Raw genomic sequence first — 102,668 nt, 5'->3', positions numbered from 1 at the left:
TAAAGCACCCGTTAGCCATCCATGTAGCGCAAAATCAGCGCTACACCACAGAGAATGAAAATGTGAAAACCTGGGTATAGGATACTACGGCTGGGAGAGGAAGGTCGATGAACTATGGTGCCATAGAGCCCATCCGTTAGTCTGACTCCAACGACCACGGTGCATCACAGACTGTCGCTCCCTTACGGGAAGCACTCATGGGAGATTAATCCTACTCTGGTTATTGCACCAGCCTCCAATACTATTTGCCGTAGAAAGGATGATTACCATGGAAGTAATCATTGAACGTGCTTGTGGGATGGATGTCCATAAGGATTCCATTACTGCTTGTATTATTACGCCTAAAGGAAAGGAGATTCAAACGTTTTCCACTAAAACTGTATTTCTATTACAGTTAATTGACTGGATTAAGGAGCATGGTTGTACTCACGTAGCAATGGAAAGTACAGGTGTATTTTGGAAGCCTATTGTTAACTTGCTAGAAGCCGAGAGCATTGAGTTTTTAGTAGTGAACGCTCAACATATGAAGGCAGTACCAGGTCGCAAGACCGATGTAAAGGATGCCGAATGGATTGCCAAACTTCTTCGTCATGGTCTACTTAAAGCAAGTTTTATTCCAGACCGAAATCAGCGGGAATTACGAGAGTTGGTTCGATACCGTCGAAGTATTATTGAAGAGCGTGCGAGACAACATAATCGGATTCAAAAGGTTTTAGAAGGAGCGAATATCAAACTCGGTTCCGTTGTCTCCGACATCATGGGTGTTTCGTCGCTTGATATGCTTCGTGCTATCGCCGATGGCGAAAATGATCCTGAGAAATTAGCCAGCTTTGCCCGCCGATCAATGAAGAAGAAAAAGAGTGAACTAGAACTAGCTCTTCGAGGGTATATCAATCCACATCAACGTCTCATGTTAAGAACCATTCTGGTCCATATAGAATTTCTAACTGAGCAGATTGAGCTATTAAACGAAGAGGTGGCTACTAGGTTATCCTCCCATCAAGAAGATATAGAACGATTGGATTCCATTCCTGGCATCGCCACTCGAATGGCTGAACAAATCTTAGCCGAAGTCGGTACAGATGTGGAGAAGCAATTTCCCAGTTCGGCGCACTTATGTTCCTGGGCAGGATTAGTACCTGGACATAATGAAAGTGCGGGCAAGAGGAAATCAACCAACATGAAAAAAGGAAACAAGTACTTGAAATCGGCATTAATTGAAGCAGCTCATTCTGTTAGAGGATCCAAAACCTACTTGGGAGCCCTGTATAGGCGTACTGCATCAAGAAAGGGTAAAAAGCGTGCAGGGATATCAGTCGCTCATGCCATTTTAAGAATCAGCTATTATCTCCTAACACGCAAAGAAATGTACGTAGACTTAGGGGAAGATTACTTTGACAAACAAAAAGAACAATCGATTGTACGATATTCTGTTCGAAGACTTGAAAACTTAGGTTACAACGTTACAATCACTGAGCCAAATGCCTCCTAGTCCAACCCACAATTTAATTCTCATTTAGGCGCTGCACTTTTTTAAAAAATTATTGAGCTGCGTCCGATTTCGTATTGCCTTTTTCTCAAAATCGAAGATTTTAATTTTCATGGGAGTTGAATAATTCGAAGAAGTTTGTAGCCCGTAAATTACGAGAAAAAATATAAACTAAAGGATACCATTATTGTTAACGGTATCCTTTATAAAAATTAAATTTGTACTTCGCTCATTAAAGCGTGTGTATTTCCTTCTGTATCTTTAAAGAAAGTCATCCATGTTTCTGTTTGATTCATTTTTGCTACGACGTGTGGTTGGTCGATAAAGGAAACTCCTTTTTTATTCAATTCTTCATATGTATCTTTTATATTTTCAACTTGGAAATATATAACGGAACTTGAATTGGCGAATTCATCTTTTTCTGGAAGAGTAAGTAAGAGTCTTTGCCCATTACATTCAAAGAAAGCCATTCTGTCTGTGCTAAAAAGTAGGGGTAGTCCTAATGCTTCTTTATAAAAAGCAATTGCATTTTCTACATTTTTTATCGGAACTCCGATTTGACCAATTTTTTGAATCAAGTTTGTTTCCATAACTAATTCCTCCATTCATTTTATCTTCTTTTTCATATTAAACATTTCGTTTGTTTATTTCTTATCCAAAATCACTTTTTATTCCGAAATTGAAGAGGAGAAATTCCAACATGTTGTTTAAACATTTTAGAAAAGGAAGCAGGATTACTGAATCCAACCTCATATGTTATATCCGTTATGTTAAATTCTATTTTAGACAAAAGTTGTTTTGATTTTAATATTCTAAATTCCGAAATGTGTTCATGGGGTGTTTTACCATATATCCGTGAATAATTCCTTAGTAGATGATTTGGCGATAAGCAAGAAACTTGAGCTATGTCTTGCAACTTTATTGGCTGATTATAAAAAGCTCTTATATAATCATGAGCTATACTTACTCTTCTGTATAATTCCTCACGTGTTGATCTTTTGATGGCAAGTATTGATTCAGCTTCTTGCAAAGTATTGATATGTTCAAACAACATAGTTTGCATTAACTTAAAAAATTGCTCGTCTAACCAAAGTGGATCATTTTCAAAAAAAGTTATATTATCTTTAATTGTCTTAATTTGGGAAGAGAGAATTAAATCTGTGTTATAGGTTTTTTCAAAAAAACCAATTGAATCAATTTCTTTAAAAGGATCAGAAAGAAGTATCATAGTAGATTCATTTATATTACGAAAAACTTCTTCAGCAAGCCCTTCTTTAAAAAAAATACAAAATGATTCAATAACGTTATCTTCGTCAATTGATATTGTATAAGGACCTTTGTTAAGAAGTAGATATCTATTTTCCTCTACAGCAAAAAAACCTTTGTTAGTTTTGTAATGAGCATTTCCATTAGTGAATGTTTTGATTGAAAGCTGTCCATTACCTTCCCAGTAGAATTGTTTACTTTTTGCATTCAGAACAAAATTAGAAGAGCATTCTTTTTTCATTGTATCTCCCCCAAAAAAGTATAATTATCGCCTTGTTATTAAACTAACCTGCTGTGTTAGTTTAATAAGAACTGAGCTAAAAAGTAGCTCTTGATCATAAACTCAAGCACTCGTTTGTTGAATAAGAATCTTATTTTTAAATCCATATTGCTTTTGTATAAGCTATATTTAATCCTGCTCTTTCCATATTATTTTGACTGACAGAACCAAATTTTGCTTGTCCCACAATTAAATCACATTCTAGTTGTTTAGCTTGAAGGATACGGTGTTCAATTAAAGCAGCCTGTATTCCTTTATTTCTTAAAGATGGAATGGTAGCCGCCGCAGCGAGAGTAGCTATACGGTCATTTACGAACAAAACCCCTATTCCAGCAGGTTCGTTTTCATAGCTAGATAAATAAAATGTCCAATTTTCACTGTCATAAAGTATTTCATTATTTTGAGCTATTCCGTCTTTTAAGAAAGGCGGCATTTGAAAACCTTTTATGTAGATTTCAGCAAAAGTACCAAATTCCTTTCTTTTTAATTTACGGATTGTAAGTTTTTGTTCATTTAGCTTATCAATAGTTGCCAATTCTCTTGAGAGCTGAGTATAAAGAGTTGTATGAAAATCGTTATGATAATAGCCTGCTTCACTTAGACAAGTTAGCAATTCTGAAGAAGTATGTGCTGGAGTTAGTTCAAAACGAACAGGAATCTCTTTTTGTTTATAGAAATCTATTATCTTTTCTATATGCTTTTCATCACCTGCTTTTAACCCTTTTACTGTATTGAAGGATGGACCTGGTATGTTCTTTACTGAAAAAGCTGTTGCATTCCCAAACTTTTTAATCTCCACACTCATTGGGTTTCTATCAATTTTTTGTATCTCTGTTAGTCTAGAACTCAAAGCGTCTATTTCTGCATTTTCCAATCTTTCTGCTAATTCTTTTTTTACAACTATGCTCACCTTGTCACTCCCCAACTAAAAGTTACTTACTGGTTCAACAATAATTCAACAATGAATAAATTTTTTCTTATTCAACTAACCTGCTAGTTGTTATTTTCCAGTTGCTTTACGATGATTATTTCGGAAAGCGAATCTTCAACTAAACTGCCGCGTTAGTTTAAGTGAACACTTTCACAATCTTCTATTTATTTTAACATAAATATCCAGTGTCAATGTTTATAGGAAGATCCATTTATATTTTCGTTAACGATTAATTAACCTTTTCCTTTAACAGAGCAAATAAAAAGAGAATCCATTTAGTACTCAAATGGAATCTCTTATCTGTTATTCTGAAATTATGAATAAATTACTTAATACTTCTCTACAGATGTTTTGGATATATCCATCTGTGAAACGGTTAGGACTTACTAATTTGTCATAAGTGCTATCTTGATATCTTTGATAATCCATTAGTTGTTTATAAATCTCATTTCTAATGTCCTCTTCTTTTGCACTAAGTGATTCTTTAAGCTCCTTCACTACAATTAGGTGCCTCTCCATCTCTTCTGCCGATATATCATACCTTGTTTTATTAACACTAACGTTATCAACTATTAGATTCTTCAGCTGTTGATCTTGCTTGTCCACTTTTTTGGGTAAGACTAATGCTTGATTAGCATAATCCTGTTCAATTGCACTTTTAACATATGCTGCAGGATTATTCACTTCACCTAGATTGACTTTATTCTTGGAATACGCAATATTACGTTCAATCTGGTCCTTAGAATAGTTCTCCACTAATTTACTAATTGCTTTGGGTTTTAATCCGAATTCTTTTAAGTTTGGTTCCAGTAAATTACTTTCTATATTAATCGGTGTGATCACCTCTTTCCGTGAGTTACGGAAAATATGGAATTCTATTTTATCAACTGCGCGGCCTTTTTTAATTTCATTGAACTCAAAGTAAATATCTGATTCAGCTTTTAATTCTTTCTGTGCTTGCAAAAGAATCCTCTGCTTAAAATTAGAGTACATCGGGTATTGTCCTGGTTCTATTCCCATTTTTGTTCTTAGTTCTTGCAAAGAAATAGTTCTAGTCGAGTTTAGGTTTATCCTTGACTTCAACAACTCGTAAATGCGGAGAGAATATATACTCTTCAAATTTGTTATATTAAACAATTTATATGAAGTGAAGTTGCTAGTAAGTGACAATAAATATTTTTCCCAAAAAGGATGGATCTCAATTGTAATAGTTCCCTTTGTAGAATTATATTTCACCATAGAAAACCAGTTAATTTGCACAGCTTCATCCTCAATAGTTATATCTATAGGCTTACTCAAAACGTCCCTTGTCATACTTCGTAGTTCAGTATAAGCCGACTGACCTTTTAGCTCTAGTAACTCTAAAAATTGTTTAATCGGAAAAATATATGTATTGGTAGAGATATCATTTGGTTGAATATTAGAAAAGACTGTTTGAATTAATTTAAACTGTGTTGCAGTTAATTTATATGAAGCTTCAATTAGTAAATTTGATTTTGTAACGGTATTATCTTTATTTATTAACAACTCTACTAATTTTGTTTCTACAGTTTCTACTACATTAGCCATTCAAGCACCGCCTCGTGAATATTAAAAATAGTATAACATAAACAAAAAGAAGTGTTGCATTTAGGCGAAAAACCTTTTTCCTCCCACAAAGACACCAAATCCGTTGCATTTCATAAGTTAATGCAACAGTTCATCGTTCTTTACACCAAATGTGTTGCATTTCGGTTATAAACGGCTCAATCTTGGTGAATATACTTCAAATTGTTTGCATTTCATAAGTCAGGTCCAAGTATTTACTCCAAAATGTGTTGCATTTCACGTATAAACAGCTCAATTATGGTGAATAATACTTATATGAGTTACAATCCATGTGTTAATGCAACTAGTCGTTGTTATTTACACTTAACGTGTTGCATTTCAGGTATAGACAGTTCAATTACAGAAAATAATACTCTTTATGGCTGGATTCCATGTATTAATGCAACAGGTTGTTGTTATTTACACCAAATGTGTTGCATTTCGGGTAAAAACACTCAATTTTGATGAATAACACACCAAATGCGTTGCATTTAGATCAATTCAACACCATTTTCGTTGCATTTATACCCTAATACACCATTTCCGTTGCATTTCCTCTCCATAACACCATTTCCGCTGCACTTTACACCAATTCCGTTGCAGTTGCTCACCAATTTTGTATGATTAATACACCATTAGCGTTGTAATCTACACCATCCACGTTACACTTCACACTGATTTCGTTGCACTCTACACTGATTCCGTTGCAATATACACCATTTCCGTTGCATTTAATCATTAAAAAGTTAGTAATACCAATGCTTTTCACGTTTCACAAACAATATAAACAAACAAACAATATAAACATATAAAACAATATAAACATATTGTATAAACAACTAAACAGATTAGTAGTCTTATATAAATAAAATAAATTAAATTTCAAATAAAAGTACCAAGTAATATTATCTCTTTCTTAAGTTCTAGATAGGGAACAAAATTTTGCTCTATTCGTTTCTAAAATAAGTTTCTTGTATTCATTAAAAAAATCACCGCTCAGAAAAAAAGAGGGGTGATTTTTATCCTTACATTCCAACTAAATTGTAACTAGACAAAATATAACTTCTAACACCTTTTCAAATGGGGAAATTTACCGATTGTGAAGATATCGTCAATTCCTTTGCCGTCAGCTTCATTCCATATTGCTATATTCACCAAATATCCTAATCTTTTTAATTCCTCCATCATTTGTAGCGAATGGTACCTTACATCTGGATTAGACATAACATCCATATCAATTGCCACATTCACCCGTTCGACACCCATTTCTTCTAAAGCAGGAAGAATAGTGCGCCATGTATTAATTCCAGGTGTTCCAATCACGGTAGAACCTACATCCATTAATTCTTCTGCATCATACACATTTTTTATATGTTCTGCTGCAATATCCGCTTTTAAGCCACCTTCTGTAATCCACACTGCTTTTGTGCTGTGTAAATTACCTGATTGCCAATACTTCAATTGTTCAGTCGGAACAGCTACATGATATGGCAACGGATCTCCTGCTCCTGTACCGTTCGGCTTGTTTGCAGAACTAAACCAAAAATATTTTTGACCATCGACTAAGGATACATGACCATATTTTCCGTCTTGATAAACACCATAAGCATTATCATTCTTTTCTAGTCGAACTTCTTCAATGATTTCGCCATCTATAATGATTTGTACCAGATTTGGTTGTTCAATAACCCGTGCTTGCAAGTTATCGAAAGAACCTGGAATAACTTTCACTTCATTAGGTACTACATCTGCTCGTAGTTGAAAACCAATAATTTGATTTCGCTCATTACGATAAGGAATAAAGAACCCATTTCCTCTAGTAAAACTCCACCCGAATTCATTCTGATAAAAACCAGGAACACCTTTTAGTTCTTCCGGTTGCATATGCTTAGCCATTTGCTTTACCGTTATCCATGGTTTTTCCGAAGTTGTTTTATACCCTCTGATTTCTATTTGTTCACGACTCATTTTTCGTTTTTCATTCATCAAGTGCATACAATCGGCTTCTTCCAACGTAAGTTGAGCAAGCAAACTTCCATACGCTTTATTCAAGCTTGCTGCTCCCACTTTCTTATTTCCTTGAACAAAATTAGCTTTTGTAACCTTTTTTGGTTCCACAAGATTATGAATCCAACTTGGAAATTTTACAGAGAATTGTACTTTACTTTGATTCCGAATACATACGACCTTTTCTCCGTTTTCATGGATCATACACCCTCCAGTTTTATTGCAGATAGGACATACTTCTCTAGTATACTCATACCAACCTGGTATCTTACTTCTCCTAAGATTACTCATGTATTCTGAACACCCTTTCTCTAAGTCTTTAGATTAAATCACTTGCTTAAATCTCTTTTTGTTAATTGGAGGCATAGCCGTTACTAATGCATACTTTGTTTGTTTGGAAAAATCATTTCCAATGACAAGTACCATTGGTAAACCATCTGTATCTACTCCTTCAATAATGACAGATACACGATTTTTGTAAATTTGTGTATCTGTCTTTTCGCCACTCATAATACACGCAATTAAATCTCTTTTGGTGTATCCTCTTTTTTCCATTCGCAATAGCACATGGCTAGTTAAACGGATCTTACCCTGCATAAGTGCTTTTTTTATTGCTCTGATATCCATTTCATCCTCTCCCTTCTACATAATAAAAAAGAGCGGCATTGGCCATAGTAGTCCTGTACAAGAAAATGTACAAATCACTCTAAGTCCAAAGACCGCTCTAATAGTCGTCACCGCAGAACCTATCCGAAGATGGTTTGCAAAAAAGTTAAATAAATAAGAACTACTGTAAATATAGCACCCTTTTTCTAACCCTTCAACGTTTTTAAAAAATTAAACGACCAATTTCTTTTCGCTTTAGCAGTCAACCTAGAGCTTTTCTGAAATTCTTTTCCAAATAGATGTTTGCTAATTTCCAAATATTTCGGCTCTAATTTAGCACGTACATCTTGTTTCAAGTACAGTGGTTTATTCTCATAGTAATTCATCATCGTTTCCTCATGAAGTGGAGGTAATTGCACGAGCAAAGGTAATTGTAATTCTTTACATAAACGGGATACTTGTGAAAACGGATAAGCTTTGTTGAATACGACATAAATAGGAATATCCACGCGTTCTCTTATTACTTGTATATAGTCTTTCCAAGCTAAGATTTCTTGTGTCGAATCATCTAATACAATCCATAATTCATTTAGATACTGAAGGGAATCTTCTGTATAGGAAGTCATTTTTCCAGTCGGTAAGTCTACCAAAGTCATTTCAATTTTGTTAGTTGTAGTCATGTAAGCTTCTAAAGCGTTAGCATCCCAATGTCGGAGGGTATCTTCTTTGTCTAACGGTAGAAACATTATGTTTTGGTATGTCCATTTCCATTCTTCATCTGAATCTACTAGGAGTGCCTGAGCATAACTAATCCAATCACTCGGAACATTTGTATATCTTTCCAACCAACTTTTCAATGCATGCTGTTCTGTTAATCCTTCTAAAACTGCTGTTTGCACTTTATTTTCAACTAAAAACAAGGCGAAGTTAATAACAAACGAAGTTACACCCATACGGTGAAGCGGTGACCATACCCCCACGGTATGATGTCCTTCCCACCTTTGACTAGTCATTTTCTTTTGTATTTCTCGTGCCCGTTCTTGATACGGTATTTCCTCTTGGAGTATTAGTTCGGTTACTTCCGTATCTATATCCCCTTTCCCCTCTTTTGAAAAAGAAGGAACTTCTTTGCCAACAGTATTAGTATTTACTTGTGGTGTTACAAGTGTTGGACCTGGAGCAGATTTGAATGATTTTTGTTGTGCTGCTTCTGTTATAAGTTTGAGATTATCGGACATTTCATTATCGTCCATTTCATCTTCAGCAGTTTGAAAATTCATCTCCACTTTGTGTTCACTTGTTATTTCTCCATTCTCTTTATTTATTATCGGAGAGGATGTAAGTTCATTTGTCAGTTTTTGTTCCTGCTCTCCCTCTGTATGAATTGCAAGTTTTTCTATAGGTTGCTCTTGTCTCATATTTTCAGCATTTTCTACTTTAGCGGGTGTAGGACTTGTTTGTTGTTCATTTTGGGTGCTATCCGAATTGTTTAATGTAGTGGGAGCAGCAGATAGATTATCCGTACCTAAAACCTTCATTTTAAATTTCTTTGATAATAAAACAGTTATATATTTTATGAATGCATCATAATCGTTACATTTCTTTATGAGATTACTTTGTTCACTTGTTTTCTTCTCAGTCTTTTGATGATATTTTTCTTTTGTATGATCACCAAACAATATAATAACTGCATCCTCTAACTTTGCGTCGAGTGTATGAAAATCATCTTCGGATAATTCAATATCCGTTATGAGCAAAGAGGGGTTGATAGAGTTTTCCAATTTAGCCCACGTACGATAATCCTTTGGATTCTCGATCAATTCATACTCAATATTTAAGTTAGTACATATGTTGGTAATTTCTTTTATTTGTGCTGTGTTTAACTGTTCAGAAAGATAAAGAAATGCATATCTCTTTCGATGTGTAGACATTCAATCACTCCTTTTTTCCAATAAAAAAACTCATACCTCCCCCTTGTTATAGGTTGGTATGAGCAGTATTTGCTTTGTTTGTATATGAAATTAGTCTTTTAATTACTATATCATAACTACCAATTAACTTGATAGAGGAAAATTTTAATTCAATTTACAACCCAGGAAAAGTTTGCTAAACTAAGTGTATAACTATTCTTTTATTTTCTTAATGCAAATCCCTCACTTTTCGAGTGATTCTGCGGTGACGAACAATTAATAAGCCTTTGGGCCGATTGAGAACTATAGCATATTTTTATTTTCATGCTATAAAACTACCAATCTGCTCAAAGGCTTTTTTTGCGTTCTCTTTTAAAGGAACAGTTAAAAAACTTTGAGAAAGGGTGTTTAAGATGGCAAACGCTATCAATGATTTACATGAAGTATTGGAGGTACTAAAAAGCCCGCTTAATATTACTGATATTGAGTGGAGAGTACAAAGTGCTACAGAGAAAAACGGAGTCACCAAGGTGTTAGTATTGCCTTATATAACTTCGCGAGCAGTAATGAATCGTTTAGATGAAGCAGTTGGTCCTTATTGGCAAGATGCTTATCAAACTATCGGTACTGCCAAAAGCACAGGATTCCGTTGTATTTTGTCTCTGAAAGTTGGAGACGAATGGATTTCTCGTGAAGATGCATCAGATATACCTGACATTGAAGAAATCAAGGGAGGTTATTCTAATGCTCTAAAACGAGCTGGAGCTAAGTGGGGTATTGGACGTTATCTGTATGATTTACAGCAATATTGGGTTCCTATTCAGAATAATGGAGAACATTATGTAGGCGGGAAATTTAAAGTTAATGGACAAGAGAAATACATTACAGGATATTTCAGTACGCCTAAGTTACCTAAATGGGCATTACCGAAATCACCTAATTCTCAAAACTCTAATCCACCTGCAAACCAATCAAGCCAAACACAACCAGCTAACAAGCAAGGGAATAATCAATCACCTATGCCTGAAAGCAAGGAAGAGAGACAAAAGAATGCGTTAGCTCATGTAACCGGTGCCCTTCAATACTTAGAGATACCTCTTAATTTGGTTCCTCATTTATTAGAAACGGCAAGTGGTTGTAAAGCGCCATTGGAACAAGCATCTGCGGATGATTTAGGAAAACTATATTCAGCTCTAAAACCTGTTTGTGTATATGTGGAATCATGTTTACAAATGGGATTGGATAAAGAAGGAATCCTTTATTATGCACAGATCATCTTAGCGAAACCTTTCCAAGAAATCTATGAGTTACCTTTTAATGTGACGAAGGAACAAGTAGAAAAAACACTTGAATTAGTAAGAGCAGACCATCAGCCAAACAATCAATCTCAGGCACAAGGTCAAGCAAGCTAATTCTTAGAGAGACCAAACACGAATTTGAAACGGAAATTACCGTTTCTTTTCGTGTTTTTTATTTACTTTATACCCTGTAAGTCCTCACCCTTAGGGAGGCATGAGCGAGAGGAATCTAATTATGAAATTTACATTACCTAAAGCCATTATCACAGAAGTTATCGGGAAGATTGGTCGTCTTATGACAGCTAAATCTAGTATTCCCATCTTGGCAGGAGTGTTAGTAGAGGTACAAAGCAAAGGGGTTCTTTTTACAGTAAGTGACGGAACAGAAAGTATGATTCATCACGTACCTGTAGGGGAAGGAAGCGGAATACTCGTAGAAGATGAGGGAAAAAGTGTTTTTTCAAAAGAAACCTTTGAACTTTGTAAAAAATTAAAAGGAGATATTACGTTTTCTGTGACGGAGACTACAGTAACCGTTACTCAAAACAAAACTTCTTTAGAATTTGCTACTATGGCCGCTGACGAATACCCAAAAATTGAAATTACAAATACATCGAAAGCCATTCGTTTTGAAGGCGAAGATTTTGAAAAAATCGTGAAGAAAACTGGTCACGCAGCTGCTACATCTGATACTAGACCTATTCTTCAAGGTGTTCATATGGATCTCGGTGCAACTAATTCATTTATTTGTACTGACAGCCATCGTCTAGCTAAAGTTTTGAATGGTTCATCAACGGAGGAAATACAAATCACTGTACCTGCTAATGTGTTAGAACATGCAGTTAAATCATTTGATTTATCTAATCCTGTTCTTATCTTCCCTAGCAGTAACCAAGTATCTTTTGCTAACGGAACAACGATACTTCTTTCACGTTTGCTCGAGGGTAATTATCCTGATACCAATCGACTAATACCTACCGAGTACGAAAGTGAATTAGTTTCAAATCGTTTAGAACTTATAGAAGCGTTGGAAATGTTAGCACTACTAGGAACTAATGGTGTAGTGAAATTAACGGTATCTGGTTTATTTGTTGAGTTATCTGCTATTGGCACAGGTTCAAAAGGAAAAAGAGAATTAGTGTTTGAATCATGGAATGGAGAAGAAGGATTTTCAATAAGTCTTTCTGCTACTTACCTTGTAGACGCTCTTAAAACGTTCTCTACGAACTCTGTCAAAATCGGTTTTACAGGTAGTATGCGACCATTCGTTGTTACTTCCGGTACTGAACAGGAAACAGTAGATGAATTACAACTAATTTTGCCAGTACGTTCACAATGAATATGTGTAAAAGAAGTATGAGTGATTTCTTCTCTTACTAATGGAGGAACTAAAATGTTCGATTTTGAAATGTTTACAGAAAAAATAGAGAAACGAAAGACTGAAGTAGTTCCCGACCGTCAATCTGAATCCTATTTGTATCAAGTGCTTATCAATAAGTATGAAGCCAAAGATATTGATTGTGAAAAGTTTACTCAGCATGACGTGCAATCACTACTTAATACACTTGAAGAATCTGTCACGATGGAAGATGAGGATGGTATCGTGTATTTACATCCTTTTAGTTCTTTCGGACAAATGTATTCATTGGGATACAAATTGAATGAACTGGAAGAGGCACCAAGACATCGATTGCCGACTTCTTTCCGTTTTTTATAGGAGGTATACAGATTATGTTTTCCACTGAGGAATTTTATGCTATGAGAACTTATTTAAATAATCTTCTCTTAATTAAAGTAGCTTTTGAACAAGGTATTAATGTAAAAGAGATTTTAAAAAGTACCTATATATATCCCGATCCTTATCAAATGGATGATACTAACCTCGAAATTTTTTATAAATTGACTTTAGAAACATTCGAGGCAGTTCAATTTTTTGCACCAGGAGAAGAGGAAGAGGATATTGCTTACTGGACTAATTTAGTTGGAGAAACAAAAAGAGATATAAATTCTTGTTACTTGTGGGTAATTCTTGATCCTCTTCTAAGAAATTGTTTAGAGGAAGAAATATTAGGAAATGACGAATTTCTTTACGGAGCCTATACAATCATCCATCCCATTGATGATGGAATTATTCTTATCGCAGATGAGGATTATGGTGTTTGTGATTGGACTTCTGTATACCAACATTTAGCGAGTATTAAAGAGCAGAAGAGATTAGAGAAAATTATAGAAAACGATATGGAGTGTGAACAATATGAAGTGGCAATTTGAGCTTTCCGATTGTCCTATTAACCCCGCTTATCCAATTAAAGCCACACAGCTTTATGACAACGGGGTACAAAAAGGACCATTTCATCTAACTATGGAAGACTTTATTAATTCTCTGAAAGTTGAACCAGATGGACTTCATAATGCTGAAAAGTTGGTAGAAGAAGAGACAAACGTCTCCCCTACTTTCCCTGTAGGAACTATTCGATATAGTTCGGATCCCTGGCACACAAGACAGAGAATCACGATGGAGATTCCGCAAAAACAGTGGGATATAAAATATGGTGACGATGATGAATTTTTTTCTATCGGTTTTCCACGGATGGTCATTCAGTACTTAATTTCTAGTCAAAATGACCAGAAAAAGATGATTGAGACACGTTTATTCGCCGTGTTAAATGATAAAAAGCCAATCGAGGACGAAACTCCCCTTTTCCACTTTCCTTATCCTAATGTGGGTAAATCAAATGGAATTGTATGCTGGGGGCGAAATCAACGATTAGAAATTACTCGTCTAACCGAACTAGAGAGAGCTTTTCAATGGTTTATAGCTAGCCCTTTCAACGAAGATCATGGGGTACGTACAACACACGGAATCGCAAATTTCCGGAAGTTAATTGACCGTATTCAAGATAAACCCTTTGATGATGAGTGGCTTATACCAATAAGAAATCAAAGCTTTCGTGATCTATATGTTTAACCAGTGACATTTAACAATGAATATCAATCTGTTAGCCCTCACCTTTTGGGAGGCATGAGAGGAGAAGAATACTATGGGACAACTTAATCTTTTTGCTGATGTAGTAGCTGAAACTTCGGCAGTTCTTCATACAAAACAAATATTGAACTTGGTGTCTTTGAAAATGGTGAAAGAATCTAGCGTTCTTTATGATACACAGTCTATTGGTTCACCTAAAGATGCTTATGCTGTTGTTCGGAAGATTTTAGAAGATGCTGACCGTGAAATGTTTCTGGTTATGGCACTTGATGTTAAAAATCGACCAATCAACATTCAAATTTGTCATATCGGAAGTCTGAATGCTTCTATAGTACATCCGAGAGAAGTATTTAAAATGGCTATCCTAAGTAATGCTGCATCGATTATGGTTTTTCATAATCATCCTAGCGGTTTGACAAATCCTTCCAGTGAAGATATAGAAGTAACTAGAAGGTTGGAAGAAGCCGGGAGAATTATAGGTGTAGAATTACTGGACCATTTAATAATTGGAGAAAATGACTATTTATCTCTTAAAGATAAAGGTTATGTGTAAGAGATAGCATTTATACAATAAAAAGTATAAACCTGTAAGCCCTCACCTTTTGGGAGGCATGAGAGGAGAATATAACATGACACAACAAACAGATTTCTTTGCAATGTTTAATATAGTAGATGAGGTAACAGAGAAAAAACGTAAAGAGGAAGAGGAAAAGGCTGTTAAATTGGAAGAAGCACGTCAAGCAAAACTTGCTGAAGTACAAGCTAAGCGTAATGAAGCCAGTGCTTCCGAAAAAATTGAGGGAATTGCTACTAAAAAAACTACAAAAGCCCCTGAAGTGAAAAAAGAAGATGAGTTTAAACCTAATGAATCTACCGTGATTCGATATTATGGAGAATCTTTAGAAATCACTTCGTATTTTTCAACGGAAGAATTGGCAGAAGGTTTGTTAGTAGTCAATTTAGATAAAGATGGAGAAAACGAACGAAGACCGCTAACTGCTGAATTATTACGTGCTCGTATGGAAAATGACTTCCCTGAACTTGTAAAGAGTCATACAGAAATTATCTTTTTGAAAGATAAAAACCTTATCATTCCTACAATGAAGGCAAAGAAAAAAGGAAATTGTATGGAGTTGTCTAATGACAACTCTTTCCCCTTTCCTAAAATTCCATTTGAGATTTTGCGTCAATTCCTAGCGTTAGCAAAACATTTTGGAGATAAATCATTGGAAGTACACGCTGATATTTATTACAACAAAGAAGTAAATAGATACTTTTTAGATATTCCGAAGCAAACGGTACACACGTATTGGGTAGAAGTAACAGAAAGTGGTAGGGAAACAGTTGAACGTGTAATGGATAATATTAAAGTATTAGAAATTCATTCGCACCACGGTATGTATCCTACTCCGAGTTCTCAAGACAACGAATCCGAACGAGTACCAGGTATGCATTATGCTATTGTCGGTAATACGCAACGGTATTTTCCAGACGTATTTTTACGTCAATTTATTTCAGAAACAGTCGGCCATCGTATTAAATCTTTTGAACAAGTATTTGAATGCCCATTTACTGAACTTCCTTCCTTCGATATGAATCAAATTGAGGTGAGCAGCCATGAATGATTCTATTAACATTTTAAAGGCAGCTCAGACTTCATTTATACCTAATAAAGAAATCTTTCCTTACATTATTCAAATAGGTACAGGTGGAACAGGCGGATATTTAACACAACATATCAGTCAATTATTAGGAGTATCGAAAAAAAGAGGAGCTTACACAGTAGTTGACCCTGACGTTATTGAAACCAAAAATTTAGGTAATCAATTATTTCTTCCAGAGGAAGTAGGTTTAAAAAAGGCAGAAGTCCTGGCGCAGAGATATTCATATGCGTATGGTATCGACATTGCAACGTATACAGATAACTATATTGAAAGTGTAGAAGATATTCGTAAGTTATTTACTTCAGAATACCTTCAAGTACACAACTACAGAAGTGATATACTCTTTTTGCCGATATTAATTGGATGTGTGGATAATAATTTTTCAAGGTCAATTTTAAATACATTCTTTGAAACTTCGAAAACATGTATTTATATTGATGCGGGTAATGAATCCACTGTAGTACCAAAAGATTGGCAAGTACGAACTAAATCAAGTTGGACAGAAGAAGAATTAATTGCTTTTAATGAAAGTGGTTGGAGTGGACAAGTTGTTACAGGTGTAAAATTAAATTTATTTAAACAACCACCTGTAGCAGAAGTATTTCCCGATATTTTAGAAGATAAAGATAGTTTTGTTAAACCAAGTGAACTATCTTGTACCGAATTGACAGCAAGTGAGCCACAACGTCTAATCGTTAATAAATTCGCTGCTATGATCATTTCTAACATTCTTACACAAATAGTCGAGGATTATACTATCTCTTCTCATATGACCGTTTTTCATGCAAAAAAGGCTTACATGAGAAGCACCCCTATCCAAAACGTACAAAAAAACGTATACTCCACTAATTCAAATTAGTGGAATATACGTTTTATTTAGATTTAGTTTGTCCAATTTTATTATAGTTATCCCTATTCAACTAAACTGTAGCTTTAATTTAAATGTAACATTTCACAATGCATATCTGAGAACAACTTAATGTTTTGGACATAAAAATGATCATCAAAATGATGGCCATATTTTGCTAAAGCACCCGTTACTTTAAGTGTAATTCTTCACAATGTCCCTTGCTTAAACTTTGGCATAAATACAAGTATCAGTCAGTTTACTTCCATCTGCGGATAAATCCTCATTCTTTAAAATCCCTTCTAACTCAAATCCTAATTTTTCAGGAATAGAACGACTCTTTAGGTTTGTGGATACACATCTAATTTCAACTCTCTTAAAGTTCATATGATTTAAACCTAGTTCACATAATCCTTTTACCGCTTCTAACATATATCCGTTACCCATAAATCTTGTGTTAATCCAATAACCAATATGACTTTTGGGGATGTCCCAGTTTAAACCTTCAAAACTTGTTACTCCTATAAAATCATTAGTGTCTTTATGGAAAATCAGGAAACGTAAACTATCTCTTTTTATGAAGTTAATATATGCTTCTCTCAAATTTACTTCTGTTTCCTCCAGAGTAGGGATTGTCTGTGCAAATGGCAACCAAGCCTTTAATTCATTAAAAGAATCTTTAATTGCATCATTAACAATAGTACCGTCTCCTGATTGCCTAGGTGCTCGTAATAATAACCTTTCTGTCTCTATTTGTAATGGAATGTCTAATAATAATGGATTCACTACAACTCCCCCTTGCCACAACTTATTTATTATATCCTTGTTAAACTCTACTTCTTACTTTAGTTGAATAACAATACAGGCTATCTACTACAGACCCACTTATGTATATTCTTCAACCTTGTTAAACTAACCTGCTGCTTTACTTGAACAAGAAAAGAGAGTTGTATCATCAACTCTCCAATTTACTAAAGCACCCGTTAGTTGAAGATGAAACAGAAAAGTTATTCCACAATCGCGCCCGATTGTGGAATAACTTTATCTACTATACGATGTCCAAATTCTATAAATATCTTTACCTTCTAACTCAATCTTATCTCTATGCATTGTAACATTTACATTCGTGTATCCCGCCCATTGTGGTATTAGTTCCGTTAAACAATCAATTACCTTTACATCAGGAGTTGCATAACCGATATTTTCTTTTCTCAAAAAGCCATTTGAGAAATCTTGATATAATGAGTCCGTCCATTCATAAACTTCAAACTGAGAATCAAAAATCCGTTCATCTTCTTGATATTGTCCGTTAACCCAGTATATTTCCATAACAATGCCTCCTCCTAATCAAAGCAGCGTTCCATAACACCATGTCCTATAAAGACAAAGACACTTTCCTAGTTTTCCGGGAAAGCGCCGGATTGTTGTTGACTAAAGCACCCGTTAGTTGAATAAGATACTCTTTCATACTTTTTTTAGAGCAAGTTTGACCGAAGTATTTATTTGCTCTTTAAACACACCATTTTTATCAATAGCTAATAATTCCTCTTTTAAATGTTTTTCAAATAAATCAACGTTTTCTCCTAAAAACCGTTTAGCACCAAAAGAAGTAGAATAATGATTTCCGATTATAGAGTCCAGTGTCCATATCTGCTCATATGAAGGTAATTGATGAATTTCTAGGTCGAACTTTGATCCTGTTATAATTTCCTCATGGCTAACTGTTGGATGACTGTATGTAATATTCCCTGCTCTTCTTTCATTCCCATACCAATGTTTTACAACTTCTTGAACTGTCTGCTGCCAAGGTAGAAGCACTTCATTAGGAGAGTAATTATCTATAATAGCTATTCCGCCACCAACAACTATCATTTCGTATAAACTTTCAAGGACTCGCGGTCTATCCATCCAGTGAAAAGCCTTTGCAATAGTTACAAGTCTAAAGGTCGTATTGTTATTACGTTTATATTTCTCTAAATCGCCAATTAGCCACTCTGTATTTTCAGCTCTAATTTCCTTACTGATTCTTTCAGCCTCTTGAATCATCTCAGGCTCTGTATCCAACCCTACCACTTTTTCAAACCAATCAGAGAACCTTAGTGGTAATCGACCATCGCCGCAGCCTAAATCCAGCATGTTGCTTTTCCCATCTAAAGAAAACTTATTTCTTAAATATCTGATTAAAGAAGAAGAATATAATGGTCTATATTGTGAATAATACCAAGCTGTGCCTTTAAATAAATCGTCCCCATAATCTTTCATTGAATAATCCTCCTTAATTAAGCACTTCAAATCTTATTAAACTAACCTGCTGCTTTAATCTACTGAAAAAGGCTTTACTCCTTCTTGAAGTAAAGCACCCGTTAGTTGAAGAAGAAACTCAGTACTGGCGGTAAGAATAAGAGACTAATTGCAGTGAAAATAAGTATTTTAGAAATCAATTTCGGTAGTTTATCTCTATCTTTTCCTTTATTCCTTCCGCTAAATTGCAATTTATTTTTATATAGCACCAAAAACAGAATAAGAATAGAGACATAAGGCATTCCACCATATCTTTCATCAATATCAATGCCAATCTCTAAATATATACTTCCCCAAAGAATTACCCATATGATACTAACAAATACGAATATAACTAAAATTAGTGTTGACTCTAGAAAGATTTTCATTGCACTCTCCTAATTTATTTATATTTAATTAGTTTTACCCTTTATTTCACTAACCTGCGGCTTTAGTTCAATTAGAAAAAAGGCTTTACTCCTTCTTGAAGTAAAGCACCCGTTAGTTAAACAACATTATATTTTTAAAATTTTAGATTCTATTTTGACATGTATTCTAAAAACTTTTATTTAAAATTAGAATGTAATTCTAAGTTCTAAGTGTGGTTTCATCACACTATAACTCGCTTTGAAACAACAGTACTTTTTCATTTTATAAACTGTTTTAAAAATGGCTCAATACCCGGATAGCTTTCATCCATTACGATGCGGTGCATTTGCATAGCGTCGACGATATTGTGCGTCGATAACTGATTTAGTGCTATCGCTAAACAGCTTAGAGCCGGCATTTCTTCAACTTGATTCGTTCTTGACTTCAATAATACCATTACTTTAACATACTGTTCTTCCTCGGCTAAGGTAAGCACGGTATCATCTATTTTTTTCTCTTGTACGAGAATCTGTAGAGCTAGGAGCAAGCACCTTTTTTGCGCCTGCAATTTTGCCTCAGTTATTATGGGATTAACATGGACGTTACTCGTATGTTCAAACTGTATCGCACTGCCGCAATGCATACAAATTGCCGTATAGTTTGCTTGTATGCCGGCATACATCTCGGGTTCTACCTCATTTTTGTACGTCACATATGGAATAAATACATCATGCTCGCAGAAAAGACAATTAATAGGTCGGTCCGAAATAACGATGTGACTTTCCTCAAGGTTTAAATCTTTTGCCATATCTAATCTACCTGTTTGCAAACGATATTCGTTTCCATACCTTTCGTCAGTTGTTGGAACTGCTGGATATTATAACAGTCGTTGCAAGTGAAAGACTGTAGTACCAATTGCTCCGGTGGATCTTCATTAAATGGGTCTACATCAACATTTGGTGGCACTATATCAAGATATACTTCCCGATGACTAAAAATAGCACCGCCACAGTGGGGGCAACGTAGTGGTTTGCCTATAATCTGTACTTCGTAATTACTATGTTTTCTGTCCAATCTACGACATCCTTCCTTTTTTAAGTTTCGATGATATCCAAATCCCGCCCTCTGATTAACAACTGACTATACATACCTCTTCTTCAACTAAACTGCCGCGTTAGTTCAATAAGAAAAAGGCTTTGCTCCTTCTTGAAGTAAAGCACCCGTTAGTTGAATAAGCACCTTCTCTTCTATACTTAATCAATAAATTCTCCTAGCCCATCAAAGCCTTTTATTTTATAACCTATTTCACCCATATCACCAACTTGATTAATATCTATAATTACAACAACTTTTCTTGGTTTCTGAATACTAAAATATGCTAGTGCATCTGATTTTTTTTCACCATTTTCAAGATTATAGTGCATATACATACTCAAATCATTGGGATATATATCTTTACTACTACCAGTTAACGTAGCAGTCTTACCAGCCTCTATATGTTTTATTAATCCTATTTCTTTAAACTCAAAGTTCTCAGCGTGACCATATGTAAATTTGAGGTTTGATATGCTTTCATTATTTAAATTATTTACCTCAATAGTTACTCCCGAATTGTATTTTTTATACTCTCCTTGACCTAAAGTACCTAAAAATGAAAGAAACAAATATATCAAAAACATTAAAATCGATAAACAGATTATCCCTATTAAAACAAATAAAAGAGTTTTATATTTTTTCAATAAAATATCACCCTATCCTTACCCGACAAGTCTATTAAATGTACTAACGTCAACTGCGACATAAAACTCCTAATTTCATCTAACAACTAAACTGCTGCGTTAGTTCAATAAGAAAAAAGGCTTTATTCCTTCTTGAAGTAAAGCACCCGTTAGTTCAATAAAAAATCTCCTTTAACCCTTTTAAGAAAAGATTACCACTCATTATTAACTTTATCTAAAAAAAGTTGTACTTCTCTTGGAGACGTTAAAATAATGACTTTCTTATCATTTGGTAATTGTTCAAGTTTCTTTAAAATAATAGGTTTCTTGGTTTTCGGGTAATCCCAAACCCATTTCAGAAAGTCAAAATCAAGCCTCTCATTGTTGCCCTCTGCCATATCTGGTCTTGATTTTCCACGATATTGAATCATCCGCTTGAAAACTCTGTAGATGCATATTACTCTACTGATATCAACAAAGATAATGGTGTCTACTGCATTCAGTCTTATATCCATTGTTCCGTTATAATTCCCATCAATAATCCATTCTTCTTTTTTTACCAATTCATTTTGAACTTTTCTTTGTTCCTCTTTTGATGTTGGTGTCCAATTTGGCTTCCAAAACAATGCATCTAAATGATAAACTTCTATGTTCAACTTTTCCCCTAATCTTCGTGCCAGAGTAGACTTCCCTGACCCTCCTGAACCAATCAATGCAATCTTTTTCATTGTACGCCACCTCTTTATGTACTTTTTAAAATACTAACGGGTGCTTTAGTGAACAAGAAAAGAGAGCTATATTATCAGCTCTATATTTCACTAAAGCACCCGTTAGTTTAAGTGAAATGTTTCACAAACTTGTCCTTTTTCTTTTATATAGACTTTGCAATTACTTCACATTTTTTTATAGCCCAAATATAATGATTGGAAGTGTTTGCTGCAAAATAGCTGTATAAATTACTTGTTTTTGTCCACTTATAATATTTTTTTGTGACCATTTCTTCGTTGGTATGTAATCTTATTAAATCCATTACTCTTTCATGGCTTAACTTCAATTTTTTTATTGCTTGATTTAATTTTACATCCTGATAGTTTTCCCAAATTTGCATATTAAGTAACTTGATAGTGCTCCATTTATAACCAGGTGCTGGCATAAAAGGAATATCTCCATCCATACCTTCTCTATACCATCTCTCAAGCATTACATGCCATTCATACAGATGCATTAATACATCACGAAAATTCTTATCTCTGTCTTGAGTTTCAATAGAAATGCCTCTTTTTCTGCTAGGTACTGACTCAATTATTTCAAGTAATGATTTTAAATTTTTGTCGCTATTCAGTAATAGAATTTCTTTTTCACTTTTTGCCACCATAATAATTCACTCCTTTTTTATGTATGTTCGTGTAATAAATTTCAATAATTAGAGGTAAAGCTTGTAACTAACCTGCCGCTTTAGTTTAAGAAGAAAAAGGCTTTACTCCTTCTTGAAGTAAAGCACCCGTTAGCTTAATAATTTTTCCTTTTATTATCAGCAATTTTAAACATATATCTAATACCTTTACCTGCAAGTGGTTCATCTTCATACCTTGGTAATACATGAAAATGAGAATGAAATATATGTTGTCCTCCAATCTCGCCACAATTCCATCCGAGGTTATATCCTTGGGGATTATACCTTTCATCCAAGTAATTTTTTGCATCTTTAAGAAGTGTATAGGTTGCATTCCATTCTTCTATTGTTAAGTCAAATGCAGTTTCCCTATGTTTTTTAGGTACAATTAGCCCAGCACCTTCAAGTTGAATACCTTTCTCTTGTGCTTGTTCTAACTGCAAAAACATACAATACTCGTTGCTTAAAATGACTTTTTGGGTTGGTTCTAATTCCAGATTACAAAATATACAATCTTTCATTCAAATCTCCTTCTCCCCGTTCGTTATTTTCTGTTTTTATTTTAACTTTGTTATTACACTAACCTGCCGCTTTAGTTCAATAAGAAAAAGGCTTTACCCCTTCTTCAAGTAAAGCACCCGTTAGCCATCCATGCAGCCCCAAAAAGCTGCACCACAGAGGATGAAAATTGTTGCAGAGTGGGTATAGATTAGTATGGCTGGCGAAGAAGGTCGATGAACTATGGTGCCTTAGAGCCCTCCAACGACCACGGTGCATCACAGACTGTCGCACTCTATATGAGTAGCACTCATGGGAGATTAATCCTACTCTGGTTTTTGCACCAGCCTGCCTTTATTCTTACAAGAATGGAGTGATTATTGATTTACCTTTTAACACAAAACTCAATATAAGCATTCTGAAGGCTCAGCCTTTTTTTAAAAAAGCAATTTCTGAGTCTCTTTTGTTATGCAATTTTGTATATTTTGAGCATTTTTTAATTTTCATGGGAGTTGAATAAGAATAGTAAAGCTTATTTAACAATAAAGCCAGATAGGAACATCATCAAATCAAATTTTTTCAACCTATAAATGAATAATTAATCGAGCGGAAAATAATAGCCAACATAGCTAAATACATTGCTGAATCCAATATTTTCTGCAACTGCAACAGAGGGAGTGTTCTTCTCCATACAATCCCAATACGGAACCTTATTATTCTCCAAACAATCTTTAACAAAACTGTGAGCTACTCTTTGAGCTAATTTTTTTCCCTGATGGGTCTCTAATGTTTCAATATCAATGCAGTGTACTTTTCCAACGACAAAACCTGAAAAACAAACACTAACAATTTCATTTTTATAAACAATACAATAACCCAATCCACTATTAAAGAAACTCTCAGGTGAGGACCAAAACTCTAATATTTTTGATTGTAAAAATTCAATGTTTGTTATTGAGTTATTCTTATTTTCAAAGAGAGTATTACAGATTTTTATAACCTTATATTCTTGTTCGATTGCAGGTTTGTAATTACCTTTATAATCAGCCTTATGTAAGATATAAACCCTTTGATTCCAACTCTCTAATTTACGATGTTCAAAAACTCTTTCAATAATGTTATTCCATTTTTCGTGATTGCCGACTCCTTCAAACCATTTTAAATGGACCTTTTTTGCTTCTGATGCGATTACATTGCTAATAAAATGGTTTAATTCATTATTAAATACTTCATTTTGCTCACTTCCAAAAAATATAAATCCATCATTATTTCCTAACCAAATAAGCCCAGACACAGGATTATTAATATCATCTACAAAAATACGGCCCGGATTTATATTTTCAACAATTGCTAATGCTTCTAATTGCCCTTGTTCATTTAACAATTTTCTACACTTACTAAATTCAGATTTATCTAATTCGAATATCATATACATCCCCTACACCTTCATATTTATAGGTAAAATAAATATTTCAATTTATATACACTAAAACTCCTAATTTCCCTTTATCCATTTAATTCGATTTTAAGACAACTAAAACCTTTATAATACTAAACTTTTATTTAACAATCTGGCCTAATTGTGAACTAAACTGACGCTTTAAAGGCTTTACTCTTGAAGTAAAACACTCAATTAGTTGATTATGTGGTTTGTGTGTTTATTGCTAGTATTTTATAAAAAAAATGATTATTTCGGAAAGCGAATCTTCAACTAAACTGCCCCGTTAGTTTAAGTGAAACCCTTCACAATCTATAACTATTTTAACATAGGTATCCAACAAAAAATCACCTCTCAGTTAAACTAGAGAGGTGATTTTAACATTCTTTTATAATTATCAGTAACCTACTTTAATGTTAAGTTACCAACTTTAATGTAACTGGACAAATTGTTGGTTTGAAATAAAGTTTGATTAAAAGTATGTTGCAAACATTTATTTTATACTAGTAAAAACCCTCCAATTTGAAAAAAGATAAATCAAAATGTGTAGGTTTTGTTTTGGCGTGATTAAAGTTTTTATAAAAAAGATTTATTAAAATATATCTATAACATTGTTAGGTAATTATTTTTGCGTTTCTGAATGTTTTACTACATCGTAATTATACTTTAAACATCTTATCATTTGTATAAATTTTACAAAATTATTCCAAATCTACAATTAGCTTTTCAAAAAATTCACAAAACATTCTTATTGAACTTTATTTCAAATCAACATGAGGAACGGATACAAGAAAAATTAGGCTACTTAACACCCATTGAATGTGGGAATCAAGCAACCTAAAAGGTGTTTATATGAGCCTCAAATGCAGATTTTGATCGGATGTTTGGCACATCTATTTTAAACGCTGATTGTCATTGAGTCTAGAATTGTATTTAATTTTCAGAATTATTTTATACTCCTAGTGCAGATTACTTTACTTGATTGTTAAATCAAATGATTTATTAATATTCCCAATTGAATTTATTGATTAATTTTTTTGTAAAAAAGAGAGATATCGCCAATAATATTAATGGAATAACTGTATGATATATCCAACTATCTCCTAAAAAACCGGTAATTAATTGGAATAAATCAAATAGTAATGCAACACTTGCAAAGATAAGTGATTCAAAGAATGGATATATGCTTCTCATTACTATTGCAATTATGATCCCTACTATTAATATGACTATACTAGTATATATCAAAAAGCTCGCCTCATTTCTTTGGTTTTGGTTTTGGTTTATAATTATATGCATAATATATGGTCCAATAAGCAAAGAAAGTAATCTCCATTATTGCAACCCCCCCTATGCCCCCAATCATCATACCAACGGCTTTTTTACCAAGTGCTTTTACTAAATTTTGCTTTGCAGTTCTTATTAGGGTCTTACTAAAAGTATTGTTAAAAGTCCTCACTTGAGCCTGAAAAGCAGAATAAGAGTTAATCTTTGTATTCACAATTTTTTTAAATGCATTACTACCAAACAAAAACGCTACTCCATTAGTAGCTATTTTTTCACCGAGGTTTGCAGGTACTCCCCAACTTTGTAATAGTTTTTTGAGTGCTTGTTGTGCCCCATACTTTAATCTAGCTCCAAGGTCACTAGCAAATTCCCCATCCGGATCCACAAACATCACCGGATTATTATTTGCATAATTATACCCATTCATCGTAATCGGATTCATGGTATCGCCACCTACAGGATCTAGCGACATAAACACACCTGTATCAGGATTATAATAACGTGCCATTAAGTAATACAGCTTCGTTTCCTCGTCATATCGGTAGCCAGCATAGCGGTAGGGGTTTTCCTTTGCAAGATTTACGTCATCTTTTTGATCTAAATCTTTTTGCGTTAAGATATTGCCCCATGCGTCGTATGTGTACTCAGCGACGATTGTCCCACTTTCATCTGTTAAGGCGAGCACGTCCCCACGGTAGTTTGTTAGGTAATAGTATGTTTTACCACTATAAGTCATTGTTAGTCGATGTCCGTTATCATCATACGTGTAGGATTTTGTAATCTCTCCACTTGCATTTGCCTCGAATAATACTTGATTACTTGTCCCATCATAGCGATAATACGTTTCTTTACTATCAACGTTACTATAAATACGATTACCGTTTTCATCGTATTTGTACGTTACCACCGTTGCACCAGCCATTGTCTTCACTTCTATTAATTGATCAAAAGCATTCCATACATATTCATAACGCCCGTCATTTGTCACATTGCCATTTACATCGACAGCTATGCTTTGTGTCCCGGCATCCGTCATTTGGTTTGCATCATTATAGACATATTCGGTCGTTGTCGTCTTACCATTTTGAGTAATTGACTTCGACTTACGATTACTTACATCATCATATGTGTATGCGATGGTTAAGCCATTGCTATATTGCTCTTGTTCTAATTGATTTACAGCATCATACGCATACGTAACTGTTCCTGCATTAGTTATGACTTCCTTGATTTGATTATTCGCATCATAGTCATACGTATGCGTATCCCATGGTGTCGTGCTTTTTTTATTAAATGTTTGCGTCTTTAGCAGTGTCTCGTTTCCGATATATGTATTTGTAATCGAAGCACCATTTCCGAGTGTAGTACTTGTAAGTAAACCATTGGTATTCAATTTAAAGCTTGCGATTGTTTCTCCGTTTAGAGTTAGGCTCTCTGTTTGCCCATTCGCATCTGGTGTATAGGTGATTGTATTTGTACCGAAATTAATCGTTTCCAAAGCTTCTTCGTTTTTATAGTTGTACGTAATGGCATTGTTTTTAGGCGCGCTAAAGTCAATACGCTGTAATAAGCCGTTTTCTGACCCCGTGTAAGTGACTGTTTGATTATTCAAGGTATGGTTTGTCACTGTTGTGATTAAACTATCTTTTTTTGACGTGAACTGATTATCATTGTTAATTTTCACTACTGACGTTTGTGTTTCTTCATCATTGCTGTAACCAATGACAGCACCATTTGCTTTTACTACCTCTGTTAATATACCATCAGCATTATAATGATAGTTTGTTGCCTTTCCTAATGCATTTGTTTCTTTTTTCACCGCATTTTGTGCATTATATTCTAAACTCATTTGTTTGCCAGCAGCATTTGTAACTGTTTGTAAATTCCCGTTGCCATCATAATCGTAGTCTGTTACTTTTCCATTGGCGTCTGTTACTGAAATTAATTCATTTTTAAAATTGTACTGATACGTTGTTAGTTGACCTTTTCCGTCTTTAGAGGACAGCATATTACCATTGAAATCAGTAATAGTTTCCGTCGTAATGCCTAATGAAGAGTCCGTATGCACTGTCCGCTTTTGATTATTCGAATAATCGTTATCAAATGTATCCGTTTTTCCTAAAGGATACGTAATAGTCTTCAGATCGCCACGTGTATCATATTGATAGGATGTTATTTCTCCCTTTGGAGACGTCGTTGTTTTTAAATTTCCTTTTTCATACGTATTTGTGGTCATTTGATTATTTGCATCTGTTTGCGTTAAGAGATTACTATATGCATCATACGTGTAGGATTCTGTTACACCTTTTGAATCAGTAGTGCTTAACACATTCCCTTTTGTATCATAATTGAAATCTTTAGTGTACGTAGATCCATCTGTATAGACTACAACTTCATGTAAAATATTATAGGTATCATCTAATGTAAAGGTTGTTGTTTCACCTGAAGGATCGAATACTTCTGTCACACTATAATTTTCATTCAAACCATATCTTGTAACGGTATTTTCTGGGCTTGTAATCGTCACAATATTGTTTGTTCGGTCTAAAGAGTAATTGGTGATAGAAGCTGCTTGTCCATCTAATGATGGTTCTGTTACAGAAACTAAATCCAAATTACTATTATACTCATATTGCATTATTTTTTGATTACTATCAATGATTTCCGTTAACTGCCCATTCGTCGTATAATTGAATGAGGTAGGCGTAGTTGTTTTTTCATCCTTCTTTATAACAACTCTTTCTAAGTTCCCCTCTGTATAGCTATAAGTTACCTCTTGTTCATTATAGTTCGCTTTTGAAATAAGCCCCTCTGTATTATACGTAAAGTTCAGTTTAGTACCTAAATTAGTGGTAATGGAAGTAAGCTGATTCAATGGATTGTACGAATAAGTGATTGTATTGTTGTATAGATCTGTTTGCTTAGTTATATACGCTACTTTTACATCTGTGTCAGTTGAATTTTCTTTCACTGTAAATGTTGTTGTATAACCAGTTTTGGTTGTTAGATTATACGTTGTCGCATCAACTTTTTCCAAACGGTCATAATTTCCGGTTGGTGCAACATATTTGTTCCCATCCCATGTGAATACATGGACGGTTCCATCTGCATCCTTGTAATCAATATCAGTACCATTTGTCCCAATATAAAGCTTTTCAGAACCCGTGAAGCTCCAGCCATAGCCAAAAGCAGACTTTTCAAAATCCTTACTATTATAGGTTCTTGTAAAATCCAATCCGAAACCTGCATAATTGAATAAGCTGAAATCGGTATATTGGATGACATTATTATTTGTGCCTACATTGACATAATTGGTTCCATTTGAAATATCATGTGAGGCATAGTCCCAATAATCCTCTAATCCAAGGTTTTTATCAAAATTAGTGGATTGAGAAAGTAAATTTATTATTGTTGCATTTGAAAAAACAGATTCCCCATGTTGGTTGTATGCACTAATTCGGAACCAATAATTATTAGACGTTGCATATTTCTTCCCCATTTTTGCATATAAAGGGGAAGGATCGATTGGAAGCTCTACACCAGAACCATCTTGTATAAGTTTTAAGGTACTTGAAGTTCCTGCTTGTATTTGTTCTGGTTTAGGCCAAATCCCTTTATTTTGTGTCGTCCAGTTTGTTACATTTTTTACGTCAAAAGCTTCATAACTAAGTCCATTAAAAATCCAGACTTTATATCCTGTTGCCCCTGGTATCTCATCCCATTCTAAGTTGACATAACCTGAGTTCGTCCCAATTTGATTGCTGTAGGCTACCCCTTTAGGTCCATCAGGTTTAACTAAATTCGGAATGGTTGGTACAATCGGATTTGCATTTGGGCTTTCCCCATTCTCAAATACAGCACTGACCGATATGGCATAATTTGTTCGGTCGTTATAGGTCGTTCCTCCAGAAGCACGGTAAACGGCTTGTGGGTTTACGGGAAGGTTTGCTCCCACCTGTGGCCAAACAGACTTGTCTTTTGTAGACCAGTTCGTGTTTTTCCCTACACTGATCGATTTATATACGTTCCCATCGAAAATCCATACCTTGTAGCTAGAAGCTCCCGCTACAGGACTCCATTGTAAATCGATATATCCTGTTCCATCACCTAAACTAGTGCTTTTTGCAGACAGGTTGGTTGGAGACGGAAAAAAATAAGCGATATTCAAATGTGGAAGATAGTCTGCCACACTATGCTCCGTGGAGTAAAACTTTTTCCAAAACGTTTGTCCATTGCCATTTGTATGCAGTTTAAACCCATAATTGGGAGTCGTTCCTTTTATCCAATCATTTACTGCATTTTTGACATTGAACGTAGCCCATTTTCCTTTATGAACACTTGTAGAAGTAAATAAGGAAGAGGTTGGTTTGTTACTCCATTTGATAGTAGATTCGTCCCACGGTCCATTCACCCGGTCAAGCCAGATGCCTGTTAATGTGGAAGGGTAGTAGGAATGTACATTGTATATGTTGAAAATAGCGGTTTCAATTGTTGCATAAGGTAACGATGGGGTTGGTGTTTGTATATAAGCAAAGTTTTCCCCTGTTTCGGAGCTATAATTTCCTGCTTTTAATATGTAAGCCCCTAATCCAGCGTCCCAGTCTGACCCATAATTGGCATTCGGATAAGCAGAAGAGACGGAAGCATCATGGTTGGCTTGTACCTTCGTAGTCGGATCAATATAAACTGGATAAACTCTTGTAGGATCCTTCAACCAGTTTGGATCCGCCACGACCGTGAATGCATACCCTTTCTTCTCTTTACTTAGTTCAAAGTGAACGTCTTCCGAACGCTGGGGTTCAGCTGATTCCGGGTTGATATTCGAGTCGGTCATAAAAGGTTTCGGTAATGTGTAAATAATTTCATTCTGTTGATCTCTAAGCGTAATGGACCCATTCTCTTCCATCTGTGCTGTCAGATCTGTTTCCATAAAGAAATGATAGTTGCTCGTACCACTGTAATGACTTAGAATAATGTCTTCTTTTACCGATTCATCGAATACGATGTTTCGTAAAGTCAAACCTGGGATAACATCTTCATAGAAAATCTTATTTTCCTCATAGGAGGCTGCTGTGTTTTTTACTTTTTGAACACCCTTCTCCCCTGATGCTTCACGAAAAGTATAACTTAACGTATGTCCCTTATAAGCGAGGACGGCATATTTGTTTTTGTTCATTTTTGGGGAAAAACGGATATCGATCAATGTATTTTCCGTTGCGAGTTCATCTACTGATTCACTTGCAAAAGAATTCACAGCTTTTTGTTTTTTTAGTTTAGGCTGAATCTCTTTCCATTTTCCACTATTCTTTCGAAAGACGGGTTCTTGGAACATTTCCATCGAATATGTGCCATCCCCATTGTCCATGACTTTAGAGGATTCCGTACGAAGCTCCATTACTTCTTTTGGATCGGTCTTTTCGAAAGGTGGAGCTTCTCCAGAGGCTATGGTAGGTAGCTCGTCAGGATTAGGCAAAGTAGGCGTTTCTTCTATCCCTACCTCCGTATTTTCTTCCGCTTTTACTACTAAGTTCGTAAAAGGGATAGATGTAAAAATTAACACTATTGCTAGAATACTAGCTAACCATTTGGTAAATACTTTATGTTGCAATTCTCTCTTACCTCCTAAAATTATTAAAATCCAGAATAAGAAAATCTTTCTTACACTTTGGTATAATAAACTTTTTTGAGAGAATTTGTTAGTACGAATGTATTCCTTTGTATGAATATTTTTCCAAATCCATTTTATTTATAGGTGAAAATTATGAGATTTTGTATTTATAAGAGAAGATTTCCATAAGTTCAACCAAAAAGAACGTTAATGCCTCTTTCAGAATCAACGCTCATATTTATTTCAGCAGTTTTAAACCTTTGGTTCAACTCGTTCGAAGATAGCCTTATTCATACACTAATCCTTCTTCTTCGCTCGATTTTCAGTCGTTTTTGCGTTAATCCTTCTTTCCTTAACCTTTGGGGAAAATTAAAAACAGCCAAAACCCTGTTATATAAGGATTTTGGCCGTTCTAAGTAAAACTGGTTATTTGCGTTAATTACGACATATTGAGAAGCCTCGGACATGAACGATTGGAAACAACGGAAATCTATTTAGAGAAAGTATTCGCAATAGAAAATCATGCTATTCATAGTTGGAAACCGGAGTTGTTTGGAGAGTATATATAATAGAACAGATTTAAAGGCACACGTTGAAAATGAGCAAGATGAAAGTTCCTCTTTAACCCTTATATTACCCAAATATAAAAGTTCTATTTTGAAAGAAGATAGAACAAAGAGGATTCTTTTGTTGTGATTTAGTATACCTTCACGTTGATTATTTTTAGTTGTCCTTCTTCAACTAAGCACCCGTTAGTTGAAGAAGCAAAAGTCACTAAAACGTTCCCAAACCTTAACTTTATTATTGTCTTATCTGGAAGTAAATTAAAAAAATGTTTTAATAAATGCTCTGAGAACTTCACCTAATTCATTATTTTTATTAAGCCAAATATAGTGTTCAGCCCCTTTAATTTCGATATATCTAGAATTACTAATAAGACTGGAAATCTGCCTAATTGACCAAGAAGGACGAATATCATTTTCTGCACAAATGAACATTGAGGGTATTTGAAGTTGTGAGATATCCTTTAATAACAGTGGTTTTTTAATGAATGCTCTCCAAGAATTAATCAGCGAACGATGAACCATCATATTAGCCTCATACTCAAAATCTGGTTTCAATTCACCAATTTCTTCTTTCTTACGATTATAGACATCCTTCCAGTCCCTATCATTTTGTACTCCAGTTCCCGATATAGATACATATCCTAAAATAGACTGAGGATATAACAATGAGTAAGCTAAACCTAAATCAGCTCCCCAAGAGTGACCAATTACCACCCACTTTTTAAACCCGTACTCTTTACGAATTCTTTCCATGTCATTAAGACAAGATTCTAAATCATACCCGTTTCCATCATAATCGGAACGACCACAACCTTTAGGATCAAACATTATAACCTCACAAATATCATCAATTAGAAAAGACAATGGTTCTAAATAATTACTAGATCCAGGTCCGCCACTTATTAAAATGACTGGAACACTGCCTTTCCCTCTTTTTTCAGTCCATATCCTGCCATTTTCAACTGCAATGTATTTTTCAACCACCAATATCACCCTTTGTTATCTGCTTAAAGAACTCTACTTAGATAAAACAAACCCTTTCTTAAACTAACCTGCCGCGTTAGTTCAATAAGAAAAAGGCTGCATAAACAGCCCGATGATCTTTAACTAAAGCACCCGTTACTTTAAGATAATTTTAGGTACTCAAAGAAATTTTTTAGTGTTTTGGGCTATAAACTCTTTAAAAAATAAAACTACGCCAATAATAATAGAAATAAGTCCAAATCCAAATGTAATATTCGTTATACTCCATATATATGATGGTGTTAAATCAATAATAGCCTGCATTTGATGAACTTCACCTTTAAATGCTGTAAAAATAAGCACCTTTTCTAAACCACTTAAACCCATAAGAATAACACCTAAAAAGATTAAAATTATTCCCAAGTTCTTCATTGTATACCCCCTTTTTAACCTTGACTTTGAGTAGTGTTCTTACCTCAAATTCCCATCATTTGTTTATTTGCAAATTCACTATAAAATAAAAAACTTCAAATACAGATAAATTGTTTATAAATCAATCATACAATATTACCCTTGAAATGATATCGTAACATTCAAATAATATTGTTTGTTTCGGAAATCGAATCTTCAACTAACCTGCTTCGTTAGTTTAAGTGAAAACCTTCACAATCTCCTTCAAATATTAACATAATCATCCAATTTGGTCTCACCATTCTTTAAACAAATTAATATTTGTAAGATTGAATTTCCAGATCTGATTTTCTCAAACTCGATTGATAACACCCTTTTCTCCCTTAATTCCATCCTATTTGCTTGATTTTCCGTCGTTTTTGCGTTAATCCTTCTTTCCATAACCTCATGTAAATATTAAAAACAGCCAAAACTCTTGTCTTATAAGGGTTTTGACTGTTTTAAGTACAGCTGTTAATTTGCGTTAAAGGCTTACATGAGAAGCACCCCTATCCAAAACGTACAAAAAAACGTATACTCCACTAATTCAAATTAGTGGAATATACGTTTTATTTAGATTTAGTTTGTCCAATTTTATTATAGTTATCCCTATTCAACTAAACTGTAGCTTTAATTTAAATGTAACATTTCACAATGCATATCTGAGAACAACTTAATGTTTTGGACATAAAAATGATCATCAAAATGATGGCCATATTTTGCTAAAGCACCTCGTTAGTTCAATAACATGAACTTTCTTTTAAAGTTTCCAGTGAATCGGTCACTGACTTCCATGCCGATGATGACGGATCGATAACCATAAAATGTTCGACTTCTGGAAGTACTACCAAACGAACTTTATCGCCCTGTTCAATAGCCCTACGATGATACTCAATACTCAAATCAACTGGAACATGGCGGTCTAATTCACCATGAATTAAAATTTGCTCGACATTCAAAGGCAGCAATTCTATCGGTGAAGCTAACCTATAACGTTCAGATACTTCTTGGGGTGATCCTCCAATAAAAGAAGCTACGGGACTAATCATCCCTTTTTCCTCATGGATTTCCCACATCTTCTTCAAATCCAAGACCCCTGCCAAACTTATAACGCTCCGTATTGGTATAAGCAAAGTATTGCCGATTTCGTCCGTTTGAACTTTGTTAAAACGGGATGCCAACCAAAGAGCCAAGTGTCCGCCTGCTGAATGCCCAAGGATAACCACCCGAGAGAGATCGAGCTGAAAGCGTTCCTCAAGCTGGGTGAGATGATTTACAGCATCTATAACATCAATAAATGTTCCTGGCCAACCTCCACCATCTTCTCCGACTCGACGATACTCAATATTCCAAGTAGCATAACCACGACGAGTCAAATCTTCATCAATTAGTGTATTTTCTTCAAGTCCGTATTTCAATTGCCAAAAACCACCATGAATCGTAATAACTACTGGACTTAGTCCAGATAAATCCGGCATACGCAATACACCGAATTGGGACGGGTGATCTCCATATGATATATGAAAAGTTTCTGTCAATATAAAACCCCTTTCACTATATTAAGTAACTATATATTCTTCTAAACTACGCTACTTCTTTAATTCAACAAGAAACCCATATCTCCTGTTTTCTTGTTCAACTAACCTGCCGCTTTAGTTCAATAAGAAAAAAGGCTTTACTCCTTCTTGAAGTAAAGCACCTGTTAGTTGTATAACACTTACGACTAGCTCCTAATATTTCTGTTCTGCTAAAGTCCCTGTTTTTCCAATAACTTCTTAAAAATCTTTATTATTAATATCCCAGCTATCCCTATTATTCCTCCTACAAGACCAGCTATAATTACAGTAACAATTTCGCCCCAATAAACCTCTTCGTTCTTCCATAAACTTTTTGCAATTAGCACGATTATTATTACAAACATAAATGAGAACCACGATTTAAATTGCCTTTTAGTCACTATTTCCCCCCTTAAGATGGCCTTGTTTAACTAAAGTTAAGGTACATTACTTCACAAACACGGTAAATTTTGCGAGTTATTCTCCACTTTTATGTCTATTATCTCCCATCAAATAGATGTTGGAACTTTCTCCTGGTTTTGCATTTGAATTAATCGGATTCTGATTATTGTTACTAATTTTATTATTTCTTCTGTCAACTAATAAAGCAAAGGTGATAATAACAAAAAGAATAATAAGAACTATTAACCAAATCATATTTATCTCTCCTTTATTTACAGTATATTCGAACTCTTGAAACCTACAATCTTTTTAAAGGATTTTCTTCTTCAACTAACCCGCTTCGTTAATTCAATAAGAAAAAAGCTTTACTCCATCTTGAAGTAAAGCACCCGTTAGTTGAATAAGAATATATTATTTTTCTAATATTCCTATAATTTCTTCAAGTAAATCAAATGGTTCTACTTCTACCCCAATTAACTTCGCATTCCAGTTCGCACCAACTAAAAGACCATCTTCATTCATTCCGTTCAACCAAGTATTCATAAAAATTTCCAAAGGTATCGATGACGGCTTATAATGTGACCAACCATCTACTGCACATTGTCGTGCATATGCCTCATCTGACCAAAACAACATAACAACAGTATCTTCATATTCATTAGATTCGCAAACACACCATCCATCTTCATTTTCTAAACCCCAAACCACTTTATTTTCCGAAACTCTTTTTATAAAATTTTCATAACGTCTTTTAGAATTTATTATCAAATCAAGCATCGTTTTAATTCTCCCCATCTTTCAGTTTCCATATAATTCTTTACCTCTATAAGCTTAACGATATATCGCCTTGATTCATACATGTATTTTTTTCTTATTAAACTAAACTGCCCCGTTAGTTCAATAAGAAAAAGGCTTTGCTCCTTCTTGAAGTAAAGCACCCGTTAGTTGAATAAGAAAGTCTTTAAGAATCTATGGAAATATAAAAACTTCTGCTTACCACACTAAGCTGTTTCTTATTAGAAATCTTCCATTGAAGTGGATTGGCACACCTACCCCGTTTTTTTCAGCATGGATGTGTAAATGTGGTTCAGATGTATTTCCTGAATTGCCGACTAACCCAATTGGCTGTCCTCTCTGTATACTTTCCCCTTCTTTTACAACAACAGTTCCTTTTTGCATATGTGCGATATAAACATTTACATTTTCATCCTCACAGAATAAGTTGAGGAAATTTCCTTCTACATTTTCAGAATCAGCATCCGGAGGTGTCAAATCTGGTAAATCATTGCGGACTTCGAGAACTATACCGGTACACGGACTATATAATTGTTCTCCATATATGACGAATTTATCAAGTTCTTCTGGGTAAATACCGGCTGCACGTATCCCGAATTTATTCAACTTAACAATATCTATAGCATATTGCTGACTGGCATAAGCATTATGATAGTTAATTAGCACATGATTTCCGCCCTGACCAACATAATAAGTCCCGTTCTTCAGTGGAAAGTCGAGTTCAACGGCATCATCTTTAGTTGTAAAACCACTGAATGTCAAAATATTATAAACAACGAAAACTAGAGAAAGAAGCACATTGAAACTCAGTGACATCTTTTGGCTAAGGTTGAATTTGATGAGAAACGGAAGAGATTGTACTTTTTTCCATGAACTATAAATCGACAGTAACAAGAAGAACATCATAATGAATCTCAGATAATAACTGAACCAACCCCATGACTACGAAAAAAATTGCCAGGTTATAAATAGCACTGTAAACACTGCGAGTGTCAACCAATTCAATTTACTAGGGAAATTTCCTTTCCATAATGAAATAATAAACACTGTCGGTAATATCAATTGGATTATGAATAGCTCCATAATAGCAAGTGTTGTCATATGCTTTCTCCTTATCCTTAAATAGTGGTTTTTCGTATAGTACATCACTAATATCAAGGACGTTGATATTGGCAGTGTCATTTAGGACTCGAGTAATTCCCATATATTAACTTACTTAGACAGCCTTACAGATATACCTGCTTATTGAACTAACATGCTTCTTTAGTTCAATAAGAAAAAAGGCTTTACTCCTTCTTGAAGTAAAGCACCCGTTAGTTTAAGTACATTATTTCACAAACTCCCATGTTTACTTTTAATTAAGCCAGATTATTCATCTCTTTTAAAAAGTAATCAAGCCATTCATTTTGGGGAGAAACAATCTGCGGTAAATTGTCTAATGGAGACCAAAACAATTTAAACGTATGATTATCTGTCTCAATTTCCCATTCATTAAACTCACTTTTTGATTGGAGATGATAAAATTGTCTTGTTACTTTTGAGGCTAATTTTGTTTTATCTACCCAACCAGTTATCTGATAAGAGATGTAATTCGGCTCTGGATATTTATCTCCTTCTTTATAAGTTATTTGTACAAATTCTCCATGTTTTCGTTCATGAAATACAGTGATACCTCTTCTAATTTCCGCCCATTGGAAACTTGACGTGTCTGGTTTTGAATATATTTTTGCTTTATCAAAAATGATATATTTCCCTTCTAAGTTTTGTTCATGACTCCCAATCACTTTGCATGAAACGAATTCTTTAAGACCAGTTTCTTCAATTGCTTCTCTAATAGCCGCTTGATAAGAGTCCTCATTTATTTCGACTGTGCCTGCTGGTATTTGAATACCAGCACTGGGATGTTGAATTAAAAGAAGCTCCAATTTATTATCGACTTCTCTAGTAATAAAGCATGTAACCTTTCCTAATACTTTTTCCATAGTATCCTCCTTAATAACAATTTAGGTAAAAACTATTGAGCTAAACTGCCCCTTTAGTTCAATAAGAAAAAAGGCTTTACTCCTTCTTGAAGTAAAGCACCCGTTAATTTAATATGATTCTCTAAATAAAATATAACTCCAAACAAATAAAACAATAGATAATATAAAATATAAAGTTTTAGCGACCCAGTATGGAAGTTTATCAAATATCCAAAATAACCCTTCAACAATGAATGAAAGTATTAATGATTCATTTATCCCAGTGCCTGTGCCCTCTTCTTTATGGATTTTCTTGTTGTGTCTAAAACCTAAAACAAAGAAGCCAATCCCAAATAATCCAACTATAACTGCTTCCCACAAAATTATTACCTCAATTCCATCAATGGTGTTATTGTACCTGTTTTTCACCTTATTAAACTAACCTGCCGCGTTAGTTTAAGTGAAAACCTTCACAATCTCCTTCAAATATTAACATAATCATCCAATTTGGTCTCACCATTCTTTAAACAAATTAATATTTGTAAGATTGAATTTCCAGATCTGATTTTCTCAAACTCGATTGATAACACCCTTTTCTCCCTTAATTCCATCCTATTTGCTTGATTTTCCGTCGTTTTTGCGTTAATCCTTCTTTCCATAACCTCATGTAAATATTAAAACAGCCAAAACTCTTGTCTTATAAGGGTTTTGACTGTTTTAAGTACAGCTGTTAATTTGCGTTAAAGGCTTACATGAGAAGCACACCAATCCAAAACATACAAAAAAACGTGTATTCCACTTATTCATAATAGTGGAATACACGTTTTTTTAATTATCCTTATTTTTTTCGAGAGTTGCGTTAGGTAATAATGTATCTAACTCACTTACACTATATAATCTTATTTGAACTTTATTTCGGTGTTCTTCTGGTAAATGCTCAACCAATCTCTCTGCAATTTCTAATTTTTCATCTGGTGTAATTAAATTTGATAAATTACATTCCAATACATAAATCATTTCATCATCTACTGGTATTAGAGAATAATGGATGCTACCTACCCAAGAATTTACTCGAAGAGCTGACCAAAAGAATAAATCCCAGATTTCGTGTTGTTCCGATTTAAACTGTACTTGTTTAAAGACTTGTGGGGAAATAAAATCAAGATCATATGTGTTCCCCAAGTACAAATCCGTTGTATTAAATTCAAATTCCTTTGAACCTTTATACCGTTCATCTGCAATTAGTGCTTTAAATGCTCCATAACAAGCTAACTCTTTTATAAGCGAGTTAGTAATGTCATAGGCTGGCTCCATATTTGTTAAAACTTCCATACTGAAATTATGACTTACATCTGTTAGAAACCAATCTTGCATCATATCATTAAATAAGCTATCTAACATCTTAGGGATTTCATTACGAGATACTCCTAAAGAAGCCAGCCATGCTTCTGGTAATAACTCTGTTTCATTATCATTCAAGATAACCTTCATTGTGTAATAACCTTGATAATATGAACTACGTACAACATCCTCAATTTCATTTTCAATAAATGAACGGCTTTCATCATTTTTGGCAAACACAAGTAGTTTTCTTCCATAAAAAATCATTAACTCTTCTAATTCTTTGCGAAGTGATTCATTATTGTTAAATTCATCTTGTAAGTGTTTAAATACTTCTTTTTTTGTTTCCTCTATTAAGGTCATAAAGATTACTCCCCTTCTTTGTCTTTAAACTTTTTCTCAATTGTTGGATCTATCACATAAGGTGGAGATGGGCTATCATCAAAAATTAACCATGCATTCTTCTCTTTAATAAATATAGACTCATAGTAAATTTCTTCTTTATCCTTAGTGATATATTTACGATACATAGATGCTTCGTCTACTCGACTTTCCATTTCTACATCTGTTATTTGATAGTCTACGATTGGTGATTTAAGTTGTTTGGTAAACATAGCTTGTAAAGTGTTCATTGTTTCAATTTGTTCTTTTTCTCCTGTAGGCAGCAATTCTTTAAAATTAGTACTAAAATAAGGCGATATCTTTTTATAGAATTCCTCCCCACTTATTTGTGAAGAATGAAATAAGAAAAATAATTGACTACTATATTGAGCTAATTCATTTATATCCGTGAAAACATCTTTTGGAATTGGTATCTTTTTCTCCACAACTTCTCGTATTGGCAAGTCACTATCTGCTACTGCTTCTTCTGCAGACTTTGACATACTATTTTCATCTTTTTCTAACGTTTCTAATTGTTCTTCACTCAATTTAACTTCAGATGGCTCTACATTTTCAGGATTCTCTACTTGATCCTTTTCTTTTTCAACTTTTTTTCGCTCTTTTACGACTTTATCATTTTCTTCAATCTTTTTATCAAAAATTGAATTGGAACAACCTGAAAGAATGATTGCAAAAGAACTAGCGATAAGTGTCCCTTTAATAATTTTGGAAGTTTGGTTAATAGATTTTTTCATGTTCTTCCTCCCAATTTAATAATATGGATTTTATTTTCTTCCGATCTCTATCAGGCAGAAGATAATTTAATTCACTTGTTTCTTCAATAGTTCCTTTACGCTGGTATGAAAAGAGCAGGATATTTGAAAAAGGCATAACTTGAAGATAATCTCCTTTATCTATTAAACGTGTATTTAACAGTGTATAGAAAAAATGTTGCAAGGTAGTTTTTACGTTAACAGGCAGGTGCGAATTAATTAAAACACTCTTTTCCTTTTTTTGACCAAATAGACATAACCACAGCATAAAAAAGTTGCTGTTTAATTTGTTTGGTTCCATTGCCATTACAGAACCGTTAATGGTCCATTCTTTTAATATTCTTGCTAAAGGTACCGATTCCTTAATAATGACATTTCCAGTCTTAAAGTTGATGAAAACATGTTCATTTAGCTGATACCGATTAATATACTTATTTAAAAATGCAATTTTACGTTCGTCCAGGACTACTTTTATTCCACTTTCATTTATATTATTGACCTCTGTATATTCTTGTATAATGAATGAAATTATTAAATTTTCTAAAGGTTGAACATGACTCACTATCTTGCTCCTCTCATGAATATTTGTTATTTGTGCAAAAGTTAATACAAAAAATACCCCATAGTAAAGGAAGATTAGATGCTATCTAAACTTTTCTTTAACTATGGGGTACTCCCAATTAGTAATCTATAGTATTAATTTTTGTATGACTTTTTTCATAATTAGGACGTTCTTCTTTGGTTAGTATAATCTATATCTTTCACTCGGACAAGTGCCTCTTTTAAAATTGATGTAGTTGTTCCTATGTTTGTACCCAAACATTGTTGAATTTCTTCAATTTTTTTATTCTCATGCACATAAAGATAGTGCACATAAGAAAACCGAACATGTTCAGACTTTAATGGGTATCCTAAGACTTTTGCAAGTGCATCATTGCAATAATTTTCAGAGGAAACTGTTATAGGGACAAATTTATCTTTTTCTTTTTTGGAAAATATATATTCTACATCTCGAAATGTAGCTTTTTCAATAGCTTGTAATAGTACCGCTATTTCTTCGTTATTGCTAAGTTCCATTGTTACGCTTTGCTCGAAAGAGGTATTTATAGTAACCGTAAAATAATTTCCATAGTCGATAATATCTTCTAACTTGATACGAATTGAATCCCTTCTCCTTATTCCTCTCAAATCAAAAATATAGAAAAGTTTTGCTGCTAAAGGTATTTCACTGGTTAAGACATCTGTTCTCTTTTCAAGAAGTTCCATGTAATTCAAATTAATAACGGATGATTTAGGTTTTAGATCTAGCTTCTTTTGATAGTTGAGTTTAGGCATAAAATCAACAGGTACTTTGCCTTCTTCCCACATAAAGTTAAACCAATTTCGTAAGTATACTAATTTGCGATTAATCGTTGAATCCGAAATGTTTTTTTCTCTTTCAGCGTCTAAAAAATTATGAACATCTTTTGGACGTATTTCATGGGGAGCAACGGTTTTTTTATATACCCCATTAACATAAGCTAGAAAGTTTTTAATTAAACTTACTTCGATAACAGTAGTTTTATCACTTATTCCTTTGGCTAGTCTATATTTTTCATATCCATAGGGCATAATCCTTTACTCCCTTCATTTTAGATTATTTTATTACTAATAATATATCATAATTCCTTTTTACAACCATATATAAGAATTTATATAGAATTAAATGAAAAGAATAAATACAGGAACTAATAGAGAAAGAAAAGAAACATTTTTATACAGCTTTGAACCAAGCGAGAGAAAGGTTTAAGGAATAAAAAAAAAAAACCACTTATTGGATAATAATCTATAAACTATATAAAGAATTAGAAAGATATTAGATTAATTATTTAAAACTATCAAGGTAATTTTTAAATTTTTCATTATTACATAAAATGGGAGTAATACCTAAAAAAAATAGACAAACTTAGCTTATTATGATGATTTATACAAAGGATCCACTTGATTCATAAAATGTTAAAAATTTTAGGCACGACAAAATACTGATGTTGTTTTTAGGCAAAATCAGTGAATTCTTAAATATAAAAGTTTTTTCAGAAATTTATTTGAAAGATTCTATTCTATTTCTAATGATTACTCTTTCAATTGTTCTTTCATAATAGAATATTGCGCTTGCTTAACTTTAGATAGTTGTAGCTCTTTTTCAGCTTTTTTTATCTGGAACCGTGTAGTAACAGCTGTTAATTCTATTAGTCTAGTATCATCATGCAATACTCCATTTATTGCACATGTATACATGAATTCTCTATACTGTTGTGGATTTTCAAAAATCTCAGGTACGAGAATAGATTTGTCTGCGAAGATCTTTTCTTTTTGAGATTTTAGTAGATTCCATTCTTCTTTAGCTACTTTAAAGTCCTTGTAGTTAATGGCATGTTGAAATAAGGCTCTGTCTAAATCAATTATATGATTAATAGAACCTTTATCTGTATAGAACATAATGAAAGAACCTATGTATTTAGTCGGGATAATATAGCCGTTACATAGTAGTTCGTTAAATTTTGGTTTATTTGTGTTGTTAATAGAATCCTTTAATGTATTTTGGTGTAATGCTGCAGCAGTAATGATGTTACGAATCTCTGGCAAGATGTAGTGATTCATAAAAATATTAGCAGCTTTATCTTTGTGAGCATATTCAACAATTAGATTGTTATTTGCATCAAAAAATTTAACTAACATATTACGATAAATAGTTAATCCAACTTCACCAAAGTGGTTAAATAATGTGTTTTTATAGTTGATAATTAAGTTACGTTGTTTTTTAGGAATGTCTAAGTAAGAAAAATTATTAGCTGAAGCTAAAGTGTCTAGTTCTTTTTCAGATGCCATTAAAGGTACTGTCTGTTCCACTACTTTTTTTGTCACACGAACTTGAATTAGGCGGTTTTCAATCGTTTTATTAGATAAACGTTTTATCTCTTTTATATCTTGTGGGCCAGTTAAATACTCCTTACCAAAGAAACGGAAAAAAGAAGTTTCGTTGTCTTTTGTATTTTCCGTTAGCACAGGGGTATTTAATTGGTCAGCTCTATTTACTAGCATAATTTCAATATGGCCGTTTTTAACTAATGATAAAAGTGCATTTGCTAATTGGCGAAAAGTAGGAAAAATATCAAGTCCTCTTTTATCTTGTTTCTTGTTTTTAAATAGTTCCATTACTTTGTAACGTTGCCATTGCGTTGGAGCAATAGAACGAGTCAATATAAAGTTAAATAAACGTTGTTCATTTTTTGTGTAGTTCATGTATTCTGCTGTTGAAAAGACTTTGTAGTTTTGTGTATATGTAGCAACCCCAGCTTTACCAGAAGTTTTAATATGGAAATTAGAATAATAATGTCCACCTTTAAAAAATAATAATTTATGGAAAATTACTTCTCTCAAAATTGATTGAAGTGTTTTTCTTTGTATTTGTAATTGGATTCTAATTGTTTCTAAATCCTCCATTACTCTTTTATCTAGATCTATGTATGGTGTTAAAGCCAATAAAAACTCTACTGTTTTTTTGTTAAGATTCAGTTCATTTGTTGCGGATTTTTGCAATGCTAATCGGTCTATTTTACTTAGTTCTATATTTGGTAATCCCATATTGCGTACCCCCAGTTTCTATCTACAGTTAATTCTCTATAAGTCTTTTTACATCTTAGCTGCGTGTTTTTGTTATTTAGTCCTACATACTACTGTAATAACTTACAGTTGGTTCTTCCCAAGAAAGTTCAAAAGAACGCCACCAAGGAAAGGAAGATCTCTAACAAAATTACCAATAATGCACTTCTTTTTTAGAAAAAATATCGCGCTTAATATTGTTGCAACAAGGAATAACAAGTGTTAGAATAGAAACATCTTACACATACCTTTTTTGACAATAAGAAAGACGCTTTTGAATGGTCCAATTTTTAAAAATTGGTAGTTCCAAAAGAAAAGAAGTGGTTATTGAGTTGTTTATTTTTAAAATATCTCCTCGCTTTCCTTTTTCCTTTATTGTTTCCGGTTAACGTTGGTAGCGTTAATCCAGTCAAGAATACAGTTGGTAGCTGTATGGTATGTTACTCGGTATATTAAGAACGACACTTAGGACTTGTCTGGTAAACAAGTTCTTTTTTTCTGTCTAAAAACAAAAAGTGTTGCAATGATCCAATAGATTACTAATGTTGGTGTATTCACTTTCTAATTGATAGGTACAGAAAATAGACGAGTGTCTACACTTGTATTCATAGCGTCAATTAAGACAACATTTGAATAAAGTAAGACCTTCGCGTGAAAGTGGACAACTCCATATTAACAAATATCATATACTATCGCAATATTTTATTTTTTTTAAAGAAATTCATATTTCTAGTTGAAATATATTTATAAGCATGATAATATGAGTTCACAACTAAATTAAATACTTCTTTATATTAAAAAATAAAGTGTTGCGATGTTGCAATGATTCATTGATGCATTGGTGCTTTGTTTTCTAATTGGTAGGAAGTGGACAAAAAAACCCCGTTACTTTTAAAGTAACGGGGTTTTTACAATTCTTTTTTATTTGATTAAGTTAATCACGAGCAGTCCAGCTGTGCAAACGATCACACCGATGTATGAAATGATTGCAAGAAAATTTACATTTTTATTAAAAGCCATTCCTAATTTAAACATTAGATCACTCTTCTTCCCTATTAGTTATTTTCTTTGAAGTATCTGAAGCTACATCATAACCAATCTTTTTGATGTTTTCATGAATAGGTTGCAGCTCTTCTTTTAGTTGTTCAATTTCTGTTTTTAAAGATTGCTCTTGTTTATTGAGTTGAACCAATTTACTCTCTATGTCTTTAATGATTTCTTCAGTTTCGCTACTAGAAGAATTAATATTCTTTCCAAATAATTTACTCCATATGCCAGGGTTCTGTTCAGAGTTGAATTTCACCTTCATAATTCGAATATAACCTTCTAAGTTATCTATTTGATTAAAAATGTTATCACGTTTAATCTTTTTTTCTAGTATTAATTCTTTTATATCAGAAGCTTTATCTTTCTGGAACATTAACTTTTTCATGTTTTTTAATTCGTCAGTTGAATTTGGAGTTACTAATTCTTTTAAATTAGTCTCATTAATGAAAATCTTTGTTTCTTCCGATTCGGGATCTTTTACTAATTGAAATATACCTGAATTAGCCATGCTCTGAACTATCTTTCCTAACTCATTAATTTTCTCTGTATTATCTTTGATATCTTGAGATAAATCCTCGGGTACAGGTTTATCGCGATAAGGAGTTCCTTCGACACCTATTAAACGCTTTAAACCCTTAACTTTATATTCATCCTTTAATAAAAGAATCATACGTAGTCTAAGAATAGATGTGAAATACAAACGGTATATGTTTTCAGCTATAATTATCTCGCCTTTAAATATGTAATCGTGAAAGTGTTTAAGATAATAACGTAATTGTGCATCATTACTATCAAACCACTCAGCTATCTTAGGTGTACTATAGCTAATAGTTTCGTTAATTTCAGTTAAATATTCATCTTCATATAACAAATAATCAGTATTTGTCTCCAATAGAATTGTAAACAATGGATCATTCTTCAATAGTTCTTGTATTCTACTAATTTGTTCCTCATTCTTTAACATGTTGTTACCTCCGGTCAGATAAAAATCTAATGTACTTACAATACCACAATCCGAAAAGTTCTAACATTGCTATTCTATTTTTCCGTGAAATAAAATTAAGAAAATTATTCTGCGTTGTTTTAATTATATATCCAAAAAATTTAATTTTCGCCATTCCATTCTTCTGAAAGCAGAAAATATAAGTATCTAAATCTTTTCGATATATAAGAACTACTATAAAAGTTACCTGTACATAATACCGAAGGTAAAATGAATTATTTTTCGCCATTCTATTCTCCGGAAAATTAATTGTTCGGGAGGATAGAATATTTTTCTTTATTTCACTCTGCTTAAATGTCGTTTTTAATTAGAATTCCAAATAAAAGTGTGAGTGTTGTAATTTATGATTAGCGAAGAATATATTTTTGTTAATTTCTTTTAGAGAAAAATATTTTTCTTTATTCTATTCTTCCGAAAAGTTTAATTCAGGTCTTTTTTGAATTTTGTATAAGAAAACATGAGGGATATAACCCTCATGTGTAAATTTGTAAATCTATTTACTTAAATCTAATGAGTTTAATAGTTCATCAACAGCAGCATCATCATCATCTGCATTATCAAGATTGTCATCAGTCTCAAGGGATAGTTCATCATCACCTAATAAATCACTAATGCCTAGATCATCAAAGTCTAAATCATCTTCGTTTAGTAGTTCGTTTTTATCTCCAATGGATTGAATAGTTGCTTTTTCAAATGTAAAGTTTCTGTTTCGCTCTTGAAACTCCTCATATTCTTTGACTAAACCAGTCTCCAAGCGTTCTGGAAGGGCATCTGTCTTATAGAATGAATATACAGATACTCTAAAATCATTCTTTGACTCTACGTATCCATCAAATACGACACCATTAACAGGAAGCTCTTTATTTGCGATTTCTTTAGCTTTTTCAATAAATGCTCCATTACCAAGTTTCTTACTTTCATCAAGTACTGCTAGTAAACCAACATGATAAACCTTTTTAGAAATGTATTCTCCGTCATGTTCTCTAACGAGCTGAATAGGAGAGTGTAGGTTTGTTTCTTTTAAAGAGCGTTTAAATAATTCAGCTACATCATCATTGTTATTCACTAGATTAGCAGGGACTTCTATTTTTGATAATACTAGACTTCCGTTGAACTCAGTAATAGCACGTTTAAAATCTTCGGCATCAAACGAGAGACTAGAACCACCACTTGTTGTAGCAGTGTTTAATTCATGAAAGATTTCTGAAATTTGTTTATTTGCATAGTCGCGGTAATTATCAATATTCTTCCGTTTGTTTTTTGGAATTGCATTAAATTCGTCATAAAAATGTTGGTTATCTGCGAATGTTACGAATGCTATTCCTTTTGATGGATCACTAGCACTCTTCCATATTTTTTGAGAAAAATCATTTACTTGTCGTAATACATCTGGACCGTCATGACGTAAAGGAAGTGTAACGATAACGCCTATTTTAACGAATTTTTCAGCTGCTTTTCTTGTTGCTTGCACAGCGTATCTCTTAGCATTCTCTTTGAAATCTTCATCAGACACACTCTTCTTGATTTTGATTAATTCCTTACGAATGAGGGGCTTGTTATGATGGTCGTAAAACTCTGAGATTGCTTTGACTATAGTAGAAGTCCCTGTACCACCGCCAAGACCTGCAAAGAAAAGAACTAATTCATCATCGGCTCTAACTTTATCATGTATGAAGTTATTTAGTTTTTCAGCAGCATCTTTATTTTCCTCAAGAGTGATTAATCCTTTTTCGGGATTTTTCGCCATTCCACGCAATCCCAATGACACACGGTTTTCTTCGGGAATATTTTTTAATCCTTCTAAGTCTCCATCATTTGAATTTAAAGCTAAACAGTTATATGACGGTGTACCGTCAGCCTTTTTATAATTGGCAAATTCATCAGCCATTCTTGAACCAGCTTGTCCAAAACCAACTATCGTCATATTAATAGCGGGCGTATTAGTGATAAATGCTTTAGTCATTGGTCATTACTTCCTTCCATTTGTTTGAGTTGTTGAATCTTTGCAAATACGTTAATACCTCGTTTAGTTATATAGAAGAATTTATAAGGTTTCATTTCTTCGAAATATAGAAGAGACATACTTGATAACTTATCGACTATTCGTTCAGCAGCCTTGCGATTAATAGTAGTTAGTTGTTTTTTAAACGATAAAGGTTCATTTTTGGTTTTAGTACCAACTAATCTTTCCAGCGTTATATTCTCTATCAGATGTTGAACAGAAACCTTTTGCTGTTCTCTTTGTTGTGCTGCAATAAACCGTAGAATTTCAATGCTCGCATCATCATCTTTTAGAATAGTTGCAAACATAAGAATGAGATCGTCTGAAAAGGATATATTTTTGAATTGTTGGTGTAGATTTGCGTCCACTAATTTACCTCCTTCTTATGTAGTTACTAATTATAGTAACTAATATTAGATACTATTGCAAGCGTCGATTAAAAAAATCTTTAAAATCGTTGGTAATACTCATATTTTCATAGTAACTATATATAGTTACTATAATACAATTTTAGTGAATAATATCTTTTTTTGAATGGATATTTTAAAAATAAAATCCTTAATGTCTTAAATTTAACCGAATTTGAATAGAAAATATCAAGATTTTTAAGTGGAAATATGAAAATAATTCGCATGGTTACTATATATAGTTACTATTGTAATTCCTTTTATATCAGTACTTTTGAAAGCTTACTTTAGTAATGTTACTAAAAATAAAATACAGTAACTATATATAGTAACTATTAATAGTTACTATATGTTTTCAGTATTATTCTTCTGAGGGGTTTAACTAAAGTTTTTATTTGGAGTTCTTGAATGGTACTGGATGTCACAATACTATTGGCAGTTTTTATAGAATGCGTGGAGTTTAAAGTAGAAAAAAACTAGAAATAATAAATTAATTTTCGCTGTTCTATTCTTCGGTAAACAAATCTAAAGTGGAAATATTTTATTTTCTCTATTCTTTTCAATTTTTAGAGCAGGGGTAAAGAGGCAAGAAATAACTAGGTTGAGATTTGTGTGGTAATAAGAACTTGAACAGCAAAAATATCAAATTCACCTTTTTAAATATTAATATTTCACCAGGCGGTAACTGTTAAATTCAACAAACAAAAACTTCGTGGTATTTGTTAATAAATGGATGGTCTATTCACCCCTTATCTATTCACCCCCTTATTTTTGCTGTTTTAGGGGTGAACAGAGAGGGGATGAATAGAGCTCACCCCCTAAATGAGAACTTAAAGCCTTGATATGTCTACATTTAAAAATTTTTCAGAACGTAGACTACAATGCAATATAGAAGGTGCAATACCGTGTAAAATTCACTTGTTTATATTTACAGTATAAATACACGAAAATGCACTTCTGTATTACATAAAAAAACGTGTTTTATTTAGGAGTATAGTCAAGAATCAGTGGCTATGTTATACTGCTTTCTGAAATAAAAATTTATATAATTGTAACGGGAATACCCCGACAACTTTTTGCAAACAGGTTTATCTTGTTTGTATTTGTTGTCGGGTTTTTTTGTTGGAAAGGAGTTCAAATGTTAGAGTTACTCGAGCAGGAAGATATCCGTGTACCTAAAAATGACCTGTTTAAAGTCGGTGTCATTCTTAAAGCAGAGGAAATACTCATTCTGCAGGAGATCTTTATTCATTCAACCATGAGAGCAACTAGCATTCATGGGTTATATGAGATGTTCTCTAAGGGCAAGCGGAGTGCAACAGGCATTTCTAATCGAATTAGAAAGCTAGTAGATTCTGGGATGTTAGTACAAATCAAAGAACCACTAGGTAATGGAGATTCTTTGAGTGGTCTTACTTACTACCATTACCGTTTAGGTCCTCGTGGATTAGAAGTGCTTATTACTCTTGGGAAAGTGGAGAAAGAAAAAGGAGAGAGGGCTATTCATTCAGCGATACGTCGTGGAGTACCTTCCAGCCATTTTAGAGCCACATCTAATCTTGCCAATAAAATAGTTATTCGTATGTTATCGCACTCTCCAACTATTGACTTTACACACATTAGAGGGAGCATTCATGAAGAATTAGGTGCTACAAACGATACGGTTTTCTCACAGCGTGGCTTAATCATTCCCGATTGGGTTTTCGAGCGAGAGGACACGATCATTGCGATTGAAGTGGATACAGGTACACAAAGGAGAGAAATTATAAGGCGGAAATACAAACGTTACGAGAAAATGGCTAAGCTTCTATTAGCAAAAGGAAAACGTTTATTTGTGATATTTGCAGTTACAGACGGAAGCATTATTGATATATCGGTAGGACAGGATTTAAGAAGAGATACAAGGAGCAGGCGTGTTGTTTCGTTGAAAGAAACATTTCCAATCTTTACAGAATGGCCAGAGAATTTAGAGATTTCCGTAGCAACTGCTCGACGTATACCATTATTGGTAGAAAGAATCTTGAATAAACTAGCACCTATATCCAAGTCGGAGCAGCTCTTGTATTTAGAAACGTGGGAAGAGTTAATGGAGTCCTATAAGCCCAAACATCACGAACTAGTTCTTGAATCTATAAAAGTTGCAGAGGAAAAGGGGCTTACCTTGAAACGTAGTAGGGATATGGATGCTACTTTCCTTATGGACCATAAGATCAATGGAATAAGTGCCTCTCATTATCTAATGCTCTTTGGGGAGGAAGGAAATGTTCGGACATTCCAAATTATCCGCAACAACGTACAGCTCGCAAAATATTTAAACCACAATCCCAAAATCACTTTGGATTTCCGTGTCTTTATTCTTTATTACTTCAAAGGTGAAGCACTAGAAGATGTATATGGTTTAGATCTGGATGAATGTAGTTTATACCTGAGCAATATTGAAACAATGGAGTGGAAAGAGGATGGGACGGAATCAATAGATTATCATCTTAAAATGACTACTCCGTATAGAAGGAAAGAGGTGAAATTATTCGTATGAATAAACAAATTTGGTGGAAACAAAAACTTCCGTTATTCTTGTCCTCCGCGTTTTTGCTCCTAACGGTGTATTTCTTCTTTTGGGCATGGTTAAAAGTATTTTCGTTTGGTGTCTCCCATTCGAGGGGGGAGGAAGTACGGTATTTATCATTTCTCTTTGGGAGGAGTGATACCGTTTCAATTTTCTTTATACTCTTTATGGGATTGATTAGTATTTTCGGATGGTTGATTAGTACACGAGTGCATTTTTATCAATCAAGGAATATGCGAATTATCTATTTCGGTTTAACTGGATTGGCGATATGGGGAGGCATTGCAGCATATGGAATGTCCCAAGCACAAAAGCATATGTTGCCATTCTTTCAAACGAGATTAGGAAATATCCCAGCTGCTCCAGTGGATACGGATGGATTACTGGAACAATTGGTATTCGGACAGCTGCAAGGATTCTATCTAACGTTAGTTATCATCCCGGTACTGATCATGTTCTTTACCTCTTATTTTTTACTAAACAAGTATGTAGAATTCGATAAAGACCTGAATAAAGCATTTTTTGAATTTGAATGGAGAGGGAAGTGGTTACAAAAGCTATCCAAGTTGGAGCAGAAAGAGAAATGGCCAGACATTGAGTTGGGTTTATCATCTACTCACCAAGAGATGGTTGTATTACCTGGTCGTGACCGTACCCTCAATACCATGATTGTAGGATCAATTGGTACTGGTAAGACGGCTGCTTTAGGGCTCCCTATGATTAACCAAGATTTACACCACATGGTTGAATATATTAAAAACTATGCGGAAATGTATGAACGAGAGGATTTCCGAACGGAAGAGGTAGGGGGTAGGTTTTTAAGTGGTATATCTGTTATTGATCCATCCAACGATTTATGTCAAAAGACACTACAGTTGGTGAAAGCACACAATATACCGGAAGAAGTAATCACCTACATCAATCCGCTTGATCCGAAAACACCATCTATCAATGCGATGCGTGGTCCAGTCGATAAAGTAGCGGAGGTATTTGCACAAGTAATTGCAGGCCTAAATGATTCCAAAGATGGAGGGAATTTCTTTTTCGAGCAAGCGCAGCGCAATCATCTTAAACACTATATCTACCTTTTGAAATTACATGATTTAGAGAAAGAAGTAACACTTGATATGTTACTAGATATGTATAACAACCCTCAGTTGGTACACCAGATGCATGTAATGTTAAAAGCAACAATCCCTACCATGATTGACGAAATTGAGGATAGAGATGAACGGAACTATTGGAAAATCGTTCAAGGGATTGATGAATGGTTTGACCTCAACCTCTTACCAAAGGTTACAAGATCAGGTTCCTCCATGGTTGGAGAATATGGCGATGATGGAGAAACGTTGTATTATGATGCAAAAGAAGAACATGTACAGGGCTTACGAAATATCTTAAATGATATCGGTGCCAATCCATTGATAAGACGCGTATTATTTGGAAAGAGTGATTTCGACTTCGATCGCCATATGGAAATTGGTGGTATTTTATTGGTAAATACTGCCAAGGGAGAATTAGTCCAACTTGCTAGAGTACTAGGAAAGGTAGTATTAATGAATTTGCAAAATGCTACATTCCGTCGTCTACCAAACGTATCTTCATTCCACCACATTTTAATCGATGAAGCACCTGACTATCTATATAACTCGTTCCGAGAGTTCCCAGCACAGTCACGTAAGTACAAGGTAATCATTACTACCTTGCAACAAACAATTGCTCAGATGGCAGACCAATTTGGAGAGCATTACATGACTACATTAATCGGTACTATGCGTAATCGTATGGTATACGGGGATGTGCCTGGATATGATGCGAAGTACTTCTCTGAAATGTTTGGAGAGAAATATACGTATGAAGAAGGGCAAACAGAAATGACTGTTTCACCTTTACAGGAAGATCCAGGTTCCCGCTCCGGTTCGTCTTACTCGAAGGTTCGTGATTCATCTATGACAAGTGGAGATATTATGTTCCAAGAAGCGTTCCAGTGTGCAGTGAAATTGGTAGTCAATAACCGTCCGATGCCCGTGGTACAAATTCAAGCGAACTTCGTACCTAAAGAGGAATTTTCGGTTGCTAGTATTCAAGTGGAGGAAGACGAAGCGAATGTTTGGTTGGCAGACCGCAGACGCTATGGTGTAAAAGTCAGCAAAGAAGTAGAAATAGCAATAGATAGTATTGAGCAAACGGAAGTAGCAAATCAAGCACTTTATGATAAGCCTGTATTGGATGAAGCTATGGTAGACCGTGCAATAGGAATTGAAGTCACCAAGCAACCAAGAAGTGAGATAATTTATCAGTCTGGTGTAGAAAAAGAAGTGATTGTTATTCCTTCTTTAGAAGAAATAAAACAAATGCGTAAACCGGTACAAGCAGAGCCTAATCAAATTAGAACTGTAGCTGCTCCCACTCCGGTTCCTTCTAATACGGAACAGGGAAGAAAGTCGGTTTTAGAAGAACTAGAAATAGACACATTGGATAATCAGGAGCAGCCGGTGCCTGAACCAGTTACTCCGTTGGTTCATTCTAAAAACGGGGATAATTTCTTCGATTCTATATTAGAGCCGTATTCCGATGACAATACATCTGCAGCTCCCATCAAAAAGGGGGATTATGAACAAAGTGAACTATCGGAAAATAACATAGCTTTCTTAAAGGACATAGATATAGATGTAGGCAAAACTCCTAAAGCAACAAAATAATACTTGCGTATCCAACTACCTATTTGTAAAATGAATGTAATTGGAACCACCAACAAAATAAAATGAAACACATAAAGGGCGTACCCCTCGTGAAAAACAGATGAACACTATTCATTTGTCTTTTTCGAGGGGTACGTTTTTTTATTTTGTTGTTTCCATTCGATTATAAAAGTCGAAGAAGGAGGAACTTAGCAAATAGCTTACGTGGTTTATCTCCCATGTTCGTTATAGAAATTCAATGAGGTAAATAAGAGGACTGAACAGAACACCAAAAAGTATAAATCGAGAGGATGGAAAAAACATGACCACAATGACATCATGGACAACGGATAAACAACTGGAGGCTCTAACAATAGCTGACCGTTTTGGAGAATTAGTAAATGGACATATTCGTAGCCGTGGCACGATAGAAATAGAAGGTAGGAAAGTAGATGTATTCTACATTGCTTTACCACATGGAATTAATGGTTATTGCCCTGTAGCTGATTTTCGCAGAAGAGGTAACCGTGGGTATGACGAATTTGTCGGAGAAAGCAGAAGCTTTAAAATTACTCGTATCAATCAAGAAATGAAAATTGTCTTTCTATCGGAAAAAGAAGGTAGCGAGATTACAAAACAGAAGTTTTGGGCTGATGTAGTGGAGTTAGATAATAAAGGGGAACTGGAAAAACAGACCTATTCAGGAACTGTTACAGGATATAACCGTTTAAAAGGAATTATATATCTCGATGTTCAAGGGCAAGATTGCTATATGTTCCGTACAGAGTGGTCGTGGGAACGTAATGCGGTTGTAGATGTAATTGTCGGAGAAACATTAGAAGTTAAAATTCAGAAGTTTGATTCTGAAGCACAAGTTGTTCGTGTCTCCCGTCGATTAACATTACCCGACCCTTATGAGTTTGTGAGAACGTTAAAACCTAACCAAGTATTAGTCGGACGTGTAGTAGATGTTCACAAGATACATGGAATCTTTGTTGATATTGAAGATGGGGTGACGTTGAAGGCAGGGAAACGAAGAGTATTAGAAGAACCAGATGTTGGAGACACTGTACGAGTTCGCTTCCAACATTTTGATGAAGCAAAACGAGAAGGGCGAGTTGTAATTCTGGATTATCCAGGCGGGAAACGTAAGAAAAAAGATTTAGGATCATTCCTGTTCGGTTAATGGCAAATATTAAAGAGCAGTCAACTGCTATTCAGTTATTTTATCGGGAGGATGGCACTATATCCATATGGGACCATCCAAACTTTAAGTCCTCTCTAGCTATTCCTGATAGTTACTTCCCGCTAACTCGGGTGGAGCAGGCGATGGAAATGGTGAATACAGGCAAGTTGACAGAAATGAATGTACGCATGTTAAAGGTAATAGGAGATGCCATCTGTGCCAATGAGAATCAGATTAAGCGTTATATGTCTAGTTTAATCTCTTCTGGTACAACAAGTAAGCATCTGCGATATTTGATGAAATACGGATTCGTAGAACGACATAAATGCCGTCTAAAGTTCATTGAAGAAGATGGAAAAGAAGTAATTCGTCCTCCAGGGCCTATTACATTAGGAATTGCTGGATATAAACTGTTAAAACGATTGCACAGTGAAAGTCAGTTTATGGACCCAGACTCCTGGAACGATAATCCTTATGGCGTTCAACGGTATGTTGCTACTAATGAAATTCGCTGTCTTGCCATTGAATCTAGGAATGCGAGAGCATGGGAATGGCACCCTTCTATTGGAGGGAATGCTAAATATAAAAAACCACTAGCGGTAACTCGTATTGAAACTCCTAAAGGAGAAGTACAACTCCTTCTGGAACGTGCGCAAATGTCCCAAGACTTCATAGGATACTTCCGTACTCGCTTTGAACAGTATCGCTATCTGTTTAATCGTGACAATCGTATCCAAGTAGATGGGTTTCCGGAGTCTTTTGTACAAGTTTTCGTTATATCCGTTTCTTCTATTAGCATGGCTAAGTTTATCCAAGAGCAGATTCGCTTACATACATTTCCGTTTGATGTTTGGTTTGTCGTAGATGAATGGATTGATGCTGAAGGTGGATTGGAAAATGCTTTTGCTTCTGTAACCAAAGAAGGAATTAAACGTTTCCGCGCGCCGTTTTTGCGGAAGCAACAAGTTATAGTGCCTGACAATTAAACTTAGTGAAGTTAAAAAAGAGAAGAAACTACTAGGAGGTTATGAAAATGAAATATAAAGACAATTTCTATAATACTATGCAAGAAAGGTTAAAAGGAAGTGAACCTTTTTTTAAACAACAGATCTTAGAACTCTTAAATAGTATTAATTCAAATATGGATGTTTTCACAAATAATGACCCAGAAACATACTTGAAACAACTCTTACAAGATATTTCTGAACTGCAAGACGAAAGAAATGCCATTGTTACGATACCCTTGATAGTAGAAGGAGAAAAAGAACTAAAATTATTACAACCTGGTAGTGCCTTTTTAAATACTTCATTCGTAATAACGGGTGCTGGGACAGGGAAATCTTATAGATTAATAAATTTTGCTAAGAAATTAATGCAGCAAGAAAAGTCTGTTGTATTCTTAACGCAAGAATTATCTACTAAGGCGAAAGAAAACCTCTTAGTATTTGCGGAAACAACGGACTACCTTATTATTGATGAAGCGTATCTTGTATTGAGAGATAATGATAACTTGCAGCCGGAACTGATCAAATCATTACTTCAACGTACCAATTTGATACTCTCTACGCACTCAATAGAGTCTTTGGAATTGCTACCTGGCTTTGACTTACGCCAATTTAATTACCATCTACATCTTGGAAATAAAGAAGAGATTATTATTAATACACCAGAGTTTCATACAATTTCGGGAAAGTAGGTCTATTGAATCATCACAAAAACCGTTTGACTTCTTTTTGTCCTAGTGGTAAATTATGAGTAACACCTTTTCTCAAGGTTTTTACTTTGAGGAGAGAAGCTATACAGGGTGCGGAAACATCCTGTTTAGTTCCTAAAAAAATTAAAAGTAAATATAAAATTACTATCTATAAATGGGAAAACCCCAATCGATAGAAAAGCAACGTACATTGTTACGTTTCCTTTCTATTGGTTGGGGTTTTTTGTGTTGATAGAAAAAGGAGGGAACTTGTGTCCATTCTTATTGCAGTAGCTGAACCAACACTTGCTGCCATCCTCCGTAATCATTTTGAAAGTGCCCGGTTGGACGTTATTGATAATGATGTACTCCATCGAAAGTATTTAAGTGAAATTATCGAGATTGAAGAACCTGATATGGTGATTTTACACGACACTTATTTACCGAGTGACTTTGAAGAACAGTTAGCAAGAGATGAAGAAATGTTAGAAATCATAAATAAATGGCGAGTGGAATTTAACGACAGTCTTCGAGTGGTTTATTTATGTGAACGGGATAGACGTGATCCATTCCTCGGAAAACTCGTGGCACATAATGTTTTGGACATTTTCAATGAACGTAAGATAATCGTTGAACAGTTCGTAGAACAACTTTCAGCTCCCCCTAAATATGCCAATGTTTCTAAATATGGTGTTGGGGGATTAGAACTTGAATTTGATGAAGTAGTAGAAGTAACCGAAATGGAAGAATCACAAGAGGTAGCTGCTCCTCCAACTGAGAAGATACAAACAGAGAAAGCAGCAAAACCTAGTGTTCCAAAAGGGCAAAAGACGAAAGAAATTTTAGAGTCGGTTAAAGGTAACTTAAAGTCCGTGAAAGATGCGGGGGAAGAATGGAAGCAGCAACGCATTAAGGAAAAAGAAATGAAAGAATCCATTCCCAAAGAGCCAAAGTCCAAACCAAAACCAAAGGCAAAGCTTATCACTTCTTCAGACATTGATTTTAACGAAATAATTGATCTCATGCCAATTCCGAAAGAAGTCTACAATCGACCTCAAATAGTAGGGACGGTAGTCATTGCGGTAGCTGGTGTTCAACCACACTTAGGGGCGACACACACTGCTATGTCGATTGCTAGTTATTTGCAAAACCAACAGCACAGCGTAGCCCTAATTGAATTAAATGATTCAGAGGATTTTGATCGGATTCACGCTTTATACGAAGGGGAGCAGCATTTCCTCCGAAATGAGAATAAATTCACCTATAAAGGAATCGACCATTACAAATATCGGGAGGACCTTCGCTTAGGGGAAATCATTCCCACCTATGAGTATGTGGTTCTGGATATAGGAGCAATTGAGGAGAGTCGTTATTTTGATGAATTTCAAAGGTCTCATGTTCGTTGTTTACTCGTATCTCCTTATGAATGGAAAGGCCAATGGATTAAAGAATTTACCGAACAGATAACGGATCCTGACCAATACATCTACTTAGTTCCATTCGTAGGTAAGTCTCTTGTGAGAGATGTGGAAGAACGGTTTCCACAGTTACAGTTTGTTCGTTTTACTGCAGATGAAAATCCATACAAGGTAATCGAAGAAGGACAAAAAGAAATTATCCATATTTTAGATGGGTTCCTGAAAGAAGATAAAAAAGGCTTTAGTCAAAAAAAGGGTATTCTGATCAGCGTCACAAGTGTTGTGGTCACTCTATTAATCGTTACAGCATTCCAATTTTTATAAAGGAATCGACCAATAGGTTTACCCAGTGCTAAGGAAAAGAGAAAAGGGAGGAACGTAACAAGTGAGCATTAGACTGCGAACGAAAAAATTAATTTGGTCAGGTCTTATAGGAGCTGGCATTATGCTAATAATCGCTACAGTAGGTGGATATTTCTATTACGACCACGTACAAGAACGTGAATTAGCTTTGAAGAAAGAATATAAAAAGAAAATGGAGCTCTTACAAAAAACTGCTGAACAAAATGAACAAGGATATGCCTTAACAGCAGATGTTGAAAGAGGAGAAGTCATTACAAAAGAAATGCTAGTGGAAGTATCTCTACCTGAACTAGCTAAGGCAGAAAATACGATGTCTCTTCCACAATTTGATGCAACTAATTATTATGCTAGAACGGATTTAAAAGCCAATACAGTGATAATCGATTCACTCGTTTATATGGATGAAAATATCGAGAATGATATAAGGGAAGCCGAGTATTCCTTAATCGAATTACCTTCTAAATTGAAAGCAGCTGATTATGTAGATATTCGTATTCAGTTCCCAAATGGTGACGATTATATTTTATTCGCCAAAAAGAAAGTAAAAGAAGTTGCAGGTCTAACCGTTTGGATGGATAACGATGAAGCTGAGATTCTATCTATGAGTTCTGCGATAGTGGATGCCTATATCGAAGGTGCAAAGATTTACGCTTTACCATATGTGGATGGAGAAATGCAGATTGGATCGCAAATTACATATCCAGTTAAACAAAATGTTTTGTCACTAATTCAAAGTTCTCCAAACATCGTAAATATAGCAAAGCTGAATCTAGAAAAACAAAATCGAGCTAATTTAGAAATGGGCTTAGAGGCAATGGAAGAAGAGGAGCGACAAAAGTTAAGAGCTGGAGAAGAAAGCAATAAGGCTGCAGTCGAAGAGCAAAAACAAATTGATGAATTAAATGCGTTAAATCAATTTAACCAGGTTCCACCTGAAACTACTGAAACAGAAGGAGTGACTGGAGAATGAAAGTAATGGAAACGAGTAAAGAAAATACATTAGCTAGGAATAAGCGAAATAAAGAAGTTATTTCTTTTTCGGGAAAACAAAGCAGTGGAAAAAGTAAAGACAGCCTGCATTTCATAAACTTCTATATTCAAGCAATGAGAGAGAAAGGACATGAACAATGAAAACAATCCAACTAGTAGGTTCTCGAAACAAATCTGATTTTACTATTTATCTCAGTCATCTCTTAACGAAATTAGACCAACGAGTATTAATTGTAGACACTACCGAACGTGGTATTTATCAACATGGCATTGCACGATTGAATGGAAATCAGCACTTATACGATTTTCAACAAATCGATATATTAGCAGGCGCAAAGGAGTGGTTAGACGTTGAAGAATTACTACGTATCGAAGGTGAGTCTACCACGAACTACGATACGGTAATAGTCGATATGGATAGTACAAAAATCATTTCCAATGAGTGGCCAATTTTTGAAGAACGTTATTACATTGGGGACGAAGAACGTCTTAACCAAATGCAAGATATTGATTTACTCCACTTATTGTTTGATGAAACAGAAGATAAAAATATCAAACGTGTGACCTTCAAGTCAGGATACGAATTGACTGGTGACTATTTTGATAATTTATTGAATCACCGAGCTACATGGAGATCCATGAATCACATGATAGAACCTGATGAATTTATGATTTCATTGCGAATTCAAATGGGACATGACCATATCATTCCATTCAAGAAAGTAAATAAGCAATACAAAGATGTATTATGTGAAATCGTTTCGGAGATTTATGAAATGCATATCAAAGAAGTACAAGATGCAGTGAAGACATCTTTTTTCAAATTCGGTACAAAACGAGTGAAAAAAGAAAAAACGAAAGAACGAGCATTAGTTATTGGAAGCAGTAATTAGTTAAGCGAGCAGAAAGGAGTTATAACATGGGGAAAAAAATTATTATGTGGTCTCCAGTCCACGGACAAAGTGCCACTACATCCAATACAGTTGCCCTTGCTTCTATGTTTGCATTAGATGAACATTATCATTCGCTTTTGACTCATACACAATTGACGTTCTCTACCTTGGAGCACCTCTATACAAAAGGTGAAAGAGCGGGATTTGATGATGGAGGAATGGAAGCACTAGAACGTTTAGTGAAAAGTAAATTGTTAAAAGCCGAGGCAATACCGGACTATACCGACACCATTTATAAGAACCGATTAGACTTACTTGTTGGCAGTAAAAAAGAGTGGGAAAACCAAGGGGAAGCAGAGAATATTTTACGCTCCATTTTACATGTTGCTTCGCATCACTACGATACCCTTTGGATAGATGCACATTCGGGTACATTCAATTCCACTACAAGAGCGTTATTAAAAGATGCTGACCTAGTTGTAGTGAATTTACCGCAGAACGCATATGTCATTGATCAATTTTTCTCGGGAGGTTCTTTCCCTGCAGAATTAGAAGGCAAGCCGTATATCGTGCTAATTAGTAACTATGATGATAAATCAGCGTACTCTGTCAAGAACATTAAGCGTTCACATAAAGTGAAAGCACCAATTTACCCAATCCTGTATTCGACTGCATTTCGTGACGCATCTAATCAACGGGGAATATCGGATTTCTTTCTTCGTTCTATGCGAGCTAAGAGAGCGGAGCCTGTCCACGCTTTTATTCAGTCTGTAAGAGATGTGAATAAAACCATCATGAAGCAACTGAAATTAAATCATACGGAGGATGATGATCTATGACCGATGTTTGGTTTAACGCATGGATTATCCTTCTTCTCACCGGAGCTGCATTGTTATTCATAGGTTGGCGGGTTTTAAAAGGACGTAAGCCAGATAGTGAAATGGGAGAAAATGAGAGAGAGACCTATAAGTTGTCTGTAATCAAAGAATTTGTGATGAATCGAATGACGGAAATCACCACAATGGACTTGATTAATCTTGGTTTATCAAAGGATGAATTTACCCGTCAGTTGAGACGGAGAGAAGAATTAAAAGAAGCTTTGAAAAAATGTAATACAGGCGATATTTCTTCCAAGACTTATGTCCGTGAATTTATCTACGATTTACTGATGAAAACTTATAACTTTAATGAAGAAAATGTGAATTTGGTTATTCCATTCCAAGCACCTTCACAGTTATCCGCACGAGATGCTTTCGATATTCTACTATTCGTCTATCAAAAAGAACACGGTAAACATGCTTTAGGAGAATTGTTAGATCAATACGGTCTAGCAGAGGCTAAAGAAGATGGTGGCTACCGAGTCTTTGAAACAGAAATAAGAGATATCTATAAAGAAAAAATCACTAAATTACGCTTTGAGGATAAGATGCGAATTATTACCAATCGTATCTACAGTCACTACAAAGGATTTGGCATCATTGATGATATTCGAGATATGAGTATTGATGGTGTTTCTGGTGGTGTCTCAGGGCTCCCTAATCGCATGGAGAATCTAGATGATGAAGACTACATTCTAGGGAAAATGCAAACGGCTACAAGCGGATTAAACTCTATTTGGGTGATGTATAAAGGGAAATCAATTCACTTATCATTCCTCGAATTTGAACATGAAGCAGAAGTCCGCCGAGTAGTAGAGAATATCTACAAGTTTAACTATCCAGGGCAATTATCAGAATCTCGTCCTTACATGATTAATGAAATGGCGGATGGTTCTCGTGTCACGGTAGTAAGACCAAAGTTTTCCGAAAGTTGGGCTTTCTTTATTCGTAAAAAGTATGACTCAAAGAAAATGGAATTAGAACAATTAATTACGCATCCAAAGAGCGAGATTGCGATAGGACTTATAAAATTCCTTATGAAAGGAAATAGAGTGACAGCAGTTACTGGAGCCCAAGGCTCTGGTAAAACGACCTTACTCATGGGAATGGTTGGTTACATCCATAAATCACTGAATTTACGTATCCAGGAAACAAGGTTCGAATTAAACCTACGAAACATTTATCCCGATAGAAATATCTTATCTTTCCAAGAAACCGATACAATAAGCGGTCAAGATGGACTAGATTTGCAAAAGAAAACGGATGGTGCGGTAAACATATTAGGGGAGGTTGCCACTGACCCTGTTGCAGCATGGATGATTCAAACTGCACAAGTTGCGAGTTTGTTTACCATCTTTACACACCACGCTAAAACATTTAGTGATTTAGTGTATGCCTTACGTAATTCTCTACTAAAAGTAAACATTTTCAACAATGAGACTATTGCGGAACAACAAGTAGTGAGCGTGCTGGAGTTTGATATACATTTGCGTCAAGACTATGACGGTTCACGTTATATCGAACGAATCACCGAATGTATTCCCCTTAGTACAGATTCAAAAGCGGAGTTGCCTGCCTTACCAACAGATGCAACAAAAGAAGATAAAATGGACCAATTTCTAATGGTCGCTACCACATTTTATCATCAACAAACACAACGAAAACAATTTGAGGAACGAAATATTATCGAATTTCAAAACGGAGAGTACGTAGCGAAATATCCAATTAGTCGAGAACGACAAGAGGAAATTACAAAACAGCTTTCTGTTGAAGATCAACAAGCGTTCCGAGAATTTGTGGAACGTGTTTGGGGGGATGTAGCGTGATACAGATTTTAACCCTCGTTGCCTTTATCGGCTTCGGGGTACTGATTGCCCTCTATTTATACGGGAAACAGAGAAACAAGAAAAAGAACAAGAATGCACAACTAGAGTTCGGTATAAACCAAACGACATCCTGGCAATCCAAATACAATCAATTTGCACAAAAAGCGTATATCAAAGCGGGCAGAATTCCAATCATCAAAGGAGTGATTGCACGTATTAGATTACGGATTGAGACATTATCGGTGTATGACGAATATACGCTCCGTAGAGAAATCATGCGAATTGTCTTTACTATTGGCGGATTTATCGCTTTCTTCTTCTTAGGTGCAGTTCTATTCCGTCCTAGCTGGCTCGTATTGTTTTGGATTACGTTAGGACTGTTATTTCTGTCGGGTGTGTTACTGGACTTCTTTGTCACAAGAGTAGAAACACGATTACTGACACAATTGAAAGAATTTAATAACCGTGTTCGCTTTTACTACCAACAAACCAAAATGGTAGATGAAGCTATTTACGAGTCTATTCAGCACGTTGGTCCTGAAATGAAGATACAAGCCAATCGAATCTATTCCATTCTTACAAGCGTAGATCCAAATGCAGAAATGGCCAAATACGAGGAAGTTGCACCTAGTCGCTTTTTAAAAGTAATTGCAGGTCTTGCTGTTCTTGTTAAAGACCAAGGTGACATAGTGAATGAAAAGGGTAGTGCCTTCTTGCGAGGTCTTACTAGTGTTAACCAAGAGCTTAATACAGAAATTCTTTACCGCTCTAAGTTAACTTACGAAATGCGTGGTTTAAGTGTATTAGCTCTAACCCCGATATTCTTTGCCTTACCAATAAAGAATTGGGCGACACAAACATTTCCTATTACTCAACAATTCTATGAGTCTCGATTAGGTTTCCTAGCAGAAGTTTTAGTATATGGAGTTGCCGTACTGGCTTATGTGCTTATTCGTAAAATGCGTGAGATTACTGAAGCTAAGTATCAGTCTAATGTGAAACGAGTTAAATGGGAACAAACACTATTGGAGAAGGTGCCTTTCTTAAATAAAATCGTCGGTGCTTTTGCTCCGGAGCCTTATACCAAAGAACATTTCAAAATTATGAAGCTGCTAAAAGACGCAAATTCTCCTCTTAAATTAGAGTGGCTAACGTTGAGGCAAATCTTATTAACACTAGGAGTTGTAATTCTATTTATTGGAGGATTTGCCTACGCTCACGAACGTGAAGCGAAATCTATATTAAATACAGCAGTTCCCGAAACACTTTTTGCCGGAAAAATCACGGCAGAAGAACGGCAAGCACTAAATGAAAAATCTGCTTTTGACCGTCGAGTGATCGAGGACATCCAAAGTATGGAGAACTTAACTCCTGAAATGGTACAAGCATATGTAGCAGAACAATTAGGTGTGTCGGATGTGAATAACCAACAGGTCAAACAGGCTACAGAACGAGTTATATCAAAATGGCTTGTGGTGGAAAATTCCTTCTTGAAATGGTGGGAAGTGCTTGTAGCTTTCCTATTCGGATTATTGGTTTGGAACATTCCAACCTTGATTTTACGTTTTCAGCGTTTCTTACGCTTTAAAGATATGGAGAATGAAGTGCATCAACATTTGGTACTGATCAGTATTCTTCGTGAGTTTGACCGCATGAGTGTTTTTACCATCCTTACCTGGATGGACCGCTTTAGCGTGGTATTTAAAGAACCAATTCAGGAATCCATGCATGTGTATGATGCTGGTCCAGAAGATGCGCTTCATCTATTAGGTGAACGAGTAAGTTTTGAGCCGTTTCAACAAATCATTGAACGATTAAAACTGGCGGTTGTCCGTATCAGTATAAAAGAGTCTTTTGACGACATTGATATGGAACGAGAATTTTACTTAGAGCAACGCCGAGAGTCCAATGCCCGTTCCATAAGCGAAAAAGGCACATGGGCAAATTTACTCGGGTTGGTTCCAATTAACGTTTTAATCTTTTTGTATTTGGTGGGGCCACTTATTTATATAAGTGTAGTGGAAACAAAAAATGTCACTAGTTTAATAGGATAGGTTTTCACAAATAATAAATATTATTTTGGTATCCCAAAGGCTTTTTGCCTTGTTGATGCAATAAAAATTTTACAGACAAAAGGGAGAGATTTACACATGAAAGAAAGTACATCAACTGCGTTACTGTTAGGGGCTGCACTACTATTAACACTAGCTCTAATTGGTCTTTCGGTAAACGTATTCAGTCCAGCGACAGAAGCAGCAAAAACGGCAACAACCGATTTCAGCCAAGCAACAACTGAATTAAAAGATCAAAAGTACTTAAATTTTGATAACACAACTATTTCTGGTTCACAGGTAGTAAACGCTATTCGTAAGTTCGAAACAGAAGGAAAAGCTAACAATATCGGTATCTATGTAAAAACAGGTAAAAATAGTGGGAACTGGTACTACAACCAACTAAGCGGAGATACGCTGACAGTTGCTTCTACTCCATCAAATGTAAATAATTCGACTAATGCTGAATATATCAATCCATCAGGAATGTTCAAAGCTACAATCAAACGTGACTCTAACTCAGTAATTCGTGCAGTTGAGTTTGTTCAAAACTAAGCTTAACCAATTAAGTTAGAAGGAGGAAGGCGGCACTTCCTCGGGAGTGCCGCCAAATTTCTATTATGAATGAAAGTATTTCCAATGCCTTTTACCTCGCTTTTGCCGCATTGATTACCATGAGTGCATTAGCCTATACATTTTGGTCAATGACCGATTGGTCTGATGCGTATGAACACGTACCATCTGGAGCCACCGTATTTATAGAGGATACACAGATCCCTGCAGAGATCAACTGGACAGGAGATCAAGTCGTGGCCAAACTGTATCGGCTATCTGATGAAAATACTCCGATTGTAGTAAACGGACAACTGTTTCTAACCGATTTAGATGTTAAAAACTTTCAAAGTACGGTTTCTTTGCAAGGATTATATAAACAAACACTTGAATGGGATGCGACTGGAAAGGCCCATAAAATTATTTTCACACAAATATAGAGTAAGCAAAGGAGACGAACATCTTGCCAAATTTCATAGCTAAAGTATTTGCCGTTCTTCTGGGTGTCTTGTTAATGTTCTACGTTCCTGTTTACCAGTCCTATCAAAAGCAAGATGACCTTGTTTACCAAAACGTCAAACAAGCCGTTACTCAATTCGTCGATAATGTTCGAACAAAAGGATATATCACTCCTAAAATGTATGAGGATTTTCAAAATGAAATCTCGGTTGGAACTTATTTGTTCCGTACCGACATAGTGCATGAACAAAAAGTCTATACACCTATTTATACGAACGCCAATATATTCACAGGAGATTATACCGTTGATTATGACGAGTATTATTGGTATCAAATTGAAAAGTTTTTATTTGACGAAACGAATGTGATTCCCAAAAAAGAACGTATGTACAAGCTACAGCAAGGGGACTTTTTTTCAGTACATGTAGAGAATGTGACCAAAACAAAGTCTACTATGTTATTTGACTTCTTAACAGGTGGAGCGGGTGGTAACGATATAGTCATCTCTGTTCCATACGGTGGGATGGTGCTAAATGAAGATTACTAACTTTGCAATTTTCTATATCTTGATTGTCATCTCATTGCTCGTTTTTACCCAATGGAAATCAGAGGATTCTAATACGTTTATTAACCTAAATCATCAATATGATACTGCTATGACAGTCGCTACACAGGATGCAATGGACCAATTACGAACGAATGTGATTCCGACAAAAGAAGCTGGATATAGTTCCTCTAAATTCAACCGAGTGAACCCTGAGCCCGCTTTACAAACATTTCTACATAGTTTATCTATCAACTTCGGTGTAGAAGATGATGTGACACAAGATCTTATGTCTCGTTATGTACCTGCTTTTGCGGTAATGGACTATGACGGGGCTTTGTTAAGTGTCTATCAAGAGATTCATAATTCAAATGGAGAAAAGGAACTGAAGCGAGTATGGTTGCCGAAAATTCCCTTTACTTATCACGATACGGAAGGAAATATCATCTCCTTTACCTTAGAAGAAGATGTAACTGTGTATGATGCCGCCTTAGATGAGTGGATTAATGGTAATCGGAAAGAGTTAGTAAAAGATCCTCAAATAACGATTCCACTTCTCCATGACGAAGATGAATTTCATCGTATTCGAAAAAATACGATTGTGAATGTATTTCAGGATGAACTCGCTTATTACATAAATGAGCATAACGTGTATACCAAACAGTTAGGAGTTACGTACAAATTCACACTACCACTGATAGAACAAGAAGATTGGTACAACACGGTAGATGATATAAGTATTTTTACTTTCTTTCAAGGTTATCCCTACCAACGAGGGCAAGGCACTTTTAATGAGTTTGCTTTAGCGGGTGGACGATTAGAGAAAGTAGATCCTATACATGCAACTACTGTTAATGGCGAAAAGCTATATTTCCGTGAGTCTTGTGGTTTCTCTTATACCGTTGGTGAAATTTATTCAACGAAGAAGGAAGCAGCAAAGGCGGGGTATGTGGAAAAATCTTGTTTGAATGAATTTTGATAGGAAAGGGAGATGTAAATTGAAAAGAAATTTCATTATAAAAGTGTGCTTATCGATATCCATAATCTGCTCTATATTAGCTACGGTAAACGCTCTAAATAAAGAAGTTAATATTATGTTCCCTTTAACATTATTCGTTATTTCAAGTTGTATTTTTGCTTCATATGAAAATATCGAAAAGGTAGTTAAAAATAAGAGAGACAAAGGAGATTTACAATGAAACTGAAAAATAATGAACTTCAAACAGTTAAATTAGATACACTTTCATCTAAAAAAGTACCATACAATGTTTTACGAAAACCGGTATATAAAGCCGTGGCTATGTCTTTAGCTATACTAGCTACTAATTTGTTAGGGAATGAAGCTACTACGGTTAGCGCAAATGTAAATCCTATTCAAAATCAAGTCAATCAAACATATGAATCACCAAGAAATCTAGTTACTTCATCATTACTACAAACGAATGGACAATCTACAATATATAGAAGTTTAGCAGCAGTAAATAATTTATTTGCTGGCGGTACGGGAACGTTGGCTGACCCATTTTTAATTTCAGATGCAAGACAATTGGACCAAATGAGGAACTATTTAAATAGTTCCTTTAAACTGACGAACGATATTGACTTAAGTGGAATAGATTGGATGGCAATTGCAGAAGGTGATGTATTTACAGGTAGTTTAGATGGTGATGGGCATACAATTAATGGATTAACGATGAATACTGTTAGTGTAACCTATACAGGATTAATAAGTTCAATTGGTGCAACTGGTGTTGTAAAAAACCTATACTTATCAAATGTAAATGTAGAATCCTCAAAAGCATCTGGAGCAGCTGTTGGAGGATTAGCAGGTTCGACTCTTGGTCTTATAGAAAATGTAATAGTTAGCGGTAAAGTATCGGGAATAGGTATTGCGGGTGGAGTTGTTGGAAACATCTCAGGTGGCTCATTAAATAATGTACTCTCACAAACAGAAGTTACAGGAAAAGGTGCAGGAGGAATAGTTGGTACGATTAGACTAGGGGGTTCTATAAAAAACGGCTTTAATAGTGGAACCGTAACTTCAAGTACCGACCCAGGAGGAGGTATTGTCGGTTTAATAGACACGAATCATACTGGAAGTATTAATGATGTTTACTCCACAGGAGATATAACAGGAAATGTTTATGCTGGAGGTCTAATAGGACGTAACCTATCAAAGAATACAACTGTTTCCTATGGTTATTCTACAGGAAGTGTTTCAGGGGGAGGTATTGTAGGAGGGCTTATAGGCTCAGCGTCTGGTGGTAAATATTCAAACTTGTATGCACTAAATAAAAGTGTTAACACATCTGGAAAGATCGTCGGTAAGGGAATTGGACAAGCCCTAAACAATCCAACAGTTTCAAATATGGTGGCAGCTGATTATATCCAGGGTAATGGGCATTCAACGCTTATTACGAAATCGATAACTCATGATGAGGCTCTTAAAAAAGAAACATACGCTATGAGAGGGTTTGGGTTTGATTTTGGAGATAATGGAACCGATGCAGTATGGGAGATAGAAGAAGGCAAGTCGCTTCCTTATTTATCATTTCTCTCCAGTTTACAGCCAAAGCCAATTAACCCAGATCTTCTTGCATTAGAAGTAGCAACACAGGCAGTAGTTAAAGCTGAAGGAACTAAAGCACAAGCAGATGTAGATTCAGCTCGCACGTTGGTTAATCCGTTACCTGTAGGGCAAGATAAAACGGACTTATCCGATCGTTTAGATGCGATTCAACAAGAGATTGATAATAAAGCATTGGCAGAAAATCCATCTACTGATTTTACCTACACAACAAGTAGTGGGAAAATAACAATCACTGCATATAAAGGAACTCGAACAGATGTAGTTATACCTTCATTAATAGATGGTAAACCTGTAACTGTAATAGGGAATAATGCTTTTAAAGATAAGAATTTAACATCTGCAATTCTTCCATCAACACTGACTACAATAGGCCAAAACGCATTTATGAACAATCAAATAACCACCGTGGAAGTGCCTAAGGGTGTAACTGTGATTAATCAATTTGCTTTTTCCAATAACCTTTTAACATCTGTCAAGATGCATGAGGGACTGTTGACTGTCTCAACTAGAGCATTTGAGAATAACTCATTAAAATCTGTTGAAATACCTTCTACGGTAACTAGTATAGGTTTGAATGCATTTGAAGGTAACCGAACAACACCATCGGATTTCAAATTATACGGATACGATTTACGTACTACATCATCAAGTCATGCAGCTACACATGGCTACACGTATGTCTCTCTAGGTAATAATTATGTTCCTTTAACAGAGAACGTAAGTACCGATTTTGAATATACGAAAACAGCAACAGAAGTAACAATTACAAATTACAAAGGAACAAGTAAAGACATTCGTATACCTTCCATGATAGACGGTTTGCCTGTTACTATACTGGGAGGCTCTTCATTCAGAGGTAAAAGTATAACATCCGTAATCATACCCAATACAGTTAAAGAAATTCAATCATCAGCTTTTATAACTAATCTTCTGACTCAATTAAATCTTCCTGAAGGTTTAAAAACAATAGGGGCTAGTGCGTTTCAAACTAATAATATAAAAACCTTAACATTGCCATCTACACTTGAAGAAATCGGACTGGCAGCATTCACTGGAAATAAAATAAACCATGTAGTTTTACCAGAGGGGTTAAAAACTCTAGGTCAGTCAGCATTTAGTAAAAACGAGTTAACGACGATAAAAATACCAAAAGGGTTGATTTCTTGGGGAACTCAGGTATTTGAAGAAAATATAATTACATCTATAGTTTTGGAAGAAGGAATTACTGATATTCCCACAATGACATTTAGGAATAATTTGTTAACACACATACAATTACCTTCTACTTTAAAAAGTATCGGAGGAAACGCTTTTATTGGTAATCAATTAACAACTGTTGTTATTCCAGAAGGAGTTACAGACATAGGAAGTTTGGCTTTTGCTTCAAATAAATTAGATTCTGTAACTTTACCATCAACAATTGTAACAATGTTTTCATCGACGTTTCAGTCCAATCAAGCAGTTGCTTCTAACTTAATTATGTATGGATATGATTCTCCTACTACAGTTAAGGACTTTGCCGATGCAAGAGGATACACTTTTGTATCTTTAGGTGGAAGTTATACCCCAATTGATACAAAATTAACTGAAGCAACAGCGGAAGTAGTGAAAGCTGAAGGTTCTAAAGCACAAGTAGACGTAGATTCAGCTCGTAATTTGGTTAATCAGTTACCTAACGGAACTGCCAAAACCGATTTATCAGACCGCTTAGATGCAGTCCAACAAGCGATTGATGTTGCAAAAGCTGAAGCACAAAAACTAGCAGACGCAACCAATGCAGTGGTTAAAGCGGAAGGTTCTCAATCGCAAGCAGATGTAGATGTAGCTCGTCCTCTGGTGAATTTGTTGCCGAATGGTCAAGAGAAAACCGGTTTAACCGACCGTTTAGATGCGATTCAACAATATATTGATAATAAAGCATTGGCAGACCAAATTGATAAAGCAACGAAAGCTGTAGAAAAAGCAGAAAACAGTAAAGATCAATTAGATGTGGATGCAGCACTTCCAGAGATAAACCTGTTACCTAACGGTACAGAAAAAACCGATTTAACCGACCGCTTAAACGCTATCCAAAAAGAGATTGACGATGCGAAAGCACAAGCGGATTTATTAGCTAAAGCAACACAAGCAGTTGTAAAAGCCGAAGGTTCTAAAGCACAAGCAGATGTAGATTCAGCTCGCCCGTTAGTAGGTCAGTTGCCTGTAGGTCAAGACAAAACAGACTTAACCGACCGTTTAGATGCGATTCAACAAGATATTGATAATAAAGCATTAGCAGACCAAATTGATAAAGCAACGAAAGCTGTAGAAAAAGCAGAAAACAGTAAAGATCAAATAGATGTGGATGCAGCACTTCCAGAGATAAACCTGTTACCTAACGGTACAGAAAAAACCGATTTAACAGACCGCTTAAACGCTATCCAAAAAGAGATTGACGATGCGAAAGCACAAGCGGATTTATTAGCTAAAGCAACACAAGCAGTTGTAAAAGCCGAAGGTTCTAAAGCACAAGCAGATGTAGATTCAGCTCGCCCGTTAGTAGGTCAGTTGCCTGTAGGTCAAGACAAAACAGACTTAACCGACCGTTTAGATGCGATTCAACAAGATATTGATAATAAAGCATTAGCAGACCAAATTGATAAAGCAACGAAAGCTGTAGAAAAAGCAGAAAACAGTAAAGATCAAATAGATGTGGATGCAGCACTTCCAGAGATAAACCTGTTACCTAACGGTACAGAAAAAACCGATTTAACCGACCGCTTAAACGCTATCCAAAAAGAGATTGACGATGCGAAAGCACAAGCGGATTTATTAGCTAAAGCAACACAAGCAGTTGTAAAAGCCGAAGGTTCTAAAGCACAAGCAGATGTAGATTCAGCTCGCCCGTTAGTAGGTCAGTTGCCTGTAGGTCAAGATAAGACGGACTTAACCGACCGTTTAGATGCGATTCAACAAGATATTGATAATAAAGCATTAGCAGACCAAATTGATAAAGCAACGAAAGCTGTAGAAAAAGCAGAAAACAGTAAAGATCAAATAGATGTGGATGCAGCACTTCCAGAGATAAACCTGTTACCTAACGGTACAGAAAAAACCGATTTAACAGACCGCTTAAACGCTATCCAAAAAGAGATTGACGATGCGAAAGCACAAGCGGATTTATTAGCTAAAGCAACACAAGCAGTTGTAAAAGCCGAAGGTTCTAAAGCACAAGCAGATGTAGATTCAGCTCGCCCGTTAGTAGGTCAGTTGCCTGTAGGTCAAGATAAGACGGACTTAACCGACCGTTTAGATGCGATTCAACAAGATATTGATAATAAAGCATTAGCAGACCAAATTGATAAAGCAACGAAAGCTGTAGAAAAAGCAGAAAACAGTAAAGATCAAATAGATGTGGATGCAGCACTTCCAGAGATAAACCTGTTACCTAACGGTACAGAAAAAACCGATTTAACAGACCGCTTAAACGCTATCCAAAAAGAGATTGACGATGCGAAAGCACAAGCGGATTTATTAGCTAAAGCAACACAAGCAGTTGTAAAAGCCGAAGGTTCTAAAGCACAAGCAGATGTAGATTCAGCTCGCCCGTTAGTAGGTCAGTTGCCTGTAGGTCAAGACAAAACAGACTTAACCGACCGTTTAGATGCGATTCAACAAGATATTGATAATAAAGCATTAGCAGACCAAATTGATAAAGCAACGAAAGCTGTAGAAAAAGCAGAAAACAGTAAAGATCAAATAGATGTGGATGCAGCACTTCCAGAGATAAACCTGTTACCTAACGGTACAGAAAAAACCGATTTAACAGACCGCTTAAACGCTATCCAAAAAGAGATTGACGATGCGAAAGCACAAGCGGATTTATTAGCTAAAGCAACACAAGCAGTGGTAAAAGCCGAAGGTTCTAAAGCACAAGCAGATGTAGATTCAGCTCGCCCGCTAGTAGGTCAGTTGCCTGTAGGTCAAGACAAAACCGATTTAACAGACCGTTTAGATGCAGTTCAACAGTTAATCGATGCTCAAAACAATGCTCAACAATTAACAGACGCAACTAATGCAGTAGTGAAAGCCGAGGGTACTCAAACGCAAGGTGATGTAGATTCAGCTCGTCCGTTAGTTAATCTTTTACCAAATGGTCAAGACAAGACTGATTTAACAGATCGACTAGATGCAGTTCAGCAGTTAATTGATGCGGTGAAGTCTGATGCACAAAAACTAGCAGACGCAACAAATGCGGTAGTGAAAGCCGAAGGTTCTCAATTACAAGCAGATGTAGATAATGCTCGCCCGTTGGTTAATCTTTTACCAAACGGAACAGCTAAAACGGACTTAACGGACCGTTTAGATGCAGTTCAACAGTTAATCGACGCTCAAAACAATGCTCAACAATTATCTGATGCAACAAATGCAGTAGTGAAAGCAGAGGGTTCTCAAACACAAAGTGATGTAGATTCCGCTCGTCCGATAGTTAATCTATTGCCAAATGGTCAAGATAAGACCGATTTAACGGATCGACTAGATGCAGTTCAGCAGTTAATTGATGGAGTGAAGTCTGATGCACAAAAACTAGCAGACGCAACTAATGCAGTAGTGAAAGCCGAAGGTTCTCAAACGCAAGCAGATGTAGATAGTGCTCGACCATTGGTTAATTTATTACCAAACGGTACAGCTAAAACGGACTTAACGGACCGTTTAGATGCAGTTCAACAGGTAATCGATGCTCAAAACAATGCTCAACAATTAACTGATGCAACAAATGCAGTAGTGAAAGCAGAGGGTTCTCAAACACAAAGTGATGTAGATTCCGCTCGTCCGATAGTTAATCTATTGCCAAATGGTCAAGATAAGACCGATTTAACGGATCGACTAGATGCAGTTCAACAGGTAATTGATGCTCAAAACAATGGTCAGCAATTAACTGATGCAACAAATGCAGTAGTGAAAGCAGAGGGTTCTCAAACACAAGGTGATGTAGATTCCGCTCGTCCGATAGTTAATCTATTGCCAAATGGTCAAGATAAGACCGATTTAACCGACCGACTAGATGCAGTTCAGCAGTTAATTGATGCGTTGAAGTCTGATGCACAAAAACTAGCAGATGCAACAAATGCGGTAGTAAAAGCCGAAGGTTCTCAATTACAAGCAGATATAGATTCCGCTCGTCCGTTGGTTAATCTATTACCAAACGTTCAAGATAAAACGGATTTGACAGCTCGATTGGATGCAATTCAGGTTATACCGCCTGTTGTTACACCAATACCACCAGTTGTTGTACCACCAGTGGTTGTTCCAACACCACCAGTTATTGTACCGCCTGTAGTAGCACCGAAACCGACTGAACCTACTCCTGCTCCTGCTATTGTTTTACCGAAACAGTCAGATAAGGTTATGGTAGCAACAAATAGAGATGTTGATTTAGTATTAGAGATTCCACAAATTGATGTGGAAGTTACAGAAGCATTAAAAGTAAAAATTAAAATAAATATTAAATCTCCTATTAATGGTTCGAAATTGTATTTAGAAACTAAGTCAAATAGTACGACTAATCTTCTCGGAATCGAGCGTACTGAAATAGATTTAGGGAAGATGGACAAATATGGTGTTATTGAGGTAGACCGTAGTTTAATCTTTAATGAACTTGGAGAATATAAAATTAAAGGAATTTATGTAGCAAATGGATCTAATTTAGAAACAAATACGGTTGACGTTACGGTATTTAAAGAGTTATTGATACCAAATACTGTTTTGCCAAATCTTCATGGTTTGTCAGTCGCAACACTTAAAGCTATGCAAGCTGTACCTGTTTATACTAAAGACGCAAACGGAAATATCGTACGTGTTCCAAATAAGTATTTAGATAAAGGATCTCTACACTTAGTGCAGGACACATACAAGGGTTATTATCAATTATCCGATGGTAATTATATCGAACCTCAAAATGTGTCAGTCCACATTGGAAAGGGAGAAGTTCGTAAGGATAGTGTAAATGTTTATGACAAAAATGGTCGTTTCCTTCGTACCATTAAGAAAGGACAACAATATAAAGTCTATTCTTATAATGATAAGCGTTACTCTATTGGTGGAGGAGAATTTATAGAAGTGCAAGATGGTGTGACATATGTATTTGGTTGGTTCACTGTAACGCAACCAATGACGTTATATAAACCGGATGGTACTGTTGAAAGAACATTGAACGTTGGTGAAAAATATAGAATTTACCACACGGACGCAGATTATCTTCATGTAGGTGGAGGTTACAAAGTGAAACGTGATTTAACTAAGTTCACTTTCTTGAAGAACTAATAGATGGTTTACTGAAGAGATTTAATCGCTGCTCTTATACAGATAAAATCGCTGTGAGTGGTTGTAGAGGAAAGAAGGGCAGAGTAATCTGTCCTTCTTCTTTGCACTTAATGGAGGGATATACTATGGATAAAGAATCATTGGTGGCTTTAACAATATATCATTATATTTGGATCATTATCTTTTCCATTTTAGGTATCTTTTTTTCTATTTATATATTAATGGCAACAGGGAATAATCCACCACTCATTGTTTTTATACTATCTGCTATTGGGACAGGGGGAACCGGTGCTATTGTAGGTGGAATTATAGGCAATGGTCTTGTCAATTTCCAAAGAGCGCTTCTCAAGGTAAACGAACAAAAGAAACGATAGATAATATGAATATTTTAGAATGTTCTTATTGATAGGCATACATAAAGAAACGAGGGTTAGACTTGTTGTATTCAATTGAAATATTTCCTAATGGGAACGAAAGGGTGGGAACTCCTACATTCTATTTAGCCAAAAACTATGAATCGTGGTATTCGCTTGTACAAGAAGAAATTAGATTTTTCTACGCAAAAGATACGCGTGTGGATGTAGAACGAGTAATTGAAACTATTGGTCATTTGGTTGATCGAGATGTCCCAGCTACATATGAGATAGAGTTATTTGGAGCATCGTTTGTCTGTTTGTGCACAGACAAGTTGACTCCTGTTCAGTTTAAATCATATATAGAACGTCATACCCAAGATATTCCCTTACTTATGGAATTTGAACGAATGAACAATCATATCGTATTTTTAGATTGGTTGCAGCACCACCATTTCACACAGCAATCTTATGTAAAATTGATGAAAGCATTTGAAAGGTCAGATTACTCCTTTTTTGATAAGGAAAGTACGGCTTCCTTGAAAGTATTAATCGAAGAAATGGTAGATGAAATGGAAGAATTATTACGAACAGAACAAAACCGAGATGAAAAATGGTTTCAACGAATGGAAGAGTCTAAGAAGAAATATACACCAACGACAAATACATTGGATTGGGTACTACCCGCTGAGAGAGAAATGTTTGAGAATCATCGCATTGTATTAAAAAAGAAGAATCTGCTATTTCAATTGGATACCAGATTGCCTTCCCATGAGAAAAATCAAGAATTGACGAATAGTAGGTAATTAGGTATGATTAGGGAGTGAAGTAAGTGGGCAGAAAAGCTCACCATGATAATAAGAGCATTAAAAATTTAAGCGACCAAGAGGTGTACCCTCACGCAAAGCGTTCTGTACTCATTAGTACAGGCATTTTGTGTGGGGGTTTTTGTGTTTCTTAAAATAAGCAATATACACGGACAACAAAGGGGGATGTTAGTATGTATACAATTAATACTTTAGAAAATATCGAATTCACAGCATCAAATGGGAGAATGAAGTATCATCCGGGTGTCCATGAAAATCATCGCAACCGGTTTACGGAAGAAGAACTATCTTATATGTGTTCTATCTGGGAATGTACGAAGAAAGAGGATATTGCTTTTGTTCTAGGGCGAACACATGGAACGGTATTAACGAAGGTAAATATGCTTAAAGAAAGTGGTGAATTCGAGTATTATAAGCGATTAGGTATGATGTTCTATCATGTAACTCAGTAATTAAGATAATTAATAGTTAATTCAGATTCTGAAGTTACAAGTGCTTGACGGAAAAACAATTTTTCAGTATGATATTCATGTATTATGTGGCTAGGAAGAGCTTGTCACTTAAAATAAAAAGCAACCATATTAAAATTCAATAACTATAAAATAGCAAAGAGGAATACCCTCACGCGAAATGTTCTGTACTAATTTGTACAGTAATTTTGTGTGAGGGTTTTTTTGTGCTATGAGGAAGGAGAATTTGCCAAAAAGACTAAGACAACGAGCAACTTAATTTTTTGAAGTGGAGCGGTTATGTTCCTTTAAAAGTAATTCTGTAGCTTGATCTAATAGCTTCGATTGAGGTATGTCAGTATCATTTGACAGTTTAACTAATGCTTCAAACAAATCATTTCGAAGTGAATTTGAAAAGCGAGTGCGAGTTACCAATTTATTATCTTTAGCCATACGATTACACCTTCTTCTTTGATTATATATCTAACTATACAACTTTAATAAAGTGCTTGCAAGTGCTTGCACCTATTGGTTAAATATGGTACAATAGTATTAAGGTTAGATGCAATTCAAATGAGATAGGGATAATCGAAAGGGGAAATGAAATATGTTGAAAACAGTAGGGAAATGGTCAATAGCAGGAGCATTATCATTAAGTATATTAAGTGGAGCAGTTGAAGGGGTTGGACAAGCCCCTATAGCTGTAGAAGCTGCATCAAAGCTTCCAGATAACCATACAATTGAGCAGTTAGATGTGAAGTGGTTAAATGACGGTAGAGGCGGACACAGCATTGACGTAGGTAATAGAAAGGGTACATTACTAATTCGAATTGACCAACCAAAAGTGGAACGGAATGTCGAATGGGTTAATTGGGCTATTACCAAAGTAAAAGCGGTAGGATTTCAAATGTATCCAACTCTAGATAAATCAAAGCATGTAGGGAGTAGCCCTTTAGGCTTTACAGGTTATCCTGAAGGTTATGCTATAGATAAGGGGTATCCTGATAAATGGGCAATAGAAGATGGTAGATTAAAGTTTGGATTAATAAAATTCAGTGATTTCAACGATCCAAACTACTATGCAGGATTGGCAATCTATTTAGACAAATCATATAGTTCCGATGGAAAGTACTGGTTTGGTGGGATGACCTACGCTTTAAAAGAACCAGGCCAAATCAAAGCATACTTTTTGCCTAATCAAGATTTAGTATTAGATGCGTATGACCGTATTAAAACTGGAGGTACTTTCCCTTTAATGAACAAAGTAATGTGGGGGAAAACGGAACTTTGGAAAGGTCAACTTGGCAAAGTAACTGTAAAAAAACCGGCAACACTTTGGAAACGATTAGACAATGGCACATTAGATAAAGTGCGTGAGTTAAATGTAGGTGACGAGTATCGAGTATATCGTTATTTAGATGAAAAGAACGGTTTATATGGAGTAGGAGCAGGTATGTTTGTGGATAGAAATGCTACTAATGTACTTTATGAAACACCATCTAAACGTAATCTTCGTCTTGTCAAAATCATGCACGGGGAGGAATAATGAAACAAAAGAAAAAAATTGTTTTATTTCTTTTAGCTTTAATTATTTTCCAATTCATTTCTCCGCTTATTGGTGGGGTGACTGTGTATGCAGCAACGAAAACACTTACAGGACCTGCAGCTAATCTACATCGTCAACATGCACCTTCGGATTTTCCGGCTAGCTTATCGGGAGACCGTTGGATTCATGTACAGGTGAATACGCCTCGTGCAACATGGCACGCAACGAAAACTGCTAATCAACAATTAATTGTTGATGGTGGTGCTAGTTATACACCTCCGAGTGGTTATAAAATTGCGGAAAAGTTGGTATATGATGTGATGGGACCGAGAACCTACCCGTTATCTATTCGAGATTGCACAGAAGAAACAAAAGGGTTACCCCAAGGAACTGCAAAACCACCATATACTCCAGAAGGCTCTGGAAATTGTCATCCTACAGAATTTGAAAAAAGCCGACCGCAAAATAAATGGGCGGTTGATATTAATAGGTCTCTTTGGAAATATGATAGAGATGAAGCTACATGGGAAGGCAAAACAGGACCATATTATATTTACAACGTAGCAACTAAATCTGGAGTAGCTTATGACTATCTTATCGAACCAACAGGAGGAACAAATCCCCCTGTTGACCCTTGTGTTACTAATCCAAATGGAGCGGGTTGTACTCCAGGAGGGACACCACCAACTGATCCAGGGCCACCTTCAGTCACCCCACCACCAACACTAGCTTGTCCGAAAGACATTAATGTTGGTACGGGGGGTTCGATGAATAGTAACCCGAGTAATATGCTCGCTGATCCTAACGGATTGATAACGGAATCAGCTGAAAGTAGTCAGTTTAAAGTATTGACGTATGGTATTCCATCCTCCGAGTACTTGAAGGTAGAAGGGTATTCAGAGAAATATTTATCAGATTACCGTTATCAAGGAATGAATGGTTCCGTTACGTATCAAGTGAAAGTTACAAAAGATTATATGTTGCGTTGGTTAGATAAAGCTTCTAACACGTATATGTATGAACACGTAAGACAAGAGGGAGACATAAGCGATGCATACTCCATCTCTTATTGGCAAATTGGACATTTAGCTATTTATTCATTCATGGATGCAACTTTTAGAAATTATGCGTTGCCAAATGAAATAGCAATTGTACCAAACTTCCAACAGGTAACGGCTAATTCTAATCATAGTTCAAACGTAAATAATCATGTTTTCCCGAAAAATTGTGAAAGTGTTTACTTAGGATTAGAAACAGTCGATGGTGGAGAATCGAGACCTTCTGCACCAACAGCCAATTTACAGGGAGCAGCCGCTATAGGCAGTCGTCCTCCAGATGTAAAAAATGACTTAGTAGTGGTAGATGGCAATACATCTATGTCGGATTCTATGGCATCATTGAACGGACCAACACCATCACCTATTCCAATTGCTGGTCAAGTAAAAGTGGAGCAATCTTCTTTACAAATTGAACCTACAAAGGTAAACAAATGGCAAACACCAAGTTCGATTACAGCGCGGTATGAAACGATACACACGGTTAATACAGGTGGTGGAACCAGAGAGTTTACGGGTACATCACCAACGAAAATTAATACAGTAACGGTTCATACGCCAGTCGTCATGTACGCAAAAGCAAGTGACGATAAGGAACATGACCAACGAACAGATCCACCTGACCGTTCAACACCCGCTAATTCAGATACAGACCGTCATGCCTTTATCTTAGATAGACCATTTACGGTAACATTACCAACAAGTGGACAACATTTAGACGTAGGTATGGCTCCTGGTTATGGTAATCGTGATTATGCGAAATATACAAAGACAGATGGTAAACAAGTGAAGTTTCCATTTGATGTATATACAGCAGACAAGAGCGGATTTTATCCAAAAGAAACATGGATTAGAGTACCTTTAAACCAAACGGATGTAACCTTCTTTATGCCAGTTTGGGTACCAGAGGGTGAATATACGGTTAAATTCCGTAGTATAGCAATAAATGCTCCTGCAGAGTTACCAGAAGAACATCATGCCAACTTGAATTTAACTTATCGTACTCCTAATGGAATCATGGCAAATCATGTAGCATACGACACGATTGAAGTGGACGTAGTAGGAAGGCTATATGACTTCCGAGTAACCGATATACTAGATTTCAATTGGGAGAATGTATTCCGTACAACCAAAGGACTTATCGAACCAACGGGGAATCAATATTGGGTAGGGGATAAAATGATTGATGGGCAACCACGAACAACATTTACAGAACCTTTCCGATTACCGATTCGTCACGGCAGCCATCCAGACGGGTATAAAAATGTCGCAGTAAAAACTGGTTATCAATTCAAGTTCGATATGAAAACCAAAGGCGATATGCGTGAACAAAAAGATGGTGTACACATTACTCCTTCCTTCTATTTTGTAGATAAGAACGGACAAAACAGAAGAAAAGTTGATGTATATTATCATAACGACGCAAAATACTTCGTGAAGATTGGCTCCGCACAAGATAAAGAATACCGTATGGTGAAGTTAAATGAACCATTACGAAATGTTCCAACCGATCAGTTAAACAATACAGCAGATTATTATTATCGCCATGCTAATAACTATGGATATACGACAGAAAAGAATACACAGTTTATCCATACGTTTATACGTAATTTTGAGCGAGATTACTCGAAACAAGCAAATGCTACCGGTCCTTATGGAGACCAAATCCTTCATTGGAAACTACGTACCTTTATGGGACCTTTAGCAAACAATGTTCCGGTTAATGCGATGGTACCTCAAGCAGATGCTATATCTTCCGAACAAACATGGTATGGGGAATATAGTTTACCTGCAGATATATACATTGTAGAAGAGGGGAAAAATATAGCTGGGTATGGTCAGACACATCGATTGAACAAATCGCACCCACTTTTCCTCCGAGACGGTTATCTGATTGTGAACTTTGATATTGAATCCATTCAAAATGGAGATTTATCAAAACCACATTTGCAATACATTAATGGAGAATTATCGAACCAATGGAAACGCGAAGGTTTTAAATATTCATTCACCGATCCATATGGTTTCAACTTCCCATTAATTGATGGTGACGTAATCTTCTATCACGGAGACAAATCATCACTGGAAGATTTTGTTCCTTCGGTAACACATTAAGTGTCACATATGAAACAAAAACCTCTTGCATAGTCATTACTTTGCAAGAGGTTTTCTTCTATCTAAATAAGAAAGGACATACAAACATGAAGATATTTTCTATTGATATAATCGCACTACCATTATTGTATCTGCCTACTTTTTTTATCCTTTTATCCGTTTTATCCTATTACCTATATAGCAAAACGAAAAGACGCACAGATGTACTTTACAGCTCCATAATGCTTTTATTGGCTCTGTGTTCACTTATTTTATTTCAGGCAGCTACAGGGGAACGTTTGTATTTTTGGAGTACAGGTTTTCATTTAGGTGCATTCTTAGTATTCTTAGCAATTGCAACTAGACGTTTCTTACTAACTTCCAAAAACAAGGTGGAGCAGTGGCCATTGGCAGTTGTTCTTAGCTTATTGGGAATATCCTTTTTCTTTCATGAAATCTTAGCAGGTGCAGTAGTGATAGTTGTGTTTATGGGATATGGAGGTTATTTGCTGTATCTTTCTCGATTAGAACAAGAGAACAGTTATATCCAAGGGATTTTACTTATGACGACAGCACTTTTTATAGTGATAGGACAGTGGTTGCCTTTTAATGGGGGTCGTTTTATATTCAGCGTAATGCTTCTTATTTTAATGACACATGAGGTTATACGCTTTTTTGAACGTGTGCTAGGGATGATGCAAGCAGCGGGTTTAAACAGCGTTACAGACGGTCTGACAGGTCTGTTTAATAAGCGATTTTTGTATAGCAAGTTGAATCAATTAATTCATCAAGAAGAAGTAAGTGTTATCTTTGCAGACATTGATAACTTTAAGCGATTGAATGATACGCAAGGGCATGATGTTGGAGATCAAGTATTGATTCAAGTAGGAAAAATATTAAAAGAATTGGTTGGAAATAAGGGGTACGTTTGTCGTTTTGGTGGAGAAGAAATGGTGGGAATCGTTACGCAAGGTAATGAAAGGAAATTAGCAGAGAACTTCCGTAGCAAAGTAGAAGAGTTAACCATTGTTACTGTAAGTGTAGGGGTTGCTTCAAACGAGGAAGAGAAGGAGGTAAACGCATTAATTAAAAAAGCAGATGTGAGGATGTATTCAGCTAAAACAACAGGTAAAAATAAAGTAATCTATTCTGATTAAGAAAATGAAAACCATCTATACCTAGAAGCATATATTAAATTTTAGTATTGTAAACAAAAATACTTTTAAGTATATTATAAATAACGTATTAACCAATTCTCATACCTTTTACCAAATAATGGGTTGAGCAAATAATATAAAGAAGGTTTTGTTGAAATGCAGTATTACCAAGAATCAATATACTCTTATAAACGTTCCAAAAGTACACGAGATGTTGATGGCAATAAAGTCTTATTTATGTATGCTGGATTGACTAAAAAGAAAGCACAGACCCTCGGAAGAAATAGCAGGGAGCAGATTACCACGGTTGCTTCAAAAATGGTTAAATCTTTAGCATCGGAATTACCTGAAATTTATTTGACGATTCCTGACGGTGATTCGAATTTTCATCTATTAGAAAAAGAGTTTCAGCATTTATTATATCTTTCCGAAAAAGATGAAATTGCATTTTTCACCTATTCACCTAAACTAAAATAACTAATCGTGCACTTGCTGAGAGTGCGCGATTTTGTTATAATTAAAGGGTAATATTTTATTTCTTTTTTTAGGCAAACCTTTCTTTTTTGACTGGTTCTGCGGTGATGAACAATTTATAGGCCTTTGGGCAGATTGAGATTCATAGCATTTTTGCTATGTAAACCATTCTGCTCAAAGGCCTTTTTTGCGTTCTCTAAAAGAGAAAGAAAAAACTTTGAGAAAGGGTGTTGAGTAATGAATTTTATGAATTGTAGTCAGTGGGGGATGGCATTATGACAGGGAAACCTTATTATAGTGTCACTTGTTTTATGAAGGAAGATCCGAGTGAATTATTTCCACTTCTGCTCCCATTACATTTCAAACATGCGGAAAAACAATCACTTTTATGGAGACATGAACAAACTACGTTTCAAATTGTTCCATTCTCTACTAGAGGAACAGAATCAAGAGGGTACCGACTATTATTTTCGGGAAGTCCAGACTCATTTCGATATATCATTGACCAATTTTTAGGAGCATTTGAGCCTTCTTTTAGTGGAATTGAGTGGATTTATCAAACGGATTTTTCTCAAAATGAACTGGTCAAACTTGCGGAGAAACAAGGATATACCCGTTGTTCTATGTTTGGTTTATATGAACAAGAACAGGTAGGTATTGTCCTAATGCAAAGTGGAGTGGTGAATTGCCAAGTCCGTAATCATGGTATCACCAATCGTAATATAGCTTCCTATATGCGAAAAATAGAGGATGTATCAGCAACCTTCCAACCTAAAACTCATGATTTATTTTCTTATCATGAAGAGGGAATGAAAGTTTCATGACGATTAAAGCGTTTGAAACTTATATCAAAGAAGGTCAATACCGAGAGATGAAACAACGAGAACACTTCTTGGAAGAAGCAAAACTGTTCTTGCGTAAAGAATTTGACCAACTTCCAGGGAAACGGTATGTATTTGACGAGATTAATATGGTTGTTAAATACGTGACCAAAGAGAAAAGAATTACTGACCATTCAGCAATAATCATGGATCTATTCGATTATGTAAAACCTGATATGGCAATCTCTCTGATTAGCCTGGATGTTAAGAAAATGAACAATGAGAACAAAGCGGAATTAGCTGCTCCCTTTTTGTTACCACCTACTTATTACGTTCGACCAACCTTGAATAAAAAAGGGAAGTCTTATACGCAAAAGGTGGATACCTTATTTGGAGGGCAGTCCTATGAAGACCTGCTTCAGGAAATTCAGCGGGAGCACAAAAAATTAGAGACGAATCAAAGAGAATATGAAAGTTTGAAGGTGCAATTAGAACAAATACCTAAGCTTATCAAAGATAAGAAGATAAAAACCTCCATTGGTAGTGTTTCTTATTTACCTCATGCACCAAAGTGGGAAATGGAAACGTTACTGGATGTTTTGGGTGAGAATTTTGTTTGTACCTATGGAAAGGTAAATATGGAACTACTCGATGAATGGGTACTTACCGGAGCAATTCCTAAGTCTATCGTCACGAAGAATCGACAAGTGGTTGATTTGCAAACGGACTTTATCGTGATGTCTTTAGATACTGAGTCGAGAGTATTGAATTTCCATCGAAACAAACGAAGTGAATTAAGTTTACGTCGATATGCGTAAACACGTTTAGAGGCAAATTTTAGCGACTTCAAGGGGAGTGTTTAACACTTCCTTTGTGGTCCAAATTGGGAGGAACTTTATATGAAAACAACATTCATTCAACAATTACCTACGCTATTAATCGAAAAAATCACGTACGAACTTCAAAACTTGTATGTTCGTGCATGTAGTTTTGAACAAAAGGATATATTAGATTCCGCTTTAAATAGTCGTCTTTGCGATTTAGAGGACACACTAGATATTGATAAATATATAGAGGAATCTAAATTTTGGGATGAAATAGGTAGAGAATTTGGTGAGTTTGAATTTGGAGATACGGTTTGGGATATAGATGGGAACTGTCTGCTTATTTTGCGTAACACAAATAAACAGAAGAGTTACCTTTCGATAGAGGATGCCACATCTATGTATCTCAAAGATGAACTTCATTCTATTGCGATAGACGGTCTTGTATTGTTCTTTGGCAACAAAGTTGTGCAAATCTAAAGATGACGTTTAATCAGTGGATGTTACAAGAACACGGACAAAACTGGCAAGGAGTTCATATGGACTTAGTGGACCAGGGATTGAGTGAGGAAGAAATCAATGAACAACAAAACGAGTTTATTGAAGCTTTTGAAGAGTACATGGAAACTCATGAACTTGAAATCATTGCGGAATAACACTTTGGAGGAATTTTAATGAATGAGCAATTAATAGAAACGTTAAAAATTATTGTTATCTATAACCAACAAATATTAGAGAAGTTTGATGGTGACCAAGGAGCAGCTAAAGGCTTAATTACATTTGTAGATCAAGGTTTTGCTATCTGGCATCCCTTTTATGATTCCACACTTCGCTTACAAGTTAATCCAACAGTTGAATACAGTGAACAACAGTTACAAACTATGGTTAATCAACTCTCACAAAAGATAGCGATGAGTACCGGTGAAAACTGCATGGTTGACTTATACAAAGTAAATGTTGAAAGTGATGTTCAATCTATTGGAGTGACGGATGAATGCATTGTGGGATATGCCGAACAGGAACCATTTGAAGTAGAGATACCTACTCAAATATGGTGTTTGCATTTTCAAGAAGGATTGAATGAATATGTGCCAACAATGTGAAAACAACTTCCATATGAGGTAATTTAAATTATCTCATAAGAAGCATACGAACAGAAAGCGGAGGAAATATATTATGAAAAACAATGAGATGATTACCTTAACATATAGCAATAAAAAATGTTTCGTAGAAGTTATGGAGAGTGAAGGGGACATTTTTATTGAATTGTACTCGGTGAGAGGTAAAAAGTTTCAAGCTCGAGCAAGTGTGTCAGTAGGAATGTTACCACCAGGCCATGTAGCCATTAAAGATTATTCGGAGAACTCAGGAATGCTGCAATTATTGCTAGATGCAAAAATAGTAGATAAGCCAATTAACTACTATCGCTCTGGTTTTGTGGAAATTCCAATTTGCCCTGTACTCGTACCAACTAAAGAGGTATAGAAATTAATGCTAAATAGCATTGAAGGAATAAAATTAGTGATTGCTCGCTAATAGAAGGTGAGAGAAAAGTAATGACCACTGTAATAAAAACAAACGAAGAACTGATCAGTGAATTTAACGAGCTATCTGCTCGAAGTTCCAAATTATTTAAGGAACATAAATTTGATGAACGAAACAAATTAGTGGAACCACTTAGATATTTAGCTACCATTATTGATTGGGGCTATAAAGTTGGAGAGGTTGTAGAAAGAAGGACTGGTCGTGGTTGGGAAACGGATAGAATATTAGCTATTGAAAATGATAGATTTACTTTCCGAACCATTCATATCAGTCACCACTTAATTCGAAAACCCCAACATGAGCTAGTACAATTAAGTATATTTGATTAAATAAAAAACGACGTAGTAACTACTTGTAGTTACTACGTTTTTTCCTTTTACATCAAGGATTTCCTTGATCCAATAGAAGTGTATTAAAGTTTTTTTACTCTATAGTATCTAAGGTTAGTTACTGTAAAGGGTATAAAGTAACTCGATATAGATACTGTAGTTTATAAAAAAGAATGAACCAATTAAAAAGAGTTCGATTATTTAAAATAAAGATTGATAATTTGTAATAAAGTTTGATTAAAAATCCTGTTTAATTAAATTCAGAAATAGGAAATAGATTTGAAGAATGGCTAAGTTCTCACCCTTTTTTTGTTTGAAATAAGGTTGACGGATGTCTTCGACGTAATTATAATGAGCGTAATAGTCACCACTCACAAACCGCCATTAAAAATACACTAAGGAGTTGTTTAAAATGAGGATACAATTTTATCCTAGCCCTGAATTGGAAAATAGTCTTACTAATGAAGCTAAGCAGCTTGGAGTAAACGTTAGTACATTAGTTAATGATTTGTTAAACAATCATTATGGATTAATTCCAGCTACCTCCTTATCTAATTCAGAATTAAGAAAAATCATTTTTAAAGAAGTAGGAGATTTTGTTAAATCGCAAAAAAATGGAAAAGAATTCGACTTAAACGAAGCATCAGATACCTATAAGGATATTGGTATGGTATATTTCGGGAAACCGAGTATAATTAAAGCACAAATTGGTAAGGAATTTAATAGAAAATATGTTGGTCATATTGAACCTTTTATTCATATTCGACAAGTTTGGTTAGCAAACGGAAAACCTAAAAAGACTGTTGGTAATCGTGCAGCAATATATGTAATAAGTGAAGACTTGCAGAAAAATGAACAAACTTTTTTATAAACACATCTTGAACAAACTTTTTTTCAAAACGGGTTTATTTTATTTAAAGCAAATGCGTGTTAGCGAGAACTTTTGGATCAAACTTTATTTTAAACCTACAGATACTATGTAAAATAGGCTACAACATCTTTTCTTTTTTACCGCTGTAAGTTATACTTTATACATATCTTTTTCCTTTCTTTTTTAATGCAAATCCTCTTATTATGAGTGATTCTGCGGTGATGAACAACTATTCGCCTTTGGGCATTTTTGTGATCTAGCATTTATTTGCTATGTGAAAACAAATTTGTCCAGAGGCTTTTTTTGTGGAAAAATTTATGTAAGTGGAAAGATGGAATTTTCAGTTTTTGGAGATCGGTAATTTGACTATTTAATTGGAGGTGAATAAAATGATAGTAAGTAATGTTTTTGTGATTTATGCATTGATCACTATTGTTGTGGCCATTGCAGTATCCATTAGCAAATTGGAGTTAACAAAAATAGAAACATTGTCCTTTACAAGCGTATGGAATCGATTCATATCCATGCCTTATCTTGGTAGGATAGTATTTTTTGTATGGTTGTTGAGCAAAGTATGTATGCTGGGGATAGTAGGTGTTACCATGAGTATGGCTCCCCAGTATATCCCGTGGGAAAGCCCAACAATTGATGTTGGTGTTAAATTAAATAGCATCAGTTGTATTTTAGCGGTACTTGGTGGTTATTTTGGTGACAAGATACTGATTACATTGTCTAAGAAATTAGGTCTGGACATTAGCAAGGAGTATGAAACGGAAAAGGCATCATCAGAAGCCGATACAACGTTAGAAGACATCTTGAATGAAGAGGATACAGAAGGCTAAAAAATACCCTTAATAAGTGGAATAAAAGGAGAGTTTACAATGACTACGACTTTAAAGGAGTTATTGAATAACGAGGAAAGAGCAAAGTATAATTATTTTATGAAGAAGATACAAGTTGCTCAAACATGGATAATGGTTAAATATTATGGATGGCGCGCTCAACGTATTTTGTCTCAAGCAAAAGAACGTATTCGTTTCGAGCACAGAGAACTAAAAAAGAATGAAGCTCTATCTCACGTATGAGGAGATAGAGCTTTTTTTATTCTCAGGTAAATGTGGTCGTTGACTTCGCTAAAAGTTCGTTTTATAATATATACATACTAATTTTTCTATATTTTTTTGCAAATCCTCTTTCGAGTGATTCTGCGGTGATGAATAATAATAAGTCTTTGGACTGTTTATGAATAATAGCATTGTGCTTTTTTGCTATTTGAGTAAACTTTTCAAAGGCTTTTTTTGTATTCTCCGAGAGGAAAATCAGTAAAAACTTTGAGAAAGGGTGTTTAGTTTTATGACTAGAAGTATTGGAGGAACAGCATTACAAGAAACAACAATGGAAAAAGTATATCGTGAAGTTTTTGGAGGAACTATTGTTTCAGATTGTCGAAACTTCCGATTAGAAATGCGTTCTCCAGATGGGAAAATCAGATATTACAGTTTAAAAGCCAGCGACAAGAATGTTGCTCGTAAAGAAGCTGTAGCTTTGGTTCATAACATGGTAGAACAATTTCAAGATGAACGTATTATTTGGAGAATGGCAGGAGATAAAAATTGGTCTATCGGATCAGCTACTTCTCATGCTGCTAAACCATCTATGTTTAAACGTTTCGTTGATTACTTTTTCTTAGTAGAAGATTGAGAGAAATGTTTGTATAAAAACAATAACTGAGAGCCTAAAAAGAGGCCAGTTAAAAGGAGAGCTTTATTATGATAAACAATATCACATTGGTTGGACGACTTACAAAAGATCCGGAACTGAAATACACTCCAAGTGGTGTAGCAGTTGCCAATTTCACATTAGCTGTAAATCGTAAATTTAGTAACCAACAGGGAGAAAAAGAAACGGACTTCATCAATTGTGTTGTTTGGAGAAAACAGGCTGAAAACGCTGCAAATTTCCTGAAAAAAGGTCATTTAGCAGGTGTTGAAGGCAGTTTACAAACAAGACATTATGAGGGTCAAGATGGTAAGCGAGTTTATGTGTCGGAAGTTATTGCCGATTCTGTACAGTTCTTAGAGCCGAAGAAAGATAATCAGCCGACTGGACAGCAAGGGCAAACAAATCAACCGAATACTCAACAACAGCAGCAACCAACTTATAATCAACAGCAACAACAGCAACCATCATATAATCAACAACAGCAACAACCATCTTTTCAACAAAATCGAGAGTTGGTAGGAGCAGGTGTTAATGGTGGTGGTTACGGAGGACAACAAGGTGGATTTTCTCAAAACGGGCAACAAGGAAATTCTAATTACCAACCATATCCTAATGGACCAATAGAAGTGTCGGACGACGATCTGCCCTTCTGAAGTTGATAGGATGAGAGATATAACTATAGAAAATACTAGAGTGTCTGCTTTTGCGGAGACTCTTTTATTTTTAAATAATAGAGATTGAGAGGAATTTATTATGAGCCAAATTGGAAATAAGATAAAAGCTGGATTTTTTGCCACACCACCAAGACAAGGGGAATATTTACGAGATGTATTGACGTTTGAACAAGATACATCTGTATTAGATCCTACTTGTGGAGAAGGTTTAATCCTAAAACAACTAACCGAGGCAAGAGAGGAACGTTCGTTCACTGTTAAAACATACGGGGTAGAGTTGGATAAAACACGAGCTAAACTAGCTAGTACGGTACTCGATAAAGTAGTACAGGCTCCAATTGAGTCCATGGTTATATCCAATGATGCACTGGGAATGGTCTATCTCAATCCCCCGTACGACAATACGATGCTAGGGCATGGTGATGAAAAAACAGAGCGAAAAGAATATACAGAGTTAGTTCGAGGTACTCGTTACCTAACAACAGGTGGAGTTTTAATGTACGTTATTCCTTCCTACAGATACGCAGATAAGAAGATAGCAAGATTTCTTTCTTCGTATTTTGAAGATATTGCGATAACTCGCTTTACCGATGAAGATTACCCTGATTTTCGTCAGTGTATCTTTATTGGAAAGAAGAGAAATTCGGATAATAAGGAATTAAACGAAAAACTTTATAACTTCCTTTTGCAGATGGATGATGAATCTTATGTGGAAATAAATGTTATGCAATTAGACAAACTGAAGCTGCATAAAACGTGGGTTGTAAAAGGAACGAAAACCGATATAAATACTTTTTATTCACGTATGGAGAACAAATCTGAATTTATAGACCTTATTCAATCAAATAAAGGTTTTCATGCTTTTATTGAGCGTACCAAACCAAAGCAACTAGAGTTAGGTGGACAACCTCTTATAAATGTTGCACAAGGTCAAATGGCCTTGCTCCTTGCTTCTGGTGCTGTAAATGGCATTATTGGTGAAGGTAATACTTTACATGCCGTACAGGGTATGGAAATAGTCTCTCATGAGGTCATAGAGGAAAAGACGGAGCATTCCATTATAACGAAAAAACGTACAAAGAGAAGCGTTTCCGTCAAAGCGATTTTGCCAAATGGAAAAGTGAAAAAGTTAGTATAATGGAGGAGGGAAGGTCATATATTACTTATATTGTTAGACAACATGAGTAATATATGATACATTAAGCGCATGATAAAACATCATATAATAACCATAACCGATGAAAATGATATTGATTCCGTGGGAGAATATCTAGATGCTCTCTTATTTGCATCAAAAACTAATCAAAATGATATGATTCATTATACTTTTCTCCAATTAGCGTTCAATAAATTGTCTTTAGCTAACTTAAAAACACTTTGTCGAGAAAGAACGCAGTTAGATATAATGGTTAATGGATTTCCAAGAACTAAAAAATATCAATTGGTGAAACCTTTAGGTGTAGTTCCAATTTATGAATTGCGTTACGGAATTAGTCATAATGAACATTTACGATTGCTCTTTTTCCCAATTCAACACAAAGGGGAATCATATTATGTTTTTACTAAGGCTTTTATAAAAACATTGGAGCCAGATGTAGATGAAACTGATCATATGAGAAATCTAAGTTATCAGATGTATGCAGAGGTAATAAAAGAACCAACTAAATATTTGGAGGATGATGATTTATGAAAAAAGGACGTAACTTGTTAGATTCAACTGAACTACTAAAAACACATCCTGAACTTCATGAACTATTTCTTAGCACAGCGGCCATTTATGGAAATATAATATTTGCCAAAAGAATGGAGTTAGATCACACACAAAGTGAACTAGCAAAATTAGCAAATGTGAGTCTTAAAACAATTGCAAGAGCTGAAGGTGGTTCATACAATTTAAGTACGGATACATACGATAAGATTTTCCGTGCTTTAAATATGACTCCGATTGATGTCGCTCAATATGTTCTTCAATTTTCAAAACGAACAGAATTAGCAACAGTAGCTTACGCATATTAATAGTGGTGAATAAATGAAGTGGCGGAGAAATTCTCTAGCTGCTTCATTTTTGTTTACTTTTTATAGAGATTGGCAAACTCTCTTAGAGAGTTGAAGGGAAAATGAATGAATAATACAGACGTTAGAAACGGTTTGTCAATACCAGAAAAATGTATTCAATTTATGTGTAAAACAGCTTAAATGATTGGATATGAAACATGGAAAGAAGAGTGCAAAAACCTTCTTTTTTTTATGGAGAATTAACGTGTGAGGAACGTATGTATGGTATAATTATAGAGTAATAAAATAGAGTTTCAGGGCGATTGGCACATCTTTTTTTCCATTAACTTCTACATTCGTGGAGGGGGAAGGAGATGATGCTTATGACAGTTTTTCAAGCTTTTAGTCTCATAATTGGCTTTTCTTCGCTGATAGTGGCTATTTTGGCTTTGTCATATACTTTTTCACAAAAAAAGTAAACCGTCCCTGAGCTCCCAAGCAAAGGACGGTTCACTTAACCACTGTGCTGATCGCATTTGAAGCGATCTATTTTATTACAAGAACGTTTGGTGCGCTAACACCGAGCGTTCTTTTTAGTATAAGCAATTTCTACCTTTATTATAACATCTGCAAGTACACTTTCAAGTATTTTAAGATGTGGGTGCCTCGTAAAATACCCCACTTAGAATATTTGGTTTAAAGGGGCCTTTCTAATACAAGCTACTTTTCTTTTCATATTAAAGGTACAATAGTAGTGAGAATTTTCATATTTATGGTTAGTAAATTTCTTTCTTTACTATAAGGGGGCTAGAAAAATTATGAATAATAAAAGAGTTTCAAAATTAAAGGAACTAATATTTGAAAAAAGTTTTTGGCAAAATGCCTGGGCTTTTCCTAGTATTATGTTTGCGGTAGTTTCGGTTATTCTTTCTTTTTATGACTTTGATTTTAAGAATACTTTGTTTTGGATTATACTTGGCGTTTCAATTATTTACATAATTTCTTTCTTGATAAGAGCATCAGGTTTAAAATCGGTTACGTTAAATATAGACGGCTCTATTTTTGAAATTAGTGTAGGAGATATATTTGAACAAGATACTGAAGATTATAAGGTAATTGCATTTAATGAGTATTTCGATTCTAAAGTTGATAATGATTTGATTTCAGCTAGTACTTTAAATGGAATGTACATACAAAAAAAGTACCCAAAATTAAAGGACGTGCGAAAGTTCGATGCAAGGATAACCAACGATCCTAGATTGAAAAAAAATATTAAAGAGACTGGCGTACTTAGAGGGCTGGGGGGAAAGACTACAAAATATGAACTTGGGAGCATATATAGAGACGAAGATTATTTTTTAGTCGCCTTATCAAAATTTGATGATGATAATGAGGCAGGTTTAAACCTAACAGAATATGCAACATGCTTATTAAAATTTTGGAGTGAAGTTAATACGTTATATAACCAGAAAACAGTTGTAATGCCACTACTAGGAACAGGGATTACTAGGAAGAGAGATTATGATGCTACAGATCAACAATTACTGGAAGTTCTTATATGGACGTTTAAGATTAGTAAAGTAAAATTTAGAGAACCTTCTAAAATCAAAATTGTTATACATGAAGATAAAAAAAGGAATATTAATTTTTATAAGTTAAAGGAGTTGGAGAAAAATGGCATATAGAAATGGAGTTTATGCAGCTTTTGATGGTCAAGGTAAAACAAATCCGTCTGAATCGGATATTAGATATTTTAATTTATTAAAAGGTTGGGCAGCAAAAGAGGATTTTAACTATATTGACAGCCATAAAAAAACAAATGTTGTACGAGATACTAGTTTACCTGAAACTTTAAAAAGAGCTTTAAATGAAAGACTTAGTAATTCTAAAGTTATGATAATAATTTTATCGAATGATACAAATTATGATAGAGGCTTTTTGAATTATGAGATAGAGAGAGCTTTAGACCATTATAAATTACCTTTAATTCTCACATATCCAGATGTTGGAGTAGGTGAAATTCAAACTCAGTGGGCTACGTTAGAGAGAAGATGGCCAAGAGCTTTAAGAGAAAGAATAACCGATAATAGTAGGAATGATTTATCGTGTTTACACATTAAATTTAATAAAAATGATATAATGTCGGCGTTAGAACATATGACTGTACACAATAAAAAGTACTTAGGACCTAAAATATATCTTGAATATAAATAAGAGATAACGTAATTCCTTTAAATGTTTATTAAGAATCCATTTTGAGCAATTTTCAAAATGGATTCTTTATTGTACTACTATTCTATTTTTGCAATTCCTTGCTTAACCCATGTTACTAATTGCTCATAATCATTTTTTAGTAAGTTGTATTCCTGAAACATTAGCTCATATGAACGTTTCATTTCATCATAACTCTCCATTGCTAATTTTAGGTAGTTTTGTTCGGGTGATGTAGGCGATGTATTTTGGGAAGCTACCTCTCTCTGAAGATAGGAAGTTCGAAGGTATTTATTCCATCTAAATGCACAAGCCTGTTTTGTTCTACCTAGTAAGATGCTTGCCTCTTCAAATCCCGATATTTGTGTTTCTCCTCGTTCGATTTTCTTAAAAACTAACTCGTAAAGTAGATTATCATCCTCTGCAGTCCAGCTATCTTTCCTTATTTTTACATTCATATATTTATCTCCCTTAGATTTTTAACTACTATATGCCAAGAATGCTTAAAAAAGTCTGGTTATTGTGGCTAAATCAGAAGGAATCGGAGAGTTATCAGTATTAAGAATATTGTTTACTTTATTCCTTTCATTTGCTAAAATAAAGATATAACTATTCTTTTTACATTTTTAATGCAAATCCTCACTTTTTGAGTGATTCTGCGGTGACGAACAATTAATAAGCCTTTGGGCTGATTGAGAATTATAGCATATTTTTATTTTTATGCTATAAAACTACCAATCTGCTCAAAGGCTTTTTTGCGTTCTCTTTTAAAGGAACAGTTAAAAAATAAGCTTTGAGGAAGGGTGTTTTGTATGAGCCAACAAACTCTACAAGGAAGAATGAATGCACAAAAGGAGAAATTTTTACAATTACTAAAACAAGAGGGAAAGTACATTGAACATTGTCCAAAGCAAGGCTTCATCTATGAAATAATCGGTCCTGTATTTGACCAGATGTATCGCCTTGCTATTGCTTTAAACAACGGTAAATTGGAAGTTTTGAAAATGGAAGAGATCAATTAATTGATAACTAACAGTAATTGAAGCGAAGAGATTATTTATCTACAGGTAATGAATGTTATTATTGGGGACAATGAGGTGGCAAGAATATGAGAACGTTTAATAAATGGTGGAAATTCGCAGCTGTAGTTACTGTTCTACTTGCTATAAGTATTATAGGTATTCATAAGACAGTTTGGATACCTGGACAAGCTTGTGAACAAATGTCGAATATGGAGGACACTAAGAATGAATTAACCAAATTCGTAAAATTATTTGATCTTATGGGATTTGGTCCGGGACCAGATAATGATGAAGGTATATTAGCTCTTAGAGATACTGCATTTTTAGAAACAGAGGAGTTTGCTGAATGTTTAGGTGGTAGACATACCGTTCAATACACCATATATAAGGTGGTAAAGAAGGCCAATCCATTTAGTTAATAGAAAAGTTAGAGACTAAATCAAAAGAGATTTCATTCTATTTATAGGATGGAGTCTCTCTTTTTATTACACAAAAAAGGGAGAGCAAAGCATATGCAACCACATCAGATTACATTTTGGGAGACATTAGACGCATTTATGAATACAGAAACAAACAGCGAAACGGTAGGAACTTCTGTAATACCGGATATTCGAAGTGAAAAGCAGAAAGGAAATTTCGTTTCGTATGATGTTGGAGAGAAAATAGGCATGGCTAAAAAAGATATTTCAGCTATTCGCATCAATTTTCTAGAGAAACCTAGTCTAAAGCTATTACATGAGATGGAAAAAACAGATGTACGAGTAGCAGCTGATGTTTTAAAACGTCCTACCTTCTTTTCATGGTTTTCTTTAGCTAATTGCAAAGAGGTAGGGGTAGAACCAGGTGTTGCGAAAGCAATTCAATTGTTCATTAACCGAATTCCCAAAGAATCTGCTGACTCACCGGTTGCTCGTGAAAAATACGCACGAACACTTCTTATATTGAGTGCAGGCTTGGAAGGAATCAAAAAGAAGGATGAATATTTTGCTTTTGAGAAGTATATTACTGCTCTCTATTCCGCTGAGCATACTGCAAAGAGAATTACTTGTGTAGGAAACTTAAAATATCAGGAACGGGGATATTGGATGTTGAAGGACCTAGCTGATTCCTTAGCAATCAGAGACCAAGAGTTTAGAGGCGCTTTTATGAACTATTTCTTCAAACCGAAATCTCGTGAGACCGCATTAAACAGAGTCATATTTGAAGAGGATTGGGAAAAAGTCATACCAACTAATAAACCGAAAGTTGCTAAAACCACGAAAGCTAAAGAGGTTCTATGGAAAAGAGATATACCAGAAAATCCTGTAAGAGATGCTGGTTCCTCAATTCAATTTTCTACTCCGGAAGAGTTTGGAGCTCATTTTAATTTCCGCTCGGTCGAATTTGGAAATTATGTTGAGGACCACAAGGCAGCGTTTCATTTACGGAATGCAGCTGAAGCATATGTGGACTTATCTAAAATTCTTACGATACCTCATAAAGCAGTTAGCTTAGATGGAACATTGGCAATGGCATTTGGTTCGCGTGGTAGTGGTTCGGCTTTAGGACATTACGAAGCTTCACGACAAGTAATTAATTTGACGAAAGTGAATGGCTCTTTAGGTATCCTCGCGCACGAATGGTATCACGCACTTGATAGCTATTTATACAATGCGAGTCATCATTTCGAGAATGGGAAGATTGGTTTTCTATCCAAAGGTACAGAAGGAGCAGCACTACAAGAAGCTCAATCAGCTATGGGGACGTTGCTAAAGACAATCAAAGAAGGAACTACAACGGCCTATATTGATGTATCTGGAGCGAAAAAATCCTATACGGTATATCAACCCTTCATCGATATGTACCAAGCTGTAAGAGGGAATTTACAGGCTTTTATGGATGTGGAAATTCGTGAGTTTGACCGAATGAATGAACGCAGGCTAAATGGGTGTGTATCCGAGAAATCTAAAGAGGAAATGGTAAAGAAAATAGCAAAAAAACGAGTGTCTTTTATCCGTAGTCATGCTGAAGCTTTATCCGAATACCATTTTAAACAAACGGGAGAATTAGTGAAATCTATTCCTTACACTACAAATCGCACAGCTTTTTATCAAAACTCCATCAATATGGATAAGGGAGTCGTTTCTAAATATTGGAGTTCAGATGTAGAGATGACTGCAAGAGCATTCGAGAGTTATGTAGCTGAGGAATTAAAACAATTAAAGTGGAGAAATGATTATTTGGTTTGTGGTGCAATCGGTAGTGTTTATCCAGAAGGGACAGAAAGAGAAGTTATTCATGTAGCCATGGCTAACTTTATTGATACCATACGTTCTGTTCTATCCAAAGGAGGACTATCCTTTGATTAATCTTATAATCCCTAGTCTAAAGGTAAATGTACTCTTAAATTCCTATCAAGAAGTGAAGGATTATGTATATTCACTTCACAATCATTTTGAGTGGTTACGAGGAAGTACCTGGGACTGGGACAATAGCTATGTAGAGATCAACGGTGTCCGTATTGGTCGTGTAAGTTATAACGGTACAGTGTGGGATAAGCACAATAGACGTGTAATAGATTAATCGTTTGAGTGGAGTTGAGGTACTAAAGTATCTTACTCCCTTCATTAACAATCTATTAAAAACATTTTGAATGAACACGAGATTATATGGAGGAATTAATGATGTACGAATATTATTGCGAAACTTGTAAAAAGTGGTGTGACAAGGAGGAAGTGGAGCTAGAAGAAGTGTTTGAAGGTGATTGGGAGGAAGTACATGTACCCTGTAATTCAAGGTTACGCGTATTCCCAACTGGTATACTTAATATATCAAACTAGCTGAGAATTTTATAAAGAGGGAAATAAGTCGAAATATGGCTTTTCATTTTCTAGGGAGAATGGTATACTAATTTTATTAAAAGCGATACGTTTTAGGTATCTGCTAGGACTAAACTATTAAGCTCTTTGGAGCCACGCAACGTGCGTTGGTTTCAAGGAGCTTTTTTGTTTAGTCGGAATTTTTCGAAAAGAGGAGAGATAGTAGATGAGAGAAGAGATTGAGTACTTATGTTTAGATGAAGTAAATGGTTGTGAATTTGGGTTAGTGATTAATCAATACAGGAAGGATGCACTACCCGATGTGGAGATAGTGGTACTGAATCACGATTTGCGTATGGCACGAACTATTGGAAACGTTACTTCTGTAGAGGATGGAATGAATGAGGTAGTAGATTGTATTCAGCGAGGATTTTCCATTAATGGATTACACTTTTCACCATTATCGAATTACTCGCTTTCCAAGGACTTAATGGCAGAATGCATTTCTATATAGAAATTTCTATAACCATGATGTATAATAAATCCATACTATTTTATCTAACTTTTTTAATGCAAATCCTCTCTTTCGAGCGATTCTGCGGTGATGAACAATTAATAAGCCTTTGGGCTGATTGCGTTTCATAGTAATTTTTTTATTTTACTATGTGAACATATCAGTCTAAGGGCTTTTTTGCGTTCTCTTTTAGAGAAATGGTAAAAACTTTTAGAAAGGGTGTTTTGCACATGACGAAAAAATCATTTACTCGTCGAACTGCAACAGAAAAAAAAGAACAAGTGGAGGGATTAATGCAACAGCTGGAAGATGGTGTCTTACATTTTTCTTATGAACCAGAAAAATACAAAGCTATCTTGCAGATGCAAGCGTTGATGTACGATTATTCATTTAATAACATCATGCTGATTGCACAACAATGTCCGAATGCAAGGTATATCGCTTCCTTCAACAGATGGAAAGAGTTAAACCGGTTCGTGAAAAAAGGAGAAAAAGCAATTCGTATTCTTGCTCCCCGTTTTAAACTGGAGAAGGATGAAATCACAGGGGAAGTTGAAAAGAAGAAAGTTGGATTTATAGGAGTTTCAGTTTTTGATGTATCACAAACTGAAGGAGAACCACTATCTATAGATGCCCACGCACTAACCCTTGATGGCGAGTCTGATGAAGCAATTCGTATATTTGAATGGGTCAAGCTACTTGCAGAAGAAGATGATTGTCCTCTGCATATTGGTTTTGCGAATGGTTCAAATGGTTATTATCGTCCTTCTACTCATGAAATTATGATTGGAGACCATTTATCCATTAATCATCGTGCCAAAACAGCGGTACATGAACTTGTGCATAGTCGTGTTCATTGTCATACCCATGCAAAAACGAGTAAAGAGGAAATGGAAAGTGTTGCGGAAGGTGTTGCTTTTATTATCTGTTCCTATTTTGGATTAGACACCAGTGATTACTCATTCGAGTATGTTCGTGGTTGGTCTAGTGATAATGGAGAATCCTTACGTAAATACGGGGAAATCATTCAGAAGACTGCTAATAGTCTTATTGCCGACTTTGAGCGAGTTGCAACTGCAATTCCAATGAAGGAGGTAACGAGTAATGAATTCACTTCAAACCAAATCAGTGCGTAATATCGGAGAACTACAGTTAATTCCTCTGGGCAAACATCCTAACGGATCCGGAGACGACTTAATAAAAGTATTAGCAGGCCACATATTATTAGGCTTTGCTAAAACAGAGGCAGAAGCATTTCAATTATTCAACAAATACTCACATGAGTGAACATTGTTGTTTTTGAATTGCTTTTTTTAATACGAAAAATGGAGGCTTTTATAGATGAATTATTTACAAGAGACAGAAGATAACCCGAAAATGCTGCAAGTTCGTTTGAAAGATGCATGGCATGAAGTGTTTTGCTATGCACTTGCTTACGAAAAAACAGAACGTCAATATGACAAGTTACTAGTCACTATAGTTAGTGGAAGTGACTCTGCATTGCAATCGATTAAGGGTGCGATTGACGTAGGTTCACAAGGCGGCATCTCAATGGGTTACGGAAAAAAAGGGACCACAGATTTTATCTTCCACCGAGAAAAGTCATTAGGTTGCGAAAAAGGGAAGTATGAGAAGTTCGCAATGACATTGAGTCGTACTCGTAAAGCTATTGCCATTGTTCACGAAAGTGTATTGAACAATAGTGATTACGTATTATCTTTTCAAGGCAATCCAGCGAAAGATATTGCTCAATTGCTTGGTGGTGCTCAATACGGACTTCATATCTTACCTGAGTGGGAAGAAATCGTCTTGTCGGAACTGATTCGTTGTGAGCACCTAGTAGAACATGAGTTATATGCTGATAAGGAACTATTTCCTAATGGGCTTTCACTTTTCTCTATTAACTTGACGGAGGAACAAGCGGATCTATTCATAGAGCGTTTGTTACAGGAAGGACAAATTTCCTTTCCTAAAGATGGTAGCGGAGAATCGCTAGAAGCCATAGACGATTTAACGTCTTATCTACTAGAACACAACGAAGGCATGGTGAAAAAGTTATCAGAGACAGTTACTCCCTCTCATAATCCTTTGGAACATGATTCATTGGAACACTTTAATAGTTATCCACGCGAATTGTTTCCGGTTCAAGGGCATACAGCTACCGCAGTAAGCAAACGACTATTAAGTCAAAAATCGGTAATTATACAGGGCGAAATGAGTACAGGGAAAACTAGCATCATGACAGCTATAGCAGATGGATATCACGCTATGAAAGGTAAGAAAGGGTATTTCGCATGTTTGATGTGTCCCCCTTCCCTAACATCTAAATGGCCTGATGAAATCAAGGAACTAATTCCTCATGCTAACGTGCATGTAATCGAGAAAACGGAGCAATTGATTGCGTATCATCAAGCCTGGTTAGCAGACGGTAAACGAAAACCGACGGTCCCAACGTATTTTATTATTAGTTTTTCTACTATGCGGAATGATAGTCGAATCGTACCTGCAGTTAACCATCGCTATAAAAAGACAACGCTTCAACGAATAAATGAGTTAACCCCTTATCGAAATGGCTATTATTGTACTAGCTGTGGTAAACCACACCAAACGATAGAGGATATAACAACAGAGATAGATAAGGATGGGTATGAGATTGAAACACCGATTACTCATAACATGGACGCTACAGAATTTGGAGATTCCCGAAGACTGCATAACGGAGTAAAACCAGCCAACGCATTTTGTTTTCATTGTGGAGACTCTTTATGGACCAAATCCGTATTACATCGCTATGATTCATTTAAAGAATGGGCAAAGCATGAAAAACGTGTAATGCATTCAATTCATCAAGAGAATCCTCGATTGTATGCTCAAATTCAATCGGAACAAGAAAAGCATCCTACTGCGACTGGAATGCCTAGACGTGTCGCTGCCATCGAATATATTCGAAGAAAGATGAAATCCTTTTTCGATATTTCTATTGTAGATGAAGTACATTTGCTGAAATCGGGAAGTACTGCCCAGGGTAACAGTTTGGGAGCACTAGTACAGTCTTCCAAAAAGGTAGTAGCTGGTACAGGTACACTGTTTGGTGGCAAGGCTGAAGATATCTACTACTTACTATGGAGAATGTTTCCACACGACATGGTCAAAAGTGGGTTCAAATTCTCAGAAGTTAGTCGTTTTAACGAAGAATATGGGAATGTGGAAGAAACCGTTGTTACTTCAATAGGAGAGGATATGGAATATTCCAATACAAATTCTCGTGGTGGTAACCGTCGAACAAGTAAAAAAGTGTTGCCTGGTATTTCTCCTTTTATTTTTGGGAAGTACATGGTGCATAACGTTATTAACGTACGCTTGAAAGATGTTTGGCCAGATCCAGTTGAACTTGTAGATACTCCGACTATATTTGTTCCTATGTCAGAGGACTTGGAAAAACACTACCGTGGAATGATTTCCAGTTTTGAACACGAAATTGATGCAAGAGACGATGGATATAAGCTCTATATGCAAATGACGGATTACGGTATCGCATATGTCGATAACCCTTTTCAATTCCCAGATGCAACCTTTAAAACAAGTGATGGTGACCGTGAACTAATTTGGAGTGCCACTCACTTAAATGAAGATTGTACGCTTC

General features: G+C 35.3%; 96 protein-coding genes and 1 pseudogene (1 of these 97 only partly in view). 59 read left to right on the top strand and 38 right to left on the bottom strand.

What is annotated here, in order from left to right:
- The first annotated feature begins 268 nt into the window (after window positions 1–268).
- Window positions 269–1,492, top strand: coding sequence for an IS110 family transposase (locus MKX53_RS19545; RefSeq protein ID WP_340913697.1), 1,224 nt, complete (start codon window positions 269–271; stop codon window positions 1,490–1,492).
- A 209-nt stretch (window positions 1,493–1,701) separates the two neighbouring features.
- Here the strand turns inward: MKX53_RS19545 and MKX53_RS19540 are convergent, their stop codons facing one another.
- The 7 genes and pseudogenes from MKX53_RS19540 to MKX53_RS19510 all read right to left on the bottom strand — a co-directional run bounded on the left by MKX53_RS19540 (window position 1,702) and on the right by MKX53_RS19510 (window position 10,097).
- Window positions 1,702–2,079 carry a VOC family protein gene (locus MKX53_RS19540; RefSeq protein WP_340913694.1) on the bottom strand — a complete coding sequence of 126 codons (378 nt, stop codon included), beginning with the start codon at window positions 2,077–2,079 and terminating at the stop codon, window positions 1,702–1,704.
- 54 nt (window positions 2,080–2,133) lie between these two features.
- Window positions 2,134–2,996: pseudogene (locus MKX53_RS19535) on the bottom strand (helix-turn-helix domain-containing protein).
- Between the two features lie 136 nt (window positions 2,997–3,132).
- Window positions 3,133–3,945 carry a GNAT family N-acetyltransferase gene (locus MKX53_RS19530; RefSeq protein ID WP_340913688.1) on the bottom strand — a complete coding sequence of 271 codons (813 nt, stop codon included), beginning with the start codon at window positions 3,943–3,945 and terminating at the stop codon, window positions 3,133–3,135.
- A 324-nt stretch (window positions 3,946–4,269) separates the two neighbouring features.
- On the bottom strand, window positions 4,270–5,535 hold the full coding sequence (locus MKX53_RS19525) for a replication initiation protein (protein WP_340913685.1): 1,266 nt from the start codon (window positions 5,533–5,535) through the stop codon (window positions 4,270–4,272).
- A 1,083-nt stretch (window positions 5,536–6,618) separates the two neighbouring features.
- Entirely contained in the window at window positions 6,619–7,764 is a 1,146-nt protein-coding gene (locus MKX53_RS19520; protein ID WP_340913683.1) for a hypothetical protein, read from the bottom strand.
- A gap of 120 nt (window positions 7,765–7,884) precedes the next feature.
- Window positions 7,885–8,187 carry a DUF4258 domain-containing protein gene (locus tag MKX53_RS19515; protein ID WP_340913682.1) on the bottom strand — a complete coding sequence of 101 codons (303 nt, stop codon included), beginning with the start codon at window positions 8,185–8,187 and terminating at the stop codon, window positions 7,885–7,887.
- Window positions 8,188–8,372: 185 nt separating this feature from the next.
- Window positions 8,373–10,097: a hypothetical protein gene (locus MKX53_RS19510; protein ID WP_340913678.1), complete on the bottom strand. Its 1,725-nt coding sequence runs from the start codon at window positions 10,095–10,097 to the stop codon at window positions 8,373–8,375.
- Window positions 10,098–10,489: 392 nt separating this feature from the next.
- Between MKX53_RS19510 and MKX53_RS19505 the strand changes: the two genes are divergently transcribed.
- The 8 genes from MKX53_RS19505 to MKX53_RS19470 all read left to right on the top strand — a co-directional run bounded on the left by MKX53_RS19505 (window position 10,490) and on the right by MKX53_RS19470 (window position 16,883).
- Window positions 10,490–11,488 carry a Rad52/Rad22 family DNA repair protein gene (locus MKX53_RS19505; RefSeq protein ID WP_340913675.1) on the top strand — a complete coding sequence of 333 codons (999 nt, stop codon included), beginning with the start codon at window positions 10,490–10,492 and terminating at the stop codon, window positions 11,486–11,488.
- Between the two features lie 121 nt (window positions 11,489–11,609).
- Window positions 11,610–12,713: a DNA polymerase III subunit beta gene (dnaN, locus tag MKX53_RS19500; protein ID WP_340913673.1), complete on the top strand. Its 1,104-nt coding sequence runs from the start codon at window positions 11,610–11,612 to the stop codon at window positions 12,711–12,713.
- 54 nt (window positions 12,714–12,767) lie between these two features.
- Window positions 12,768–13,091 carry a hypothetical protein gene (locus tag MKX53_RS19495; protein WP_340913671.1) on the top strand — a complete coding sequence of 108 codons (324 nt, stop codon included), beginning with the start codon at window positions 12,768–12,770 and terminating at the stop codon, window positions 13,089–13,091.
- A gap of 14 nt (window positions 13,092–13,105) precedes the next feature.
- Window positions 13,106–13,645 (top strand): hypothetical protein, encoded by a 540-nt coding sequence (locus tag MKX53_RS19490; protein WP_340766027.1) that lies wholly within the window; start codon window positions 13,106–13,108, stop codon window positions 13,643–13,645.
- On the top strand, window positions 13,629–14,342 hold the full coding sequence (locus MKX53_RS19485) for a hypothetical protein (RefSeq protein ID WP_340913669.1): 714 nt from the start codon (window positions 13,629–13,631) through the stop codon (window positions 14,340–14,342). The genes MKX53_RS19490 and MKX53_RS19485 overlap by 17 nt, the downstream gene beginning before the upstream one ends.
- A 73-nt stretch (window positions 14,343–14,415) precedes the next feature.
- Window positions 14,416–14,913, top strand: a complete 498-nt coding sequence (locus MKX53_RS19480; RefSeq protein WP_340913666.1) for a JAB domain-containing protein — start codon at window positions 14,416–14,418, stop codon at window positions 14,911–14,913.
- A gap of 76 nt (window positions 14,914–14,989) precedes the next feature.
- Window positions 14,990–15,985 carry a hypothetical protein gene (locus MKX53_RS19475; protein ID WP_340913663.1) on the top strand — a complete coding sequence of 332 codons (996 nt, stop codon included), beginning with the start codon at window positions 14,990–14,992 and terminating at the stop codon, window positions 15,983–15,985.
- On the top strand, window positions 15,978–16,883 hold the full coding sequence (locus tag MKX53_RS19470; protein WP_340766035.1) for a ThiF family adenylyltransferase: 906 nt from the start codon (window positions 15,978–15,980) through the stop codon (window positions 16,881–16,883). The genes MKX53_RS19475 and MKX53_RS19470 overlap by 8 nt, the downstream gene beginning before the upstream one ends.
- A gap of 213 nt (window positions 16,884–17,096) precedes the next feature.
- Here the strand turns inward: MKX53_RS19470 and MKX53_RS19465 are convergent, their stop codons facing one another.
- The 29 genes from MKX53_RS19465 to MKX53_RS19325 all read right to left on the bottom strand — a co-directional run bounded on the left by MKX53_RS19465 (window position 17,097) and on the right by MKX53_RS19325 (window position 48,712).
- Complete coding sequence (locus MKX53_RS19465) at window positions 17,097–17,657, bottom strand: GNAT family N-acetyltransferase (protein WP_340913659.1); 561 nt, start codon at window positions 17,655–17,657, stop codon at window positions 17,097–17,099.
- A gap of 255 nt (window positions 17,658–17,912) precedes the next feature.
- Entirely contained in the window at window positions 17,913–18,200 is a 288-nt protein-coding gene (locus MKX53_RS19460; RefSeq protein WP_340913657.1) for a hypothetical protein, read from the bottom strand.
- Window positions 18,201–18,335: 135 nt separating this feature from the next.
- Window positions 18,336–19,133 carry a class I SAM-dependent methyltransferase gene (locus MKX53_RS19455; protein WP_340913655.1) on the bottom strand — a complete coding sequence of 266 codons (798 nt, stop codon included), beginning with the start codon at window positions 19,131–19,133 and terminating at the stop codon, window positions 18,336–18,338.
- A 101-nt stretch (window positions 19,134–19,234) separates the two neighbouring features.
- The gene (locus MKX53_RS19450) at window positions 19,235–19,540 is read right to left on the bottom strand and encodes a hypothetical protein (RefSeq protein WP_340831229.1); all 306 of its coding nucleotides are present in this window, start codon (window positions 19,538–19,540) and stop codon (window positions 19,235–19,237) included.
- Window positions 19,541–19,797: 257 nt separating this feature from the next.
- Complete coding sequence (locus tag MKX53_RS19445) at window positions 19,798–20,349, bottom strand: hypothetical protein (RefSeq protein WP_340913651.1); 552 nt, start codon at window positions 20,347–20,349, stop codon at window positions 19,798–19,800.
- The gene (locus MKX53_RS19440) at window positions 20,331–20,594 is read right to left on the bottom strand and encodes a hypothetical protein (RefSeq protein WP_340913650.1); all 264 of its coding nucleotides are present in this window, start codon (window positions 20,592–20,594) and stop codon (window positions 20,331–20,333) included. Before MKX53_RS19440 ends, MKX53_RS19445 begins: the two co-directional genes overlap by 19 nt.
- Before the next feature lie 179 nt (window positions 20,595–20,773).
- Window positions 20,774–21,259 (bottom strand): hypothetical protein, encoded by a 486-nt coding sequence (locus MKX53_RS19435; protein WP_340913648.1) that lies wholly within the window; start codon window positions 21,257–21,259, stop codon window positions 20,774–20,776.
- A 191-nt stretch (window positions 21,260–21,450) separates the two neighbouring features.
- The gene (locus tag MKX53_RS19430) at window positions 21,451–21,966 is read right to left on the bottom strand and encodes a DNA topology modulation protein (protein WP_340913646.1); all 516 of its coding nucleotides are present in this window, start codon (window positions 21,964–21,966) and stop codon (window positions 21,451–21,453) included.
- 143 nt (window positions 21,967–22,109) lie between these two features.
- Window positions 22,110–22,613 carry a ClbS/DfsB family four-helix bundle protein gene (locus tag MKX53_RS19425; RefSeq protein ID WP_340831331.1) on the bottom strand — a complete coding sequence of 168 codons (504 nt, stop codon included), beginning with the start codon at window positions 22,611–22,613 and terminating at the stop codon, window positions 22,110–22,112.
- Window positions 22,614–22,747: 134 nt separating this feature from the next.
- The gene (locus MKX53_RS19420) at window positions 22,748–23,152 is read right to left on the bottom strand and encodes an HIT family protein (RefSeq protein ID WP_340831333.1); all 405 of its coding nucleotides are present in this window, start codon (window positions 23,150–23,152) and stop codon (window positions 22,748–22,750) included.
- Window positions 23,153–23,727: 575 nt separating this feature from the next.
- A complete protein-coding gene (locus tag MKX53_RS19415) occupies window positions 23,728–24,558 on the bottom strand; it encodes a GNAT family N-acetyltransferase (protein ID WP_340831334.1) in 831 nt (276 codons plus the stop codon).
- A 1,267-nt stretch (window positions 24,559–25,825) separates the two neighbouring features.
- Window positions 25,826–31,462, bottom strand: coding sequence for a DNRLRE domain-containing protein (locus tag MKX53_RS19410; RefSeq protein WP_340913644.1), 5,637 nt, complete (start codon window positions 31,460–31,462; stop codon window positions 25,826–25,828).
- Between the two features lie 824 nt (window positions 31,463–32,286).
- The gene (locus MKX53_RS19405) at window positions 32,287–33,012 is read right to left on the bottom strand and encodes an alpha/beta fold hydrolase (protein ID WP_340913643.1); all 726 of its coding nucleotides are present in this window, start codon (window positions 33,010–33,012) and stop codon (window positions 32,287–32,289) included.
- A gap of 159 nt (window positions 33,013–33,171) precedes the next feature.
- Complete coding sequence (locus tag MKX53_RS19400) at window positions 33,172–33,423, bottom strand: hypothetical protein (protein ID WP_340913641.1); 252 nt, start codon at window positions 33,421–33,423, stop codon at window positions 33,172–33,174.
- 758 nt (window positions 33,424–34,181) lie between these two features.
- Complete coding sequence (locus MKX53_RS19395; RefSeq protein WP_340766037.1) at window positions 34,182–34,979, bottom strand: alpha/beta hydrolase family protein; 798 nt, start codon at window positions 34,977–34,979, stop codon at window positions 34,182–34,184.
- Window positions 34,980–35,188: 209 nt separating this feature from the next.
- Window positions 35,189–35,398 carry a hypothetical protein gene (locus tag MKX53_RS19390; RefSeq protein WP_340763415.1) on the bottom strand — a complete coding sequence of 70 codons (210 nt, stop codon included), beginning with the start codon at window positions 35,396–35,398 and terminating at the stop codon, window positions 35,189–35,191.
- 76 nt (window positions 35,399–35,474) lie between these two features.
- Window positions 35,475–35,654 (bottom strand): hypothetical protein, encoded by a 180-nt coding sequence (locus MKX53_RS19385; protein WP_340763414.1) that lies wholly within the window; start codon window positions 35,652–35,654, stop codon window positions 35,475–35,477.
- Window positions 35,655–35,810: 156 nt separating this feature from the next.
- Window positions 35,811–36,194 (bottom strand): DUF2750 domain-containing protein, encoded by a 384-nt coding sequence (locus MKX53_RS19380; protein WP_340911809.1) that lies wholly within the window; start codon window positions 36,192–36,194, stop codon window positions 35,811–35,813.
- A 198-nt stretch (window positions 36,195–36,392) separates the two neighbouring features.
- Complete coding sequence (locus MKX53_RS19375) at window positions 36,393–36,860, bottom strand: M23 family metallopeptidase (RefSeq protein ID WP_340913639.1); 468 nt, start codon at window positions 36,858–36,860, stop codon at window positions 36,393–36,395.
- Window positions 36,861–37,552: 692 nt separating this feature from the next.
- Entirely contained in the window at window positions 37,553–38,176 is a 624-nt protein-coding gene (locus MKX53_RS19370; protein ID WP_340913637.1) for an NUDIX domain-containing protein, read from the bottom strand.
- Between the two features lie 108 nt (window positions 38,177–38,284).
- A complete protein-coding gene (locus tag MKX53_RS19365) occupies window positions 38,285–38,536 on the bottom strand; it encodes a hypothetical protein (protein ID WP_340913635.1) in 252 nt (83 codons plus the stop codon).
- A gap of 447 nt (window positions 38,537–38,983) precedes the next feature.
- Entirely contained in the window at window positions 38,984–39,859 is an 876-nt protein-coding gene (locus MKX53_RS19360; RefSeq protein ID WP_340766050.1) for a hypothetical protein, read from the bottom strand.
- 5 nt (window positions 39,860–39,864) lie between these two features.
- Complete coding sequence (locus MKX53_RS19355) at window positions 39,865–40,632, bottom strand: hypothetical protein (RefSeq protein ID WP_340766052.1); 768 nt, start codon at window positions 40,630–40,632, stop codon at window positions 39,865–39,867.
- Window positions 40,616–41,212 (bottom strand): hypothetical protein, encoded by a 597-nt coding sequence (locus MKX53_RS19350; RefSeq protein ID WP_340766054.1) that lies wholly within the window; start codon window positions 41,210–41,212, stop codon window positions 40,616–40,618. Before MKX53_RS19350 ends, MKX53_RS19355 begins: the two co-directional genes overlap by 17 nt.
- A gap of 161 nt (window positions 41,213–41,373) precedes the next feature.
- On the bottom strand, window positions 41,374–42,261 hold the full coding sequence (locus tag MKX53_RS19345; protein WP_340913632.1) for a site-specific integrase: 888 nt from the start codon (window positions 42,259–42,261) through the stop codon (window positions 41,374–41,376).
- A 501-nt stretch (window positions 42,262–42,762) separates the two neighbouring features.
- Window positions 42,763–44,274, bottom strand: coding sequence for a hypothetical protein (locus tag MKX53_RS19340; protein ID WP_340913631.1), 1,512 nt, complete (start codon window positions 44,272–44,274; stop codon window positions 42,763–42,765).
- A gap of 1,057 nt (window positions 44,275–45,331) precedes the next feature.
- Entirely contained in the window at window positions 45,332–46,303 is a 972-nt protein-coding gene (locus MKX53_RS19335) for a hypothetical protein (RefSeq protein ID WP_340913629.1), read from the bottom strand.
- 532 nt (window positions 46,304–46,835) lie between these two features.
- Window positions 46,836–48,305 (bottom strand): cell division protein FtsZ, encoded by a 1,470-nt coding sequence (locus MKX53_RS19330; protein ID WP_340913627.1) that lies wholly within the window; start codon window positions 48,303–48,305, stop codon window positions 46,836–46,838.
- Window positions 48,302–48,712: a hypothetical protein gene (locus MKX53_RS19325; RefSeq protein WP_340913624.1), complete on the bottom strand. Its 411-nt coding sequence runs from the start codon at window positions 48,710–48,712 to the stop codon at window positions 48,302–48,304. The genes MKX53_RS19330 and MKX53_RS19325 overlap by 4 nt, the downstream gene beginning before the upstream one ends.
- A 1,177-nt stretch (window positions 48,713–49,889) precedes the next feature.
- On the opposite strand from MKX53_RS19325, the gene MKX53_RS19320 reads away from it, so the two are divergent.
- The 20 genes from MKX53_RS19320 (at window position 49,890) to MKX53_RS19225 (ending at window position 77,376) form a co-directional block, all read left to right on the top strand.
- Window positions 49,890–51,287: a replication-relaxation family protein gene (locus MKX53_RS19320; protein ID WP_340913622.1), complete on the top strand. Its 1,398-nt coding sequence runs from the start codon at window positions 49,890–49,892 to the stop codon at window positions 51,285–51,287.
- The gene (locus MKX53_RS19315; protein ID WP_340913620.1) at window positions 51,284–54,019 is read left to right on the top strand and encodes a type IV secretory system conjugative DNA transfer family protein; all 2,736 of its coding nucleotides are present in this window, start codon (window positions 51,284–51,286) and stop codon (window positions 54,017–54,019) included. The genes MKX53_RS19320 and MKX53_RS19315 overlap by 4 nt, the downstream gene beginning before the upstream one ends.
- A 301-nt stretch (window positions 54,020–54,320) precedes the next feature.
- Complete coding sequence (locus MKX53_RS19310) at window positions 54,321–55,184, top strand: hypothetical protein (RefSeq protein WP_340913618.1); 864 nt, start codon at window positions 54,321–54,323, stop codon at window positions 55,182–55,184.
- Entirely contained in the window at window positions 55,184–56,170 is a 987-nt protein-coding gene (locus MKX53_RS19305) for a hypothetical protein (protein WP_340766073.1), read from the top strand. Before MKX53_RS19310 ends, MKX53_RS19305 begins: the two co-directional genes overlap by 1 nt.
- 47 nt (window positions 56,171–56,217) lie before the next feature.
- Window positions 56,218–56,880 (top strand): hypothetical protein, encoded by a 663-nt coding sequence (locus tag MKX53_RS19300; RefSeq protein ID WP_340913616.1) that lies wholly within the window; start codon window positions 56,218–56,220, stop codon window positions 56,878–56,880.
- Between the two features lie 269 nt (window positions 56,881–57,149).
- Entirely contained in the window at window positions 57,150–58,619 is a 1,470-nt protein-coding gene (locus MKX53_RS19295) for a hypothetical protein (RefSeq protein WP_340766076.1), read from the top strand.
- 61 nt (window positions 58,620–58,680) lie between these two features.
- Window positions 58,681–59,628, top strand: coding sequence for an SAF domain-containing protein (locus MKX53_RS19290; RefSeq protein WP_340766078.1), 948 nt, complete (start codon window positions 58,681–58,683; stop codon window positions 59,626–59,628).
- On the top strand, window positions 59,625–59,789 hold the full coding sequence (locus tag MKX53_RS19285) for a hypothetical protein (RefSeq protein WP_340766080.1): 165 nt from the start codon (window positions 59,625–59,627) through the stop codon (window positions 59,787–59,789). Before MKX53_RS19290 ends, MKX53_RS19285 begins: the two co-directional genes overlap by 4 nt.
- Window positions 59,786–60,541 (top strand): hypothetical protein, encoded by a 756-nt coding sequence (locus MKX53_RS19280; RefSeq protein WP_340913614.1) that lies wholly within the window; start codon window positions 59,786–59,788, stop codon window positions 60,539–60,541. Before MKX53_RS19285 ends, MKX53_RS19280 begins: the two co-directional genes overlap by 4 nt.
- A gap of 26 nt (window positions 60,542–60,567) precedes the next feature.
- Entirely contained in the window at window positions 60,568–61,380 is an 813-nt protein-coding gene (locus tag MKX53_RS19275; protein ID WP_340766084.1) for a hypothetical protein, read from the top strand.
- On the top strand, window positions 61,377–63,245 hold the full coding sequence (locus MKX53_RS19270) for an ATPase, T2SS/T4P/T4SS family (protein WP_340766085.1): 1,869 nt from the start codon (window positions 61,377–61,379) through the stop codon (window positions 63,243–63,245). The genes MKX53_RS19275 and MKX53_RS19270 overlap by 4 nt, the downstream gene beginning before the upstream one ends.
- Entirely contained in the window at window positions 63,242–65,299 is a 2,058-nt protein-coding gene (locus MKX53_RS19265) for a hypothetical protein (protein WP_340913612.1), read from the top strand. The genes MKX53_RS19270 and MKX53_RS19265 overlap by 4 nt, the downstream gene beginning before the upstream one ends.
- Window positions 65,300–65,395: 96 nt before the next feature.
- The gene (locus tag MKX53_RS19260) at window positions 65,396–65,851 is read left to right on the top strand and encodes a hypothetical protein (protein WP_340913610.1); all 456 of its coding nucleotides are present in this window, start codon (window positions 65,396–65,398) and stop codon (window positions 65,849–65,851) included.
- A 119-nt stretch (window positions 65,852–65,970) separates the two neighbouring features.
- Window positions 65,971–66,288, top strand: coding sequence for a hypothetical protein (locus tag MKX53_RS19255; protein ID WP_340913607.1), 318 nt, complete (start codon window positions 65,971–65,973; stop codon window positions 66,286–66,288).
- 23 nt (window positions 66,289–66,311) lie between these two features.
- Window positions 66,312–66,854, top strand: coding sequence for a hypothetical protein (locus MKX53_RS19250; protein WP_340766092.1), 543 nt, complete (start codon window positions 66,312–66,314; stop codon window positions 66,852–66,854).
- Window positions 66,841–67,830 (top strand): hypothetical protein, encoded by a 990-nt coding sequence (locus MKX53_RS19245; RefSeq protein WP_340913604.1) that lies wholly within the window; start codon window positions 66,841–66,843, stop codon window positions 67,828–67,830. Before MKX53_RS19250 ends, MKX53_RS19245 begins: the two co-directional genes overlap by 14 nt.
- A gap of 216 nt (window positions 67,831–68,046) precedes the next feature.
- Window positions 68,047–75,744 (top strand): leucine-rich repeat protein, encoded by a 7,698-nt coding sequence (locus MKX53_RS19240; protein WP_340913601.1) that lies wholly within the window; start codon window positions 68,047–68,049, stop codon window positions 75,742–75,744.
- Window positions 75,745–75,869: 125 nt separating this feature from the next.
- The gene (locus MKX53_RS19235) at window positions 75,870–76,118 is read left to right on the top strand and encodes a hypothetical protein (RefSeq protein WP_340913599.1); all 249 of its coding nucleotides are present in this window, start codon (window positions 75,870–75,872) and stop codon (window positions 76,116–76,118) included.
- Window positions 76,119–76,222: 104 nt separating this feature from the next.
- Complete coding sequence (locus MKX53_RS19230; RefSeq protein WP_340913597.1) at window positions 76,223–76,903, top strand: hypothetical protein; 681 nt, start codon at window positions 76,223–76,225, stop codon at window positions 76,901–76,903.
- A 194-nt stretch (window positions 76,904–77,097) separates the two neighbouring features.
- On the top strand, window positions 77,098–77,376 hold the full coding sequence (locus MKX53_RS19225) for a DNA-entry nuclease (RefSeq protein ID WP_340765631.1): 279 nt from the start codon (window positions 77,098–77,100) through the stop codon (window positions 77,374–77,376).
- Between the two features lie 273 nt (window positions 77,377–77,649).
- Here the strand turns inward: MKX53_RS19225 and MKX53_RS19220 are convergent, their stop codons facing one another.
- Entirely contained in the window at window positions 77,650–77,826 is a 177-nt protein-coding gene (locus MKX53_RS19220; protein ID WP_340765633.1) for a ribbon-helix-helix domain-containing protein, read from the bottom strand.
- 154 nt (window positions 77,827–77,980) lie between these two features.
- Between MKX53_RS19220 and MKX53_RS19215 the strand changes: the two genes are divergently transcribed.
- From MKX53_RS19215 to MKX53_RS19115, 22 genes are all read left to right on the top strand, one after another.
- Entirely contained in the window at window positions 77,981–78,919 is a 939-nt protein-coding gene (locus MKX53_RS19215) for a hypothetical protein (protein WP_340913595.1), read from the top strand.
- Window positions 78,919–82,089: a DUF5704 domain-containing protein gene (locus tag MKX53_RS19210; RefSeq protein ID WP_340913592.1), complete on the top strand. Its 3,171-nt coding sequence runs from the start codon at window positions 78,919–78,921 to the stop codon at window positions 82,087–82,089. Before MKX53_RS19215 ends, MKX53_RS19210 begins: the two co-directional genes overlap by 1 nt.
- Window positions 82,090–82,175: 86 nt before the next feature.
- The gene (locus MKX53_RS19205; protein ID WP_340913591.1) at window positions 82,176–83,225 is read left to right on the top strand and encodes a GGDEF domain-containing protein; all 1,050 of its coding nucleotides are present in this window, start codon (window positions 82,176–82,178) and stop codon (window positions 83,223–83,225) included.
- A 156-nt stretch (window positions 83,226–83,381) separates the two neighbouring features.
- Window positions 83,382–83,702, top strand: a complete 321-nt coding sequence (locus MKX53_RS19200; protein WP_340913588.1) for a hypothetical protein — start codon at window positions 83,382–83,384, stop codon at window positions 83,700–83,702.
- Between the two features lie 272 nt (window positions 83,703–83,974).
- A complete protein-coding gene (locus MKX53_RS19195; protein ID WP_340913585.1) occupies window positions 83,975–84,523 on the top strand; it encodes a hypothetical protein in 549 nt (182 codons plus the stop codon).
- The gene (locus MKX53_RS19190) at window positions 84,520–85,338 is read left to right on the top strand and encodes a hypothetical protein (RefSeq protein ID WP_340913582.1); all 819 of its coding nucleotides are present in this window, start codon (window positions 84,520–84,522) and stop codon (window positions 85,336–85,338) included. Before MKX53_RS19195 ends, MKX53_RS19190 begins: the two co-directional genes overlap by 4 nt.
- An 81-nt stretch (window positions 85,339–85,419) precedes the next feature.
- Window positions 85,420–85,824, top strand: coding sequence for a hypothetical protein (locus MKX53_RS19185; RefSeq protein ID WP_340913580.1), 405 nt, complete (start codon window positions 85,420–85,422; stop codon window positions 85,822–85,824).
- A gap of 2 nt (window positions 85,825–85,826) precedes the next feature.
- On the top strand, window positions 85,827–86,000 hold the full coding sequence (locus MKX53_RS19180; protein WP_340765651.1) for a hypothetical protein: 174 nt from the start codon (window positions 85,827–85,829) through the stop codon (window positions 85,998–86,000).
- Between the two features lie 18 nt (window positions 86,001–86,018).
- The gene (locus MKX53_RS19175) at window positions 86,019–86,447 is read left to right on the top strand and encodes a hypothetical protein (RefSeq protein WP_340913577.1); all 429 of its coding nucleotides are present in this window, start codon (window positions 86,019–86,021) and stop codon (window positions 86,445–86,447) included.
- Window positions 86,448–86,520: 73 nt separating this feature from the next.
- Window positions 86,521–86,829 (top strand): hypothetical protein, encoded by a 309-nt coding sequence (locus MKX53_RS19170; RefSeq protein ID WP_340765653.1) that lies wholly within the window; start codon window positions 86,521–86,523, stop codon window positions 86,827–86,829.
- A 71-nt stretch (window positions 86,830–86,900) separates the two neighbouring features.
- Window positions 86,901–87,218 (top strand): hypothetical protein, encoded by a 318-nt coding sequence (locus MKX53_RS19165; RefSeq protein WP_340913575.1) that lies wholly within the window; start codon window positions 86,901–86,903, stop codon window positions 87,216–87,218.
- 412 nt (window positions 87,219–87,630) lie between these two features.
- Entirely contained in the window at window positions 87,631–88,089 is a 459-nt protein-coding gene (locus MKX53_RS19160; RefSeq protein ID WP_340913573.1) for a hypothetical protein, read from the top strand.
- A gap of 389 nt (window positions 88,090–88,478) precedes the next feature.
- Window positions 88,479–88,931 carry a hypothetical protein gene (locus tag MKX53_RS19155; RefSeq protein WP_340765659.1) on the top strand — a complete coding sequence of 151 codons (453 nt, stop codon included), beginning with the start codon at window positions 88,479–88,481 and terminating at the stop codon, window positions 88,929–88,931.
- A gap of 39 nt (window positions 88,932–88,970) precedes the next feature.
- Window positions 88,971–89,174, top strand: a complete 204-nt coding sequence (locus MKX53_RS19150; protein WP_340765661.1) for a hypothetical protein — start codon at window positions 88,971–88,973, stop codon at window positions 89,172–89,174.
- A 268-nt stretch (window positions 89,175–89,442) separates the two neighbouring features.
- Window positions 89,443–89,790, top strand: a complete 348-nt coding sequence (locus MKX53_RS19145) for a DUF6018 family natural product bioysynthesis protein (RefSeq protein WP_340765663.1) — start codon at window positions 89,443–89,445, stop codon at window positions 89,788–89,790.
- Window positions 89,791–89,858: 68 nt separating this feature from the next.
- The gene (locus tag MKX53_RS19140; protein ID WP_340913570.1) at window positions 89,859–90,464 is read left to right on the top strand and encodes a single-stranded DNA-binding protein; all 606 of its coding nucleotides are present in this window, start codon (window positions 89,859–89,861) and stop codon (window positions 90,462–90,464) included.
- Window positions 90,465–90,564: 100 nt separating this feature from the next.
- On the top strand, window positions 90,565–91,623 hold the full coding sequence (locus MKX53_RS19135; protein WP_340913568.1) for a DUF6094 domain-containing protein: 1,059 nt from the start codon (window positions 90,565–90,567) through the stop codon (window positions 91,621–91,623).
- 69 nt (window positions 91,624–91,692) lie between these two features.
- Window positions 91,693–92,175, top strand: a complete 483-nt coding sequence (locus MKX53_RS19130; RefSeq protein ID WP_340913566.1) for a hypothetical protein — start codon at window positions 91,693–91,695, stop codon at window positions 92,173–92,175.
- Window positions 92,172–92,501 carry a helix-turn-helix transcriptional regulator gene (locus MKX53_RS19125; RefSeq protein ID WP_340765672.1) on the top strand — a complete coding sequence of 110 codons (330 nt, stop codon included), beginning with the start codon at window positions 92,172–92,174 and terminating at the stop codon, window positions 92,499–92,501. Before MKX53_RS19130 ends, MKX53_RS19125 begins: the two co-directional genes overlap by 4 nt.
- A 353-nt stretch (window positions 92,502–92,854) precedes the next feature.
- Window positions 92,855–92,959, top strand: coding sequence for a putative holin-like toxin (locus tag MKX53_RS19765; protein WP_445678287.1), 105 nt, complete (start codon window positions 92,855–92,857; stop codon window positions 92,957–92,959).
- A gap of 339 nt (window positions 92,960–93,298) precedes the next feature.
- Window positions 93,299–94,165: a macro domain-containing protein gene (locus MKX53_RS19120; protein ID WP_340913564.1), complete on the top strand. Its 867-nt coding sequence runs from the start codon at window positions 93,299–93,301 to the stop codon at window positions 94,163–94,165.
- A complete protein-coding gene (locus MKX53_RS19115; RefSeq protein WP_340913561.1) occupies window positions 94,155–94,694 on the top strand; it encodes a TIR domain-containing protein in 540 nt (179 codons plus the stop codon). The genes MKX53_RS19120 and MKX53_RS19115 overlap by 11 nt, the downstream gene beginning before the upstream one ends.
- A 77-nt stretch (window positions 94,695–94,771) precedes the next feature.
- Here MKX53_RS19115 and MKX53_RS19110 read toward each other — a convergent pair whose 3' ends face one another.
- Window positions 94,772–95,149 carry a transcriptional regulator gene (locus MKX53_RS19110; protein WP_340913559.1) on the bottom strand — a complete coding sequence of 126 codons (378 nt, stop codon included), beginning with the start codon at window positions 95,147–95,149 and terminating at the stop codon, window positions 94,772–94,774.
- A gap of 354 nt (window positions 95,150–95,503) precedes the next feature.
- Here MKX53_RS19110 and MKX53_RS19105 point away from each other — a divergent pair, with 354 nt between their 5' ends.
- The 8 genes from MKX53_RS19105 to MKX53_RS19070 form a co-directional block, all read left to right on the top strand.
- Window positions 95,504–95,713, top strand: a complete 210-nt coding sequence (locus MKX53_RS19105) for a hypothetical protein (protein ID WP_340765678.1) — start codon at window positions 95,504–95,506, stop codon at window positions 95,711–95,713.
- Between the two features lie 86 nt (window positions 95,714–95,799).
- Window positions 95,800–96,132 (top strand): hypothetical protein, encoded by a 333-nt coding sequence (locus tag MKX53_RS19100; protein ID WP_340913556.1) that lies wholly within the window; start codon window positions 95,800–95,802, stop codon window positions 96,130–96,132.
- A gap of 93 nt (window positions 96,133–96,225) precedes the next feature.
- Window positions 96,226–98,061, top strand: coding sequence for an LPD1 domain-containing protein (locus tag MKX53_RS19095; protein ID WP_340913554.1), 1,836 nt, complete (start codon window positions 96,226–96,228; stop codon window positions 98,059–98,061).
- The gene (locus MKX53_RS19090; RefSeq protein WP_340765684.1) at window positions 98,054–98,275 is read left to right on the top strand and encodes a hypothetical protein; all 222 of its coding nucleotides are present in this window, start codon (window positions 98,054–98,056) and stop codon (window positions 98,273–98,275) included. Before MKX53_RS19095 ends, MKX53_RS19090 begins: the two co-directional genes overlap by 8 nt.
- A gap of 462 nt (window positions 98,276–98,737) precedes the next feature.
- Window positions 98,738–99,025 carry a hypothetical protein gene (locus MKX53_RS19085; RefSeq protein WP_340765685.1) on the top strand — a complete coding sequence of 96 codons (288 nt, stop codon included), beginning with the start codon at window positions 98,738–98,740 and terminating at the stop codon, window positions 99,023–99,025.
- 230 nt (window positions 99,026–99,255) lie between these two features.
- On the top strand, window positions 99,256–100,161 hold the full coding sequence (locus MKX53_RS19080; RefSeq protein WP_340765687.1) for an ArdC family protein: 906 nt from the start codon (window positions 99,256–99,258) through the stop codon (window positions 100,159–100,161).
- Entirely contained in the window at window positions 100,130–100,312 is a 183-nt protein-coding gene (locus MKX53_RS19075; protein WP_340765688.1) for a hypothetical protein, read from the top strand. The genes MKX53_RS19080 and MKX53_RS19075 overlap by 32 nt, the downstream gene beginning before the upstream one ends.
- Before the next feature lie 54 nt (window positions 100,313–100,366).
- A protein-coding gene (locus MKX53_RS19070; RefSeq protein WP_340913552.1) for a DEAD/DEAH box helicase crosses the window boundary here: on the top strand, window positions 100,367–102,668 show its 5' portion. The gene runs 1,040 nt beyond the window's last position; 2,302 of the gene's 3,342 nt are visible here — the first part of the coding sequence; its start codon is at window positions 100,367–100,369; its stop codon lies off the right edge, out of view.

The organism is Psychrobacillus sp. FSL K6-4615, from assembly GCF_038008225.1.
Lineage (GTDB): Bacteria > Bacillota > Bacilli > Bacillales_A > Planococcaceae > Psychrobacillus > Psychrobacillus psychrotolerans.
Note: the sequence above shows the minus strand (reverse complement) of the source record. Positions and strands in the feature narration are given on the sequence as shown.

What these genes read in the sequence shown, in the direction of transcription:
- MKX53_RS19545 (WP_340913697.1), top strand. Translation starts at nt 269, where the DNA reads ATGGAAGTAATCATTGAACGTGCTTGTGGGATGGATGTCCATAAGGAT.
- MKX53_RS19540 (WP_340913694.1), bottom strand. Translation starts at nt 2,079, where the DNA reads ATGGAAACAAACTTGATTCAAAAAATTGGTCAAATCGGAGTTCCGATA.
- MKX53_RS19525 (WP_340913685.1), bottom strand. Translation starts at nt 5,535, where the DNA reads ATGGCTAATGTAGTAGAAACTGTAGAAACAAAATTAGTAGAGTTGTTA.
- MKX53_RS19520 (WP_340913683.1), bottom strand. Translation starts at nt 7,764, where the DNA reads ATGATCCATGAAAACGGAGAAAAGGTCGTATGTATTCGGAATCAAAGT.
- MKX53_RS19515 (WP_340913682.1), bottom strand. Translation starts at nt 8,187, where the DNA reads ATGGATATCAGAGCAATAAAAAAAGCACTTATGCAGGGTAAGATCCGT.
- MKX53_RS19510 (WP_340913678.1), bottom strand. Translation starts at nt 10,097, where the DNA reads ATGTCTACACATCGAAAGAGATATGCATTTCTTTATCTTTCTGAACAG.
- MKX53_RS19505 (WP_340913675.1), top strand. Translation starts at nt 10,490, where the DNA reads ATGGCAAACGCTATCAATGATTTACATGAAGTATTGGAGGTACTAAAA.
- dnaN (WP_340913673.1), top strand. Translation starts at nt 11,610, where the DNA reads ATGAAATTTACATTACCTAAAGCCATTATCACAGAAGTTATCGGGAAG.
- MKX53_RS19495 (WP_340913671.1), top strand. Translation starts at nt 12,768, where the DNA reads ATGTTCGATTTTGAAATGTTTACAGAAAAAATAGAGAAACGAAAGACT.
- MKX53_RS19490 (WP_340766027.1), top strand. Translation starts at nt 13,106, where the DNA reads ATGTTTTCCACTGAGGAATTTTATGCTATGAGAACTTATTTAAATAAT.
- MKX53_RS19485 (WP_340913669.1), top strand. Translation starts at nt 13,629, where the DNA reads ATGAAGTGGCAATTTGAGCTTTCCGATTGTCCTATTAACCCCGCTTAT.
- MKX53_RS19480 (WP_340913666.1), top strand. Translation starts at nt 14,416, where the DNA reads ATGGGACAACTTAATCTTTTTGCTGATGTAGTAGCTGAAACTTCGGCA.
- MKX53_RS19475 (WP_340913663.1), top strand. Translation starts at nt 14,990, where the DNA reads ATGACACAACAAACAGATTTCTTTGCAATGTTTAATATAGTAGATGAG.
- MKX53_RS19470 (WP_340766035.1), top strand. Translation starts at nt 15,978, where the DNA reads ATGAATGATTCTATTAACATTTTAAAGGCAGCTCAGACTTCATTTATA.
- MKX53_RS19460 (WP_340913657.1), bottom strand. Translation starts at nt 18,200, where the DNA reads ATGGAAATATACTGGGTTAACGGACAATATCAAGAAGATGAACGGATT.
- MKX53_RS19455 (WP_340913655.1), bottom strand. Translation starts at nt 19,133, where the DNA reads ATGAAAGATTATGGGGACGATTTATTTAAAGGCACAGCTTGGTATTAT.
- MKX53_RS19450 (WP_340831229.1), bottom strand. Translation starts at nt 19,540, where the DNA reads ATGAAAATCTTTCTAGAGTCAACACTAATTTTAGTTATATTCGTATTT.
- MKX53_RS19430 (WP_340913646.1), bottom strand. Translation starts at nt 21,966, where the DNA reads ATGAAAAAGATTGCATTGATTGGTTCAGGAGGGTCAGGGAAGTCTACT.
- MKX53_RS19425 (WP_340831331.1), bottom strand. Translation starts at nt 22,613, where the DNA reads ATGGTGGCAAAAAGTGAAAAAGAAATTCTATTACTGAATAGCGACAAA.
- MKX53_RS19420 (WP_340831333.1), bottom strand. Translation starts at nt 23,152, where the DNA reads ATGAAAGATTGTATATTTTGTAATCTGGAATTAGAACCAACCCAAAAA.
- MKX53_RS19415 (WP_340831334.1), bottom strand. Translation starts at nt 24,558, where the DNA reads ATGATATTCGAATTAGATAAATCTGAATTTAGTAAGTGTAGAAAATTG.
- MKX53_RS19400 (WP_340913641.1), bottom strand. Translation starts at nt 33,423, where the DNA reads ATGAAGAACTTGGGAATAATTTTAATCTTTTTAGGTGTTATTCTTATG.
- MKX53_RS19385 (WP_340763414.1), bottom strand. Translation starts at nt 35,654, where the DNA reads ATGATTTGGTTAATAGTTCTTATTATTCTTTTTGTTATTATCACCTTT.
- MKX53_RS19380 (WP_340911809.1), bottom strand. Translation starts at nt 36,194, where the DNA reads ATGGGGAGAATTAAAACGATGCTTGATTTGATAATAAATTCTAAAAGA.
- MKX53_RS19370 (WP_340913637.1), bottom strand. Translation starts at nt 38,176, where the DNA reads ATGGAAAAAGTATTAGGAAAGGTTACATGCTTTATTACTAGAGAAGTC.
- MKX53_RS19360 (WP_340766050.1), bottom strand. Translation starts at nt 39,859, where the DNA reads ATGACCTTAATAGAGGAAACAAAAAAAGAAGTATTTAAACACTTACAA.
- MKX53_RS19355 (WP_340766052.1), bottom strand. Translation starts at nt 40,632, where the DNA reads ATGAAAAAATCTATTAACCAAACTTCCAAAATTATTAAAGGGACACTT.
- MKX53_RS19345 (WP_340913632.1), bottom strand. Translation starts at nt 42,261, where the DNA reads ATGCCCTATGGATATGAAAAATATAGACTAGCCAAAGGAATAAGTGAT.
- MKX53_RS19340 (WP_340913631.1), bottom strand. Translation starts at nt 44,274, where the DNA reads ATGGGATTACCAAATATAGAACTAAGTAAAATAGACCGATTAGCATTG.
- MKX53_RS19335 (WP_340913629.1), bottom strand. Translation starts at nt 46,303, where the DNA reads ATGTTAAAGAATGAGGAACAAATTAGTAGAATACAAGAACTATTGAAG.
- MKX53_RS19330 (WP_340913627.1), bottom strand. Translation starts at nt 48,305, where the DNA reads ATGACTAAAGCATTTATCACTAATACGCCCGCTATTAATATGACGATA.
- MKX53_RS19320 (WP_340913622.1), top strand. Translation starts at nt 49,890, where the DNA reads ATGTTAGAGTTACTCGAGCAGGAAGATATCCGTGTACCTAAAAATGAC.
- MKX53_RS19315 (WP_340913620.1), top strand. Translation starts at nt 51,284, where the DNA reads ATGAATAAACAAATTTGGTGGAAACAAAAACTTCCGTTATTCTTGTCC.
- MKX53_RS19310 (WP_340913618.1), top strand. Translation starts at nt 54,321, where the DNA reads ATGACCACAATGACATCATGGACAACGGATAAACAACTGGAGGCTCTA.
- MKX53_RS19305 (WP_340766073.1), top strand. Translation starts at nt 55,184, where the DNA reads ATGGCAAATATTAAAGAGCAGTCAACTGCTATTCAGTTATTTTATCGG.
- MKX53_RS19300 (WP_340913616.1), top strand. Translation starts at nt 56,218, where the DNA reads ATGAAATATAAAGACAATTTCTATAATACTATGCAAGAAAGGTTAAAA.
- MKX53_RS19285 (WP_340766080.1), top strand. Translation starts at nt 59,625, where the DNA reads ATGAAAGTAATGGAAACGAGTAAAGAAAATACATTAGCTAGGAATAAG.
- MKX53_RS19280 (WP_340913614.1), top strand. Translation starts at nt 59,786, where the DNA reads ATGAAAACAATCCAACTAGTAGGTTCTCGAAACAAATCTGATTTTACT.
- MKX53_RS19275 (WP_340766084.1), top strand. Translation starts at nt 60,568, where the DNA reads ATGGGGAAAAAAATTATTATGTGGTCTCCAGTCCACGGACAAAGTGCC.
- MKX53_RS19270 (WP_340766085.1), top strand. Translation starts at nt 61,377, where the DNA reads ATGACCGATGTTTGGTTTAACGCATGGATTATCCTTCTTCTCACCGGA.
- MKX53_RS19260 (WP_340913610.1), top strand. Translation starts at nt 65,396, where the DNA reads ATGAAAGAAAGTACATCAACTGCGTTACTGTTAGGGGCTGCACTACTA.
- MKX53_RS19255 (WP_340913607.1), top strand. Translation starts at nt 65,971, where the DNA reads ATGAGTGCATTAGCCTATACATTTTGGTCAATGACCGATTGGTCTGAT.
- MKX53_RS19245 (WP_340913604.1), top strand. Translation starts at nt 66,841, where the DNA reads ATGAAGATTACTAACTTTGCAATTTTCTATATCTTGATTGTCATCTCA.
- MKX53_RS19240 (WP_340913601.1), top strand. Translation starts at nt 68,047, where the DNA reads ATGAAACTGAAAAATAATGAACTTCAAACAGTTAAATTAGATACACTT.
- MKX53_RS19235 (WP_340913599.1), top strand. Translation starts at nt 75,870, where the DNA reads ATGGATAAAGAATCATTGGTGGCTTTAACAATATATCATTATATTTGG.
- MKX53_RS19225 (WP_340765631.1), top strand. Translation starts at nt 77,098, where the DNA reads ATGTATACAATTAATACTTTAGAAAATATCGAATTCACAGCATCAAAT.
- MKX53_RS19220 (WP_340765633.1), bottom strand. Translation starts at nt 77,826, where the DNA reads ATGGCTAAAGATAATAAATTGGTAACTCGCACTCGCTTTTCAAATTCA.
- MKX53_RS19215 (WP_340913595.1), top strand. Translation starts at nt 77,981, where the DNA reads ATGTTGAAAACAGTAGGGAAATGGTCAATAGCAGGAGCATTATCATTA.
- MKX53_RS19210 (WP_340913592.1), top strand. Translation starts at nt 78,919, where the DNA reads ATGAAACAAAAGAAAAAAATTGTTTTATTTCTTTTAGCTTTAATTATT.
- MKX53_RS19205 (WP_340913591.1), top strand. Translation starts at nt 82,176, where the DNA reads ATGAAGATATTTTCTATTGATATAATCGCACTACCATTATTGTATCTG.
- MKX53_RS19200 (WP_340913588.1), top strand. Translation starts at nt 83,382, where the DNA reads ATGCAGTATTACCAAGAATCAATATACTCTTATAAACGTTCCAAAAGT.
- MKX53_RS19195 (WP_340913585.1), top strand. Translation starts at nt 83,975, where the DNA reads ATGACAGGGAAACCTTATTATAGTGTCACTTGTTTTATGAAGGAAGAT.
- MKX53_RS19190 (WP_340913582.1), top strand. Translation starts at nt 84,520, where the DNA reads ATGACGATTAAAGCGTTTGAAACTTATATCAAAGAAGGTCAATACCGA.
- MKX53_RS19185 (WP_340913580.1), top strand. Translation starts at nt 85,420, where the DNA reads ATGAAAACAACATTCATTCAACAATTACCTACGCTATTAATCGAAAAA.
- MKX53_RS19180 (WP_340765651.1), top strand. Translation starts at nt 85,827, where the DNA reads ATGACGTTTAATCAGTGGATGTTACAAGAACACGGACAAAACTGGCAA.
- MKX53_RS19175 (WP_340913577.1), top strand. Translation starts at nt 86,019, where the DNA reads ATGAATGAGCAATTAATAGAAACGTTAAAAATTATTGTTATCTATAAC.
- MKX53_RS19170 (WP_340765653.1), top strand. Translation starts at nt 86,521, where the DNA reads ATGAAAAACAATGAGATGATTACCTTAACATATAGCAATAAAAAATGT.
- MKX53_RS19165 (WP_340913575.1), top strand. Translation starts at nt 86,901, where the DNA reads ATGACCACTGTAATAAAAACAAACGAAGAACTGATCAGTGAATTTAAC.
- MKX53_RS19160 (WP_340913573.1), top strand. Translation starts at nt 87,631, where the DNA reads ATGAGGATACAATTTTATCCTAGCCCTGAATTGGAAAATAGTCTTACT.
- MKX53_RS19155 (WP_340765659.1), top strand. Translation starts at nt 88,479, where the DNA reads ATGATAGTAAGTAATGTTTTTGTGATTTATGCATTGATCACTATTGTT.
- MKX53_RS19150 (WP_340765661.1), top strand. Translation starts at nt 88,971, where the DNA reads ATGACTACGACTTTAAAGGAGTTATTGAATAACGAGGAAAGAGCAAAG.
- MKX53_RS19145 (WP_340765663.1), top strand. Translation starts at nt 89,443, where the DNA reads ATGACTAGAAGTATTGGAGGAACAGCATTACAAGAAACAACAATGGAA.
- MKX53_RS19140 (WP_340913570.1), top strand. Translation starts at nt 89,859, where the DNA reads ATGATAAACAATATCACATTGGTTGGACGACTTACAAAAGATCCGGAA.
- MKX53_RS19135 (WP_340913568.1), top strand. Translation starts at nt 90,565, where the DNA reads ATGAGCCAAATTGGAAATAAGATAAAAGCTGGATTTTTTGCCACACCA.
- MKX53_RS19130 (WP_340913566.1), top strand. Translation starts at nt 91,693, where the DNA reads ATGATAAAACATCATATAATAACCATAACCGATGAAAATGATATTGAT.
- MKX53_RS19125 (WP_340765672.1), top strand. Translation starts at nt 92,172, where the DNA reads ATGAAAAAAGGACGTAACTTGTTAGATTCAACTGAACTACTAAAAACA.
- MKX53_RS19765 (WP_445678287.1), top strand. Translation starts at nt 92,855, where the DNA reads ATGATGCTTATGACAGTTTTTCAAGCTTTTAGTCTCATAATTGGCTTT.
- MKX53_RS19120 (WP_340913564.1), top strand. Translation starts at nt 93,299, where the DNA reads ATGAATAATAAAAGAGTTTCAAAATTAAAGGAACTAATATTTGAAAAA.
- MKX53_RS19115 (WP_340913561.1), top strand. Translation starts at nt 94,155, where the DNA reads ATGGCATATAGAAATGGAGTTTATGCAGCTTTTGATGGTCAAGGTAAA.
- MKX53_RS19110 (WP_340913559.1), bottom strand. Translation starts at nt 95,149, where the DNA reads ATGAATGTAAAAATAAGGAAAGATAGCTGGACTGCAGAGGATGATAAT.
- MKX53_RS19105 (WP_340765678.1), top strand. Translation starts at nt 95,504, where the DNA reads ATGAGCCAACAAACTCTACAAGGAAGAATGAATGCACAAAAGGAGAAA.
- MKX53_RS19100 (WP_340913556.1), top strand. Translation starts at nt 95,800, where the DNA reads ATGAGAACGTTTAATAAATGGTGGAAATTCGCAGCTGTAGTTACTGTT.
- MKX53_RS19095 (WP_340913554.1), top strand. Translation starts at nt 96,226, where the DNA reads ATGCAACCACATCAGATTACATTTTGGGAGACATTAGACGCATTTATG.
- MKX53_RS19085 (WP_340765685.1), top strand. Translation starts at nt 98,738, where the DNA reads ATGAGAGAAGAGATTGAGTACTTATGTTTAGATGAAGTAAATGGTTGT.
- MKX53_RS19080 (WP_340765687.1), top strand. Translation starts at nt 99,256, where the DNA reads ATGACGAAAAAATCATTTACTCGTCGAACTGCAACAGAAAAAAAAGAA.
- MKX53_RS19075 (WP_340765688.1), top strand. Translation starts at nt 100,130, where the DNA reads ATGAATTCACTTCAAACCAAATCAGTGCGTAATATCGGAGAACTACAG.